A 111,216-nucleotide genomic window follows, 5' to 3' on the forward strand; every position below is an offset into this window, starting at 1 on the left:
GCTGAGCAAGCGGCCCCCTCCGAAGCCACCGGCGACGACGCCGGGCTGCGCGTTTGGGTGAAAGAATTTCGCCCCCGCGCACTTCAGCAGGGCATTGACCCGGATATCTTTGACCGGGCGCTTGATACGGTAAGCTATGACCCGGAAGTGATCCGCCGGGACCGCAACCAGTCAGAGTTTACCAAGACAATCTGGGATTACCTCGACACTGCGACTTCAGAATTGCGGGTGCAGAATGGGGAAAAGGCGCTGGCGCAGTGGCAGCGCACGTTGGAAGACATCGAAGCGAAATACGGCGTGGAGAAAGAGATCGTCACCGCGATCTGGGGGTTAGAGAGCGCCTATGGCAGTTTCCGGGGCGGCGATAGTGTGTTGTCGTCGTTAACCACACTTGCCTATGACGCGCGTCGGGCCGAGTTTTTCGAGGGCGAATTGCTCGATGCTTTGCGGATCCTTCAGGCGGGCGATACGGATGCTGAACAATTGCGCGGCTCTTGGGCGGGCGCGATGGGGCACACGCAGTTTATGCCCTCGTCCTTCCATGCCCATGCGGTTGATTGGGATGGCGACGGGCGGCGCGATATCTGGGGCGATAACCCCGGTGATGCACTGGCCTCTACCGCGGCATATCTCAAGCATTTCGGCTGGACCGAAGGACAGCCTTGGGGTGTCGAAGTGGCACTGCCCGAGGGGTTTGACTATCTGCTGGCCGACCGCGATGTCACCAAGACGCCTGCGGAATGGGCTGAACTTGGCGTGACTGCATTGGACGGCACGGCGGTGGCGGATCACGGGCCGGGGTCGGTGTTGCTGCCCGCTGGGGCGCAGGGGGCCGCCTTCATGATTTTCCCGAATTTCGAAGTGATTGAGCGCTATAACACGGCGGATGCCTATGTGATCGGGGTGGGCCATCTGGCCGACCGGATCGGCGGCGCGGGAGAGATTAAGCAAGAATGGCCCCGCGAGGATCGCGCGCTGAGCTTTGATGAGCGGATCGAATTGCAGACCCTGCTGACCAAGGCCGGATTTGACACGCAGAAGATCGACGCGAAAATCGGCCCGCTGACCGTCAATGCGGTGCGCAGCTTCCAACAGGCCGAGGGCATCGCGCCGGATGGCTATGCGTCGCCTCGGCTGCTGGAACGTTTGCGCAAAGAGTAAAGGGCCGCCCCGCAGGGGGCTGCCCTGCTACTTAGGACGCTGCTTTTAAAAGGTCTTTGTCTTTCAGGTCCGCATAGGTCGCATCCAGCGCCTTGATGGCCCGCTCGGCGAAAATCTTGATTTCTTCGGGCGTGATGATCAGCGGCGGAGAGATGATCATCCGGTCGCCCACATGGCGCATCACCAAATTGTTGGCAAAGCAATGCTCCCGGCAAGTATACCCCGCGACGCCACCATCGGCAGCAAATTTGGCACGGCTTTCCTTATGCGGTGTCAGGGGCAGGGAGGCCATGAGGCCAGAGACGTTAACCCCGCCCACGAGTGGATGCTCCCCCAGCTTATCCAGCGCTTCTTTCAACGCGGGCGCGGCAACGTCGCGCACATGGTCAATGATGTTCTCTTCTTGCATGATGCGCAGGTTTTCCAACGCCACAGCGGCGCAGACGGGGTGGCCTGAATAGGTGTAACCGTGGTTGAATTCGCAAGCGTTGATCACCTCGGCCACTTCGTCACAGACGATTGACCCGCCAATCGGTGCGTAGCCAGAGCTGAGCCCCTTGGCGATGGTCATGATATGCGGCTTGATGCCGATGGTTTGCGAGCCGAACCAGTTGCCCGTCCGACCAAAGCCGCAGATCACCTCATCGGCGATGATGAGAATGTCGTGCTTTTCGCAGATGCGTTGGATTTCGGGCCAATAGGTGCTGGGCGGGATGACGACGCCACCGGCGCCTTGCACAGGCTCGCCGATAAATGCAGCGACCTTATCCGCGCCCAGTTCGAGGATCTTTTCCTCCAACTCACGCGCACGGGCCAGACCGAACTCTTCGGGTGTTTGGTCGCCGCCTTCGGCGTACCAATCAGGCTGGCCGATATGGTGAATACCGGGGATCGGCAGACCGCCTTGTTCGTGCATCGGCGTCATGCCCCCAAGGCTGGCCGAACCGACCGAAGACCCGTGATAGGCATTTTTGCGGCTGATGATATGGCTCTTCTCGGGTTTGCCCTTTTGCGCCCAATAGGTGCGGACCATGCGCAAATTGGTGTCATTCGCCTCTGACCCGGAGCCAGCGAAAAAGACGTGGTTCAGATCACCGGGGGCGAGGTCGGCCAGTTCTTTGGCCAGCGCGATGGCAGGCACATGGGTCGTCTGAAAGAAGGTGTTGTAATAGGGCAGTTCGTTCATCTGCCGCGCGGCCACTTGGCCCATCTCTTCGCGCCCATAGCCAAGGTTCACGCACCAAAGCCCTGCCATCGCATCTAGGATTTCATTGCCCTCGCTGTCGGTCAGATAGATGCCTTTTGCCCGCGTGATGACGCGTGCACCTTTTTTGCCCAAGTCGTCGTTGGTGGTGAAAGGATGCATATGATGCGCCGCATCGAGGGCCTGTAGGTCCGCGGTGGGGAGGTGATTCGTGATGGGCGGCATGGGGATGCACCTTCTATCTGCGTGAAAATTGAGCTTCGTCGCAGGATATGATCAAATTATAGCATGTCAATCGAATCAACGCGGAATGGGTAGCCCATCAAGAGCGGCGCGGATTTGGGTCATTCCTTGGGCAACATCGCCTGCCATGACTTCCCCGGCTAGGGTGACATTGCCCGCAGAAAAGGCAGCCATAAGTTCTGCATGTTTATCGGGCAGATTGCTGGTGCCATAGCGCCCGCAAACCACCCGAAGCGAAGGGCCAAACCGCAGCCAAAGTCGGTCTACTGTGGCGGCCATGATCGGTGCTTCGGCAAGGTCATAGATCATCGAGTGAAAGCTGTAGTTCTGCATCAAGTAACCGCCCACATCGCCGCGGTCGATCGCGTGGTTCAGCGCCGTGTCGCAGTCATTCAACGCTGTTAAACGTCCTTCTGTCATGCGTACTGCGGCGCGTCTGGTCAGCTCAGGCTCAAGGGTTTCACGCATGAACCCAAGCTCTTCGAGGCCCGTGTGGGTCAGTTCGGGCACGGTGACGCGACGGTTGCCCAGATGGGTCAACGCGCCCTCGGATGTCAGACGGCGGATGGCCTCGCGTACGGGGGTCATCCCCGCATCAAGGGCGGTGGTCAAACCTTGGATCGTGACCCCTTGTCCGGGGGCCAGATCGCCGAAAAGAATCATCTTGCGCAAGCGCTCGTAGACATGCTGATGGATCGGTGTCTTGACCGCCGCGTCGGCGGCGGGAAGCAGTCTCGGATCGGTTTTTTCTGAACCCATGGGAGCGGTCTTTCCGTCTTGTTACGCCGTAGCTTGCAGCATTTCATTCTGCATGAAAGCATAAACCATCTTGCCCGAAGAGGCAAAACTTGATCAAATTGACGAAAGGTGGGGATCAACCCGACCTGTCTAACGGGAGTATGAAATGAAAAATGTGCTACTAAGCAGCGTCGCCGTTGCCACCTTGATGGCAGGTGCGGCCTCTGCGGAAACGGTCCGGGTCTATAACTGGTCCGACTATATCGACGAATCCCTGCTGGAAAAATTTGAAGAAGAGACCGGCATCGAACTGGTCTACGATGTGTTCGACAGCAACGAAATGCTGGAAACCAAAATGCTTTCCGGTGGGTCGGGCTATGACGTGGTCGTCCCCACGGGCACCTTCCTGCAGCGCCAGATCACTGCCGGGGCATTCCAGCCGCTGGACACCTCCAAGCTGTCTAACCTTGAGAATATGTGGGACGTGGTTTCCTCGCGGACCGAACAATATGATCCCGACAATGCGCATTCGATCAACTACATGTGGGGCACCACCGGCATTGGCGTAAACCTCGGCAAGGTCAAAGAAGCACTGGGCGAAGACGCCCCGGTCGACTCTTGGGACTTGGTTTTTGATCCTGCCAATATGGAAAAGCTGGCCGACTGTGGCGTGCATTTCCTTGACGCCCCTGCCGAGATGATCCCCGCGGCGCTGAACTACATTGGCGAAGACCCCAACAGCCATGACCCCGATGTGATCGCAAAGGCCGAAGACGTCTTCATGCCGATCCGCCCCTATATCCAGAAGTTCCACTCTTCGGAATATATCAATGCCTTGGCGAACGGCGATGTGTGCGTCGCAGTCGGCTGGTCTGGCGATATTCTGCAGGCCCGTGACCGCGCGGCCGAAGCTGAAAACGGCGTTGAAGTTGCCTATAATGCTCCCTCCGAAGGGGCGCAGATGTGGTTTGACCAAATGGCCATCCCGGTCGACGCGCCAAACCCCGAGGGCGCGCATAAGTTCCTGAACTTCATCATGGACGCCGAGAATATGGCGGCAGCGTCGAACTATGTGTACTACGCGAACGGCAACAAGGCCTCACAAGAGCATTTGGTCGAAGATGTGATCAGCGACCCGGCGATCTACCCTTCTGAGGCGGCGCTGGATAACCTGTTCACCACCACACCTTACCCGCCAAAAGTACAGCGCGTGGTGACCCGGCTCTGGACCAAGATCAAGTCCGGTACCTGATCTGAGACAGGGGTGCGGCCAGTAGGTCGCGCCCCTTTTTCTTGCCCTTGCGACCTGATCAAAGGATGTCTCAACCGTGAGCCCAACCGTCTTCGCCCCGTGGAATGATCCCGACGAAAAACCGCTTATTCGCTTTAAGAATGTCACCAAGAAATTTGGTGAATTCGTCGCCATCGACGATCTATCGCTGGACATCTACGCGCAAGAATTCTTTGCGCTGCTTGGCCCCTCGGGCTGCGGCAAGACGACGATGATGCGGATGCTGGCGGGGTTTGAAAACCCAACCGCCGGACGGATCGAATTGGCTGGGCAAGACATTGCACCAGTGCCGCCGAACAAGAGGGCGGTGAACATGATGTTCCAGTCCTACGCGCTGTTCCCGCATCTCAGCGTCTGGGACAACATCGCTTTTGGTCTGCGTCGCGATAAGTTGGGCAAAGACGCGATCGAGGCGCGCGTGGCCGAGATGCTGAAACTCACCCGTCTTGAAAAATTCGCCCGCCGCAAGCCGCATCAGATCTCTGGCGGCCAACGGCAGCGCGTGGCATTGGCGCGGTCGCTGGCCAAAGCGCCAAAGCTTTTGTTGCTCGATGAACCCTTAGGCGCGCTCGACAAAAAGCTGCGCCAAGACACCCAGTTTGAACTGATGGACATTCAAGAATCCACCGGCACCACCTTCGTCATCGTGACCCACGACCAAGAAGAGGCGATGACCGTCGCCTCCCGCGTGGCGGTGATGGACGAGGGTCGCGTGATTCAGGTGGCCACTCCGGCTGAGATCTACGAGGCGCCGAATTCCGTCTATGTGGCCGACTTCATTGGCGACGTGAACATCATCGAAGCCAACACCAAGGCCATTGGCCAAGACCAGTATCATCTAAACTGGATCGACGGGCAGCCGCCCCTGACGGCGACCTCTGCCACGCCGTTCAGCGAAGGCCAGCAGGCCCATCTGGCGATCCGACCAGAGAAGATCCGCATCACGACCGAGCAGCCCGAGGATGCACCCAATGCGCTACAGGGCAAAGTGCTGGACATCGCGTATTTGGGCAACCTCTCCACCTATCACGTCGAACTGCCCGGCGGGCAGGTGATCAAGGCGCAGACGGCCAACACCCGCCGTATCGCCCGGCGTGACATCACGTGGGAAGACCCGGTCTGGATTTCATGGAGCGCCACCGCAGGCGTTTTGTTGGCGCAATGAACATGCGTCGTTTCGCCCTGATCGCGGTCCCATATTTCTGGCTTCTGGCGCTGTTTCTGGTGCCTTTCCTGATCGTTTTCAAAATCTCCTTGTCCGACACGGCGCTGGCGATTCCGCCTTATACGCCGACCATCAAGGACGGCATCAGCGCGCTGATTGCCCAGTTGGATTTCGAGAATTTCGCCTTTCTGGCCTCTGATGATCTTTATTGGAAAGCCTACCTCAGTTCGCTGCGCATCGCGTTGATCTCAACCGCCTTCACGCTGCTGGTCGGCTATCCTATTGCCTACGGCATGGCCCGCGCCCCCGAAGAGTGGCGTGCCACATTGATGATGTTGGTGATCTTGCCGTTCTGGACCTCCTTCCTGATCCGCGTCTATGCGTGGATGGGCATTCTCAGCAACGAAGGGCTGCTGAATCAATTGCTGATGTGGGTGGGTGTAACCGCAGAGCCTTTACAGATCCTTAATACCAATACGGCAGTCTATATCGGCATCGTCTATACCTACCTGCCCTTCATGATCCTGCCGATTTACGCTGCGCTGGACCGTTTGGATGAATCATTGAACGAGGCCGCCGAAGATTTGGGTTGTTCGCGTCTGCAAGCCTTCTGGCTGGTGACGATTCCGCTGTCGCGCAACGGCATCGTGGCGGGTAGTTTTCTGGTCTTCATCCCCGCCTTGGGCGAATTCGTGATCCCCTCGCTGCTGGGCGGGTCGGGCACGCTGATGATCGGCAAGGTGCTCTGGGAAGAGTTCTTTAACAACCGCGATTGGCCGGTGGCGAGCGCCGTTGCCGTGATCTTGCTGCTGATCCTGATCATTCCGATCATCCTGTTCCAACGCAACCAGCAGAAACAGGCGGAGGCCGAACAATGAAGCGGATGACATGGTTCAACGTGACCTCCCTGACGCTGGGGTTTGCTTTTCTCTACCTGCCGATGATCATTCTGGTGATCTACAGCTTCAACGCCTCGAAACTGGTGACGGTCTGGGCTGGTTTTTCGACCCGCTGGTATAGCGAGTTGCTGCAAAACGAAGCCTTCTTAAATGCCGCTTGGGTCACGATCAAGGTCGCGGTGATTTCGTCGTCGATCGCCACGGTGCTGGGCACGATGGCCGCCTATGTACTGGTGCGTGGCGGGCGGTTCATGGGGCGAACGCTGTTTTCCGGCATGATCTACGCGCCGCTGGTAATGCCCGAGGTGATCACCGGCCTGTCGCTGCTTTTGCTGTTCATCGGCATCGGATTGGACCGCGGCGTGCTCACTATCGTGCTGGCGCATACGACGTTTTCGATGTGCTACGTCTCGGTCGTTGTGTCCTCTCGGCTGGTGTCCTTCGACCGCTCGCTGGAAGAGGCCGCGCTCGATCTCGGCTCGTCCCCTTGGGAAGCCTTCCGCCTTGTCACCCTGCCGATCATTGCGCCTGCGGTGATCTCGGGCTGGCTCTTGGCCTTCACGCTGAGCCTTGATGATTTGGTGATCGCCTCCTTCACCGCCGGGCCGTCGGCGACGACGCTGCCGATCAAAATCTTCAGCGCCGTGCGCTTGGGCGTCTCGCCTGAGATCAATGCGCTGTCGACGATCATGATCGCCATCGTCACCGTGGGCGTCATCACCGCGTCGCTGGTCAGCAAACGCTCAAGCCTGCGCGCGCAGGAGGAGGCCCGTGCGGCGGAACGGCCCGCAACGTGAAGCGTATCTACCCGGCCTTCGCCTATTCCGAAGCGCCGCGTGCGGGCTGCTGGTGGGATGAAACCTGCGCCGCGCCAGACCACAAGGCCCAGCAAGGGGATGAACAGGCTGATGTGGTGATCATCGGCGGCGGCTTCACCGGCCTCAACGCGGCGCTGCATCTGGCGCAGGCCGGGGTAGGGGCCACGGTGCTGGAGGCCGAGCGCGTGGGCTTTGGCGCATCCGGCCGCAACGGGGGCTTTTGCTGTCTGGGCGGCGGGATGCTCGACGACGCCACGCTTGATCGCAAATTTGGGCGGCAGGAGCGGCTCGGCTGGCGGCAGGCCGAATTGGCCGCGATCCGGCAGGTTAAGGATTTCATCACCACCCGCGGTGTCGATGTCGACCGGCACTCCCAAGGCGAAACCCAACTGGCCCACCGCCCCCGCGATTTCGATGAGATGCGCGGCAAGTTGGATTACTACGCAGAGAACTACGGTGTCACGGCGCGCCTGACCGAAAAGGCCGACCTTGCCGCCGAAGGGCTAAACGCGGGTTTCGAAGGCGCGATCACCGTGCCGATTGGCTTTGGCCTCAACCCCCGTAAGTATATCACCGCCTTGGCGCAGGCCGCCGAGGAGGCGGGAGCGGTGATCTATCAAAACAGCCCAGCCCTCGACGTGACCCGGCGTGATGGTGCATTCGATGTCACCACCCCCACGGGCCGCATCCGAGCCGAGCGCGTTATCATCGCCACCAACGGCTATTCCTCCGAAGACCTGCCGCCATGGCTTGCCGCGCGTTACATGCCCACGCAGTCCAGCGTGATCGTGACGCGTCCAATGACCGAGGCAGAGTTGTCTGCCCAAGGCTGGACCAGCCGACAGGCCTGCTATGACAGCCGCCACCTGCTGCATTACTTCCGCCTGATGCCCGACAATCGCATGCTGTTCGGCGTGCGCGGCGGTCTGATGTCCAATCCAAATTCCGAAAGGCGCGCCCTGCGCCGCGCGCGGGCCGATTTCGAGGCGATGTTCCCCGCGTGGCGCGATGTAGAGACCCCGCATGGCTGGTCCGGAATGGTCTGTATCGCCCGCAACCGGATGCCCTTTGTGGGACAGGTGCCGGATCAGCCGGGCATGTTCGCGGGGCTGTGCTATCACGGCAATGGCGTGGCGATGGCCAGCTATTCCGGCGCGCTTTTGGCTGATCTGGTACGCGGCAAGACGCCAGAGCGGCCCTACCCCGCCCCCATGCGCGCCCCGCTTGCGCGGTTCGAGTTGGGCCGCTTTCGCCGGGCGGTCATGCCCTTTGCATATGCCGGATTTGTGCTGTCGGACCGTTGACGGCGTTCAGCCCTGTTCCGACGCTGCGCGTTCTTTCGCCAGCATGATCTGACGTTGGCGCTCGCGGAAACGCTCTTTGTCGGCGTCCGATGTCTCGTCCACACATTGATGACAGGACACCCCGGCCTCATAGGCAGGGTGTGTCGAATCCTCGGGCAGGATCGGGCGACGGCAGCCGTGGCAGAGCATATGCGGCCCTTCGCGCAGCCCGTGGCCGACGCTGACGCGGTTGTCGAAGACAAAACAATCGCCTTCCCACGTGCTTTCCTGTTCAGGCACCTCTTCGAGGTATTTCAGGATGCCGCCTTTGAGGTGAAAGACATCCTCAACCCCCTGACCAATCAGGTAATTGGTCGATTTCTCACAACGGATGCCGCCAGTGCAGAACATCGCGATCTTCTTATTGTGGAAGCGGTCTTTGTTCGCCTCCCACCACGCGGGGAATTCGCCGAAGCTTTCGGTCTGCGGGTCCACCGCGCCTTCAAAGGTGCCGATGGCCACTTCGTAATTGTTGCGCGTGTCGATCACCGCCACATCGGGAGAGCGGATCAATTTGTTCCACTCTTTGGGGTCGACGTAATGCCCCACCTTGGCGCGCGGATCGACATCGGGCTGGCCCATGGTGACGATCTCGCGCTTGATGCGGACCTTCATCTTGCCAAAAGGCGGCTTGTCGCTCGTCGCCTCTTTCCACTCCAGATCCGCGCAGCCGGGCAGGGCGCGGAGATGGGCGATCACCGCGTTGATCCCGGCGCGCGGCCCGGCGATGGTGCCGTTCACCCCCTCGGGGGCCAAAAGCAGCGTGCCCATGACCGATTGCGCTTCGCAAAGCGCCAGCAGCGCAGGCTTAAGCGCTGCGGGATCCTCAAAACGGGTGAAGTGATATAGGGCGGCAATGGTATACATAAGCGTCAAATAAGCGCTTCGGCCGCAAAGCTCAATCCGGGGCGTGCCATTGACCTACCCCACCCACAGCCCTACCCCTTTTGTTGAGGAGACTGCCCATGACCTATGCCCTGATCGTGATCGACGTCCAAAATGATTTCTGCCCCGGCGGCGCGCTGGAAGTGCCCCAAGGCGATGAGATTCTGCGCGGCATCAATGCGCTGATCCCCGAGTTTGACGCGGTTGTTCTGACGCAAGACTGGCACCCGGCGGGGCATTCGTCATTCGCGTCTTCGCATGACGGCAATGCGCCGTATGAGATTGTCACCATGCCATATGGCCCGCAGGTGCTCTGGCCCGATCACTGTATCCAAGGCAGCATCGGCGCACAGTTCCATCCCGATCTGCAAACAGACCGGGCCGATCTTATCATTCGTAAGGGCTATAACCCCGACATCGACAGCTATTCGGCGTTTTTTGAGAATGACCACAGCACCCCCACGGGGCTTGAAGGTTACCTGCGCACGCGCGGGATTGAACGGCTAACTATGGTCGGGCTGGCGCTGGATTTCTGCGTGAACTTCTCGGCTGTGGATGCGGCGAAGCTGGGTTTCAAGGTTGAAGTGCGCGAAGACCTGTGCCGCGCGATTGATCTGGACGGATCGCTCGCCAAATCCCGCGAGGGGATGCGCGCAGCGGGGGTAACGTTGGCCTGATCCACCGCTTTACCCTTGCCTATTGGGCCGTGCCCTTGGCACAAGAAAGCAAGCAACAAGGAACCTCCCATGGTCGACATCGCCACCCGCGTCTATAACCACAAGTGGAAGATCGACCCCATCGTGCGGTCGCTGATCGACACGGATTTCTACAAGCTGCTGATGTGCCAGTCAGTGTTTCGCAACAAGCCAGACACACAGGTCACTTTCAGTCTGATCAACCGTTCCACCCATATCCCGCTGGCCAATCTGATCGACGAGGGTGAGCTGCGCGAGCAGTTGGATCACATCCGCTCGCTCAGCCTCAGCCGGGGGGAGAGCACTTGGCTGCGCGGCAATACTTTCTACGGCAAGCGCCAGATGTTTCGCCCCGATTTCATGGAGTGGTTCGAAGGCATGCGCCTTCCGCCCTATCATCTGGAGCGGAAGGGCGACCAATATGAGCTGACCTTTGAGGGCAAATGGCACGAGGTCATGCTGTGGGAAATCCCTGCGCTGGCCGTGCTGATGGAATTGCGAAGCCGTGCTGCGCTGGACCCGATGGGAAAGTTTGAGCTTCAGGTGCTTTATGCCCGCGCCATGACCCGCGTCTGGGAAAAGATCGAGACGCTGCGCGAAGTGGACAACCTCTCAATTGCGGATTTCGGCACGCGGCGTCGTCACTCGTACCTCTGGCAAGACTGGTGTGTGCAGGCGATGCACGAGGGGCTGGGCAATGCTTTCACCGGCACGTCCAATTGCCGCATCGCCATGATGCGCGAGTTGGAGGCGATTGGCACCAACGCCCATGAGCTGCCGATGGTCTATGCCGCGCTGGCCGATGATGATGCCGAACTCGCCCGCGCGCCCTATGACGTGCTGTCGGATTGGCATGACGAACACGAAGGCAACCTGCGGATCATTCTGCCGGATACCTATGGCACCAAGGGTTTTCTTGATCACGCGCCCGATTGGCTGGCGGGTTGGACCGGCATCCGCGTCGACAGCGGTGATCCGGCCACGGCGGCGCAGACGGCCATCGACTGGTGGCGCGCGCGCGGAGAAGACCCGACGACCAAGCGGGTGATCTTTAGCGATGGGCTCGACGTGGATAAGATCAAAGAGTTGCACGCGCAGTTCGCGGGCAAGGCCAAGGTCTCCTTCGGCTGGGGCACGTTGTTGACCAATGACTTCCGCGGGCTGGTGCCGAACGATGCGCTGGCGCCTTTCAGTCTGGTCTGCAAAGCGGTCAGCGCTAATGGGCGGCCCACGGTCAAACTCTCGGACAACCCCAATAAAGCAATGGGTCCGGCAGATGAAATCGCGCGCTACAAACGGGTTTTTGGTTTGGGCGAACAGACCGCGCAAAAGGTGATCGTTTAACGGTCATTCAGCGAGCAAGGCCGTCATCGGAAATTCTGCCGTCGCCACCAGCCCCTCACGGCGCCACTCATACTGCAGCGATCCACCCGCGGCGCGGGTAAGCGACTGAATGATCCGCGATCCGCTGCTGCGGTCGGATTTGGTCACCTCCGGCCCGCCCATCTCTTGCCAAACGAAACGCATCCGCGCCGGCGCTTTCAGCATCGAGACATCAATCGATACGCGCCCTTGTTCAGTACTTAGCGCCCCATGTTTCACCGCGTTCGTCGCCAACTCATGCAAAGCCAGCGTCAACGGAGAGACCAACCGGTGCGAAATCGCGGGGTTCACGCCCTTGAGGGTGATCTGCTCCTCGGTGGCTGAGGTATAGGCCCGCATGATCGGCCCCATCAGTGTGCGAAAGTCGACCTCTTGCTGATCACTGCGGCCAATCGTTTCAAAATGCGCGGCACCCAAAGCCGATAGCCGGTCGATGACCTTTTCGGCAAAGGCCGCCGGAGAGGGTTCTTCCCGCGAGGTCATCCGCACCATGGCGGTCATCACGTTGACGATATTGCGCAGTCGGTGCAGCAGTTCGTCATCGGCCAGTTCGCGCTGCTCCCGCTCGGCCTCCCGGCGTTCGGAAACATCCAACTGCGAGCCAAAGAAATAGGTAAGCTTGCCAGCTTCGTCGGCAATCGGGCCAAGTTGCAGCGCGTTCAAGAAGCGAGTGCCATCCTTGCGGTAATTTACGATCTCAACTGTGTCGACACGACGGTCCAACAAAATCTGCCGCACCGCATCGATGCTTTCGCGCGTGGTCTCTGGCCCTTGCAAGAAACGACAGTTTTGACCCACGATTTCGTCCAACGTATAGCCGGTTAAGTCGGTGAAGGCCTCGTTCACATAGACGATTGGATTGTCTGGCTGTGTGGGGTCGGTGATGCAAAGCGGCAGGCGCGCATGGCGAACGACCTTGCCCAGAATGTCCTCATTTAAGGCCGGCCGACTGGCGGACACCAGATTATCGTTCATCAATTCGACGCCCTTAGTACGAAAGTAGCCCACAATGTGCCCCGGCAGCGCATTCCGGGTCAACCCGCATACGGGGTTCGCCCCGCGTTTCTCTACAAAATACGGTATTTGACGGTGCGTTTCTCGTTAGGGTTGGGGCGCCTCTTCAAATGCGGCTTGTCAAGGAAGGTCGAAAATGCGTAATTGAGGGCGCTTGGTGTCCCGAGAAGCGCCTGTTGGTGTGGGACCGAAAAGGGAATTCAGTAAGGGGTCGCCAAGACCCTGAAGCCGAAGCCGCCCCCGCGACTGTAAGCGGTGAGCCAATGCCCCTCGTGCCACTTGTCCATTCGGACGGGGAAGGCGGGCAAAGGCCACGACCCGCGAGCCAGGAGACCTGCCAGGCGAATGAAACGCTAGATGCCGTCGGGTGTGACGGTAAGGAGAATGAATATGACGACATTGATTAAGACCGCTGGGATCAAGACCGCCGGCGCCACGCGCAGCAAACTCGTACCGGCACTGTTCGCCGCCGTATTGGGTGTGGCACTGATGGCTCTGACTGGCCATGTGCAGGCCGCAGCATTGCACGATGCCGCCCATGACGTGCGCCACGCGACAGGCTTTCCCTGCCACTAAGCGCCACGTCACTATCACAGGGGTCCGGGCTGCCAACACGCAGTCCGGCTATCTGTGATTCTGCCGTCCGTCTGCTTTTGCTAGCCTCTTGTTGATCCGCTGTGCTCACTTTCCATCGCATATCGCGTTGGGAAGGGTCTACCACGTCTAGAGGTCTGGTGACGGTCTCGGTCCGCTTCATGCGCGGCGCCGTCTTTCATTTCGTATTCAAGGACCATTTCGATGTTCTCTCGTTTCCTAACCTCCGCCCTCTTTGCCGGGGCGTCTGCCGGTTTGCTGACCGGCCTTCTGCAGCTCTATTTCGTGCAGCCCGTTCTGCTGCACGCCGAACTTTATGAGACCGGCGCGCTGGTGCATTTCGGTGCCGACGCGGTCAGTGCGCACCCCGAACTGCCCGGTTTTAATGCCGTCCGCGATGGGCTGAGCCTGATCTTCACCATGCTGACCTATACCGCTTATGCGCTGATCCTACTTGGCGCGATGAGCTTTGGCGAAGAGCGCGGCGCGGTGATTGATGGCCGCTGGGGTATCCTTTGGGGGGTGGCGGGCTTCGTTGCTTTCCACCTCGCGCCGGGCTTCAGCCTTGCGCCCGAGGTTCCCGGCGTGGCCGCGACAGACATCACCGCGCGGCAGATTTGGTGGTTCGCCACGGCCGGGGCGGCGCTGGTGGCGCTCTGGCTGCTGGCCTTCGGCACTGGCTGGGGCGCGTGGATCGGCGCGGCTGTTTTGCTGATGGCCCCGCATGTCGTCGGCGCACCTGAGCCCGAGAGCTTTAACGGTCCGGTGCCCACTGAGATCGGCGCGCTGTTCGCTGCCCGCGCGCTTGGCATTGGCCTTGCCGCATGGGTTCTGCTGGGCAGCTTCGCTGGCTTCTTTTGGCAACGTGAAGGCGCGCGCAGCGCCTGAGGGAGGTCGAGATGGACAGATCACTGGCGCTTTTCGCCATCGGATTGGTCTTTGGCGGTGGCATTGGTTTTGCCATCGCCGCGAGCAGCGGCGTGACCTTCGACGGTCATGACCACGGCGACCCTGCCGCCCATGGCGGGGTGGACCACGGCGGCGCAGACCACGCGCGGATGCACGGCCAACCCATCACGCTTGCCGCAGAAGACGCCCCCAGCCTCGCGGTCCGCGTGACGCCTGACCCAATGTCAGGCCATAATCTTTTCGTAGAGACCGACGGCTTCGACTTTGCCCCGCAGAACGCCAGCGGCGACCACCAACCGGGCGAGGGCCACGCCCATGTCTATGTCAACGGCACCAAGATCGGGCGGCTTTACGGCCCGTGGCTGCATCTGCCTGATCTGCCTAAGGGCGCGGTCACTGTTGAGGTGACGCTCAACGCCAATGACCACCGCCCCTTGGCGGTAAACGGTGCGCCGATTACCGCGCGCGAGGTGCTGACAGTTGAATAATCGCCCCGCTTCCCCTTTTCATAACGGGCCGGAGCGCATACCCGGCACGCATAACCCGATGGGATCAGATCAATGAGCACGACCCTACATGTCTGCATGACCTGCCGCGCAGGCGAGGTGCTGGAGGAAGACGCGCCGCGCCCCGGCGCGCAGCTTCATGCCGCCCTTGACGCCACAGGCGCGCCCGAGGGCGTGACCATCGTGCCGGTGCAATGTCTTTCCGCCTGTTCGCAGGGCGCCGCCGTGGCACTTTCAGCGCCGGGCAAATGGTCCTATGTCTATGGCCGCTTGACCAAGGAAGATGCCGCCGACATCCTTGCCGGAGCCGCCGCCTATGCCACCACCGAAGACGGGCTTGTGCCATGGCGCGAACGCCCGGTCATCTTTCGCAAGCAAAGCCTTGCGCGTATCCCCCCTTTGACCCTGCCGCAGGAGCCTACCGCATGAGCGATCTCGCCAAAATTCCCGTTACCGTCATCACCGGCTTTCTCGGATCCGGTAAAACCACGCTGATCCGCCACCTCATGACCAATGCAGGCGGGCGTCGCCTTGCCGTTTTGGTTAATGAGTTCGGCACAGTGGGCGTGGATGGCGACATCCTGAAATCCTGCGCCATTGAGGATTGCCCGGCGGAGAATATCGTCGAACTGGCCAATGGCTGTATCTGTTGCACCGTGGCCGATGATTTCATCCCCACCATCGAAGCGCTGATGGCCCTGCCCACGCGCCCCGACCACATCCTGATCGAAACCTCCGGGCTGGCCCTGCCGAAGCCGCTGCTCAAAGCCTTTGACTGGCCGGCGATCCGCTCGAAGATCACCGTCGACGGCGTCATCGCGCTGGCCGATGCCGAGGCCGTAGCGGCGGGCACTTTCGCCGCTGATGTCGCCGCCGTAGACGCGCAGCGTCTGGCCGATGACAGCCTCGACCACGAAACCCCGCTCTCTGAGGTATTCGAAGATCAAATCTCCTGCGCCGATATCATCTTGATGTCCAAGGCCGATCTGGCCGGTCCAGAAGGGCTCGCTAAGGCACGCAAGGTGATCGAAGACGAAAGCCCGCGCGAAATTCCGATCCTTGAGATGACCGAAGGCGTGATCGACCCCAAGGTCGTGCTGGGCCTCAACGCCGCTGCCGAAGACGACCTCGCCGCGCGCCCCTCGCACCACGATGGCCACGACGATCACGAGCATGACGATTTCGAAACCGTGGTAATCCCGATGCCGGAAGTGTCGAATGTCGATGCGCTGGTGGCCTCAATCGAGCGGCTCGCGCGTGAGCAGAACATCCTGCGCGTCAAAGGCTATGTCGCGGTCGAGGGCAAACCGATGCGCCTGTTGGTGCAGGCTGTGGGCGCGCGGGTGCGTCAGCAGTTCGACCGCCCTTGGGGCAGCGATCCGCGCGCGGGGCATTTGGTGGTCATCGCCGAACATGACGACATCAACCTCGCCGCGATCCGCGACGTATTAGGAGCCTAACCGCGCATGCATGTCGTCTTTCGCGAAAGCCACGGGTTGGAGGATACCGACACCCCCTATGATCCGGGCCAAACGCCCGCCGATCTGGTGGTGCTGTCGTTTTCCGACAGCGACCTTGGCGCTTTCGCGGCAGGCTGGCACCGCGGTGGCGGCAAGGAGGGCAAGCTGCCCTCCTTGCGCCTTTGCAACCTCGTCGCGCTGCGCCACCCTGCGTCGGTCGACAACTACATCGAACAGACGTTGACCGGAGCCAAGGGCATCCTGATCCGCCTTATCGGGGGCGAGAACTATTGGCCCTACGGCATCATGCAGGTCCAAGATTTCGCCCGCCGGAATGACATCGCGCTGGCCGTGCTGCCCGCCGATGGGCGTGAAGACCCGGGGCTGGATGCGCATTCGACGTTGCCTGTTTCCACCCTGCGCCGGCTTGCGCATCTATGTGACGCGGGCGGGCCGGTGGCGGCGCAGGCCGCACTGGCGCAGATGGCGCTGGCAGCGGGGTTCTATGCCGGGCCGGTGATGGGCGCCAAAACGGTGCCTGATTGTGGTTATTACGACCCTGATCAAGGCGTCGTGCCTTTTGCCGATGCGGCGGGCGATACTGTCGCTGTCACATTTTACCGCAGCTACCTGCTGGCTGCCGATACCGCGCCAGTTGATGCGCTGATCCGCGCCTTGCGGGCGGCGGGGCTGAATGCCATCGGGCTGTTTGTCCCCTCGCTGAAATCCGATCCCGCGCGGAGCTTTTTGGACGACGCATTGGCCGCGATGGAGCCGGTTTCAATCGTCAACGCCACCGCCTTCTCGGGGCGCGGCGGTGACGGTAGCTCCCCGCTCGACGCGCCGGGCTGCCCGGTGTTCCAAGTGGCACTTTCAACCGCGCGGCGGCGTGATTGGGACGAGAGCGAGCGCGGCCTCTCGCCCGCCGATCTGGCCATGCATGTTGTGCTGCCCGAAGTGGATGGCCGCATTTTCACCGGCGTCGTCAGTTTCAAAAGCCCGGAAAAACGCGACCCTGATCTGCAATATTCCCGCTTCGCCCACCGGGCCGAGGATGACCGTATCGCCGCCGTCGTGGCGCGTGTGCTGGGCTGGCAACAGCTGGCGCAAGCCCCCGCCGAAGCGCGCAAGCTGGCACTGGTGCTCTCGACCTATCCGGGGCGGGACGATCAACTGGCCCACGCGGTCGGGCTCGACGCGCTGGCCAGCGTCGAAGACATGCTGATGCGTCTGGCGGGCGAAGGCTATAGCGTCACGCCGCAGATCGGCTTTGGTCGCAGCCTCACCCAGCAGCGCATCTCTTGGCCGCTTGCCGACTACCACGCGGCCTTGGCGAGCTTGCCACAGACGCTGCGCGATGACCTTCGCGACGCATGGGGTGCGGCGGAGGATGACCCGCTGGCTCAGGACGGCGCGTTCCACTTCGCCGCGCAAGCCTGCGGCAACGCGCTGGTCGCGCTGCAACCCGAACGCGGCGATCTGACGGACCGCGAAGACAGCTATCACGACCTCGCCCGCACCCCGCGCCACTCCTATGTCGCCTTCTACCTCTGGCTGCGCGCGCAGGGGCACCACGCGTTGGTGCACATCGGCGCGCATGGGACGCTGGAATGGCTGCCGGGCAAGGCTGTGGCCCTGTCGGACGACTGCTGGCCCGAGGCGCTGACCGGCGATCTGCCGGTGATCTATCCGTTCATCGTCAACGATCCGGGCGAAGCGGCACAGGCCAAGCGGCGCATCGGTGCTGTGACCTTGGGCCATCTTCCACCCCCGTTGAAAGACAGCGAAACGCCCGAGGGGCTGTTGCGTCTGGAACGGCTTCTTGATGAATATTCCACGGCCGATGGGCTCGACCCCGCGCGCCGCGACCGGCTGGTCGACACGATCCGCGCCGAGGCGCAGGCGGCGGGGGTCGAAGATGACATTGGCCTTGATGCCGCCAGTTCTGCTGCCGAGGCGCTGACCCGAATTGACGCCTTCGTCTGCGACATCAAGGAAAGCCAATACGGCGACGGCCTCCACATCTTTGGCGCGGGAGAGGGCGAATGGGATGGGCTGCTGACCGCGCTTGCGGGGCGGCGCGTCACCGCTGGCCCTTCCGGCTCTCCCTATCGCGGGCGGTCGGATGTGCTGCCCACGGGGCGCAACCTCTATGCCGTTGATCCGCGCGGGGTGCCCAGCCGGGCCGCCCACGCGCAGGGCGTTAAGCTGGCCGAAGAATTGCTGCGGCGCCATCTGCAAGACAACGGCGACTGGCCACGTGGGCTGGTGATTGACCTTTGGGGCTCCGCCACCATGCGCACCGCCGGCGAAGAGGTCGCTATGGCCATGCATCTCGCGGGGCTCGCGCCAAAATGGGATGACGGCAGTGAGCGGGTGTCGGGCTTCGAGGTGATCCCTCTGACCCTGTTGGACCGTCCGCGCATCGATGTGACATTGCGCATCTCGGGCTTGTTCCGCGATGTATTTCCGGGGCTGGGACAGATCTTTGAAGCCGGCTCAGCCGCGCTGGCTGATCGTGAAGAAGCGCCCGATATGAACCCCTACCGCACCCGCACGCCGCGCGTTTTTGGCCCCAAGCCGGGCCTTTATGGGGTGAACATGGAAGTGGCGTTGCAAGACTATTCCGACGCAGGCCGCGCGGCAGCGGGGGAGGCGTGGCTGAGCGGCTCCGAATGGGCAATCAACGCCCAAGGCGAAGCGCATCAAGACCGCGCCGCGCTGGAGGCGCAGTTGCACCGCGCCGATGGCTTTGCCCATGTGCAAGACTTGGCCGAAAGCGATATCCTGCTCGCGTCGGACTATGCCAGTCACGAAGGTGGTTTTGCGGCTGCGATGGCGCATCTGGGCGCGCAGAAACCGTCGATGTACCATCTGGACCATACCCGCGCTGGCAGCCCCCGCGCGCGGTCCATGCCCGAGGAAATTGCCCGCGTCGTGCGCGCCCGTGCCGCCAACCCCGGCTGGGCCAGCGGCATGATGCGCCACGGTTTTCGCGGCGCGGCAGAGGTGGCGGCGACGCTCGACAATCTGGCCGCCTTTGCGCATCTGACCCGCGAGGTGCCTGCGCATCTCTTTGATCTCTATTTCGACGCCACGCTGGGCCGCGACGATCTTGTGGCCTTTATGGAGGCCGAGAACCCCGCCGCGCTGCAGGCCATGCGCGACCGTTTCGCAGCCCTTCGGGACGCTGGGCTTTGGGTGACCCGCCGCAATTCGATCTTGGCCACCTTGGACGGGGTGGAGTGAGCACGGCCCCCGTCATCAAGGGCTGGTGCCCCGGTGCGCTGCGCCCGATGCTGTCCGGCGATGGATTGGTGGTCCGCTTGCGGGTGCCGCAGGGGCGGTTGACCCCAGCCCAAGCACGTGGCGTCGCAGAACTGGCGCAGCGCTATGGCAACGGGATGCTCGATCTGTCGAACCGGGGCAATCTGCAACTGCGCGGGATTGATCCCGAGCGGCATGAGGGGCTGATCGACGCGCTTCGCGCGCTGGCGCTGATCGACGCCGACGAGCACACCGAGCGGCGGCGTAACCTCATGCTGACGCCCTTCTGGCAAGCGGGCGATGATACGGATCATGTGACTCAGCAACTGTCCGCCGCCGCTAGGAGCCATGCGCTGCCCGATGTCTCCAGCAAATTCGGCTATGCGGTCGATGCTGGGCCCCAGCCGGTGTTGCAGGCAGACCCCGCCGACATCCGCATTGAGCGGGCGGAGGACGGGCAGCTTTTGCTTTGCGCTGAGGGGGCGGAGATGGGAAAGCCCATCTCCCGTGAGACCGCCGTGGCCGAAGCCATCGCTTTGGCCACATGGGTTCGCGCGCAGGATGCCACCCGTGCCGCCCGCGCATTAGAGGCGGAGGCGACCCTACCTCCCGGTTTCGACCATCCCCGGCAAAGCGGCCTCAGTACTCTGACGCTAGGCCTCTACCCAGCAGGGGCGCTAGTTGCCTGCGCTTTTGGGCAAATGGACGCAGAAACGCTCACCGCGCTTGCCGACCTCGGCCCTTTGCGCCTGACCCCGTGGCGGATGGTGCTGATCGAAGGCGCTACCGAACTCCTCGACTTGCCCAGCCTCATCACTGATGCCCATGACCCGCTACTGCGCGTCGTCGCCTGTATCGGCGCACCCGGTTGTGCGCAGGCGCGCGGCGAAACGCGCGGACTGGCGCGCGACCTTGCCGCTTCGGTGCCGCAAGGCCAACGCCTGCATGTCTCAGGCTGCGCCAAGGGCTGCGCCGCACCGCGTGCCACAGACCTCACCCTGACCGCCACCGCGCCGGGGCAATATGACCTCATCCGAAATGGCCGCGCCGATGCGGCCCCTGATCTGCGCGGGCTAACCCCCGTCGCCATCGCCTCTCACTTTAGAAAGTCCGCCGATGCCCCATAGCTATATCACCGACGGTGCCGAGATTTACCGCCAGTCCTTTGCCACCATCCGCGCCGAGGCGGCGCTGCAGCGCTTCACCCCCGAAGAAGAGATTGTTGCCGTACGCATGATCCACGCCGCGGGCATGGTAGGGCTGGAGGAGCATATCCGCTTTTCCGAAGGCATGGCCGTGGCCGCGCGGGCGGCGCTGGAGGACGGCGCGCCGATTCTCTGCGATGCCTATATGGTCAGCGAAGGCATCACCCGCAAACGGCTGCCGCGCGAGAATGAGGTGATCTGCACCCTGCGTGACCCCTCGGTGCCGGATTTGGCGGCGAAGATGAGCAACACCCGCTCCGCCGCTGCACTGGAACTGTGGCGGCCGCATCTGCAAGGCGCGGTGGTGGCCATCGGCAACGCGCCGACGGCACTGTTTCACCTGCTCAACATGCTCGAAGACCCCGACTGCCCGCGCCCGGCGGCGATCATCGGCTGCCCGGTGGGCTTCATCGGCGCGGCGGAATCGAAAGAGGCGTTGATGCAAGATTTGCCCGTGCCTTCGATGATCGTGCAGGGGCGCTTGGGCGGCTCGGCGATCACCGTGGCGGCGGTGAACGCGCTGGCAAGCAGGGTGGAATGAAGATGGGCAAGGTTATCTGCGCGGGCCTCGGCCCCGGCGACCCGGAACTGATGAGCGTGAAATCCGACCGTGCCATTCGCGGCGCGCGGCATCTGGCGTATTTCCGCAAGAAAGGCCGCGCGGGCCAAGCGCGCCGGATCGTTGAGGGGATGCTGCGCGACGACGTGGTGGAATATGCGATGGAATACCCCGTCACCACGGAATTGCGGTTCGATTCGCCCGAGTACCGCGCCCAGATGGTCGCCTTCTATGCTGAATGGGCAGATCGGCTGGCGGAATTGTCCCAAGATCACGAGGTGGTCGTGCTGTGTGAGGGCGATCCCTTCTTCTACGGCTCATTCATGCATCTGCACACCCGGCTTCAGGGCCGCGCCGAAGTTGAGGTGCTGCCCGCGATCCCCGGCATGGTGGGCTGCTGGAACGCGCTGGATACGCCTTTCACTTGGGGTGATGACGTGATGACTGTGCTGATGGGTACGCTGCCCGAAGCGGAATTGACCGAACATATGAAACGCGCCGATGCGCTGGTGGTGATGAAGACGGGCCGCAACCTGCCAACCGTGCGCCGCGCGTTGGCGGCGGCGGGCAAGTTAAACGATGCATGGCTGGTGGAACGGGGCACCATGCCCGATCAGCGGGTAGCGAAACTTGCCGACGTGGCCGATGACGACTGCCCCTATTTCGCGATCGTCTTGGTGCATGGCCAAGGCCGCAGACCGGAGGCGGAAACATGAGCGGCATTCTTCATATCGCGGGCCTCGGCCCCGGTGACGACGCGCTGGTCACGCCCGAGGTGACCGAGGCGCTGGCGCAGGCCACCGATGTCATCGGCTATATCCCTTACGTCGCCCGCGTCGCCCCGCGCGAAGGGTTGACCCTGCACCCCAGCGACAACCGGGTGGAATTGGACCGCGCGACCCATGCGCTGCAATTGGCTCAGGCCGGCGCGCGGGTGGTGGTGGTGTCTTCGGGCGATCCGGGCGTCTTTGCCATGGCCTCGGCGGTGTTCGAGGCGGTGGAGCGTGACCCGGCGTTTGAGAGTGTCGACATTCGCGTGCTGCCCGGTATCACAGCGATGCTGGCGGCGGCAGCGCGGCTTGGTGCGCCCTTGGGCCATGATTTCTGTGCGATCAACCTTAGCGATAACCTCAAGCCGTGGACGATGGTCGAACACCGTCTGCGGATGGCCGCGCGGGCGGATTTCGCCATGGCCTTCTATAACCCGCGCAGCAAGTCGCGGCCGCATCAATTCGCCGAAGCGCTGGATATTCTGCGCGCCGAATGCGGGCCGGATCGGCTGATCACCTTTGCCCGCGCCGTGACCACACCCGAAGAAGCGTTCAACACCGTGACGTTGGGCGAAGCGACTCCTGAAATGGCGGATATGCGCACTGTGGTGATCGTCGGCAATTCCGCGACGCGGCGGGTCGGACGCTATGTCTATACGCCGCGCAGCGCGGTATGATGTAGCCAATGCATCACCTCGGTCACATCATTGGCGGCCACCTCGCCCGGCAGAACGGGCCGGTCGGCCAAAATCACCGGCAGGCCAAGCGCGCGGGCGGCATCCAGCTTGGCCCGCGCGCCGCTGCCACCGGCGTTTTTGGCGACCAGATGGGTGATCGCATGGGTCTGCATCAGCGCGGTATCTCCCGCCACGTCGAAGGGTCCGCGCGCCAGCACCACCGTTGCCCGGGGCAGCGGCAGCGGATCGCGTGGCGGATCGACGAGGCGCAGCAAGTAGCGGTGCTGCGGCTTTGCGGCGAAGAGCGCCAGTTGCTGCTTCCCGATGGCCAGAAACACCCGCGCCGGGCTGCCGGGCAGGGCGGCGGGCAGATCTGTGATGTCAGGCACGAAGGTCCAGTTGTCCCCCTCCTGCGGTTCCCACGGGGGGCGCTCAAACCGCACCAGCGGCAGGTCTTGTCGGGCGCAGGCGACAAAGGCGTTGTTGCTCATTCCTGCGGCAAAAGGATGGGTGGCGTCGATGACATGGGTGATTGCCTCGGCATTAAGGTACGCCACCAGCCCGGCCACGCCGCCAAAGCCGCCGACGCGGGTGGGCAGGGGCTGGGCCACGGGCTTATCGGTGCGCCCGGCATAGGAAAACACTGCGTCGATCTCGGCTTTGACCAAGGCACGCGCCAGGGCGCTGGCTTCGGTGGTGCCACCCAAAAGAAGGACGCGCATAATGGGTGACCCTTGGCTCAGCATCATCGGAATGCCCGACGATAGCGCGGATGCCTTGCCCCCGGCAAGCCATGCAGCACTGGCTTACGCTGAGGTAATCTTTGGTGGGCCGCGTCATCTAGCGCGGGCAGCGGCGGGCACGCGCGGGCGGGCTTGGCCGGTGCCTTTCTCGGTTGAGCCTGTGCTGGCCGAGCGGGGTAGGCGGGTGGCGATGCTGGTCTCGGGCGATCCCTTTTGGTTTGGCGCGGGCGGCAGCATCGTCGGTGCGCTGGACCCGAGCGAATGGCGCAGTCTGCCCGCGCCCTCGACCTTCTCGCTGGTGGCCAATGCGCTTGGCTGGCGGCTTGAGGAAGTCTCGTGCCACGGGCTACACGCGGCACCGCTGGCGCAATTGCGCGGTGTGTTGCGTCCCAAGGGGCGGATGATCTGCTTGCTACGTGATGGGGACGCGCCTGCAGCACTGGCGGAGTTTCTCTGCGGACAGGGCGCAGGTACGGCGCAAATGCATGTGGCCGAACGGCTTGGCGGCCCCGATGCGCGGCTGCGCGCGGTGCAGGCCGATGGGTTTGATCTGACGGATGTGCAAGCCCCCGTGGCTGTTGGCGTGGACCTGCCCGAAGGCATTGGCCTGCCGCGCGCCCCCGGCCTGCCGGATGATTGCTTTGCGAGCGACGGGCAAATCACCAAAGCGCCAGTGCGGGCGCTGACGCTTTCGGCCCTCGCCCCCCGGCCCGGAGACCTGCTGTGGGACATCGGCGCAGGCAGCGGCTCGGTCTCGGTCGAGTTCTGTCTTGCGGGCGGTCACGCCATCGCCTTTGAACAACACGCCGCGCGGGTGGAGAATATCACCCGCAACATCGCAGATTTCGGCCTGCCCGCTCGGATGCAGGCCGCCCATGGCCGCGCGCCGGAGGTCTGGGCGGGACATCCTGTGCCTGACGTTGTCTTCGTCGGCGGCGGCGGCAATGTGGCACTTTACGATGCCCTGCTGCCTGCGTTACCAGCGGGCACGCGGCTGGTCGCCAATGGGGTGACGCTGGAAACCGAGGCGCTTTTGGCGCAGCTTCACGCGGCGCATGGGGGCAGTCTTTTGCGGATCGAACTGGCGCAGGCTGCACCTTTGGGCCGGATGCGCGGCTGGCAGCCGCTGCGGCCCGTGGTACAATGGAGCGTGACACTATGAGGATGGCCGGGATCGGATTTCGGGGCGCGGCAAGCGTGGCGTCATTGCGCGATGCATTGGCGCGGGCAAACCCCGATGGCCTCAAGATCGACGCGCTGGTGACCGAAGCGGCAAAGGCCCGCGCGACCGTGTTTCGCGACTTTGCCCAAGAACTCGGCGTGCCGGGGCTTGGCATCACCACCGAGGATTTAGCCCGCATGATCACACCAACACAATCGGCCCGGATCGAAGACCGCTTTGGCACCGGGTCGCTTTCCGAAGCCGCCGCATTGGCCGCGGCCGGGCCGGGGGCCGTATTGGTTGCCGAGCGCGTCGTTTCAGGCGATGCCATGGCCACAGCGGCGATTGCCGAGACGAAAGGAAAAACACCGTGACTGTACATTTTATCGGAGCGGGCCCGGGGGCGGCGGACCTTATTACCCTGCGCGGGCGCGACCTGATCGCGGCCTGCCCGGTCTGCCTCTATGCCGGATCGCTGGTGCCCGAAGCGCTGCTGAGCCATTGCCCCGAGGGCGCGCGCATCGTCAACACGGCGCGTCTGTCGCTGGATGATATCATGGAAGAGATCGCCGCCGCCGATGCCGCAGGGCACGACGTGGCGCGATTGCATTCGGGCGATCTGTCGGTCTGGTCGGCGATGGGCGAACAGCTGCGCCGCCTGCGCGAGATGGGCATCGCCTATGACGTGACGCCGGGGGTGCCGTCCTTTGCTGCCGCCGCTGCCGAGTTGGGGGCCGAATTGACCCTGCCGGGCGTGGCGCAATCGGTGATCCTCACCCGCACCTCGGGACGCGCCACCGCGATGCCCGAAGGCGAGACGCTGGCTAATTTCGCCCGCACTGGCGCGACGCTGGCCATTCATCTGTCGGTGCATGTGCTCGATAAGGTCGTCGAAGACCTGACCCCGCATTACGGTGCCGATTGCCCGGTCGCCGTGGTCTGGCGCGCAAGCTGGCCCGATCAACGCATCGTCAAAGCGACGCTTTCAACCCTGCGCACCGAAGTCGGCGAAGAGATGGCGCGCACCGCGCTGATCCTCGTGGGCCATGCCCTTGGTGCTGAGGATTTCGGTGAAAGCCGCCTTTATGCCGCTAATTATGACCGCCGCTTCCGCCCCGTCGGAGCCGAGCCGCGTTTCCCGGAGACCTCCTCATGATCCCCCCCGGCCTGCTGATCTCCGCCCCCGCATCCGGCACCGGCAAAACGACCCTGATGCTGGGCCTGCTGGCCGCGTTGCGCGCTGAGGGTGTCGCGGTGCAACCGTTCAAGAGCGGCCCGGATTACATCGATCCGGCCTTTCACACGGCGGCATCGGGGCGGGCGTCATTCAACCTCGACAGTTGGTCGATGGACCGCGCGCGGATCGAAGGGCTGGTCGGCAATGCCGATGGGGCTGAATTGATCCTTGGCGAAGGGTCGATGGGGCTGTTTGACGGTGTGGCCAAGCCGGGCGCCTGTGGCAATGGCGCGAGCGCGGATGTCGCGGCGCTGATGGGGTGGCCGGTGGTGCTGGTGCTCGACGTGTCGGGTGCGGCGCAATCGGTGGCGGCCACGGCGCTTGGCTTTCGCGAGATGCGGCCCGATGTGACGCTGGCAGGCGTGGTGCTGAACCGCGTTGCCTCCCCCCGGCATGAGACCTTGGTCCGCGCGGGGATGGAGGCTGTGGGCATTGAGGTTTTCGGCGCGCTCCCACGCCGGGTCGAGATCGAAATGCCAGAGCGGCACCTTGGGTTGGTGCAGGCCGGAGAGCAGGAAAACCTGCCTGAACTGTTGGGGCAGGCAGCGGCTTTCGTGGCCGCGCATGTCGATATCCCCGCGCTTCGGGCCGCCGCGCGGGGTACCTTGCAGAACCCGCCCGCGCCCGCAAAGATTACCCCGCCCGGACAGTGCATTGCGCTGGCGCAAGACAACGCCTTTGCCTTCGTCTATCCGCATCTTTTGGCCGGCTGGCGCGCGGCGGGGGCTGAGATTCTGCCCTTTTCCCCGCTGGCCGATGAAGCCCCGGACGACAGCGCCGACTGCTGCTGGCTGCCGGGCGGCTACCCTGAACTCCATGCAGGCAAGCTTGCCGCCGCTGTACATTTCCGCAAGGGGCTGCGCGACTTCGCCGAGACGCGCCCCGTGCATGGCGAATGCGGGGGCTATATGGCGATGGGTGCGGGCATCATCGACAAAGAAGGCACGCGGCACGAAATGGCGGGGCTTTTGGGGTTGGAGACCTCTTTCGCCAAGCGCAAGATGCATCTGGGCTACCGTCAGGCCGATCTTAACGCGCCGATCCCCGGCCATTCCGCGCGGGCGGAGCTGCGCGGCCATGAGTTCCACTATGCCACGATCCTTGCAGAACCCGATGCACCGCTGGCCCGCATCACCGATGCCAATGATCTTGAGGTGCCCGAGACCGGTTCGGTGCGTGAGTTCGCGGGCGGCGGTCGCGCCACGGGGACGTTCTTTCACATGATTGCGGCGCTGTGATGGGGGGCTTCGTTTCCTTCGTTTCCTCCGGTCCGGGCGATCCGGAACTGCTGACCGTCAAAGCGGTGGCGCGGTTGCAGGCGGCTGATGTGGTGCTGTTTGATGACCTCAGCGCGGGTCCGATCTTGGAACACGCGCGGCCCGATGCGGACTTGATCGGCGTCGGCAAACGGGCCGGACGTGCTTCGCCCAAGCAAGACCATGTGAGCCGCGTGCTGGTCGATCATGCTCAGGCCGGGCTGAATGTTGTGCGGTTGAAGTCTGGTGACAGCGGCATGTTCGGACGGCTGGAAGAAGAGATCATCGCGCTGCGGGCAGCGGATATTCCTTTCGAGATCGTGCCGGGCGTGACCGCCGCCTCAGCCGCCGCCGCGACGGCGGGCATTCCCCTGACCCGGCGTATGACTGCGCGGCGCGTGCAGTTCATCACCGGCGCGGATGTGACCGGGGAGTTGCCCCATGACGTGAACATGGCCGCTTTGGCCGATCCGATGGCGACCACCGTGGTCTATATGGGCAAACGCACCTTTGCTGGCCTCGCCGCGCGGCTGATCGAACACGGGTTGCCCGGCTCCACGCCCGCGTTGCTGGCCGAAGCGGTTTCGACCCCTGCGGAAAAGGTGCAGCGCTTTACCATCGAAACTCTGGCGCGCCATCTGGAGAGCGCCAGCAGCACCACGCCCGCGTTGATCTTCTACGGGCCGTTGGCAGAGTTTGAGGCGTGAAAGTCTTCGTTTGCACCTCTTGCACCGACGATGGCGGCTTTCTGGACGTGGTCCGCGCTGGATTGCCTGATGTGGTGGTTGAGGGCATCGACTGTATGTCAGGCTGCGCACGGACGCAGACGGTGGCCTTTCGCGCGCCGGGCAAGGTGGCCTATCTGTTCGGAGAGATCACGGAAGCCGACATGGATGACCTGCGCCGTTTTGTGACGCTCTATGCCGCCTCTGCCGATGGGACATTCCCCGATGCGCGGGTGCTCGGCGGGCTGCGTTTGAAGGCAATCGCAAGGATACCGGGATGAGCGATCTGGAACTGACATTGATCGGCATCGGCACCGGCAACCCTGAGCATCTGACGCTACAGGCGATCCGGGCGCTGAATGCACAAGACCTGATCCTGATCCCGCAAAAGGGGGCAGGCAAGGATGATCTGGCGGGGCTAAGGCGCAGCATCTGCGACGAAGTGCTGACCAATAAGGCGGTGCAGATCGTCGGTTTCGACCTGCCCGTGCGCGACCCCGCGATTGAGGATTACCGCGCCCGCGTGGACCATTGGCATGACGCGATTGCAGATGCATGGCGCGCGGCAATGGCACAGCACCCGACGGCGCGGCGTATGGCGCTGTTGGTCTGGGGCGATCCGTCGCTTTATGACAGCACCCTGCGCATCGCCGCGCGGCTGGATCCTGCACCGCGCATGGCCGTGATCCCCGGCATTACCTCGCTGCAGGGTCTGACCGCGGCTCATGCGATCCCGCTCAATGAAATCGGCGCGCCCTTCATGGTCACAACCGGGCGGCAGTTGCGCGATCACGGTTGGCCCGAAGGGGTCGATACGCTGGTGATCATGCTTGATGGTGACTGCGCCTTTCAGACGGTGGAGCCAGCGGGGGTGGAGATCTGGTGGGGAGCCTATGTCGGCATGACCGAAGAGATCATCCGCCATGGCCCGTTGGCTGACGTCACCGAAGACATTATCGCCACACGCGCAGCGGCGCGGGCGGCGCATGGCTGGATCATGGACATCTATTTGCTGCGGCGGAGTTAAGGCTCAGGTATTCGGGTCAACCTTGCCACGCATCGCTTTGACCTCGCCGCGCACCTTTTTGGCCTTGAGGCGGCGTTTCTTTGAGCCCAGCGTCGGGCGGGTGGCGATGCGGCGTTTCGGTGGGGTTAAGGCGGTGCGGATCAACTCGGCCAACCGCTCGCGCACCAACTCGCGGTTGCGCGCCTGACTGCGGGTTTCATCACATTGCAATACCAGCGCGCCTTCGGTGGTCCAGCGCCGCCCGGCCAGACGGCGCAGGCGGTTCTTGACCGGCTGAGCCAGCGACGGCGATGTCGCGGCCTCAAACCGCAATTCGACCGCCGAAGAGACCTTGTTCACGTTCTGCCCGCCGGGACCGGAGGCGCGCATGAAGCTTTCGGTCAGCTCCCAGTCATGAATGGCGATGTTATCGTTGATGTGCAGCATGGGCTCTCCTTGCCCGGCAACATGCCAGTCTGGGCCGTGGGGGTGAAGGGGGAATACGAAATGGGCCGCCCCTTGCGGAACGGCCCAATCGAATGGTTTCAGGAGGGGGATCGGTTAGACCGATGTCCACCAGGTGGTTGCGTTGCTAGGGGCTGCCCTAGCAGGAAACCTCACTGGCTGTTCCGACACCTCGCTCCAATACCTTTCTAGACACTGGATCACCTCCTTTTGATTGTTGAACTCACCCTGAGCGTTGCACAGGTTTTGAAATTCGCAAAGCGTTTTTTTGGAGGTGCGGCGGCAAGGGGCATTCACCCCTTGCTTTGGTGTCAGGGGCGGGTCGCCAGCCGGGCAGTGAGCAGCCGGAAGGGGATCAGCGCAACGAGTGCGATGGCCAGTTTCACCGACCAATCCGCCACCGCAAGCGAGACCCAGAGCGGCGCGAGGGGGCCGGCCCCTAGCAGGGGCAGCACTTCGCCCGCCCAAGCGACATCGGTGGCCGTATGGATGAACGATAGGCTGGCCGAAAAGGCGATGGAGAAGAACAGCGCCGTGTCAATCGCGCTGCTGATCAGCGTGCTAACCAAAGGCGCGCGCCACCATGCACCGTCGCGGAAGCGGTTAAAGATCGTCACATCAAGCAGCTGCGCCACGAGGAAGGCCACACCCGATGCCACAGCGATACGGATCGTGACCAGCGGGCCAAACTCGCCCATAATCTGGGTGCCAATCAGCGAGCAGATCAAGCCGACGACAAACCCCACCAGCACAACCCGGCGCGCGGCGGAGGCACCGTAAAGGCGGTTCATCACATCGGTGACAAGGAAGGCGAGAGGATAGGTAAAAGCACCCCAGGTCAGCCATTGGCCAAAGAGGAACTGAACAAGGATATTCGAGGCCACGACGATGGCGGCCATGGCAAGGATGCCGGGGAGATAGGTGCGTGTCATGTATGAACCGTTTTGTGCAAGGGTGCGGCGACTTGGCCTGCGGGGATCGCAGACGGGACGGCTTTAGTCCTCAGAACCCGGTTTGGCAAGGATCAGCTCAACGACCTCATTTCGCTGCATGATGAAGAAATTGTCGTCTGACAGAAGGGTAAGTCGGGTTTGCCCCTGCGCGTCTTGCCATGTGCTGAGCGCTTCGAGGTTGTCATATTGGCTGGGCCCAGAGGTAAGCAACGTCACCTCTCCGAGGTGCGGCGCAGTCAAATCGAAACTGCGGATGCGGCTGCGAAAGCCCAGCGGGGTCACCGTGCGCTCCAATAGATAGAGCGTGCCATCATCGGCAAAGTCTGCATCGACAGGCAGGAACGGCCCACGGCGCGGAATCTCTCCGACAATCGACCATGCTTTGCCGTTAAAGGCATAAAGCGGGAAGGGGCGGTCTTCGGCACCGGAGCTTTCCGGCATGGTAAAGAGACGCCCATCGGGGTGGGCGGCCAATGTCTCCATCCCCGAGTTCGGCTCGAACCCTGCGAAATCTTTGTGTTTAGGTAGGGGGGTGGTGACCCCGCTTTCAAGGTCAAGCCGGGCCACGTGGTGGCTATGCTCGAAGGAGACGTAAAGCTGCCCAGTGTGATCCCGTGCAAGCGCTTCTGCATCGCGCATCTTGCCGCGCAGGGCTTTTCCATCGGCCCCGTTGAGGGGGGCGTTCTCCTCAAGCTCAAGGGCCACCAGACGGCCCTCCTCGCGGACCATGCGGGCCTGCACAATGCGCCCGCGATCCGACACTGCTGTCAGGCGTGTGCCATCGGCGTTTACCTCAACACCCGAAAACCCACCGAACCATGGGGCCGGGTCGTGCCATGTTAGTACGCTGTCCACCTGTACCACCGGTGTTGTCTGCGCGGCGGGGGCCACGCAGGCAATCAGCAGGAAGAACGGAAGGCAGGCGCGGATCAGTTTGCGTTCAAGACGGCGTTGCATTGTGCAGGCAGGTCCGCAAGCAGCAGTTCGCGCTTGGGCTTGGGGGTGGTCTTGGGCGCGTTCGGATCGGCCTTTGGCGGGTTCAGGATATTCGCTTGCCACTGGCGCGCATCCGCGCAGCCGTCACCGGGTGGGGGCGGGGCTTGATCCACGCAGCCGCGCGCGCCTGTTGGGCAGGCGATGCGGACGTGGAAATGGTAGTGGTGCCCGTACCAAGGCCGGATTTTGCGCAGATAGCTGCGGTCGCCCTTCTCGTCCGCACACATCTGCACCTTGGCCCCGGGGAAGACGAAAATACGCGCGGTGCGGGGGTCTTGGGCAGCGGCCTTGACGACCTCATGATGCGCCGGGGTCCACGACGAATTCACATAAGCCCCACTGGCGCGCCGCATGGAGATTGACGAGATGTTCTCTCGCTGCGCCCGGCTAAGGTTCAGCGACTTCGGCGGCAGCATCCAGATGTCGGCATCCAAGCCGATCTGGTGACTGGCGTGGCCGGTGAGCATCGGACCACCGCGCGATTGGCTCATGTCACCGACATAGATGCCTGCCCAGCCCGGCTGCTGCGCCGCCTTGCGGCTGAGCTGTTTGACCATATCGACCATTTCGGGATGCGCCCAGTTGCGGTTGCGCGACAGGCGCATGGCTTGCCATGTTGGCCCGGTCTCAGGCAGTTGCTCGGCCCCGGCAAGGCAGCCTTTGGAATAGCTGCCATAGGCTGCAGGCGTCTGCGCAGAGGCGAAATTCTTGGCCCCGAAAAGGCGTTTGGCCTCAACGCTGCTTAGCGCGCCGCCCGAAGAACCGATGGTCGGCAGGGCGACTTTCTCACCGCTGATGTCGGTTTCAGTCCGGTCGCCGCCGCAGGAGGCGAGCGCAAAGGCCAGCGCCACGGAGGTGAGGGTGCGAAGCAGCGTCATGTGGCGAAATCTCCCTTGGGTTTGACCCACGCTAACAGGATCAATCCGATAATGAAAAGCCCCACAACGGGGGTGATGCCGAGCCGTTGACTGCCGGTTAGGTCACTTGTGATCCCAATCAGCGCCGGAGCGAGGAACGAGGTCGCTTTGCCCGATAGCGCATAGAGGCCGAAAGCCTCAGTCATCCGCTCGGGGTTTCCTTGTCGTGTCAGCATGTTACGCGAAGATGCCTGCAGCGCACCGCCCGCCGCGCCGATGGATGCACCAGCGACGTAGAACAGGATATCGGGCAGGGCAGACACCTCAGGCAAAGAAACGCCCATGACAGAATTCGGCCCCAGCGAGATGATCAGGCAGGCGGTCGCGATAAGGATGACACAGCAGGCCACGATCACCGGCATTGGGCCAATGCGCCGGTCGATCCGTCCGCCCAGCACACAGAACACCGCGCCAGAGATGGCGGCGAGAATGCCAAAGATGCCGATCTCTTGGATCGACCAATCCAGCACGCCAAGCGCATAGACCCCGCCGAAAGTGTACATCCCGTTTAGCGCATCCCGGTAGAACATCGACGAGCCGAGATACGCCAGCAATGAGGGATGCTTTGGCAAGCCGCGCAGGGTACGTGCCAGATCCGACAGACCCGCGCCAATGCGGTAGCGCACAGCACCGGGTTTCGGCGTATCGCGGATGAAAAGAAAGAAGGGGATCATAAAAACAGCATACCAGATCGCCGCCAGTGGGCCGACGATGCGGGTGTCGGCCTTTGTGGATGGGTCCAGCCCGAACAGCGGCGAAAGCCCGGCCATGGTGCGCCCATTCTCGCCGCTCTGAAAAAGGGCGATCATCGCAATCAGCGCAAGCACCCCGCCCGCATAGCCAAAGGCCCAGCCATCGCCAGAGATGCGACCGCGCTCATCCGCATCGGGATGAAGCTCGGGCAGATAGGCGTTGGTAAAGATCGTGGCAAACTCCATCCCGATCAGGCCAATGCCGAAGAAAAACAGCGCCCAAAGCATCGAGAAATCCGCCGGGGCGGTCCACCACAGCGCGGCTGCACCGACCACATACATGACCGAGAAAATCCAAATCCACGGCATCCGCCGTCCTGAGGAATCCGCCACCGCGCCAAGGATCGGGGCCAAGATCGCAATCGCGATGCCAGCAAGCGCCAGACCATACCCCCAATAAGCCTGCGCCTGTGCTTTGGCGGCGCTGAGATCCATCCCGCCTTCGACCAGCGCATTAGTCGCGGTCTGCGCGAAATAGGGGCCGAAAATGAAGGTGAGCAGTAGGGTGTTGTAGGGCTGGCTAGCCCAGTCAAAGAAGTACCAACCCCAGATGCGCTTGCGCCGCGTGATCTCTGCCATAATGCGTCCCTTCGCGACCTGCTTCGGTTGAAGTTAGAGCAGGGCGCGCGGCAAGGCGCAAGCGTCAGTAGGAATGCAACCTAAGGGTTTGATGGACGGTCCGGTTAGGCGGTGCGGCTTTGCGTTGCCTCAGGTGCAGGGGTGCCCTCCTGCATCGGTGGCCAAGGGCGATGACTGTCGGCGCGGATCCATTCCGCCACCCAACTCGGCATCGCGGGTGAGGGCTGTTGGCGTCCCATCGCACCCAGCACCTTTTCGGGTGGGATCAGCCCCTTTTTATCTGTGACGGCAGAGCGATAGAGCACATGGCTCGCGCATTCGCCGTCTTTCTTCCACATGGACTGCTCCAGATAGATGAACTTGTCGTCCCAACACAGCGTCCGGCTGCGCATCTCGAACTTCTCAAACATGCGGATGCGGCGGCGAAACCGGGTGCTGGAGCCTGCAATCGTGATCGCCCATTTGTTCTGCCGCAGCAGCGTGATCAGCCCGGCGCGTTGCGCCATGGCAGTGCGGCCCAGATCATAGAGCGACAGCGCCCGCCCGTTGTTCAACTCCATCCAGATGTCCAGATCATGCGGCCAGCAGATGTGGTGGCTGACATGGGTATCGGTCAGATTTTCCAGCGGCGCCTGCCGCGCGGCGACGATGACGTCTTTGGCCATGCGGACGATCGGGAACATGAGACTTTCCTTTTTGATAGTGACGCGGATCTGCGGCGGAAGGCCCGCGCGGTCAAGCATATACGTCGCGGCACTCTTGCCCTTTGATGGCAGGGCGCTTAACTGTCTTTCGTCAAACCAAGGGGATATTCCATGACGTCACTGTTCCAAATCCTGATGCTGCTTTTGAACATCGTTTGGTTCATCGTCATCGCCCATGTCATCATGTCTTGGTTGATCAACTTCCAAGTCCTGAACCTGCGCCAGCCGCTGGTCGCGCAAATCTGGGACGGGCTGAACCGCATTCTTGAGCCGGTCTATAGCCGCGTGCGCAATGTCGTTCCGTCAATGGGCGGGTTGGATCTGGCACCACTGATCGTGCTGATCGCCGTGGCCGTTGCGCGGATCGTGCTGACCAACAACGCGGCGGCCTTCTACTGACACTGCTGAGATCGGCCCCGTGCGCTTCTATCGCGCCTATCTGGCCTTGTTCACGATTTGTTAGTGTGGGAGTCTGCATGAAAAGAGCAGACAATCTTACAGGTTCCCCATGACAGGCGCTGCCACGCTTCTTCGTGATGTATTCGGTTTTGACGGGTTCCGCCCCGGCCAGCAAGAGATCGTTGAGGCGGTCACTGAGGGCGAGAACGTGCTCGCCATCATGCCCACGGGCGGCGGCAAGTCCTTATGTTTCCAACTGCCTGCGCTGATGCGCGAGGGGGTGACCGTGGTCATCAGCCCGCTCATTGCGCTGATGCGCGATCAGGTGCGTAGCCTGCAAGAGGCGGGCGTCGCGGCAGGCGCGCTGACCTCCGGCAACACGCCTGAGGAGACCGACGCAGTTTGGGAGGCGCTGGAGGCGGGCACCCTCAAACTGCTCTATATGGCCCCTGAACGGCTCGCCGCGGGCTCGGCCATGGGCATGTTGCGGCGCGTCGGCGTCAATCTGATCGCCGTGGACGAGGCGCATTGCGTCAGCCAATGGGGCCATGATTTCCGCCCCGATTACCTGCGCATCGGTGAATTGCGCCGCACGCTGAACGTGCCGCTGGCCGCCTTCACCGCCACGGCAGACGCTGAAACGCAGGTTGAGATCGTCGAGAAGCTGTTCGACGGCACCCCGCCGCGCGCCTTTCTGCGCGGCTTTGACCGGCCCAACATCCACCTCGCCTTTGCCGCCAAGAACAAACCACGCGATCAGATCCTGAACTTCGCCGCCGCCCGCAAGGGGCAGTCCGGCATCGTCTATTGCGGCACGCGGGCGAAGACCGAAGGGCTGGCCAAAGCGCTGCGTGATCAAGGGCAAATGGCGCTGCATTACCACGGCGGGATGGAGGCCGAAGACCGCCGCATCGCCGAGCGGCGGTTTCAGCAGGAAGACGGATTGATCGTCTGCGCCACGGTGGCCTTTGGCATGGGGATCGACAAGCCCGACATCCGCTGGGTCGCCCATGCAGATCTGCCCAAGTCGATAGAGGCCTATTATCAGGAAATCGGCCGCGCCGGGCGCGATGGTGCCCCGGCGGAAACGCTGACGCTTTTTGGCCCCGATGACATCCGCCTGCGCCGCTCCCAGATCGACGAAGGTCTCGCCCCGCCCGAACGCCGCGCGGCGGATCATGGGCGGTTGAACGCGCTGCTGGGGTTGGCCGAAGCGCTGGAATGTCGTCGCAAAACCCTGCTGGGCTATTTCGATGAGACTGAGATTACCTGCGGACGCTGCGACCTCTGCGACAGTCCTGCGGATGTGTTCGACGGCACCACGGCGGTACGCAAGGCGCTTTCGGCGATGTTGCGCACTGACGAATGGTTCGGCGCGGGTCATCTGATCGACATCCTTTTGGGCAACGAGACCGACAAGGTCCGCCAGCGCGGACATCAATCTTTGCCGACCTACGGCGTGGGCGGCGAATACAGCCGCAACGAATGGCAGGCAGTGTTCCGGCAAATGATGGGGCACGACCTCGTGCGCCCCGATGCCGAACGCCACGGCGCGCTGCGCATGACCGATGCCGCCCTGCCGATCCTGCGCGGTGAGGCGTCAATCAACCTGCGCCGCGACACGATCAAGGCGGCGGGGGCCATTCGGCGGCCAGCGGTTAAGGCGATGGTCAGCGATGAAGATGCGCCGCTGCTGTCGGCGCTTAAGGCCAAGCGCCGCGCATTGGCCGAGGCGGCGCGCGTGCCTGCCTATATCATCTTCACCGACCGCACCCTGATCGAGATGGCCGAGGCGCGACCGCAAAACCTTGATGCGATGGCGCGCATCGGCGGGGTCGGCGCGAAAAAGCTTGAGAACTACGGCGCGGCCTTTCTTGAAGTCATCAACGGCGAGGCACAGCCGATGCATAAGGCCCGGCGCAAGCTCGCGGGGCGTGAAGCGGGCAATGTCTATGACCAACTTTTGCAGGTGCAGGCCGATCTGGCGCGGGGCGAGCAGGGCACCGAGAAGCCGCTGAGCTGCTCTGCGGCGATGCTGGCAAAGGTGGCGCAACTGCGCAGCGCCGATCATTCTGCCATTGAACGGCTCTTGGGCGACAAACGCGCCGAACGCTTTGGCCCCGCCTTTCTGGACGTTCTGCGCGACGCGAGCTAGATCATCCGAAACGCTCGAAGGAGACTGCCATGCTCGTCGTTATTTCCCCTGCCAAACGCCTTGATTGGGCCGAGCGCGATGTCGCCGTCACCCAGCCTGATTTTCAGGAGGATGCGGTGCGGCTGGCGACAACGGCGCGCAATCTCACCTTGGGCGATCTGAAAAAACTGATGGGGCTGAGCGACGATCTGGCCCGTCTCAACCGCGACCGGTTTCAGGCGTTTGAGGCTGAGCCCGCCGCCGACACCACCCGCCCCGCCGCGTTGGCCTTTGCGGGCGACACCTATCAAGGGCTAGAGGCCGCGAGCCTAGATGCGGACGAGTTGACCTATGCGCAAGACCACCTGCGCATCCTCTCGGGCCTCTACGGTGTGCTGCGCCCGCTGGATGCGATCCAAGCCTACCGTCTGGAGATGGGCAGCAAGCTGAAAACCCGGCGAGGTAGTAACCTCTATAACTATTGGCGAGATGGCCTGTCCAAGGCGCTGAACGCGCAGGCGGAGGCGACGGGCAGTGAGGTCCTGATTAACTGTGCGAGCCAAGAATACTTCGGTGCGGTTGACCTGAAGGCTTTGAAACTGGAGGTCATCACGCCGCAGTTCATGGAAGACAAAGGCGACGGCAAGGGGCCGAAAATTGTCAGCTTTTTTGCCAAAAAAGCGCGCGGGGCCATGGCGCGGTATATCGTGCAGCACCGGGTGAATGATCCGCAGGGGCTGCAGGACTTCGACAGCGGCGGCTATGCTTATCAGCCGGGGGCCTCAACGCCCGAACGCCCAGTTTTTGTACGCCCCTATCCGTCGGCCTGATCCGGGGCGGGGGGCCAATGGGCGCGATCCCGCCATTCGCCGCCCGCCGGGCAATTGCTGCGATTGGCGAAGGGGGGTAGACCTAGCACCATGAAATACCCGCTTGTCACCGCCGCCCTTCTTGCCTGCGCCACACCCCTTGGCGCGCATCCGCATATCTTTGTCGATACCGGCCTTGAGGTGATCGTCGACGCCGAGGGGCGCTTGACCCACCTGCGGATCACTTGGGCCTATGATGAATTCTATTCGCTGCTGGTGACCGAGGATCGCGGTCTTGATCCCGATTACGACGGCGTACTGACCGAGACGGAGGTGGCCTCTCTCAACGGGTTCGACATGCAGTGGGTCGAAGGTTTCAACGGCGATACCGTGCTGCTGAACGGCACCGAAGAGGTCGCCCTTTCCGGCCCGCAGGAGGTGACGACGACCTTCTCTGAAGGGCGGATCATCACCACCCATTTGCGCGCGGTTGAAGGCGATGTGCCTGACGCGAAGGGGCTGGTGATCAAACCCTATGATCCGACCTATTACACCGCCTATGAGGTCGCGAGCAAAGTCGGCATCGAAGGCAATGACAACTGTCGTGCGCGGGTCAAAATGCCGGACATGAGCGCCGATCTCCGCGCCTTGCAGGCTGATCTGAGCGCTTTGGATGCGAATACCGATCCGGGCGATGTGGGGCTGCCGGAAATCGGCGAAGCCTTGGCCAATGAAGTGGTGATCACATGCGCCGCATTATAGCGCTGGCCGCCTTGGCGACCTTGCTGGCGCTGGCGGCATTGTGGTGGACGGGCGGCTTTAACGCGCTGGCGCATTGGGCGGCGGGGCAACAACGCGGGTTTCAAAACAGCATCGCCTCCGGACTGCGCGCCACCCGGGGCGGCGATGTGGCGGCGTTTTGGACGGTGCTGCTGGCGTCATTTGCCTATGGGGTGGTCCATGCGGCGGGGCCGGGGCACGGCAAGATCGTGATCGGCGGCTATGGGCTGGCGCGGGCTGTGCCGATGCTGCGGCTGTCGCTGATCGCTCTGGCGGCGTCTTTGGGGCAGGCGGTGATGGCTGTGGCCGTGGTCTATGCGGGGATCTTGCTGCTGGGTCTTGGACGGGAGGCGCTGGTGGGGGTGACCGAAGACATCATGGCCCCGGCGAGCTATGGGGCGATTGCCCTAATTGGGCTCTGGCTCATCTGGCGGGGGCTGCGCCATGCGCGGCAGGAAACGGCGCCCACCGGCGAAGCGGTATGCAATCATTGCGGCCATGCGCATGGCCCCAGCGTAGAGCAGGTGCAGCAGGCGGGCAATCTGCGCGATGCGCTGCTTTTAATCGGTGGGATTGCCATTCGTCCCTGCACCGGGGCGTTGTTTGTGTTGGTCATCACTTGGCATATGGGGATCGGCGGCGTCGGTGTGTTGGGGGCTTTTGCTATGGCTTTCGGCACCGGGTTGGTCACCATCGCCACCGGGCTAGCGGCGACGGGTTTGCGGACGGGTTTGTTGGGCGGTCTCGCCGGCTCACCCCGGCTTGCGCAGGCCGCTGCGGTTGCGGAACTCACGGCGGGACTGGTTGTCGTCACGCTGGCCAGCGGCCTTTTGATGCGCGCGCTTTAACGACGCCCTTCGCGCAGCCAAGCGGCGGTGATGAACAGCGCCGATAGCAGCAGCACCAGCCAGCCCGGCAGCAGTGCCGTTTGCCGAACATCACGCGTCTCATAGGCGCCCCGCGGGGTCAGCCCTAACCAGCCGCGCCCGGCAGCGGGGCGGCCAAGCCGCACATCGCGCAGACGCGGCAGCCCGTCTTCCACCCGCGCCACACCGCCGCGCAAGGCGTCGATGACCGGGCGCAGGGCTCCGTCGCTGGCAATCGTCTCAACAAACTCGCGCGGGGCGGCTGGGCCAAGGCCGATCACGGTGACCTCATCGCCATTTTCGAGCCGGTAGAGGCCGATCTCTTCGCCGGTATACTCAGCCTCAAAGCGCCCCGGCCCGGCGGGGGAGAGGGGCAGTTCGGTGGTGCTGCCATCAGGAGCGGTGATCGTGACAGGGGGCACCGTTTCATCCAGGGTCCGGCGGGTGATACGCATGGTACGCCCCTGCGCGGTGGCGGTCAGCGCCTCTTCCTCAAGCTCGGGTTCTTTCATCATCCAATGGGCCAGACGGCGCAGCAGTTCTAGCTGCGGGCCGCCGCCCTCATAGCCCCGGTTCCAAAGCCATGCGTGATCCGAGGCCAAGAGCGCCACGCGGCCTTCCTCTACGCGGTCCAATACAAGCAAGGGACGGTCGTCTGCGCCAGTCATCACCACGTCGCCGCGTTCTGCTGTAACATCAATCTGGCGCAGCCACCGGCCCCAGTCGCCCTTGCCCGGCAGGTCAGCGGTGACGGGGTGCCGCTGACCGATGTCGGTCACGACGGGGGGAAAGGCCTCCTCCAGCACCCGCGCGGTGGGGGTGGCGGGCAGGACCGTACCAAGCGGCGAGCGATAGAGGCTGTCAGCACTGGCGAAATCGGGTCCGGCGGCGACCAGCACCGCGCCGCCGTTGCGCACATATTGCGCCACGTTATCGAGGTAGAGCGCAGGCAAGATGCCGCGCCGCTGATAGCGGTCAAAGATGATCAGGTCGAAATCGTCGATCTTATCCATGAACAATTCGCGGGTCGGGAAAGCGATCAGCGATAGCTCATTGACCGGCACGCCGTCCTGTTTGTCGGGCGGTCTGAGAATCGTGAAATGCACCAGATCGACTGAGCTGTCGGACTTCAGCAGGTTGCGCCATGTGCGCCCGCCGGGGTGCGGTTCGCCGGAGACCAGCAGCACGCTCAGCCGATCACGCACTCCGTTCATCTGGATCAACGCGGCGTTGTTGCGATCGGTCAGCTCGCCCTCAGCCTCGGGCAGGGAGAAACGGATCACATTGCGCCCGCCGTGGGGCAGGGTCACAGGCAGGTCGATGTCTTGGCCCACAGGAACATTAAAGCTTTGCGGTTCCTCGCCATCGACAGAGATATCAAGCTGGGTCAAGCCGCCACTTTCAGGCGCAGCGCCCAGATCATCGATGCGCAGGGTCAGGGTCACAGGCTCCCCGATAATGGCAAAGGCTGGGGCATTGCGCACGGTCAGGCGGCGGTCCCAATCCTCCGCAAGTCCCGTTTGCAACAGGTGCAGCGGTGCGGGCAAGTCAAGCGGCAGGTCGGCGTCATGCACGCGACCATCGCTGACGGCCAGAATGCCTGCGATGCGCGAACGCGGTTCCTCGGCCAGTGTATCGGCCAGTGTGGTCATCAGCCGTGTGCCTGCATCTTCGGCCCCGTCGGGCACGGTGATGCGGCGCAATTCGGTATTGGGGCGCGCGGTGATGCGCGCGGCCATGGCGTCGGCGGCTGTACCGGTTTGCGCGGCGCGGTCGCTGAGCCGTTGGCTCGCGCTTTCATCTTCAAGCAGCAACACGATGTCGCTCAGCGGAGCGCGGTCTTCGGTCTGGTAGGAGGGGCCAGCCAATGCGGCGAGCACGACCACGGCTGCCAGCCCCCGCAGCGCCCAGCCTGATAGCCCGCGCCAGACGGCCAGCAGAACGCCTAGGGTCGCCAACACCCCAAGCGCGATCAGCAGCACCAGCGGGATCATCGGGTCAAAGATTACCGTTCCGGTCATTGGCCCAACCTGTCGAGCAGCGCAGGCACATGGACCTGATCGGATTTATAATTGCCGGTCAGCACATGCATCACAAGGTTCACGCCAAAGCGGTAGGCCAACTCGCGCTGCCGCTCTCCGGCATAGCCGCGCCCGATGGGCAGCAAAGGCGCGCCATCGCGACGCACGGCCCAAGCGGCGGCCCAATCGTTGCCGCCGATCACCACGGGCGTCACCCCATCATTGAGGTTGCGAAACGGCATGCCCTCGATCCGTTCGGCGTCGGGCGGGGCGGCCTCAACCCAGACATCGCGGCTGCTGTAGCGGCCCGGGTAATCTTGCAGCAAATAGAAGGTGCGGGTCAGTACATGGTCACCGGGCAGCGGCTCAAGCGGCGGAATGTCGAGCGGCGCTGCAAGTTCTTGCAGTTTGCGCCCGTTCGGGCTGGCGGCGCCATAGCTCGCGATGTCTGCATCACGGGTGTCAAAGAGGATTAGTCCGCCCGAGCGGAGGTAGTCGTTCAGCTTGCCATAAGCCTCGGTCGATGGCTGTGGCTGCTCGGGGGTGACGGGCCAATAGAGGATCGGGAAGAACGCCAATTCGTCTTGTTCCAGATCGACACCGGTGGGCAGGGCAGGCTCCACCGTTGTGCGGAAATAGAGCGTGTCCGACAGGCCGGTCAGCCCGGCGCGCGCAACCTCGTCTACATCAGCGTTGCCGGTCAGCACATGGGCCAGCGTGACTTCGGAGGCTGAGCGGATGGCAAAGCTTTCAGGATCAGTCTCCTGCGCGTCCCCCATCTGTGGCAAACCCAGCCCCAAGACCAGTGCTAAGGTCCCGGTCGAGCGGCGCAGCAGCAGGCCCGAAAGGGCGAGGGAGGCCAGCACATCGGCAACCAGCAGCAGGATCGCGAGGCTCAAAAGCGCCCCGGCTAGCGGCTGTTCCGGGGGCAACGTAAGGCCACGAAGCGGCACATCGGCAGGCCAAGCGGCGGGGGTGAGAGTGGTCTCTTCGGTCAGTACATTGCGCGCCAGCCGCCGCTCTTCGGACCCGTAGATGCCGGGTGGCAAAGCGGGTCCAGCGAGGGCCGAAATCAAGTCGGGCCCCGCGACACCGGGCAGGTTCCCAGCATCCGATAGGGTTCCGAAACCATCCATCACCCGCAGCGGGGTCCATGTGGTACCCTCAAGGCTGCCGGCCTCGGGCGTGCTGGCGCCAGAGGACACAGCCAGCCGCTCCATCATTTGCACAAAAAGGCCCGAGAGCGGCAAGGTCGACCATTCCGCCGTGGCGGTAACGTGGAAGAGCACGATTTGCCCCTGACCCACCGCCTTGCGCGTGACCAGCGGTGTGCCGTCGCTAAGTGACGCAATCACCCGGTCGGCCAGCGTCGGGTCGGGTTGGGCCACGACCTGCGCGGAAACAGTCACGTCATCTGGCACCGGCAGGCCGAAGAAAGGCGAGCCGTTGCGGAAAGGGGCCAGCGCCTTCGGTTCGCCCCAAGACATAGCCCCGCCCACGCTGCGCCCCCCGGCGCGCAGGCGCACGGGCATCAGCGGGTCTTCGTCGATACGGCTCACGTCACTGGCGGCGATGCGCGGCCCGGCAAAGCGGATCAGCATGCCGCCCGCGTCGATCCATTCTTGCAGTGGCTCTGCCTCGGCGGGGCTAAGCGTGGCGACATCGGCCAGCACGATCACATCGGGGTTGGCGGGCAGCACATCGGTCAGGGTGCCGTCGATCAAATCTGCATTCGGGGCCAGCGCCTGTTCGATGTAGTGCAGCGGAGAGAGCAGTTGCAGCCCCTCCTGCGCCCCGCGCCCGCCGATCAGCGCAACCTCACGGCGGCGCAGCCCGTCATCGACCAAGGTGCGCGCTCCGGCAGAGCGTTGGCCCGCGATATCGAAAGAGGTCAGCCGCGCGCGCATCTCGGCGGGTAGGGAGAGTGAGGTGCCGGCCTCGGTCGCGCCCGCCTCGAAACGTGCATTTGCAGTGGCAAGCACGCGGGCATTGCCTGCCGGATCGCGGCCATTGGCCTGCACCACGGCCTCGCGTTCCGGGCCGGGAGTGGCGCGGCGCAAGGTGAGGTCGATCGCGCCATCTTGGTAGACGGCGGGGGCGATGCCGATGACATTGCTGGCCGATTGATGCACCTCAACCGCGCCTTTGGCTTGCAGCGCGGCGAGCAGGTCATCGCGGCCCGGATAGTCCAAGCCATCGCTGAACCACATCGTGTCAAAGGCGGGCAGGTCTGCCATGATCTCAGTCGCGCGGGTGATCTCTTCCGGGGCAGGTTGCCACGGCGCGGGTGTGAGCCCGGCAAGGCGACTGCGCCATGCGTCGGCGGATTGAAAGGTCGGCACCTGCGGGTCGGTCAGGGTCAGGATGCCCACCGTCCGCTCGGCCCGCCCGGCACGGGTCAGTTGCGCATCGACGGCGGCCAATTGGCGATCCCAGCCGCTGGCCCCGGCCCATGAGCCATCAAGCACCATCAAGAGCGGACCACTGCCCTGTTCTGCCTCGGCCTGAGGGTTCAGCACCGGCCCGGCGAGGCCAACGATGATCGCAGCCACGGCCAGCATCCGCAGCAAAAGCAGCCACCACGGGGTGCGGTCTGAAGTGCTTTCATCATCTGCCAGCCCCAAGAGCAGCGCGACGCCGGGAAAGCGGCGGCGGATCGGCGCGGGGGGCACGGCGCGCAGGATCAGCCAGAGGATCGGCAGCGCCAGCAGGGCCAGCAACAGCCAAGGCGCGGTGAAACCGATGCCGCCAAAGACGCTCATGCAGCACTCCCCTGCCGCGCGTCCAGCGCGCCAAAGAGCCACAGCAGCGCCGATTGCGCCGAAGCATCCGTGTGGTGCAGCCCATAGCGCCAGCCGGTGCGGGCGCAGAGTTGCTGCAACGCGTCTTTGCGTGCCGCCAGTCGGTTGAGATAGCGGTCGCGCAGGTCGTTCGCCTTGAGCGTCTCATGGCGCAGAGTGCCGCCGACGCTCTCAAAGATGGTACGGCCCGCGAAGGGGAAGGCTTCCTCTGCCGGGTCGAGCAGATGATAAAGCACGCCGCGCACGCCACGATCGGCGGCTTTGGTCAATGCAGTCTGCACCGGTTCAAGATCGCCCATGAAATCCGAGATGAAGATCGCCCGCGCATGGGGGATCATGCCGCGGTGTTCGGGCGGGGCATACTCGCGGTCATCCTCGCGGCAAAGAAATTCGGCCAGACGCAGCACCTGCGGGTTGCCGCGCCGAGGGGGCAGGGCGGTCCCGGTAAGGCCCACACGCTCGCCGCCGCGCAGCAGCAGGATCGACAGAGCCAGCCCCAGCAACCGTGCGCGATCCGCCTTATCGGGCAGCCCTTTGTCAGAGGCAAAGCGCATCGAAGCGCCCTGATCTACCCAGAGCATAAGCGATTGCGCAATCTGCCATTCCCGCTCGCGCACGAACTCCTGATCGCCACGCGCCGAGCGTCGGTGATCAATCATGCGGCGGCTGTCGCCCATCTGCGCGGGACGGTATTGCCAGAAATCATCCCCAGACCCCGCGCGGCGACGGCCATGAGCACCGGGCAACACGGCGCCTGCCAAATGCTCGGACCGCGCCAAAAGCGCGGGAAGCCGGGCCGCCTCGCCCTCGGCGTCGGCCCTGAGGGATAGGGGGGAATGAGTCACGCGGCGGCCTTTTTCCCGATCAGCCGGGCGGCGGTGTCGTCGATCAGTGCTTGCAGGCTGTCGCCCCGCGCGCGGGCTGCGAAATTAAGCGCCATACGGTGGCTTAGCACTGGGCGGGCCATGGCCAAGACATCCTCAGCCGAGGGGGCAAGCCGCCCGTCAAGCAGGGCGCGGGCACGCACTGTCATCATCAGCGCCTGCGCGGCGCGTGGTCCCGGGCCCCAAGCGACACTGTCGCGCACCGCAGGGGTGGCCTCGGGTTCACCGGGGCGGAAGGCGCGGACAAGATCAAGGATCAGCTCCACCACACTGTCGCCCACGGGCATTCGCCGCAACAGGTTCTGCGCGGCCAGCAGATCGTCGGTCGAGAAGACAGGCTGCACCGCGCCGTCTTCCACACCCGTTGTGGTAATCAGAATGTCCCGCTCCGTCGCGCGGTCGGGGTAGGCCACGTCGATCTGCACGAGGAAACGGTCGAGTTGCGCTTCGGGCAGCGGGTAGGTGCCTTCTTGTTCAATCGGGTTTTGGGTGGCGAGCACGTGGAAAGGCTGGCCGAGCGCGCGGTCTTGGCCCGCGACAGTAACTGTCTTTTCCTGCATCGCCTGCAAAAGGGCAGATTGCGTGCGCGGGCTGGCGCGGTTGATCTCATCGGCCATCAGCAATTGGCAAAAGATCGGCCCCTCGATAAAGCGAAAGGCGCGGCTGCCATCGGGCGCGGTGTCGAGCACTTCGGAACCCAGAATATCGGCGGGCATTAGATCGGGCGTGAATTGCACGCGGTTGCCGTGCAGCCCCATGACGGTGCTCAAAGTCTCGACCAAACGAGTCTTGCCCAAGCCTGGCAGACCAATCAGCAGCCCGTGCCCGCCGCACAGCAGCGCGGTCAGCGCGAGGTCGACAACCTGTTCTTGCCCGACGAACCGCCCGGTGATCGATTGCTTGGCCTCTGCCAGCTTTTCGGTCAGCGCTTCGATTTGCGCGATCAGATCATCCGCTTCGGCCATGACATTTCTTTCCCCGGAGTTATATCTTTCAGGTGTAAGTGTATCGCGACCAAAGGGAATGGCAAAACCAATGAGCGGACAAAATACCGTGACACCCACCGCAGACAGCCTCATCGCAGCTGCCAAAGCTGCAAAAACGCGCGGAACACCGCCGTTGGAGAAGTGGAATCCAGAATTCTGCGGCGATCTGGACATGCAGATCAAGCGTGACGGAACGTGGTTCTATCAGGGCACGCCGATTGGCCGGATCGGGATGGTCAAACTCTTTGCGTCGATTCTCTGGCGGGAGGGGGACGACTATTTCCTGAAAACGCCGGTTGAGAAGGTGGGCATTACGGTCGAAGATGCGCCTTTCGTCGCCGTGGACTTTGAGGTTGAGGGCGAAGGCGAGGCGCAGCAGTTGCGGTTTATCACCAATCTAGACGATGTGGCCGAAGCGGGGCCGGAGCATCCGATCCGCGTGGTGCGCGATGAGGAGACAGGCGAGCCGTCGCCCTATGTGCTTGTGCGCCGGAACCTTGAGGCGCTGATCGATCGCAAGAGCTTTTACCGCTTGGTCGATCTCGGCCAGCATCGCGATGGCTGGTTTGGTGTCTGGTCGGGCGGGGAATTCTTTGGCATCATCCCGTCGGAGGACCTGCCATAAGAACGCCGAAAGACCCTGAATGCCGATAACCCCTGCCGCCAATCTGTCGTTGCTCTGGGCCGAGTTGCCCTATCTTGACCGGTTCGACGCGGCGGCTCAGGCAGGGTTTGGTGCGGTTGAGGTGTTGTTTCCCTATGATGTACCCGCGAAGGAGACGCAGCGAGCGTTGCTGCGCAATGGTATTGAGCTTGTGCTGATTAACGCGCCGCCGCCGAATTATACGTGCGGCGCGCCGGGATTTGCCGCCATTCCGGGCGGGGAGGCGCGTTTCGCTCATGATATGCGCCGCGTCTGGCGTTATGTGGAAGCCCTGCGGCCCAAGATGGTCCATGTCATGGCTGGAGAAGCAGAGGGGCCAGCTGCAGCCGCTACCTTTGTGGAAAACCTCAAGCATGCGTCAGCAGAGGCACCGCCGGGCGTGACCCTGATGATCGAGCCGCTTTGTCCGCAGGCCAAGCCGGGGTATTTCCTGAATGATTACGCACAGGCCGCTGATCTATTGGCAGCGGTAAATGCACCGAATGTGGCGCTGCAGTTCGATAGTTTTCACGCACAGATGATCCACCGCGATGCGGTGGCGGTGTTTGAGAAGTACCGCCAGTCGATCCGCCATGTGCAGCTGGGGGATACGCCTGACCGCGGTGCGCCGGGCACAGGGGCGGTGGATTTCGACGCGCTGTTTTCAGCACTTCGCGCGGGCTATGACGGTTTTGTTAGTGGTGAGTATCACCCGGGCGGGGCCACGGAAGACACGCTGGGTTGGGTTGCGGCGCTAAGGGAATGAGGTTGGCGCATCGTCCGTCTGCCATTGCGGATATTTCGTCATGATGTTTTCGAACCGGGGTGACGCGAGAAAGCGATCGAGCCAGTCGCGCAACGCGGGCCAGTCCTGTGCGTCGAACCATGGGCGGTCGATAAAGGCGAATTGCCGCACGAAGGGAAGGATCGCGTAGTCGGCCAGCGTCGGGCGGTCGAAAATCCAATCGCCTAGTTGCGCGTCGAGGTCTTGGAGAAAGGCGCTGGCCTTGCTGCGCTGGGCCTCGGGGTCTTCGTTTGGGTAGCGCGTGGCGTATTTCGTGCGGTCGAGCGCGTCTTTGAACGGGCCATCGGCGCGGGTGATCCAATCATGCCCCTCGGGTGGCATGTCGAGCCACCCTTCGGGGTCGTTTGCGGCCAGCGCCCATTTCATGATGTCGAGGCTTTCGTCGATGGGGCCGTTTTCCGTCACGAGGCATGGCACGGTCGCGGTGGGGGAGGCTTTGAGGAAGGCTTCGGGTTTGTCGCGCAGAACCACTTCGCGCAGATGGACTGGCGTGCTGGAAGCGGCAATCGCGAGGCGCGCGCGCATGGCGTAGGGGCAGCGGCGGAAGGAATAGAGGATTGGGGTCATGGGGTGTGAATAGCGGAAATAGCTGTGGAATTCTATGCGGTGACGACAGGGTGTGCCACCCGGCCCGGAATAAAGCCGTACGCGCCGGGCCATCGCCTGCCCGCCCGTCACGCCAAAGGCGTGCCAGAATATGATGGGCGTACCTCAGGTGCGACCGAGTAGGCGATTTGGAGAGGCTGGGTGCGACATTGCGATGACACATCATGGCTGAACCATAAAGTGGCAGTAAACGGCGCTGTGATCGCCGACCCGCGGGCAGGCGATGGCCCTCCGCATTACTGAAACGGTGTCGGCGGCATGCCCTTACCGGCAAAGCGCGCCACATCATCGACTCGTTTCGACCGCGCGGTCGTCGTTCGTGCGCTGTCGATCCAAGCCAGCGCATCTTCGCGCAGCTCGGCGCTGTAGCTGTCCCAACCTGCCTGCGCGCCGGTCTCTTCCAGCGCTTGGGCGAGGTCTTCGGGAAGGTCTGCTTGGTCCATCAATGCGCATCCGCCCAGTTTGCGCCAACGCCTGCATCTACGGTCAGTTTTACGTCCAGCTTCACCACCGGGTCATTGGCATTTTCCATCACCTCACGCGCGGCTGTTATCAGCGCGTCTTCGGCCCCTTTTTCCACCTCGAACAGCAGTTCGTCGTGCACCTGCAACAGCATCGTCGCGGGCAGATCGTCAATTGCCTCAGGCATGCGGATCATGGCGCGGCGGATCACATCAGCAGCGGTGCCTTGGATCGGCGCGTTGATCGCGGCGCGGGCGGCAAAACCTGCCTGTGGCCCCTTGGCACCGATGTTGGGCGTGTTGATCTTGCGGCCAAAGAGCGTCTGCACATAGCCGTGCTCTTTGGCGAAGGCCTTGGTGTCGTCCATGTAGGTGCGGATGCCGGGGAAACGTTCGAAATAGCGGTCGATGAAACCCTGCGCCTCGGCCCGTGGAATGCGCAGGTTGCGCGCGAGGCCAAAGCCGGAGATGCCGTAGATCACCCCGAAGTTAATGGCCTTTGCGTTGCGGCGGATTTCCGGGGTCATCTGGTCCATCGGCACGTCAAACATCTCTGAGGCGGTCATGGCGTGAATGTCATCGCCGCGCTCAAAGGCTTCCTTGAGTGCGTCGATCTGGGCGATATGTGCCAGAATGCGCAACTCGATCTGGCTGTAGTCCAACGCCACAAGCACCTTGCCTTCGGGGGCGACAAAAGCCTCGCGGATGCGGCGGCCTTCTTCAGAGCGGATCGGGATGTTTTGCAGGTTCGGATCGGTCGAGGCCAAACGGCCCGTCGCCGCGCCGGCGATGGAGTAGCAGGTGTGTACGCGGCCCGTGTCGGCGTTTACATGGTCCTGCAGCGCGTCGGTATAGGTCGACTTCAGCTTGGACAGCTGCCGCCAGTCCAGCACCCGGCGGGCGAGGTCATGTTCGGTTGCCAGATCCTCCAGCACATCCGCACCGGTGGAATATTTACCGGTCTTGCCCTTCTTGCCGCCATCAAGCCCCATCTTGCCGAACAGGATTTCACCAAGTTGCGCCGGGGAGCCTACGTTGAAGGTCTCTCCGGCCAGCTCGTGGATATCGGCTTCGAGCCCCGCCATCTTTTGGGCAAAGGCATTAGACATGCGGCTGAGCGTGTCGCGATCCACCAATATCCCGGCGCGTTCCATCTGCGCCAGCACTGGCACCAACGGGCGCTCAAGCGTTTCATAAACTTTGGTGACTTCGGCGCGGTGCAACTGCGGCTTGAACAACTTCCAAAGCCGGAGGGTCACATCGGCGTCTTCGGCGGCATAGGGTACCGCGTCTTCCATTGGCACCTTGTCGAAGGTCACGGCAGATTTGCCACTGCCCAAAAGCGGTTTGATCGGCAGGGGCGTGTGGCCGAGGTAACGCTCAGAAAGCGTGTCCATCCCATGCCCGTGCAGCCCCGCGTGCATCGCGTAGGACATCAGCATCGTGTCATCTATGGGTGCCACGGTGATGCCCAACTGAGCAAAGATTTTGCCGTCGTATTTCATGTTTTGCCCGATTTTCAGGATCGCGGGATCCTCCAGCATCGGGGTCAGCAGTTGCAGCGCCTCTTCGAAGGGCATCTGGCCGGGAGCGAGGTCATCGGAGCCGAAGAGGTCATCGCTGCGGCTGGCTTTGTGGGTCAGCGGGATGTAGCAGGCCTGCCCCGGTTCCACGGAGAGCGAGACGCCGACCAGTTCCGCCGTCAACTCATCAAGGCCGGTGGTTTCGGTATCGACCGCGACATAGCCAACCTCGTAAATCCGGTCGAGCCAGACGCGCAGGGCCTCGGCATCGCTGACCTGCTCGTATTTGCTATGGTCGAAAGGCACATCGGCGATCTGTGGGGCGTCTGCCACGGCAGGTGCTGGCGCTTCGGGGATCGCGGGCGCTTCGCGGCCCAGCACCTCGGCCACGCGTTTTGACAGGGTGCGGAATTCCATTTCCGACAGGAAGCCCAGCAGTTGCTCCGGGTCCGGGTCGCGAACCTCAAGATCGTCAATGGTGAAATCAATCGGGGTGTTTTCATCCAGCAAGACGAGGCTGCGGCTCAGACGGATTTGCTCGGCATGGTCAATCAGCGTCTGGCGGCGCTTGGGCTGTTTAATCTCGCCCGCGCGTTCCAGCAGTGCGTCCAAGTCGCCGTATTCGTTGATAAGCATTGCCGCCGTTTTGATGCCGATGCCGGGCGCGCCGGGCACGTTGTCGACCGAATCGCCCGCCAGCGCCTGCACATCGACGACGCGCTCGGGATAGACGCCGAATTTCTCGAACACCCCATCGCGGTCGATGGTCTTGTTCTTCATCGCGTCCAGCATCTCGACCCCGTCGCCGACCAGCTGCATCAAATCCTTGTCGGAGCTGATGATGGTGCAGCGGCCCCCGGCAGCGCGGGCTTGAACGGCGAGGGTGGCGATGATGTCATCTGCCTCGTATCCCTCAAGTTCTTTGCAGGCGATGTTGAAGGCAGCGGTGGCGGTGCGGGTCAGCGGAATCTGCGGGCGCAGGTCTTCGGGCATGGCTTCGCGGTTGGCCTTGTACTGGTCGTACATGTCGTTGCGGAAGGTATGGCTGCCCTTATCGAAAATCACGGCGACATGGGTCGGCGCATCAGGGCCGGTGTTGCCCTCAACATAGCGGTGCAGCATGTTGCAAAAGCCCGCCACGGCCCCGATGGGAATGCCGTCGGATTTGCGCGTCAGCGGCGGCAGGGCGTGATAGGCGCGAAAGATGAAGGCCGAGCCGTCGATCAGATGCAGGTGGTGGCCTTTGCCGAATGTCATATGAATGCTCCGCTGGATTGGCGACCCTTTTGCCACGAAGCATGGCCCACGACCAGACGCCAATGCGCCGCGCGGGCAGGTTCGTGCCGTCGGTTCAGGTGTTCAGGTGTAGGTCGGGAAGGCTCAGACTTTGCCTTCGAAATCCGTGTGCACGAATTTGCAATCGCAATAGCCGCATTCGACCCAGCCGCGGTCTTGGGGGATTTGCAGCCAGACGCGCGGATGACCAAGCGCGCCTTCGCTGCCGTCACAGGCCACGCGCCATGTGTTTACGATGCGGGTTTCGGGCGCTGGCAGTGTCATGGGCGGGTCCTTGGATCAGGCGAAAGTTGCCACTCGTTATGACCAAAGCGGGCGCGCGGGGCAAGTGCTCTGCGCGGGAATGGAGGCTTAGTGCACAAAGTGGTTCAAGTGCCAGCCTACAAGGGGTAAAAGGCGCGGAACACTGACAACCGGAGCAAGCAGTCTGATGAGCGCCCCCAAACCTGTCGTATTGTGCATTCTTGACGGCTGGGGCCTCAGCGAGGTGCCGGAGGGCAATGCCCCCTTGCTTGCGAAGACGCCGAATTTTGATCGGATCATGCAGGCGGGCCCAAGCGCCCAGCTGATCACCCATGGCCCTGACGTTGGCCTGCCGCGCGGGCAGATGGGCAACTCCGAGGTCGGCCATACCAATATCGGTGCGGGCCGCGTGGTGGCGATGGATCTGGGGCAGATCGATCTGGCCATTGAGGAAGGCAGCTTTGCTGAGAATGCGCGGCTGCGCGCGTTTATCGCGAAGCTGCAAGAGACGGGTGGCACCGCGCATCTGATGGGCGTCGTCTCGGACGGTGGGGTGCATGGGCATCTGAGCCACATGATCGCCGCGGTGCGTGCCTTGGATGCGGCAGGGGTGCCTGTGGTGATCCACGCGGTGACCGATGGGCGGGATGTGGCACCGTCTTCTGCGCTTAGTTATTTCGAGACGCTGGAAGAGGCGCTGCCAGAGGGCGTAAAAATCGTGTCCGTTACAGGCCGCTATTTTGCGTTGGACCGCGACAACCGTTGGGATCGGGTCGCCAAAGCCTCTGCCGCGATCCTGCGCGGCGAGGGCGGTTCAGCCCCCAACGCCCGCGCGGCGGTTCAATCGGCCTACGACCGAGGCGAAACAGACGAGTTTATCGCCGCAACGGTGATTGACGGTTACAGCGGCGCGGCCACGGGCGACGGGCTTTTTTGCCTTAACTTCCGCGCTGACCGCGCGCGCGAGATCATGGCCGCCCTCGGCGCGCCAGGGTTCGACGCCTATGACACTGGCCCCCGGCCCGACTGGGCAGCGCTGATGGGCATGGCAGAATATTCCAAGGACCACGCCGCCTATATGACGACGATGTATCCCAAGCCCGATATCGTAAATACACTGGGCGATTGGGTGGCGCAGCATGGGCGCCGACAGTTCCGGCTGGCTGAGACCGAAAAGTATCCGCATGTGACCTTCTTCCTCAACGGCGGGGTCGAAATCCCGGCAGAGGGCGAGGACCGCAACATGCCAAAATCGCCCGATGTCGCCACCTATGACCTTCAGCCTGAGATGTCATCGGTCGAGGTGACCGACCAATTCGTGCAGGCAATCGAGGCAGGCTATGATCTGATCGTGGTGAACTATGCCAATCCCGATATGGTCGGCCATACCGGCGACCTGAATGCTGCCATCGCAGCCTGCGAGTCGGTGGACGCGGGGCTGGGTCGGGTACTGACAGCGCTGGAGAAAGCGGGCGGCGCAATGATTGTCACGGCGGACCACGGCAATTGTGAGATGATGATCGACCCTGAAACCGGCGGCGCGCATACCGCGCATACGCTTAATCCCGTACCGGTCGTGGCCGTGGGTGCGCCCGCAGGGGCAGCCCTGTGTGATGGACGGCTGGCCGATCTTGCGCCGACAATTTTGCAACTGATGGGGCTGCCGCAGCCCGATGAAATGACCGGAAAAAGCCTGCTGACATGAAGCATTTCGCCGCGGCTGTTTTATTCTCCTGTTTGCCCCTGATGGCCCACGCTCAGGCCGAAGAGGCCGCCGCAGAGGCGCGTGCCGCGTCGGCAGCGCTTGAGGTGGCTTCGGCCAAGCTCGATCAGGCAGATGGTGCGCGTGACCGGGTGCAGGCGTTGACCGATACCATTCAAGCGTTCGAAGCCGGTTTGGCGGCGATGCGCGCGGGGTTGCGACAGGCGGCGATCAACGAGGCGCAACTCAGCCGCAAGCTACAGGCACGCGAAGGCGAGGTGGCGCAGTTTCTGGGCGTGTTGCAAAGCATCGGCGGTGATCCATCGCCGGTGGTGCTGCTGCACCCCGATGGCCCGATGGGCACCGCCCGCGCGGGGATGCTGCTGGCCGAGCTGACGCCCGCGCTTAACGCCCGCGCCGATGCGCTGCGCCAAGACTACGAAGACATTAAAACGCTGCGGGCGCTGCAAACTGATGCGGCGCAGCGCTTGCAGGAAGGGTTGACCGAGGTGCAAGGCGCCCGGACCGCGCTTAATCAAGCCATGGCAAACCGCACCGATTTGCCCACACGCTTTACCGAAGACCCGGTGCGCACCGCGATCCTCATCGCTTCGACCGAAACGCTTGAGGGCTTTGCCAGCGGTCTCTCGCAGATCACCACCGGAGTGGAGGAGCCCGCCCCTGTGAACCTTGAGGGGCAGGTGGGCGAATTGCCTTTGCCTGCACAGGGCTTGGTGCTGCGCAAGGCGGGAGAGACGGATTCGGCTGGGGTCACCCGGCCCGGTATGATCCTTGCCACCCGCCCCCGCGCCATTGTCACCAGCCCTGCCGCAGCGACGATCCGTTATGTCGGCCCACTGCTTGATCTGGGCAATGTCGTGATCCTTGAGCCGCAGGTTGATACGCTTTTTGTGCTGGCGGGGTTGGATATCGTTTACGGACAGGCCGGGCAGGTCATCGCCGGTGGCACACCCATCGGGTTGATGGGCGGGCCGGAAAGCGGCACAAGTTCTGATATGTCACCAAATGGTGAAGGCACTGGAACTGACCGGACAGAAACGCTCTATATAGAAGTCAGGCAAGACAACACACCTCAGGACCCGGCAGACTGGTTCCGCACCGACAAGGATGGATAGCAGATGAAGAAATTCGTGATGGCAGCCGTTGCAGGCACGGTCGCGGGGGTGGTGGCAACCACTCAGATCGCCGGACCCCTGTTGGCGCAAGAGGCCGAGAAGACCACAAACGTCTATGAACAGCTCGATCTCTTTGGCGATATTTTTGAACGCATCCGCGCGCAATATGTCGAAGATGTCGAACCCGGTGACCTGATCGAAGCCGCGATCAACGGCATGTTGACCTCGCTTGACCCGCATTCGTCATACCTCTCGCCCAAAGACGCTGAGAAGATGCGCGAGCAGACGCGCGGCGAATTTGGCGGTCTGGGCATTGAGGTCACTCAAGAAGAGGGCTTCGTCAAAGTCGTCTCACCCATCGACGAAACACCTGCCGCCGAAGCAGGGATTGAGGCCGGTGATTTCATTACCCACGTTGATGGCGAAAGCCTGCTGGGCCTTGGCCTTGATGACGCGGTTGAGATGATGCGCGGGCCGGTCGGGTCTGAGATCATTATCACCGTAGTCCGCGAAGGTGAGCCCGAGCCCTTTGATGTGTCCATCGTGCGCGACACCATCCAACTGACCGCCGTGCGCGCCCGCACCGTGGGTCAAACCGCCGTGCTGCGTCTGACCACCTTTAACGAGCAGACCTATCCCAAGATGAAAGAAGGTCTGGAGCAGCAGATCGAAGACGCCGGCGGGATCGATGGGATCAACGGCATCGTGATCGACATGCGCAACAACCCTGGTGGCTTGCTTAATCAGGCGATTGCCGTGTCGGACGCCTTCCTTGAAGAAGGGGAGATCGTCAGCACCCGTGGGCGCGACATCGAAGATGGTGACCGTGTGAATGCCACGCCAGGTGATCTGGCGATGGGCAAACCGATCGTGGTGCTGATCAACGGCGGCTCGGCCTCGGCGTCCGAGATCGTTGCCGGTGCGTTGCAGGACCACCGCCGCGCCATCGTCATCGGCACCAAAAGCTTTGGCAAAGGGTCGGTCCAGACGGTTATGCCGCTGCGCGGGGACGGTGCGATGCGCCTGACCACGGCGCGGTATTACACACCGTCGGGCCGGTCGATCCAAGCGCTTGGCGTGTCGCCTGACATCGTCGTGGCCCAACCCCCTGCGGCACCGGAGACTGAGGAAGACGAGGCATTGTCCGCACGTCCCCTCCGCTCTGAAGCTGATCTGCGTGGGCGGTTGAACAATGACAGCCTGACCGACGACCAGATCAAACAGATCGAAGAAGACCGCGAAAAGGCCCGCATTGCGGCTGAACTGCGCGAAGAGGATTATCAACTGGCCTATGCCATCGACATCCTCAAAGGGCTGTCTGCTCTGGGTCCGAACGATTAAATTGCATTAGATTGAATGCGAAAGGCCCCGCTGGTGACAGCGGGGCCTTTTCGTTTCTTAATGTGCTGAAGGTCGCTTCGCGTGTGCTGAAGGCTCACCCCGTTTCGCGGCAATGGCGACGAAATGCTCGTTTCAGCATGTCGAGCTCGGCGCGCAGCAGATCCATCTCAGCGCGGATGTCGTCGCCAAGCGCCTCATCCGCGATCAGGGTTACATGCCCCAGTTGCGCGCCGCTGGTCTGTTCAGTGATGAGCAGCGTTTGCACCCCATCGGCGATCACCTCTGCCGGGATGGGGATCGAGAGGTGCCATTCGCCCGCCGCCTCAGCAGCGGTTAACGTCACCTTAGTGAGTTCAGTGCCTTGGTGTGACACGATAATCTGAGGGGCTTCGGCCCCGTCTTTGGCGGTGAGTACGCCTTGCCAGACGCCTTGGCGCAGCACGGTCTTGGTCAGTACGAAATGGCTCATCGCAGGATCCTAAATCTGGGCACGGGGACGGCGAGAGAAGGTGAGGTCGCGCAGCACGACTTGGTTCATATCCGGCCCCTCAAAGATCAGGTCAATCCATGCCGCCTCGATCCGTTTTTCGTTGAGGTTGGTATAGGCGAGATCAAACTCGATGCTGATGCTCTCCTTGTCGGCGGGCAGTTCGCGGACAATCTGTTCGGTGTTGGGGCCGTGGCGGATGTTGAGGCGGGCAAAAAGCTCTAGCGGCTGTTCCAGCTGCACGATTGTATCCATGCGGATCACATGGCGGCGTTTCAGCCCGGTTACAGCATCATCGGGCAGATTGATCACCAGCGATAGGAATGACCCGTCGAACTTGAACACGTCGAGTTGCAGCCCATAGGGGGCGAGGTCAGCTTCGCGCTGGTTGCGCAATTGGCGCAGGGTCAGTTCCGATTGTTCGCAGTCGTGAAAAAGGGTCACTTCTTCGCCCAGCATCGACTTGGTTTCGACTGCCGAGATGCCCGGCGTGGGCAATGGCCCGCGCCAAAGCTCGGGCCGCCATGCCCAATCGGCGTTATGGGGTTTGGGAAAGCCAGTGGCACCGATCACGGGTAGCGCCAATCGCCCGTCGGCGCGGTGAATCAGCCGGTCCAGATGCGCGCGTAGTAGGCGCGCGCGGTTGCGTTGGCGGCGCAGTGTGGCGAGGTCAGCGGTGGCCGCTTTGCGGGCGGCGCGTGCCCAACGGTGCAGCGCCCGGGCATAAAGCCTGCCCTCCAGATAGCCGCTGCGGAAGTTGATCATGGACCTGCGCCTCTCGTTTTCCCGCAGTCTATGCAAGCCGAAGGTTTCGTTCAAATAAATAGCCCGGCGATTGTTTCCGGGGGCGGGCAGTGTTGCCAAATTGGAAACAGCAGGGCGGTCAGGAACCGGCGCTAAGGCCGTCGCTTTTGGCGCGGCTTTGCTGGATCAAATCAGCCACCAATTCGCGCCCTACTTCCGAAACTGCGCGGCTTTGCGGCGCGCCGTAAAGGGTGACGCTGGCGATGTGGCCGCCGATCCGCGCCGTGCCGCGCCAGTGGCGACCTGACATGCCTTCGGCGGGCACCGGCCCTTGCGCGACGAAAATCGTGGCCCCATCGGGGCTGCTGGTCTCTTGGACCTGCGTCAAACCAGCGGCTTTGGCCACTTGCTGCGGCGTCGGCAGGGCTGCGCCGGATTCGGCTTTGACCAACGCGAGGGTCAGGATGCCACGCGGCGCGGCGGTCACGACATCGGGCAATCCAAGCGCATCGCAGCGGGCCATCAGGGCAAAGCGGCTTTTCAGGCTTTTGCGGTCAATGCAATATCCCTGCGGCGGGACCACCTGCACCGCCCCATCGGCAAGGATGGCTTGGCGCAAAGGTTTCTCTTCCGCCACGGGGCTGCCGCCACGGGAAAAACCCTGACCGCCCTCACAGGCGGACAGGGTCAGCAACGCAAGCGCCGCAAAGGGGCTTTTAGAGGTCCATGTAATCATGGGTCTCGGCCTGAGCGCCCGGATGTGTCACGGCACCAAGGTAAGTGGGACCAACGAGCTTGGCGTATTTCCACAGCGCGCCGCTTTGGTAGTTTGTGGCACGCGGGCCAGCCCAGCCCTTGCGGCGCTCGGCAAGCTCATCATCGCTCAGGTCGACGCTGATGGAACCTTTGATCGCATCAAGGGTGATCATGTCGCCGTTTTTCAGCAGCGCAATCGGTCCGCCATGCGCCGCTTCGGGGCCAACGTGACCCACACAGAAGCCACGTGTCGCGCCGGAGAAACGACCATCGGTGATCAGCGCCACCTTCTTGCCCATGCCTTGACCCGAAAGCGCGGCGGTAGTGGCCAGCATCTCGCGCATGCCGGGGCCGCCTGCGGGGCCTTCGTTGCGAATCACGAAAACGTCGCCTTCGGAATAGGCGCGGTTCTGCACGGCTTCGAAAGCGTCTTGCTCGCATTCAAACACCAGCGCCGGGCCGGTGAAGACGATGTCGTCGTCCGACATGCCCGCGATTTTCACGATGGCACCTTCTGGGGCGAGGTTGCCCTTAAGGCCGACAACGCCGCCGGTTTTGCTGATTGGGTTGGCAACCGAGTGGATCACCTTGCCGTCTGCTTCGCGGGTAACCTGATCGAGCACTTCGCCCATAGAGTAGCCGGTGGCAGTCATGCAGTCTTCGTGGATCAAGCCCGCTTTGCGCAGCTCATTCATCACCACCGGCACGCCGCCCGCATCGTAAAGATCTTTGGCCACATAAGCGCCACCCGGTTTCATATCGACGAAATAGGGTGTGTCGCGGAAGATCTCGCAAACGTCTTCGAGGTAGAACTCGATCCCGGCTTCATGCGCCATGGCGGGCAGGTGCAGGCCCGCGTTGGTCGACCCACCGGTGCAGGCCACGATGCGCGCTGCATTCTCAAAGGCTTCGCGGGTGCAGATGTCGCGCGCGCGGATGTTCTTTTCGATCAGGTTCATCACTGCTGCGCCAGAGGCCTCGGCATAGGCGTCGCGGCTCTCATAGGGCGCGGGCATGCCCGACGAGTTGGGCAGCGCGAGGCCGATCGCCTCGGAGACGCAGGCCATTGTATTGGCGGTGAACTGGCCGCCACAAGCGCCCGCCGATGGGCAAGCCACGCGCTCAAGCACGTCGAGGGCTGCTTGCGACATGGTGCCGTTCTGGAACCGGCCCACGGCTTCGAACATGTCCTGTACAGTCAGATCGCGGCTGGCGAAGTCTTCGGGCACATCGGCACCGGCAGGCGCTTTGCCCGGCAGGATCGACCCACCATAGAGGAAGACCGACGGCACGTTCAGCCGCAGCATTGCCATCATCATCCCCGGCAGCGATTTGTCACAGCCCGCCAGACCCACGATGGCGTCATAGCAGTGGCCGCGCATGGTCAGCTCTACCGTGTCGGCAATTGCTTCGCGCGACGCGAGCGAGGAACGCATGCCCTCGTGGCCCATCGCGATACCATCGGTGACGGTGATCGTGGTGAATTCGCGCGGGGTGCCCTGTTCGGAATGCACACCGATCTTCACGGCCTGCGCCTGACGGCTCAGCGCGATGTTACAGGGCGCAGCTTCGTTCCAGCAGGTGGCGACGCCCACCAGCGGCTGGTGAATCTCTTCTTCGGTCATGCCCATGGCGTAGTAGTAGGACCGGTGCGGCGCGCGGGCCGGGCCTTCGGTCACGTGGCGGCTGGGCAGCCGGGATTTGTCGAAGCGTGGGGTGGTGGACATCGGTGGGCTCCTTGAAACGTCTTGAACGGAATAGAGGGGCGGGGGCGGTGCTGCAAGGCTTTGGCGCGTATGAGGCGGGGGAACTGTTGTATCGCAGCGTGTTAGGGCATAGGTTCTGACCTTCTGGCGCGGTCGTTTAGACCCGCACGCAAGCGTGAAAGCCCGGCAAATAATGTGCAAGAACCACCTCCGATTTGAACTGCGCCTCTCATGAAGTGGCGGCCCGATTACAGCGCCCATGCGGCCTTCGTCGCGCCCGCGCGCGCCTCATCGGCGCTTTGGCGGTTTTTCTTGGGGCTGTTCGTGGCTGTGGTGGCCTATGTCGCGCTGAACGAGCTTTACTTTCAAACGGTCTATGCCTTCGCGGGGCCGGGCGCCACGTCGCTGCATGGGAACCTGCTGAAAGGTGCCACGCCGCAGGCCATGTATCTGTTGCTGTTCAGCTTTGGGACCATGGCGATGGCCGTCGGCGTGACCGTGCGGGTGGTGCATCGGCGAAACGCGAGCAGTCTATTGGGCGTGCCCGGGCGGCTTTGGCCGAGTTTTCGCGCGGTGTCCCTCGCGATGCTGGCCCTTGGGGCGGTGCTACTGATCCTGCCGCCGTGGGACATGGGCGATGAGCTGACGCCGAACCTGCCCTTGAACCGCTGGCTGCTGCTCTTGCCGCTGTCGCTACTGGCCGTACTGGTGCAGGTCAGCGCCGAAGAGATCGTTTTTCGCGGTTATGTGCAGCAGCAACTGGCAGCGCGGTTTAAGTCTCCGCTCATTTGGATGGTACTGCCTTCGGCGCTGTTCGCGCTTGGTCACTACTTGCCTGCCGAGGCAGGGGAGAATGCGCTGATGGTGGCGCTCTGGGCTGGGGTTTTTGGTATCTTGATGGCAGACCTCACCGCGCGCTCCGGCTCGCTGGGCCCTGCCATCGCGGTGCATCTTTGGAACAATGTCTCGGCCATTCTCATTGTCTCTCTGCCGGATGACCTTTCGGGGCTGGCGCTTTATCTTACGCCCTTCTCGATGGACGACGCGGCAGCGTTGCGCACATGGTTGCCGGTGGATTTCGCGCTTATGCTGGTCTCGTGGTTGGCTGCACGGCTGGCGATACGCCGCTGATTGCAATTTCCCCATGCGGGGATTATCTGGGACGGAACCACAGCAGAGGCCTGCCAATGAACTGGATCACAAACTACGTCCGTCCGCGAATCAACTCGATCTTCTCGCGCCGCGAGACACCGGACAACCTGTGGACCAAGTGCAATGAATGCGGCACCATGCTGTTTCACCGCGAACTGTCGGACAATCTGAACGTCTGCACTAACTGCGGCCACCACATGCACATCAGCCCGCGGGAGCGGTTCAAGGCGCTATTTGATGGTGGTATCTTCACCGAAGTGAAGGTGCCCGCGCCGACGCCCGATCCGCTGCATTTCAAAGACCAGAAGCGCTATCCCGACCGGATGAAAGCCGCGCAAAAGCAGACGGGTGAGCATGAGGCCATGTTGGTCGTCACAGGCGAAATGGGCCGCACGCCGATCGTCGCATGTGCGCAGGATTTCTCCTTCATGGGCGGTTCCATGGGCATGTACGTCGGCAATGCGATCATTGCCGCTGCTGAGGAAGCCGTGAAGCTGAAGCGTCCGCTGGTGCTTTTCTCCGCCGCCGGTGGCGCGCGGATGCAGGAAGGTATCCTCAGCCTGATGCAAATGCCGCGCACCACGGTCGCTGTGCAGATGCTGAAAGAGGCCGGGCTGCCCTATATCGTCGTGCTGACCCACCCAACGACGGGCGGTGTCACCGCGTCCTATGCGATGCTGGGCGACGTGCATATCGCTGAGCCGAATGCGCTGATTTGTTTTGCTGGCCCGCGCGTCATCGAGCAAACCATCCGCGAAAAGCTGCCCGAGGGCTTCCAGCGTGCTGAATATCTGCTTGATCATGGCATGCTTGACCGCGTGACCAAGCGGACCGATATGCGTGATGAGTTGATCACCATCACGCGGATGTTGCTGGGGCTGACCCCTGCTGTGCGTGGCGATCTGCCTGCGCCCGGAGAAGTGGAAGTGGCCGAAGCGGCTGCCTCGGTTCAGGCCGCCGCAGACCTGCCCGCCGACACGCCCAAGAAGAAATGAGCACGCCTTCATCGGACGTCATCCTTGACCGGATGATGGCGCTGCATCCCAAGATCATCGACCTGACGCTGGACCGGATGTGGCGGCTGTTGGAGGCGTTGGGCAATCCCCAAAACGACCTGCCGCCGGTGATCCATATTGCGGGCACCAATGGCAAAGGCTCAACCCAAGCGATGATCCGCGCGGGGTTAGAGGCCGCGGGCAAGACGGTGCATGCCTATACCTCGCCGCATTTGGCGCGCTTTCATGAGCGTATCCGGGTGGCCGGAGAGCTGATTTCCGAACCCGATCTGGCCGCTGTGCTGGACGAGTGCCACGCAGCCAACAACGGCGAAGAGATTACCTATTTCGAGATCACCACTTGTGCTGCGATCCTCGCCTTTTCGCGCAGCAAAGCAGATTTCACGCTGTTGGAAGTGGGGCTCGGCGGGCGTTTGGATGCAACCAATGTAATTGATCCGGTATTGACGGTGATCACGCCTGTTTCGGTCGATCACCAGCAGTATCTGGGCGAAACACTGGCGGAGATTGCAGGCGAGAAGGCCGGGATCATCAAGCGCCTTGTGCCCTGTGTGGTTGGCCCACAGGAAGAGGCCGCGCTTGGGGTTATCGAAGACCGCGCCGCAAAACTCGGCGCGCCGCTGTTGGCTTACGGGCAGCAATGGCACGTCGGGCCAGAGGCCGGGCGGATGGTTTATCAAGATGAGACCGGTCTGCTCGATCTGCCGCGCCCCAACCTGCTGGGCGATCACCAAATCATGAACGCAGGCGCAGCACTGGCGGCGCTACGGCATCTCGGCCTCGGGGCAGAGGCCTGTGAGGCCGCCGTGACGCAGGCGCAATGGCCCGCGCGGATGCAGCGGCTGTCGGATGGGCCGTTGGCACGCAAAGCGCCCGAGGGAGAGCTTTGGCTGGATGGCGGACACAATCCCGCAGCAGGGCAGGCCTTGGCTGCGGCGTTGGCTGCGATGCCCAAGCGCCCGACGCATCTGATCTGTGGGATGCTGAACACCAAAGACATCGCAGGATACCTGCGCCCCTTGGCCGCCGAGGCCGCAAGCCTCACCGCCGTTTCCATCCCCGGAGAGGCGGCAACTTTGCCCGCCCAAGCGACGGCGAACGCGGCGCGAGAGGTGGGTTTTAAGGCCGCCGAAGCCGGGAGCGTTAATGCCGCTCTGGACACAATTATCGCCCGCGAACCCCATGCGCGTGTGTTGATCTGTGGCTCACTCTACCTTGCCGGTAGCGTGTTGCGGGAAAGCGTCTAGTTAACCATATTTGGGTGCCCCGCTGCTGTGCGGTGCAGATGTGGTGTACCTTGGTCTGAGGAAGTCTCTCCTTTCGAATTTGACCGAGGTGTCCCATGCGCAATTTTATCCAACCGGCGCGTCACGATCAGGACGATGCACGGAAATATCAATTTATCTTCATGGCCATAGGTGTCGCGATTATCGCCGGCGGCCTGTGGTGGCTTTATGAGGTTGAGCGGCCTTATCACCCTATTTTGCAGGGCAATGACCTGCATATGCAGGCGATCAGCGATTCCTGATCTGGTGATGGCGGGCGGTTAGCGCCCCCATTCGTCGCTTTGCATTTCGCGCAGTCGTGAGGCGGTACGCTCAAATTCGAAGGTGCCTTCGCCTTCTAGGTAGAGCATTTCAGGCGCGGCAGCGGCGGAACAGATCAGCCGGACTTTCGCCTCATAAAGCGCATCAATCAGGGTGACGAAACGCTTTGCCTCGTTAAAGTTTGATCGGCCAAGGCTGGGAATGTTGTCCAGCAGCAGCACCCGCACGTTTTGCGCCAGCGCAAGGTAATCCGCAGCGCCCAAGGGCCTGCCGCAGAGCGCATGGAACCCCGCGCGGGCCATGCCGTTGTGAAACGCAGGGATCACCACTTCGCGGCCCTTTACATGCAACGTCAGCGGCTCGCCTTTGGTACCTGCCAGATCGTCCCAAACCGCATCCATTGCAGCGCGGCTTTCGGCGTTCACCGGGGTGAAATAAACCTGCGAGCCCGCAAGTCGATCTTGGCGGTAGTCAGTCGGGCTAACCAATTCATGCACCACCATCTGCTCCTTGATTTGTTCAATGAAGGGCACAAAGACTTCGCGGTTGATGCCGTTTTTATACAAGTCATCAGGCAGGCGGTTTGAGGTGGTCACGACCACGACGCCCGCAGCAAACAGCGCCTCAAACAGGCGGCCCACGATCATTGCGTCGGTAATGTCGGTGATCTGCATCTCGTCGAAGGCCAGCAGCCGCACGTCGTCGGCCACATCGCGGGCCACCGGGGCGATGGCATCGTCCACGCCGGTCTTGCGCACTTCGTGCATGGCGTTGTGGATTTCTTGCATGAAAGCGTGAAAATGCACCCGCCGCGCCGGGATATCAGGTAGATGCGCCACGAACATATCCATCAGCATCGACTTGCCGCGCCCAACGCCACCCCAGAGGTACAGCCCCTTGGGCGGTTCAGCCGCTTTTCGAAATAGGCTTTTCTTGACGGGTTTGGCGAGCGCATCGCGGATGCGGTCAAACTCCTCCATCACCGCCTCTTGGGCCGGATCGGATTGCAGTTTGCCCTCGGCAACAAGCTGGGCGTAGGTGTCACGCATATTGTTCATGGCGGGACAGATAGCGCGCTGCTGCGGAATAGAAAAGCGGCCCTCGTGTGGGGGCCGCTTGTTCGGTGTGTTTTGTTTTGCCGCTTACCAGACGGTCGGACCTTTCTCAGCAAACTCATGCACCAAAAAGTCGATAAAGGCGCGGACCTTGGGCTGGGTGAAGCGCCCCGGAGGGTAGACGGCATAGATGCCTTGGGTTTCCAGCGGCAGTTCGGGGATCGCGTCTTCGACCAGCCCTTTTTCCATCGCGTCAGCGTAGAGGAAGCTTGGCAAGTAGGCGATGCCCAGCCCCGAGATGGCGGCATTGAGCAGGCTTTGCCCGTCGTTCACCGACAGCCACCCTGCAGTTCGCACCTGACGCTTCTCACCCGAGGGGGCAGTCAGTTTCCAGACATTGCCCGACGATTGGTTCGAGTAATGCAACAGCTTGTGATTGTTCAGATCATCGATCTTTTCTGGCCGTCCGTATTGTTCGAAATACTTGGGGCTGGCGATCATGCGTTTGGTCGTCTCGGTCAACTTGCGGGCGCGCAGGGTGCTGTCTTCCAGCTCTCCGATGCGCACGGCCATGTCGAAACCTTCTGAGATCAGTTCAACATAGCGGTTGTTGAGGACCATGTTCACCGTGATGTCGGGGAAGTCCGAAAGGAACTCCGACAGCGCAGGGGACAGATGATTCACACCAAAATCCGTCGCCACCGAGATGCGCAGCAGGCCCGAGGGCGCCGATTGCATCGACGTTACCAGCGCATCGGCTTCGCCTGCATCATTCAAGACCCGGCGGGCACGGTCGTAGTAGGCAAGGCCGATCTCCGTGGGCGATACGCGCCGGGTGGTGCGGTTCAACAGACGCGCCCCGAGGCGGGCTTCGAGTGACGATACATGTTTCGAGACAGCGGATTTCGAAATCCCCATCTTCTTGGCGGCATCGGTAAAACCACCCTGATCCACTACTGTGGCAAACGCTTCCATTTCCGTAAGGCGGTCCATTGCCTGTCCCTTCGCATTAATCTTGTTGGGATCAGATATGGGCGGCAATTCGGGCAGGAACGGGGCAGAGGCAAGACAGTCTCATGGTCTTTGCAGGGATCGTTCATGGCATGGAAACGGCGGAACAGTCTGTTTCCGAGGGGGTCAGAGCCAGCGCAGCCACTTTAAGACAGCCAACATGATCGCGGCGAGCCCAACCATGGCAAGGCAGAGGATCGCAAAGGCGCGCGGGTCATCCACGCCCGGCATCCCGCCCACGTTCACGCCGAAAAGCCCGGTCAGAAACCCCAATGGCAGAAAGACCGCAGCGGCGATGGACAGGACATAACCGTGCCGCGCTTGGCGTTGGGCGACTTGGTTGTCGTGTTCGTCTTGTACAGTGACAATGCGCTCTTGCAGGGCTTCCAACTCCTCCACCACAATGGCGGTCCGGTTGGCCAGTTCACGCAGCTTCATCGAATCGACATCCGGCACCAGCGGCAAGTCCAACTGCGCCAGCCGCTCCAACGCACTGCGCTGCGGGGAGAGGTAGCGTTCCAGTTTGATCGTGCTGCGGCGCGTAACGGGCAGGTCTTTTGGGGGCAGGGTGCTGAGGTCTTCGAGGTCTGTTTCATAGAACGCCGTGCGATCGGCAAGCCGCGCGACCTCGGTCTGGACCCGCGCGGTCAACCTTGAGACCAGCGCTTCAAGAAAGGCCGACGGCTGGTGCGGGGCATTGTTCTGGGTGGCCAGTGTACGCAGCTCATCAATGGCGAAGACCCGGCGCATCCGTACGGTGATGACCACAGCATCCGTCACCCACATGCGGATCGAGACCATTTGATCGGCCTGTTGTCCTTCGTTCAGGTTGATGCCGCGCAGGTTCAGGATCAGCCCGTCTTCGTACTCATCGCAGCGCGGGCGGGTTTCAGGTTGCAGCAACGCGCCCGCGGGGATCGCGGGCAGATGTGTGGCAACCCACGGCGCCAGCGCCGGGTCGGACAGGTCATAATGCCACCAACGGTAGCGCCCCGGCCCGGTCAGGCCGTCGTCTTCGGGCACCTGCGCGGTGCCGTCGTTATATATGTCGAAGACGCAGATGGGCATAGTCACCTATGGGCAGGTCAAAGCAGTGCGGCGATTTAGCGGATTGCGCGCGCCGGGTGCAAGGGCGCGCGCAACAGGGGGGTCAAAGCGCGGCGGCCAGACGCGTACCTTGGTTGATCGCGCGTTTCGCGTCCAACTCTGCTGCGACATCCGCGCCGCCGATCACGTGACAGGTGACACCGCGCGCTTCCAGCGTGTCGGCAAGACTGCGGTCAGAGAGCTGCCCGGCGCAGAGCACGATGGTGTCTGCTTCGATCAGCGTGGGCTTCTCCCGCGCTTCGCCGAAAGAGATATGTAGCCCGGAAACGTCGATCTTTTCGTAGTTCACCCCGGCGATCATCTGCACGTTGCGCATGGTCAGCGAAGCGCGGTGGATCCAGCCTGTCGTTTTGCCCAAGCCTTTGCCGGGTTTGCTGGTCTTGCGCTGCAGCATGGTGATCTGCCGCGCAGGGGCGGGGGGCTGTGGCCCTTCGGGGGCCAGCCCGCTGCGATGCTCGCCCGGATCGGTGACGCCCCATTCGCGCATCCATTCAGGCAGGTTCAGCGTGCTGCTTTCGCCGTCATGGACAAGGTGTTCGGACACGTCAAAACCGATCCCGCCCGCGCCGATCACAGCGACACGCTGGCCGACCTCTGCCGTGCCGTTCAGCACGTCGATATAGCTGACGACATTGCTGCCGTCCTGACCGGGGATTTGCGGGTCACGCGGCACAACGCCCGTGGCAATGATGACCTCGTCAAAGCTGCTCAACGCATCAGCGGTGGCTTCAGTCTCTAGCTGCACGGTCACATCGTGGACCTTGAGCATGGTGCGATACCAATCGACCAAGCCCCAAAACTCCTCTTTCCCGGCGACCTGTTTGGCGAGGTTAAGTTGCCCGCCGATTTCACGCGCGCGGTCTATCAGGGTTACATCATGGCCGCGCTCTGCGGCGGTAATTGCGGCGGACAGGCCTGCTGGGCCCGCGCCGACGACTGCGACGGTTTTCGCCGCCGCTACCGGTTCGATCCGCAGTTCCGTTTCATAGCAAGCGCGTGGATTAACGAGGCAAGTAGAAATTTTGCCGCCAAAGGTGTGATCCAGGCAGGCTTGGTTGCAGGCGATGCAGGGGGCGATCTGGTCGGCCTTGCCCGCCTTGGCCTTGGCAAGGAAATCGGCGTCTGCCAACATCGGGCGGGCGAGGGACACCATATCGGCGCAGCCCGACGCCAACACCTCTTCGGCCACCTCAGGCGTGTTGATGCGGTTCGAGGTGATCAGCGGGATGCCGACCTTACCCATCAGCTTTTTCGTCACCCAAGCAAAGGCCGCGCGGGGAACAGAGGTGGCAATCGTCGGGATGCGCGCCTCGTGCCAGCCGATGCCGGTGTTGATGATCGTGGCCCCGGCTTTTTCGATCTCCTGCGCCAGTTGCACGACCTCCTTAAAGGTCGAGCCGTTGGGGATCAGGTCAATCATCGACAAACGGTAGATCAGGATGAAATCTTCGCCCACCGTCTCGCGCACGCGGCGCACCACTTCGATCGGCAGGCGCATCCGGTTTTCATAAGACCCGCCCCAGCGGTCCTCGCGTTTGTTGGTGTGCGTGACGAGGAACTGGTTCAGGAAATACCCCTCTGACCCCATGATCTCGACCCCGTCATAGCCTGCCTCACGCGCGCGCAGGGCGCAGGCGGCGATGTCGGCAATCTGCTTCTCGATGCCTTCCTCGTCCAACTCTTTAGGCGCGAACATCGAGATCGGGGATTTTATCGCGCTCGGGGCCACGCAATCAGGTGAGAATGCATAGCGGCCCGCGTGCAGGATTTGCATGGCGATCTTGCCACCCGCCTCATGCACGCGCTGCGTGATAATGCTGTGGTTGTCCACGTCCTTTTGGCTGACCATCATCGCAGCACCATGGGCGACCGAGCCTTCGGGGTTCGGCCCAATGCCGCCCGTCACCATCAGCCCCACATCGCCCCGTGCGCGGGTGGCGTAGAACTCTGCCACGCGGTTCCAGTCCTGCGTCTCTTCCAGCCCAGTGTGCATCGACCCCATCAGCAGCCTATTCTTCAGTGTGGTAAAACCAAGATCAAGCGGGGCAAGCAGGCGGGGGTAGTCGGACATGGCTTTACCTTTCTGGGTGGGCTGGGTCACTTTGACACCATCGGAAATGGCAGGGCAAGTCACGCGAAACGCCGCGTCAACGATGCCGCTGCCGAAACGTAAGAACGGCGATGTGACCGCTTTGAGCCTTGCCATGATCGTGCTACCTCCCGCGGGAACGCCACTCAGGAGACTTGCCACCATGACCCCCGAAGAGATTGCCAAACTGCCCTACCGCCCTTGTGTCGGCGTGATGTTGGTGAATGCCGATGGCGAAGTCTTTGTCGGCCAGCGGCGCGACCGGGATCAGGATGCGTGGCAGATGCCCCAAGGCGGCGTGGATAAGGGAGAGGCCGCGCGTGATGCGGCCCTGCGCGAGTTGGAGGAAGAGACCGGCATCCCCCGCGATCTGGTAGAGGTCGAGGCCGAGACGACAAGCTGGTTGCCCTACGACCTGCCGCGTGAACTGGTGCCCAACATCTGGAAGGGACGGTATAGGGGTCAGGAACAGAAATGGTTCCTGATGCGTTTTCTAGGGAAGGACGCTCAGGTGAATATTGCCACCGCTGAGCCTGAGTTCTCTGAATGGTGCTGGATGCCCGCAGATCAGCTGGTTGCGAACATCGTACCGTTCAAACGCGCGGTCTATGCGGCGGTTCTTAAAGAGTTTGAGGAGAAGTTATGATACGGACCATTGCCTGCGCTCTCGCCACCATGGCCCCGCTGCCCGCACTTGCGCTTAGTTGTCTGCCTCATTCGGTTGAGGCAACATATCAACGCGCGGCCAAGGCCGAAGAGAGCTACGTCGTGGTGCAGGGGCGTTTGACCTTTGATGCAAGCCTCTTGCCAAAGACCGGCAAAGTTGGAAGCAACCCGCCCGAAGAGACACCGCTCCGGGCGCAAATCAGCGGCAAGGCGCTATCAGAAGGGGGCTTTGACGTACCCTTTGAACAGCCGTTGATGCTGAATGTTCTGTGCTACGGCCCTTGGTGCGGCTCTGCCGAAGAAGGCGACGTGCTGGCCTTTCTCGAACGCGGTGCCGATGGCGCCTATATGCTTGAGAGCAACCCTTGCGGCGGCGACCTCTTTGGATCGCCCAAGCCCGCAATGGTCGACAAGGTGATCGCGTGTTTCCAAGGGGCGGACTGCACGCCGGTTCGCTGAACCGGCGGCAGCGGTTTAGGCGTCAATCAAAGGAATCTGCGGCGCAGCACTGCGCGGCAGCAGGCCGGTCAGGCGCGGATCATCGTCAATCTCGACCTGACGGCAAAAGGGGGTGAACCCCGAGCGCACGTAGAAGCCAAGCGCCTGCGGGCTGTCATTGGTGCAGGTGTGCAGATGCAGCCGGGTGATCGGCTTTTCCCATGCCAGCGTAATCGCTTGGTTCATCAGATACCGGCCCAACCCAGTGCCAATCAGCGCAGAGGTCAGCCCGAAATAGGCCAATTCGCAGGTGCCGTCTTTCTGGAAGTTTAGCTCCAGCAGAGCCTCGTCCTTGCCATCGCGGGTCAGCGTGTAGAAGTCCCGCGCAGGGTCTTGCAAAAGCGCGGTGAGGGCCGCGTCATATAGCTTTAGTCGCCCATACCACAGCCAATCCGTTCCCACCCGGCGAAAGATATCACGGAACCAGTCGAGCGATGGGGTGACCTGCCGAAAGGTAACACCTTCGGGCAAGGGCACCTCGCGAAGGGCGGGTTTGGCGCGCATCTCAAGATGGGTCACCACCACGGCCAGATTGCCCGAAGCGACATCGTGAAAGCCGCTATCGATCATCAGACCAAGCCTTCGGCTTTGAACAGGGCCATGATGTCAGTCTGGGGGCGGGGGCCGATATGCCGGATGACTTCGCCCGCGCAGATGTTGCCCATGCGCCCACAGGTTTCCAGATCGCGGCCCGTGGCGAGGCCATAGAGGAACCCTGCCGCGAATTGATCGCCTGCGCCAGTGGCATCGACTGGCACGACTTTCTCGACTGGCACATCGACACGCTCTTCGCCGCGGATCAGCGTAACCCCGTCGCCCGAACGGGTGCAGACCACCAGCGGGCAAATCTCGGCGGTCTTGGCCAATGCCACTTCGGTATCGTCTGTTTCCCACAGGGCGCGGATTTCGGCCTCATTGCCGATGACATAGCCCAGATCATTTTCGATCAGATCAAGAAAGTCGTCCCGGTGGCGTTCGACGCAGAAGGGATCGGAAATAGCGATGCCCGCCATGCCGCCGCCCGCTGTCGCTGCCCGCGCGGCCTCACGGAAGGCGGTTTTGCCGGCGTCATGGTCAAAGAGATATCCTTCGAGGAACATCAGCTTGGCTTTGGAGGTCACCGACTGCGGCACATCGTCTGAGGTGAGCCCGGTGGAGATGCCAAGATAAGTATTCAGCGAGCGCTCCCCATCGGGCGTGACAAAGATCATGCAGCGCGAGGTCGGGTTTTCGCCCTCGGCTACTGGGGCATTCACGAAATCGATACCGATGTCGGTCATCGCTTTGGCATAGAACTGGCCCAACTCATCATCACGTACCCGGCCAATGAACGCAGTCTTCAGCCCCAGCGCGCCCGCGCCTGCGACAGTATTGGCGACCGATCCGCCGGGGGTCTGCAAACGGTCCTGCATCGCGGCATAAAGGTCTTCGGCGCGGTCACGTTCAATCAACTGCATGATGCCTTTTTCGATACCGTTGCCGGTAAGGAATGCGTCATCAGCATGGGAGATCACGTCGACGACGGCGTTGCCGATGCCTACCACTTCGTATTGGGTCATTCTGTCTTGTCCTCGTATTGGCACAGGTCTCGGATGATACAGGTGCGGCACAGCGGTTTGCGTGCCTTGCAATGATAGCGGCCATGCAGGATCAGCCAGTGATGGGCATGGCGCTGAAAATCAGCGGGGATGTTGTCCTCAACGGCGCGCTCAACCGCGTCCACCGTTTTACCCGGCGCAATGCCGGTGCGGTTGCCAACGCGGAAGATATGGGTGTCGACGGCCTGTGCGGGTTGTTCCCACCACATGTTGAGTACGACATTCGCCGTCTTACGGCCCACCCCCGGCAGCGATTGCAGTGCCGCGCGGGAATTGGGAACTTCACCGCCATACTCATCGACGAGAATTTGGCTCAGCTTGATGACGTTCTTGGCCTTCTGACGGTAAAGGCCGATGGTCTTGATGTGGTCGATCACGCCATCAAGCCCCAAGTCGAGCATCTTTTGCGGCGTATCGGCAATCTTGAACAACGCGCGGGTGGCCTTGTTCACACCTGCGTCGGTCGATTGCGCGCTCAGCGCCACGGCGACCACTAGCGTATAGACGTTCACATGCTCCAGCTCGCCCTTGGGCTCAGGCTCGGCCTGCTGAAAGCGTGCGAATATCTCGCGGATGGTATGGTAATCGAGTTGGCGGGCCATGGGCGTGGGTATGCGATGAATGAAGCGGCAGGGCAAGCAGGGGCGGGGCCTGCTTTACGTTGGCGCAAGAAACGGGTCGCGCGGGGGCAGGGGTGCGCGTATCTTCACGCCATGACACAGTTCACAGACATATCCCCCGCACCCGAAGATCAGGGCTACCACTATCAGGTGATGCGCCGTGCCATCGCCCTGATTGATGAGGCCGAAGACCCCAAGCAACTGGACTGGATCGCGGGCGAGATGGGCATGTCTGCGGCGCATTTCCAGCGGCTTTTTTCGCGCTGGGTTGGCGTTTCGCCCAAGCGTTACCAGCAATATCTGATGCTGGATCAGGCCAAGCTGATGCTGCGCGATCATTTCACGACGTTGGCTGCGGCGCATGAGTTGGGCCTGTCGGGCAGTGGGCGGTTGCATGACCTGTTCCTGCGCTGGGAGGCGATGAGCCCCGGCGAGTTCGCCCGCAAAGGCGCAGGGCTTACGATCTATTGGGGGTGGTTTAACAGCCCCTTTGGCCCAACGCTGGTGATGGGCACCGATAAAGGCATCTGCGGTTTGGCGCTCTCCTCCGAAGTGGGAGAGGACGCGGCGATGGACGATCTTTGCAGTCGTTGGCCCTTGGCCGATTTCGTCGAAGCGCCAGACAGGCTGCGCGCATGGGTCGACACGGCCTTTGGAATGCAAAAAGACCCTGACGCCAAAGCGCCGTTGTACCTCATCGGCGCGCCGTTTCAGATCAAGGTCTGGGAGGCGCTGCTGAGCATCCCTTCGGGGCAGGTCACCACCTATTCCGAGATCGCCGAGACGATCGGCAGCCCGCGCGCCGTGCGTGCTGTCGGTACAGCAGTGGGCCGCAATCCGGTAAGTTGGTTGATCCCTTGCCACCGCGCGTTGCGCAAGAGTGGTGGCTTGGGCGGATACCACTGGGGTCTTCCGGTGAAGCGCGCCATGCTAGCCTTTGAAGCCGCGCGGGCAGAGGCGTAAATCGCGCGACCTGGGCGAGTTTTTGCCGAATGTCAGTTATATGTAATGTTCGCGGGAACCTTGAGCGACTATATAGCGTTCACGTTCAGATGCCCCGCCCGAACGGGGCCCGCAAACATGAAGGCAGTAGACATGATTTCTTCGAAGATGACTTTGGCCGCCGCTCTGGCCGGCGCGATGACACTGGGTGCGTGTACGCAGCCACTGCAGCCCGGCAACGGCGATCCGAACCAGCGGACCAAAAACGGCGCTTTGATCGGTGCGGGCGTCGGGGCCCTTGCCGGTGCGCTGTCGAAAGGCGACGGCAACCGTACCGAAGCGGCCGTGAAGGGCGCATTGGTCGGTGGCGCGATCGGCGCAGGCGTTGGTTACTCGCTCGACAAACAAGAGGCCGAGCTGCGCGCCGCGATGGACAGCCGTGTGGTGATCACCAACACCGGCGACCGTCTGATCGTAACCCTGCCGCAGGACATCTTGTTCGCGACAGACAGCACGAGCGTTGCCCCTGGTCTGCGTGACGATCTGGCCGCATTGGCGCAGAACGTGAACATCTACCAGAACTCCACTCTGCAGGTTGTTGGCCACACCGACAGCGACGGCGAAGCGGCGTATAACCAGCAGCTTTCTGAGCGCCGGGCGCAGGCCGTGGGTAACATCCTGCTGTCTAACGGCGTGCCGCAGCAGCGTTTGCAGACATTTGGCCGTGGCGAAAGCCAGCCGGTAGCGAGCAACCTGAGTGCTGCAGGTAAGTCGCAGAACCGCCGGGTCGAGATCGTGATCCTGCCCAACGCGCGCTAAGCTACGGCGCTTTGGAAATGACAGTGAACCCCGGCCAGTGGCCGGGGTTTTTCGTTGCCTCAAAGGTTATCGCTCACCCGGAACCCTTCGGGGATCGTGTCGCGCCCTTCGAGCAGCAGATCGGCCATCACCTGCGCCACTTTGGGTGCCATGCCGAAACCGATCTTAAAGCCACCATTCGCGATATAGTGCCCCGGATTGCCCGGCCATGCGCCCAACATTGGCGCACGGCTGCGGCTGCGGGGGCGCAACCCGGCCCAGCGTTCGATCACCGGCGCGTTTTGCAAGGCAGGCACAGCCGCACGGGCGCGGGCGATTACCGCATCTAACTGCGCATCGGTGCTGTCGGGGCTGTCATAGTCTCGCTCGGTTGTGCCGCCTACGGCCACCGTGCCGTCCAGATGCGGGATGACATGCACCCCATCGGCAAAGAGTTGCGCCGCGCCGCCTTGGTCTAATTGCAACAGCGCGGCTTGCCCCTTGATGCCTGCGCCAACCAGACGCGGGTGATTTTTGTTGAGCGCCTCCAGCCCGGCCACGCCCGTGGCCCAAATGACTTTGCCTTGATCCGGGGCTTCGCTGATAATCTCAACGCCCTTCGCCGCCAGTGCTGCGACCAGTGCGTTGCAGCCGTGGCGCGGGTGGACGAGTGCACTCAGCGTGTCGCGGATCAGCCAGCCGGTGGGGCTTGCGGGGGCCCAAGCGTCCTCCTCGGCACGGATAACCTCCCACTGCGCGCGTCCTTGCCAAAGCGCCGCCGCCGTGGCTTCCCGCTGACGGGCGAGGGCCAGCGCCGCTTCATCCGCGACAGGCTGCAGGCGCCCGCTGCGGATATACCCCGGCGCGACGCCTCCTGTGGCCGTTACCTCGTCCCAAAACGCCTCAGCGCTGAGCAAACTTTCAAGCTGAAACGCTTTCTTGGCGTTCCAATTCTCTGGCACATGCGGGGCAAGCGCGCCGACGATCCCGCCCGACGCGCCTGCCGCCGGCCCGGCAGGGTCCACCACCTGCACCGACGCACCGCGCAGCGCGCAAGCCCAAGCCATCGACAAGCCGAAAATCCCGGCCCCTCTTACGGTTACATCCACCATTGCCATTCCCCGCCAGCTTGCGCAGTGTCTGCGCGACTTCACTCCCCCTCTAACAGGACGTACCGTGCCAGACCAGAATGCCCAGATCAGCTGGCGAGAGGGCCAAGTGCCGGTCTCGACCCAGTTTGATGATCCCTATTTCAGCCTCGAAGACGGCGCGGCAGAGACGGCCTATGTCTTTCTGGCGGGCAATGATCTGCCTGAGCGGTTTCGCCCCGGTTTTCATATTGCAGAGCTGGGCTTCGGCACCGGGCTGAACCTGCTGCTGGCTTGGGACGCATGGATGCGCGCGGGCCACGAGGAACAACTGCATTTCACCAGTTTCGAAGCCTACCCGATGCGCCCCGAAGATATGGCACAGGCCCATGCGGCTTTCCCGGCGCTCGACGGGCGGCGGGATGCGCTGACAGCGGCTTGGAATGGGACGGGCGGCGTGTTTGAACTGCCGGGCTTGCGGGCAGAGATCATCATCGGCGATGCGCGAGAGACCCTTCCCATATGGCAGGGACAGGCAGATGCTTGGTTCCTCGACGGATTTTCCCCGGCCAAGAATCCCGAGCTATGGGGCGACGCCCTGATGGCCGAGGTTGCCCGCCACACCGCGCCCGGTGGCACCGCCGCGACCTATACTGCCGCTGGCTTCGTCCGCCGCGCGCTCAGCGCAGGTGGTTTCGAAGTCACCCGCATTCCCGGCTATGGGCGCAAGCGCCACATGACCCGCGCGCGGATGCCGCTATGAGCCAGTCCAACAACATCCCGCTCGGCATTATGCTGATGGTCGCCACGACGATGGTCTTTGCCGTCCAAGACGGGCTGTCGCGTCATTTGGCCGAAAATTACAACGTGCTGATGGTGGTGATGATCCGCTATTGGTTCTTCGCCGCTTTCGTTATCGCGCTGGCGCTGCGCAAAGCGGGCGGCATCCGAAAAGCCGCCGCCACCACCCAGCCCGCGGTGCAGATCCTGCGCGGCGTGCTGCTCTCGGCGCAGATTTGTACGATGGTACTGGGCTTCACGATCCTTGGGCTGGTGGAAAGCCATGCCGTCTTTACCTGCTATCCGCTGCTGGTGGCGGCGCTGTCGGGGCCGATCTTGGGCGAAAAGGTCGGCTGGCGGCGGTGGGCGGCGATTGGTGTGGGCTTCATCGGTGTGCTTGTGATCCTGCAGCCGGGGCTTCGGGTTGTGGACCCTGCTGCCGCGATCCCGCTGGCAGGGGCGGCGATGTTTGCGGTCTACGGGCTGCTCACCCGCTATGTCGCACGGCGCGATAACACGGCGACGAGTTTCTTTTGGACCGGGGTGACTGGCGCGGTGGTGATGACCGCCGTCGGCGTCTGGTTTTGGGAGCCAATGACACCGGGCAACTGGCTGCTAATGGGCACGCTGTGCATCACCGGTGTGACGGGCCATTGGCTGCTGATCCGCTGTTATGAGGTCGCCGAGGCAAGCGCCGTGCAACCCTTTGCCTATGCGCAGTTGATCTTCACTGTGATCATTGGCCTGTCGGTCTTTAGCGAAGTGCTGCGCCCAAGCGTTGTGCTGGGCGCAGGCATGATTGTGGCTGCGGGGCTTTTCACCCTATGGCGCGAACGCCTTCAGCGTCGACCCGGTTAATTCCTCGCTAAAGGGGATCGGCAACGGGTCTTTCCCCAGACGCGCGCGGTAGACGGGCAGGCTTTCGGTTACGCGCATAACGTAGTTCTGGGTTTCGCGGAACGGGATCATTTCGATCCAGTCGACGATGTCGATCTCACCTTTGCGTGGATCGCCATAGGTCGCCATCCAGCGGCGCGGACGGCTTGGACCCGCGTTATAGGCGGCTGACATCATCGCGACATTGCCATCAAACTGCCCCGCCATCTGCGACAGATAGGTGGCACCCAGCCGTGCGTTGTAAACCGGGTCGGCGGTCAGACGGTCTGTGGTATGCTGGCTTGAGATGCCCAGATCACGCGCCACGTCTTTGGCGGTGGCAGGCATGATCTGCATCAGCCCCCGCGCGCCAACGCCGCTTTGCACGTCCGGGTCAAACTCGCTTTCGCGGCGGGCAATCGCGAGGGTCATCTCGGTCGCCATGGGCAAGTCTCTCTCCGCGAGGGGGTGCAGCGGGTAATAGGGCGCGGGCACTTCCAGCCCGCGCTGCGCCGCGCGTTTGCCGATCATCACGGCGATATGCGGCTGGCCCACGTCGATGGCGGCTTGGCCCAACAGGGCGGCGTCATCTGGCACGAGTTGTTCTGCCAAATGGGTCCAGAAACGCTCAGCTGTGGACAGCTCCCCTGATGCCTGCAAAAGCAGCCCCGCTTCGAACAAGGGTGCGCGTGCCAGTGGCGATGTCCGCCAGTCTTGCGCGGGCGGGGTGCCCTTCAGCTTTTCGTCGAAGGGAATGCCGCCCCGCTCAGCGGCCAGCAGGCCGTAGAAAGAAGTCTGAAATTTCGCCCCCTTGGCATAGGCTTTGGCCGCCCCTTCGGAATCACCCATCGCCTCAAGCGCGCGGCCCTGCCAATATCCGGCGCGGCCTTGGCTGATTGGGGATTCCACCGCGCCGTCGTGCTTTTGGAAGTGGCCCAGAGCGGTTACCGGATCCTTCAAGAATCGCAGGGCGAGATAGCCCGAAAGCCATTCGAGATCGGCAAAGTCCGACCCGCTGGTCAGGAAATGTTGTGATGCGATTTTATAGGCGGTCTGCGGATCGCCGTTGCGCATTTCATCGCGCGCCATGGCACGGCGGCGGTTTGACCACGCGGGGGGCTGACCCAAGGTCGCGGCAGAAGTGGAACGCTGCAGCAGCAAGTCTTTAGCCTCGTCCCGGAAGCCTTTGCGGATGCGCCACTCAAAGCGGTCATGCGCCAATCCCGGTGCATCGGCTTTCGACGCGGGCAGAGTATCAATTTTGGTGTTCACATCGCTTTCCAGCTTTTGCAGGGCGATCCGGGTCTCGGCCAGTGCCTTGTCGGCGCTTGAGACCAAATCGAACATCTGCCGCGCTTCGGAATGTTCGCGCTGCCAAAGCATCTCTTCCAGCCGCGCCGCATGATGCGGGGCCAAAAGGCTGCCATGAGCGCCTACAAACAGCGCCTGACTGGTGGCGTTCATGGGCATCGTGCGCCATGCCAGAACCAGATTTGCTTCGGCTTCACCGCGCTGGCCGCTGTCGATCAGGGCCTTGGCATGGGCGAGCACCCCGCGCGGGGTCTGGGGCCCCATGGCCGAAAAGAACGCCAGTATGTCGCTGGCGGGCTGCTCGATCACCGCTTCTTCGGTTTGTTTGCGCAGGTACTCCTCGCCCGGCCAATCAGGCCTACGGGCGAGAAAATCGCGCGCTTCGGCATAGCTGCCACGCCCGGCGCGCAGCCGGTGCCATTCAATCACATCGGCGGCAACCTGCCCATCGCGGGCGGCAAGTATCGCGGCAGAGTCCCAATTGCCTGTGCGCATGGCATCCATCGCCCACCCTAAAGGGCGCGGGCGCTGCGCTTCGGCAGGCACGGTCAGGACAAAAATACTTATGAGAATTGCCATCAGGCGCGTCATCGCTTGCATTTCCTACGTCTCCGGGGCTAGAGCCTTGCAACATATGGCTACGGCAACGTTTATCAAACCTTTGCGTTAGCGAAAGCCCTCATCCAGTCCGGTTTATCCCGGCCAGCACAACAAGGAGCGTGCACATGTTCAAAGGCTCTCTGCCTGCCCTCGTCACGCCGTTTCGCAACGGCGCGCTGGATCTGGATACGCTGAAAAAACTTATCGAATGGCACATCGGCGAAGGATCAAGCGGGCTTGTCCCCGTCGGCACCACGGGCGAATCCCCGACGCTGAGCCATGCCGAGCATGAGACCGTCGTCGAAGAGGTTGTCAAAGCCGTCGCGGGCCGCATTCCGGTCATCGCAGGGGCCGGGTCGAATAACACGGTCGAGAGCATCCGCCTTGCCCGCCACGCCGAGAAAGTCGGCGCGGATGCGCTGCTGTTGGTCACGCCCTACTACAACAAGCCGACCCAACGCGGTTTGATCGCGCATTTCACCGCCGTGCATGATTGCTGCGACCTGCCGATCATCATTTACAACATCCCCGGCCGGTCGGTCGTGGATATGACGCCCGAAACGATGGGCGAATTGGCCCAACTGCCGCGCATCGTCGGCGTGAAAGACGCGACTGGTGATCTCGCTCGGGTCAGCGACCAGCGCATCACATGTGGCAAAGATTTCATCCAACTTTCCGGCGAAGACGCCACAGCGCATGGGTTCAACGCCCAAGGCGGTGTTGGCTGTATCTCGGTCACTGCCAACGTCGCGCCGCGCCTTTCCGCGCAGATGCAGGCGGCCTGCCTTGAGGGTGATTACGCCAAGGCGCTGGAGCTTCAGGACCGTTTGATGCCGCTGCACAAGGCGATCTTTACCGAGCCGGGGCTGGTTGGCGTGAAATACGCCATGTCGCGGCTTGATCTCTGCTCGGACGAGGTGCGCTTGCCGCTGACGGAGCTGACGGACCCGACCAAAGAACTGGTCGATGCGGGTCTGCGCCATGCGGGTTTGATGAACTGAGACTGCTTTCTAAGCTGTGAATTAGAATGCAGAGGGGGTGGAGACACCCCCTCTTTTGCATTCAGCGTTTGCCGTAGTAAATCCCGACCACATGCTCCGCCTGCGCGAAGAACAGCCAGCGCGAGGTCAGCACCCCCGCCGCGTGGCTGAGCACCGCGAGGGCCGCCGCGAGGTGGTGGAACACGGGCGAGAGCAAGAGCAACAGTGGCAGCAGCACCATCAGCGTAATCGCGATCACCCGCAGCTTCAGCGCGTGTTTGCGCCCAATCTGATAAACAAACTCTCGCAGCAGATAGTTGCTGCCAGTATGCGGCGGCTCAAAGGCGCGGACACTGCCGATATTGCCGAGCCGCGTCGCCGTCGCGATATCGGTGCCCGAGGCCGCCAGCGCCTGATCCCCGCGCCACCATGTGACGATCTGCACCACGCCCGCCAGCGCAAGAAGCAGCATCGCCGTGGTCACTTGCCCGGCCAGCAACGCGCCGCCCGCAATGCTAAGCGAGAGGAAATTCAGCGGCGTCATGACACTGCGCCAGCGCTGCACCGCCTTCATCTGGGTATAAATCATCGCGGTGGTCAGCACCGTCAGCAGCGACAATGCCGCGCCTAACAGCCCCAGCGGCCAAAGCCGCATGTCATAGAACACCAGCCCCGCGCCATACACCGCCATGGTCAGCAGGGCCGCGACCGAGGCCCAAGCCTCACGGCTAAGCCAACTGCTGCGCCACTGGGTAAACGCCTTGAGCGCGCGTTCTGGATGGCCCAAGTGGAATGTCGATGCGATCAGCCCGCCCACGGCCAAAAGGTAAGCCAGCGCGAAGAAAACGAAGGCCACCCAGCCGGTCACGGCAGGCAGGCCGATGCCGAGCCATGCAAGCAGGCCAAAGCCGAGCCCCGACAGGCTGCTGAACAGGATAACAGATGGTGCCGGATGCATCAGAGCTTCTCCAGAGTGCGGTCAAGCCAGCCGAGGAAGCCTTTGGGGCCGCTGTCGATCGGGGCAAGGAAGGGCGCCAGTATGTCAATCTCCCCATTGTCCTCTGGGCCTTGCAACTGATCGCGCGGGCGGGGCGGCAGGTATTTATTGACCGGCTTGGTACCTTGCTCGGGCATCAGGTCCACACCGCCACGCTTGGCCACCAATTGGCTGACCGCGCTGTCGGGATCGCCCAGATCGCCAAAATGCCGCGCGCCAGCGGGGCAGGTGCGCACGCAGGCGGGCTGGCGGTCTTCTTCGGGCAGGTTCTCGTTATAGATGCGGTCGACGCAGAGGGTGCATTTCTTCATCACCCCTGCGGCCTGATCCATCTCGCGCGCGCCATAGGGGCAGGCCCAGGCGCAGAGGCCGCAGCCGATGCAGTCGCTTTCGTTGACCAGAACGATCCCGTCTTCGACGCGTTTGTAGCTCGCTCCCGTGGGGCAGACGGTGACGCAGGGCGCGTCATCGCAGTGCAAGCAGGATTTCGGGAAATGCACGAGCTGCGCGGCACCGGCCTCGGGCTGCACCTCATAGCTGTGCACGCGGTTGAGGAAGGTGCCCGACGGATCGGCGCCATAGGCGTCTTGGTCCGACAGGGGCGCGCCGTAGTTTTCGGTGTTCCAGCCTTTGCAGGAGATCACGCAGGCATGACAACCGACACAGGTATCAAGGTCGATCACAAGGCCGAGTTTGCGGTCGGTCTGTTGTGGGAGCGTGGTCATGGCTGGGTGTCCTGAGGGGTCTTGAGCGGTGCGGAGGAGAGAGAGGCGGTCATTTGCCCACCTTCCACGCAATGTCGCGCGGCGCGGGCGGGACGGGGGAACGCTGCGCCGGGATTTCTGGCTGCGCTTCGGCAGGGGCGTCGGTCTTCTCAATATGCACCTTGAGGTCGAACCATGCGGCCTGACCGGTGATCGGGTCGGAATTGGCCCACCGCAGCCCATCGCCTTTGGGTGGCAGCAATTCGTGGATCAGGTGGTTCAAAAGGAAGCCTTTGATCGCCTCGGGCGAGTCTTTGTCGAGCGCCCATGCGCCCTTGCGCTTGCCGATGGCGTTCCATGTCCAGACCGTTTTGGGGTTCAGGGCCGCCATCTCCATCACCGGCACGGTGATCCCGCCGTGCGGAGAGGTCACGCGCGCCCAGTCGCCGTCTTGCAGCCCCTTGGCGCGCATGATCGCGGTGGGCAGGTAGAGCGGATTGTGCCCGTGCAACTGCCGTAGCCATGCGTTTTGGCCGCCCCACGAATGGTACATCGCCATTGGGCGTTGGGTCAGCGCGTGGACGCCATAGCCCTCAGCGCCTTGCGGATCGCTTTCATACCAGATCGGCAGGGGCGACATGGTCTGCTTGATCCGTTCACGCAGGTGGTCGGGGGGCTGGCGTTTGCCATGACCTTCGGCGGCCAATTGAAAGCGCCGCAGCGGCTCGACGTAGAGCGAAAAGAGGTAGGGTTGCGGCGCGTCATAGATGCCCATGCCGACGGCCCAATCCTGATAGGCGGCGTTCCACGGTTTGTAGTAGTTCGCCCCCTCCGGGATATGATTGACGAAGAAGCCGCCGTTCTCAATGTAGCGGTCAATCTGCTGGGGGTTCGGCGCCCCGCGCCCGACATCCTTGCCGTCCTTGCCCCGGAACCCGGCCAACGGGCCGATGCCCGGACGGCGTTCGTGATTGGTGATGTAATCGGCGTAGTCTTTGTATTTCTGGCTGCCATCCTCGTTCACGAACCCCGGCAGACCGAGCTTCGCCCCCAGATCGCAAAGCGCTGACTGAAAGCCGCGCACGTCGCGGTTGGGCTCCACCACCGGCCAACGGATCGCATCGGCGGCGGCGTCGGCCTCGCTGATCGGGCGGTCGAGCAGTGAGATGCAGTCGTGTCGTTCCAGATAAGTCGTGTCGGGCAGGATCAGGTCGGCATAGGCGACCATTTCCGAGGAATAGGCATCGGAGTAGATGATCCGAGGGATGACGTATTCACCATTGTCATCAGTGTCGGTCAGCATCTCCATCACCCCGCCGGGGTTCATCGACGAGTTCCACGACATATTCGCCATATACATGAACAGCGTGTCGATCTTATAGGGATCGCCGGCGTGCGCATTGGAGATCACCATATGCATCAGCCCGTGGGCCGACATTGGGTTTTCCCATGTGAACGCCTTGTCGATCCGCGCGGGGCTGCCGTCGGCGCGTAGCGCCAGATCGTCCGGGCCATGCACGAAGCCCAGATGCGGCCCATCCAGCGGCGCATCGGGGGTGGCTTTGCAATGTGGTTTGGGGTGCGCGGTTGCAGGCTTGGGATAGGGCGGTTTGAAACGGAAACCGCCCGGCACTTCGACGGTGCCGAGGATGATCTGCAACACATGCAGCGCACGGCAGGTCTGAAACCCATTGGCGTGGGCCGAGATTCCGCGCATGGCGTGGAAAGAGACCGGGCGGCCTGTCATCGTCTTGTGATGCTCGCCGCGGAAGTCGGTCCATTCGTGTTCAAGCTCGAAAGCTTCGTCAAAGGCGACGCGGGCCAGTTCGGCGGCAATGGCGCGGATGCGCGGGGCGGGGATGCCACAGCGGTCGGCCACGGCTTCGGGGGTGTAGTCCTCACCGAGGTATTGCTCGGCCATCTGGTGAAAGACCGGGCGGTGGGTAATGCCCGCCGTTCGGTAGGTGGCGGCAAGGTCGGGGCGCACGCCGGGCTGATCGAAGGGGGTCAGCTTGCCGGTCTTGCGGTCGACCACCAGCGCCTTGCCGTCCGCGTCGCGCAGTTGCAGGCCATATTCGGGCGACTTCGGGTCGCTGTTCAGCAGCACTGGGGCGTCGGTGTAGCGGGCGAGGTAATCCAGATCGATGCGCCCCGCCTTCATCAGGCAGTGGATCAACGACAGGATGAACAGCCCATCGGTGCCGGGCGTGATGCCGACCCAATCGTCGGCGATGGCGTTATACCCGGTGCGGATCGGGTTCACCCCGATGACCCGCGCACCGCGTTTCTTCAGCTTGCCCAGCCCCATCTTGATCGGGTTGCTGTCATGGTCCTCGGCCACGCCAAACAGCATGAACAGCTTGGTGTGGTCCCAATCGGGCTGGCCGAATTCCCAAAAAGCGCCGCCCATCGTATAGATGCCCGCGGTGGCCATGTTGACCGAGCAGAAACCGCCATGAGCCGCGTAGTTCGGCGTGCCAAAGGATTGCGCCCAAAGGGAGGTGAAGCTCTGCGACTGGTCGCGCCCGGTGAAGAATGCAAGCTTTTCCGGCGCTTCGCTGCGCAGCGGCTCCAGCCAGTCTGTGGCAATCTGCAGCGCCTCGTTCCAACTGATGCTCTCGAACTCACCCGACCCGCGCGGGCCGACCCGTTTCATCGGATTGCGCAGGCGCGCGGGGGAATTGTGCTGCATGATCCCGGCAGACCCCTTGGCGCAGAGCACGCCTTGGTTCACCGGGTGGTCGCGGTTGCCCTCAATATAGGCGACCTTGCCCTTTTTCATATGCACGTCAATGCCGCAGCGGCAGGCGCACATGTAGCAGGTGGTCTTGCGAACCTCGTCCGAGACCCTGGGCGACAGATCAAGCGGCGGCTGGGAATGCTTCATGGGCGGGCTGGGTCTTTCAGCAAGGCGCGCGCTTGGCGCGCGATATGTTTCTCTTCGGCGGCGGGGATGATCCAATTGGGAATATTTCCCGCCCAGCTTAGGTTTGCAAGAACCTTTTCCCTCACCTCGGAATCGTTTTCGCCGATACCCCCGGTGAAGGCGATGCCGTCGATCCCGCCCATGGCGGCGATCATCGACCCCGCTTGCCGGGTGATCCAGTAGCAAAAGTGGTCACGGGCGAAGCGGGCGGCATCGCTGTCTGTTTCCGCCAATTGCCGCATATCGGCGGTGAGACCAGACAGGCCAAGTAATCCGCTTTCGTGATGCAGCAGCGTTTGAGCCTGCTCCAATCCCACATCGCGCACCAGATGCAGGACCGCGCCCGCGTCAATCTCGCCCGCGCGGGTACCCATGGTCAGCCCGCCGAGCGGTGAAAAGCCCATCGTAGTGGCGACCGATTGCCCCTCAAGGACCGCGCAGAGCGACGCGCCATTGCCCAGATGCAGCGCCAGCAAACGGCGGGGGAGGTCTGCGCCAGTGGTCTCGCGAAAGTTCGCGACGAGGCTTTCATAGCTGATGCCGTGGAACCCATAGCGGCGCAGTGCGGCCGTTTCGGCCCGGTCGGGCAGCGCATAGCGGCGGGCGACATCGGGGTTGGTCCGGTGAAACCCGGTATCAAATGCGGCAACCTGCGGCAGGTCGGGCATGAGGCTGGCCAGCGCGTCGATGGCCCCGAGGTGGTGCGGATTGTGCAACGGCGCAAGCGGCGCGGCGGCGGCGATGGCGGCCCGCACTTTCGGGCTGATCACACAGGTATCGGCCAAATCCGGCCCGCCATGCACGATACGGTGCGCGGCGGCGGTGAGATCGCCCGTGTCGATACCTTCCCCGCGCAGCGCCCCTAACAGCGCGCGGAAGGCCGTCTGGTGATCCGGCAAGGCGCGCGGCTGCGCTGGTGCAGAGCCGACCCGAAGCGCGCCGGTCTGGCCGATGCCCTGCGCCTCAATCCGCAGACGCTCGGTCAACCCGCCGTCAAAGACTGCCGCCTTAATCGACGACGATCCCGCGTTGACGACAAGCACCAGCGCTTGTGTCACCCCTCAGACCCGTTGCGGGCGCATGTCATCCCGGCTGATCCCGGCGACAGAAACGGGTTTCTTCATCGCGTCGCGGCGGAAGGGCTCGCCCAGCTCTTGGTTCAGCAGCACTTCGATAAAGGTGGTCTTGCCCTCGTCCATCTGCGCCTTGACCGCGCGGTCGAGCGCGTCGGTCAGTTCATCCATCGACGACACTTGCACACCCTCGACGCCGCAGGCCTTGGCCACTGCGGCATAGCTCACGTCCTGCGCCAATTCGGTGCCGACGAAGTTGTCGTCGAACCACAGCGTCGTGTTCCGTTTCTCCGCGCCCCACTGGTAGTTGCGGAAGATCACCATGGTCACGGCGGGCCAGTCGTCGCGGCTGACGCTGACCATCTCGTTCATCGAAATGCCAAATGCGCCATCACCGGCAAAGCCCACCACCGGCACATCCGGGCAGGCGATCTTGGCCCCGCAGATCGCCGGGAAACCATAGCCGCAGGGGCCAAAGAGACCGGGCGCGAGGTATTTGCGGCCCGCCTCGAATGTCGGATAGGCATTGCCGATGGCGCAGTTGTTGCCGATGTCGGAACTGATGATCGCCTCTTTCGGCAGAGTTTTCTGAATCGCGCGCCATGCCATGCGGGGGGACATCTTTTCCGGCTCGCGGTCGCGGGCGCGCTCGTTCCATGTGGTGCCAGGATCGTCGTCCTCGTGATCCATCGAGGTGAGTTCCTGCGCCCATGCGGATTTGGTCTGGGCGATCAGGTTGCGCCGTTCCTCGCGGCCTGCGTCGCCCGCGTTGTCGCTCAGCCCATCAAGGATCGTGCGCGCCACCTTGCCCGCATCGCCGACGATGCCGACGCTGACCTTCTTGGTCAGGCCGATGCGGTCGGGGTTGATGTCGACCTGAATGATCTTGGCGTCCTTGGGCCAATAGTCGATGCCATAGCCCGGCAGGGTCGAGAAGGGGTTGAGCCGCGTGCCGAGCGCCAGCACCACATCGGCCTTGGCGATCAGTTCCATCGCCGCTTTAGAGCCGTTGTAGCCCAAGGGCCCCACCGACAGGGGGTGCGAGCCGGGGAAGGCGTCGTTGTGCTGGTAGCCGCAGCAGACGGGCGCATCGAGCCGTTCGGCCAGCTTGCGCGCGTCGTCGATCGCGCCGCCGATGACCACACCCGCGCCATTCAGGATCACCGGGAATTTCGCGTTTGAAAGCAGGTCGGCCGCCTCGGCGATGGCGGTCTCTCCGCCAGAGGGGCGCTCGAACTCGACGATGGCGGGCAGGTCGATGTCGATCACTTGGGTCCAGAAATCGCGGGGGATGTTGATCTGCGCAGGGGCGGAGTGGCGTTTGGCTTGCAGGATCACGCGGTTCAGTGTCTCGGCGATGCGGGTCGGGTCGCGCACTTCTTCCTGATAGGCGACCATGTCGCGGAAGAGCGCCATCTGCTCGACCTCCTGAAAGCCGCCCTGACCGATGGTCTTGTTCGCCGCCTGCGGGGTCACCAGCAGCAGCGGCGTGTGGTTCCAATAGGCGGTTTTGACCGGCGTCACGAAATTGGTAATCCCCGGCCCGTTTTGCGCCACCATCATCGACATCCGCCCCGACGCGCGGGTGAACCCATCGGCCATCATGCCGGAGTTACACTCATGCGCGCCGTCGTAGAAGGTGATCCCGGCGGCGGGGAAGAGGTCGGAGATCGGCATCATGGCCGAGCCGATAATCCCAAAGGCCGTGTCGATCCCATGCATCTGCAGGGTTTTGACGAAGGCTTCTTCGGTGGTCATTTTCATCGCGTGATCCTTTGAGCGTGGGGCAAAGCTTGGGGCAAATTACGGGCAGGCGCGGGTGGGGGTTAGGGCCAGAAATGGCCCGGCCCTAAGGCCAGATCAGCGCAGGCGGTCAATCTCTTGGGCGATCAGGCCAACCCCCTCCTCAATGCGTGCGGCGGGGATGGAGGAATAGGCCAGCCGGTAGTAATTCGTCGCCTTCTCTTCGCCCGTGAAAAAGGCGTGGCCGGGTTCAACCAGAACGTCCCGCGCGCGCAGGTTTTCGGCCAGTTGCGCGGTATCAACGCTTTCCGGCGCGCGCATCCAGAAGGACGATCCGCCATAGGCACCCCGGCCCGAGACCCGCAGGCCGTGCGTCTCAAGCGCCTCTTCCATGACGCGGCGACGCTCGTGCAAGGCCAGCCCCATGCGACGGATCTGCGCGTCGTAATGGCCCAGAGACAGGAAATAAGCGGCGGTGCGCTGGATATGCCCAGGCGGGTGGCGCAGGACCGAGGCGCGCAGCGCGCGGGCCTCACGGATGAACGGCTCAGACCCCACCAGATACCCCAGCCGCAGCCCCGGAAAGAGCGACTTGGAGAAGCTGCCGACATAGATCACCCGCCCCTCATCATCGAGCGACTTGAGCGCGGGCGAGGCGGGTTTGAGGAAGGACATCTCAAACTCATAGTCATCCTCGACGATCAGCGCCTCAAGCGCGCGGGCGCGGGCCAAGAGCGCACGGCGGCGGTCCATCGGCATGGTCGCATTTGTCGGGCACTGGTGGCTGGGCGTGGTGAAAATTACATCCGTATCGGGGGGGATCGCCTCGGGCGGGAGGCCGTCTTGATCCACGCGCACCGGGGTGATGTGGCAACGTGATTGGCAAAGGATACCGCTGAGCGCCGGATAACACGGGTCTTCCAAAACGGCGCGGCGGCGTTGGGTCAGCAGCACTTGGGCGGTCAGCCATAGGGCGTTCTGCGCGCCAAGCGTGATGAGGATTTGCTCAGGCCGCGCCGAGACTCCGCGCCGGGGCAGGATATGGCGGGCAATGAATTCGATCAGCTGCGGGTCGTCCTGATCGTAGTAGTCGGTCGTCATCGAGGTGAAGTCGCGCTGGCCCAAGGCTTGCAACGCGCAGAGCCGCCAGTTGGCGTGGTCAAAAAGCGTCGGGTCGGCTTGCCCATAGATGAAAGGGTAGCGGTAGCTGGCCCAGTCCTGCGGTTTGGCGGCCAGCCCATTGGCGCTGAACCGTTGACCGATGGCGCGGGTCCAGTCGATGGCGTCATCCGCCTCGGCGCGGGGGGCAAAGGCTGGGGGCGCGGGGGCGTTGTCTGAAACGAAATACCCCGACCGCCCGCGCGAGGTGAGGTAGTCGTTGGCCAAAAGTTCGGTATAGGCGATGGTTACCGTGATCCGGCTGACCCCGAGGTGAGCGGCGAGTTTGCGGGTGGAGGGCAGTTTCTCGCCCCTTTGAAACCGACCGGAGAGGATGCCCTGAGCGATCATCTGTTGGATCTGCTGTTGCAGGGTGCCTTGCGCATCGGGGCGCAGGAAAAAGGTCTCGACGGGCAGGGCCATGGGGGCGACGTTAGGCTGGCCCTAGGGGGAGTTCAATCTGGCATTACGGGCCGCCGAATTTGACGCGGTGCCCCGCCCCCTACTTCCGTTCGTCCGACGCGTCGCCTAGAAGTATCGGATGAGCATCTTCGCCCCTCTTTTGATCGCCGTGGACGGCGGTGGCACAGGTTGCCGCGCGGCCATCGGCACGCAGCATGATGGCATCCTTGGCCGGGCATCCAGCGGGCGCGCGAATATCGGCAATGACCCTGAGCAGACGCTTGTGAACCTGCGCAGCGCGGTTGAGGCGGCGGCGGCCTCGGCGGGGCTGCCCGTCTCGGCACTTGAGGGGGCCACGGCATACATCGGCCTTGCGGGGATGAATATTACGCGCGACGAGGCGCGCCTGCGCGCGGCGCTGCCCTACGCCCGGATCATTGCTGATGATGACCGCCCGGCCTGCGTCGTTGGCGCGCTTGGCGAAGGCGTGGCGGGCTGGGTGATGGCCATCGGCACGGGCACGATTGTGGCGGCAACGGATGGCGCAGGTTTTCGCTATGTCGGGAGTTGGGGGTTCCATCTGGCCGATCAAGGGTCGGGCGCATGGCTGGGGCGCGGGGCGCTGAACCTTGCGCTGCAATGCCATGACGGGTTGTTGCCGCATAGCGATCTGACCCGCGCTGTGATGGCGGATTTTAGCAATAATCCTGATGCCTTCGTGGCCTTCAGCCTGACGGCGCACCCCGGAGATTACGCGGCTTTCGCACCAAAAGTCATCGCAGCTTCCGAGGCCGGGGACCGCCATGCTGAGGCCCTAATGCAGGAAGGCGCTACCTATTACGTCCGCGCGCTGAAGGCGCTGGATTTCGCGCCCGGTGATCCGCTCTGCCTGCTGGGCGGGATCGGCCCGCATTACGCGCAGTTCCTGCCGAAAGATCATTTGACGGGTCAGATCGCAGCGCGGGGTTCTGCGCTCGATGGGGCGTTTCAACTGGTCTGCAAGGCCGCAGCGGAGGAGGTTTTGCCATGAGCGAGTTCGTGAAGGTTTTTACCGGGGTCGACATTCATGACGGGGAGCACCTGCACCCCGGCAAGGTGCTAGCGCTGATGCAAGACGGCAGCCGCCGTATCCTCACCCCCGAGGAGGTGCCGGAAGGCACAGCGACGGAGCGGTTGGCGGCAGGCGTGCTGTGCCCCGGTTTTGTCGATCTTCAGGTCAATGGCGGCGGCGGGGTGATGTTTAACGACAGCCCCGATGTGGCCACCCTGCGCCGCATCGCTGAGGCGCATCGCCGTACGGGTGTGGCTGGCTTCCTGCCCACCTTGATCACCGACACGCCCGCTACAACCGAAGCGGCCATCGACGCTGCCGAGGCGGCCATTGCCGAGGATGTTCCGGGCATCATCGGACTGCATTTGGAAGGTCCGCATTTGTCGGCCGCGCGCAAAGGGGCGCATGACGGGGCGCTGATACGTCCGATGACCGACGGTGACCTTGCCTTGATCCTGCGCGCGGCGGCGCGCTTGCCTAACCTCATGGTCACGGTCGCGCCCGAAAACACCAGCAACGCGCAGATCCGCACGATGACCGAGGCGGGGGTGATCGTCTCGCTCGGCCACAGTGATGCACATTATGAGACCTGTATGGCTGCCTTCGATGCGGGTGCCTGCTGCGTCACGCATTTATTCAACGCGATGAGCCAGATGGGCAACCGCGCGCCGGGTTTGGTCGGGGCTGCGTTGGCCTGTGAGGGGGTCCACGCGGGGCTGATCGCCGACGGCATCCATGTGCATCCCGCCAGCATGCGCAACGCGCTGGCCGCCAAGGGCAAGGGGATTTTCCTCGTCAGCGACGCCATGGCGACGGCGGGATCGGATATCACAAGCTTTACGTTGAACGGGCGCGAGGTTTACCGGGCAAACGGGCAGCTGACCTTGGCGGACGGCACTTTGGCAGGAGCGGATCTGGAGATGGGCCGCGCGGTCTATACGCTGACCCACGCGGTGGGGGAGCCGTTGGAGATTGCACTGGCGCGGGCGATTTCGGGGCCACTGGCGCTGTTGCGCGACCACATGGGTTTGTGCCAGATCGAAAGCGCGGACCAGCCCTTGGTGCTTTTCGATCCCGAAAGCGGCGCGGCGCGTGTGCTCGGCTAGCCTGCGAAAAGCCGCCAGAAGAACACCGCGCTCATGCCAAAACCGATGGCGGCGATCAACCAACGTACCGCTTGTTTCGGCAGCGCCCGGGCCAGCGGCGCGCCAGCATAGCCGCCTGCCGTGGCTGCCAGCATCATCAGCAACGCTTGCGGCCATGCAACAAGCCCGGCCAGTGCAAAGACCACCACAGAGATCGACGAAAGCACAAAGCTCAGCCCGTTTTTCAATCCGTTCATCCCGTGCAGATCGGTCATCCCCCAGAGCGCGAAAAGGGCCAGCAACACGATGCCCAAACCGCCGTTGAAATAGCCACCATAGACGCTGACCGCAAAAAGGCCGAGCGCGCCTTCGGGCGTCACAGCGCGGGCATGGGCGGCAGCGAAGGCGCGGATACGGTCGCCCAGTAGGAAGGCCAGCGTCGCGGCAAGCAGAAGGAATGGCACGACGACCGAAAAGGCCTCGTTGGAGGAGACCAGCAGCAGGCCAGACCCGACGAGGCCACCTGCAAGTGTTATGAGGCAAAGCCGCGCCAGCCGCTTGCGGTCAAAAACGCCCAGTTCATTGCGAAAGCCGAAGGCTCCGGCAAGGTAGCCGGGAAACACCGCCATCGCGCTTGTTGCATTGGCTGCTACGGGGGGCATTCCGGTGAAGACCAGCGCCGGAAAAGTCAGAAATGTGCCGCCCCCGGCGATGGTGTTTAGCACCCCCGCACCGAAGGCTGCGATCACTAGGATCGCGATATCAAACAACGTCATTTGCCCTCCCCAAGCGCTCAGGCGCTCTGATCCCTGTTAGGATCAAAACAAGGTGTTGCCAAGCGTTGCGTGGGAGGGCTGGAAATGAAAAAGGGCCTCGACCAATGGTCGAAGCCCCCTATACGCAAAAATGCGCGAAGTCAGACGTTTACGGGCACGCTGCGGTGTAGCGCTGGCCGTTGGAGTTCTGGTAAACGCATTTGCCGGACTGGGTCTGGCCGATGTAGTTGCCAGCCGCTGCACCAGCGAGACCGCCAATGATTGCGCCTTGAACTTTGTCGTCGCCACCTGAAACGGCAGCACCTGTGGCCGCACCGAGGGCTGCACCTGTCAGGGCGCCTTGGCTGGGCGTGGTGCCGTTACAAGCGGCAAGAGTGGCGACCAGCGGAATGGCGATAAGGAATTTCTTCATGTCTTTCTCCCAAGTTACTCATTTGCCAACGCGGGGAGGTTGGAAGAGGTTCCCGCGAAAGCGATGGATATTAAGAAAAATTTTCAACGCAGGGGTGCGCGGCAATTTTCCATCTGATGTCATGTTCGGGCAAGACAAAGGGTTAAATAGACGAAGGCAGCATCGGGTCAACCAATGCTGCCTAAGATCGCACCGCTTCTGCGGTTTTACGCCGAGGTAAAGACCCGACCTAATGCGCCGTCTACCGCCGTTATGATCTCATCTATGTCGTCGCGCGAGGCGATCAGCGCGGGGGAGAAGCACAGCGTGTTGTTCTTGCCCGGCAGCGAGCGGTTGGTCGCGCCGATGATCACACCTTGGGCCATGCAGTCACCCACGACGGCCTGAATGCGCTTTTCTTCGACCGGGCTGCGGCTGTCGCGGTCCGTGACCAGCTCCGCCCCCAGAAACAGCCCCTTGCCGCGCACATCGCCGATCACTGCGTGTTTGTCGGCCAGCGCGTGCAACTGCTCCAACATGTAGTGGCCCATGTTGGTGGTATTCTCCAACAGGTTCTCGCGTTCGATGATGTTCATGTTTTCGATGCCCGCGGTCGGCCCCGCGGTGCAGCCGCCGAAGGTCGAGATGTCGCGGAAGTAGTTCAGCGGATCACTGGCGTCGTCTTTGAACATGTCGAAGACGGCGTCAGTGGTGACCAGACAGGCAATCGCGGCATAGCCAGAGGCGACGCCCTTCGCCATCGTCACCATATCGGGCTGAATGCCGTAGTGTTGATAGCCAAACCACGTGCCGGTCCGGCCCACACCGCAGACGACCTCATCAATGTGCAGCAGGATGTCATACTTGCGGCAAATCTCTTGCACCCGCTCCCAATAGCCATCGGGAGGGCAGATCACGCCGCCGCCTGCTGTCACCGGCTCTAGGCAGAGCGCGCCGACGGTTTCCGGCCCTTCGGCCAGGATCACCTTTTCGATTTGGTCAGCGGCCCATGGGCCGTAGTTCTCTTGCGGCGCGCCATCCTGCTCAAAGCTGCGGTATTCAAGGCAGTGCGGCACGCGCACGAAGCCCGGCGCGAAGGGGCCGTATTGCGCGTTGCGCTCGTCCTGACCACCCGCCGAGAGGCAGCCGATGGTGGTGCCGTGATAGTCACGGTCGCGGTAGAGGATCTTGTGCTTCTTGCCGCCATAGCGTTTGTGGGCGATTTGGCGGACCATTTTGAAGGCTTTCTCATTCGCCTCAGAGCCGGAGTTGCAATAATAGACGCGGTCGAGACCGGGCATCTTATCCAGCAGTTTCTCGGCGAAATGCGAGCCGGGGATCGAGCCTGCGGAACCTGCGAAATAGTTCAGCTTGATCAACTGGTCGCGCACGGCATTGGCGATGCTTTCGCGGCCATAGCCCACGTTCACTGTCCAGACACCGCCAGAGACCGCGTCGAGGTGTTCTTTGCCCTTTTGATCCCAAACCCGCATGCCTTTGCCTTCGACAATGATGCGCGGATCGGTGGTTTCATAGGGTTTGTGCTGGCTCAGGTGGTGCCAGATATGCGCGCGGTCGGCTTCGACAACGCGGGAGATGTCGTTCTCGTTGAAATTGCCGTCCATGGGGCAAACCTTTCTGTGCGGGTGGGCGAACCCACGAATGAAGCCCGCGCAGAGGCGGGGAATGTGCGTATCACATCACCGCGAAAGCCGCGCCGCAAGTAGTGCCAGATGGGTTTGTTCCTTAAGGCCAGCCGGAGGGGCCGATTTCTTTTGAAGAAATCTGGCCAGACTTTTCTAAAAAGTCCGCGGCCTTATGCAAAAACGCCGGGGTGAGGCCCGGCGTTTGATCTTACTTCGATTTCGGGCCGCCCTTGCCACCCTGCTTGCCGATCTTATTCGGCGGGGTGAAGCGTTTTGACGGATCAGACGCCCGTTTGTAGGACTTCTCGCCGCCTGGCGTGGTGGCCGATGACGTTGGCTTACCCTTGCCTTTGCCCTTGAACCCTTCGCCCGCGGGCTTTTCCTTTTTCCACACGGCCTTCGCCTTGGGCTTGGCGGTGGTTTCGCCGCCAGACTTCGGCTTGGGCGCGGCGCCCGGCTTCATCGGGCTGCGCTCGGTCTTGTGGGACTTTGGCGGGCGTTCGCCCTTGGGGGCACGGGGTTTATCGAACTTTGGCTTGTCGAACTTGGGCTTATCGAAAGACGCCGCACCGGGGCCATCCGCCGCTTTAGCGCGGGGCTTGCGTGGGGCGGGGGCGGCGTCGGGATCGTAGTTATCGCGCGGGGGGCGCGGACCACGGTCCGGGCGGTCGCCTTTGTAGCCGCCGCCGGGCTTGGGGCCACGGTTGCCGGCAGGTTTCGGGCCACGGGCCAGATCGGGGGCTTTGTCGAGTTGCGTCAGCACCGCGCCTTCTTCCAGCGTCATGTCGCTGCCAAGCGTGCTTAGCAGACCGGGGACAGAAGCCTCCAGCACTTCCACAAAGCTATGGCTGCCCTGCACGCGGATCGCGCCGATATCGTCTTTGGTCAGGTCACCGCGACGGCAGAGCATTGGCAGCAGCGTGCGCGGCTCGGCCCCGTCATTGCGGCCGGTCGAGATCGAGAACCAGACGGATTTGCCAAATGCCGGGCGTGGCTTGTCGTCACCGGGGGCACCGGGTTCGGCCAGTTCTTCTGGCGCGGATTGACGCGCGCGGTAGAGGTTGACGAAGGCAGTGGCCAATTGTTCTGCCGAGAATTGCTCAACCAAATTGGCGACAAAACCTTCGGCATCTTCCGGGATCGGGTCGGACCATGCAGAATCGGCCAGCAGACGGGCCTCATCTGCGGCGTTAACCTCAGCCGCAGACGGCGGTGCCGCCCATTCCACTTTCAGCTTCGCGCCGCCAATCAGACGGTTCGCTTTGCTGCGCAGTTTGGCAGGCACGATCAGTGCGGAAACACCCTTGCGCCCGGCGCGGCCAGTACGGCCCGACCGGTGCAGCAGCGTGTCGGAGTTGCTGGGCAGATCGGCGTGAATCACCAATTCAAGGTTCGGCAAGTCGATGCCGCGTGCGGCGACGTCTGTCGCGATACAGACGCGCGCACGCCCGTCGCGCAGCGCTTGCAGCGCGTTGGTCCGCTCGGATTGCGTCAGCTCACCCGACAGCGCCACGACCGAGAAACCCCGGTTGGTAAAGCGCGTGGTCAGACGCGCCACGGCGGCGCGGGTGTTGCAGAACACGATGGCGTTCTTGGCCTCATAAAAGCGCAGCACGTTGATGATTGCGTTTTCGGTGTCACGCGGATGCACGTTCAGCGCGCGGTATTCGATATCGCTGTGCTGTTTGGCTTCGCCTACGGTGGTGATGCGCTGCGCGTCACGCTGGTAGGATTTCGCCAGTTTGGCAATCGCCGCAGGGACGGTGGCCGAGAAGAGCAGCGTGCGGCGGTCTTCAGGGGATTCGGAGAGGATGAACTCAAGGTCTTCGCGGAAGCCAAGGTCGAGCATCTCATCCGCTTCATCCAGAACCACAGCGCGGATCGCGTCGAGGTTGATGTTGTTGCGTTTGATGTGGTCACACAGGCGGCCCGGCGTGGCGACAACGATATGCGCGCCCCGGTCGAGCGCACGGCGCTCAGTGCGGGTGTCCATGCCGCCGACGCAGGTGGTGACGATGGCACCGGCCTTGCCATAGAGCCAAGTGAGCTCGCGGCTGACCTGCATGGCCAATTCACGGGTAGGGGCGATGATCAACGCCAGCGGCGCGCCCGCTTGGCCGAAATGGGTATCGTCACCCAAAAGTGTCGGCGCGATGGCGAGGCCAAAGCCCACCGTCTTGCCCGACCCGGTTTGGGCCGAAACCAGAAGGTCGCTGTCATTCAGCGCGGGGTCTGTGACGGCTTCTTGTACGGCGGTAAGTGTTTCATAACCCTGTTGGGCAAGGGCGTCGGCAATAGTCTGGATCACGAAGGCTGTCCTGTCTTGAACGTTTGTGCGGGGGGCGGGCACGTGGGGTGCTACCAGCCACGGCAAAGGAATCCGACCGTCGGTAGAGGGTCAGGGATGGAATGTACATGGGGGTTTTCTGGTAGAATGTCACCCTTTTTACAGGTTTGGGGCCTTTGCGGGTGTAAATGGGCGGGGAAATGCCGCTCGAACCCGTCCACGGCCCCCTCACAACTTGGTCATGCCGATGGCGCGCCCGCACGGGTTCGGTTAGCAATATCCAACGTTTAATATGAGAGAGCGAGGCAATCTGGTGCAAGGTGATCTGCCCCTGACGCGGGATTTGGTGCTGGTGGGGGGCGGTCATGCCCATGCGCTGGTGCTGCGCAAATGGGGGATGGACCCGCTGCCCGGCGCGCGGCTGACGGTAATCAATCCCGGCCCGACCGCGCCCTATACAGGCATGTTGCCTGGACATATCGCCGGGCATTACGGCCGCGATGAGCTAGAGATCGACCTGATGCGTTTGTGTCGCCACGCCGGGGCACGGCTGATCCTTGGCCATGCGACCGGGATCGACCGGGCCGCGCAGGAGATCACTGTGCCGGGGCATGGACCCGTGGCCTACGATGTGGCCTCAATCGACGTGGGCATCACGGCCAAGATGGACCTGCCGGGATTTGCCGAACACGCCGTGCCAGCCAAGCCGCTTGATGTCTATGCAGCGCGGTGGCGGGCGTTTTTGGCAGCCGTGAAGGCGGGCGATCTGCCGCCCGAAGTCGCTGTGATTGGCGGCGGTGTGGCGGGCTGCGAGTTGGCGATGGCGATGGCATTTGCCCTGCAGCAGGCCGGGGCGCAGCCTGCTGTGACAGTGGTGGAACACGGGCCGCAGCTTTCTGGCATGGCGCCCCGGACGGAGGCGATGGTGCGGCGGCGCATGGCCGGCTTGGGGGTGAGCCTTGCGTTTGATGCGGAGGTGACGCAGATCACGGGCACAGAGGTGATCGTGAAGGGGCGCGCCCCGATTCCGGCAGCACTTTGCGTCGGTGCGGCGGGGGCGGTGCCGCATGGCTGGCTCGCGCAGACTGACCTGCCGCTGCACAATGGGTTCATCCGCGTGGGCGCAGATTTGGGCGTAGTCGATGATGCGGCGCTTTTTGCCGTGGGCGACTGTGCGCATTTAGAGGCCACGCCGCGCCCCAAGGCCGGGGTCTTTGCCGTGCGGGCAGCGCCAGTGCTGCATAACAATCTGCGGGCTGCATTGAGCGGCGCTGAGCGGGGTGCGTTTAAACCGCAGAAACATTACCTAAAACTTATCTCACTGGGCGGAAAATCTGCGGTGGCCGAGCGGAACGGGCTGGCCCTTGGTGGTGCGTTGCTGTGGCAGTGGAAGGACCGGATCGACCGGAAATTCATGGATCAGCTGGATGATCTGCCTGCAATGAAGCGCGAATCGCCGATTGGTCCGACGGCTTCGGGCGTGCAAGACGCGCTGGCGGGCAAGCCGCTTTGTGGGGGGTGCGGGGCCAAGGTGGGCGGCGCGATACTGGGCGATCTGTTGATCAAGGCGCAACACCCGGTCACAGGCGATGTCGTCACCGGCGCGGGCGATGACGCGGCGATCCTGCGGCAACCTGGCGGCGGTTTTCAGGTGATAAGCACGGATCACCTGCGCGGCTTCATCGAAGATCCGGCATTGATGACGCGGATCGCGGCGGTCCATGCTTTGGGCGATGTCTGGGCAATGGGGGCCAAGCCGCAAGTGGCGCTAAGCACGGTCATCATGCCGCGCATGTCGCCGGAATTGCAGGCTCGGACGTTGCGAGAGATCGCGGCTGCCGCGCAAGATGTGATGGGGGCCGCAGGCGCGCAGATTGTTGGTGGCCACACCACCATGGGCGCGGAACTGACCATCGGGTTTACGGTCACTGGCACGCGGAACGAAATGCCGATTGGCGTGGGCGGTGGGCAGCCGGGGGATGTGCTGATGCTCACCCGGCACATCGGCGCGGGGGTGATTCTAGCGGGGCATATGGCGGGCAGCGCGCCGGGGCGGGTCGTGGCCGATGCGTTGCGTCTTATGGCGACGCCGCAGGCGCGGGAGGCAGAGATTTTGGCAAACGCCCATGCGATGACGGATGTAACCGGCTTTGGCTTGGCCGGGCATGTGCAGGCGATTTGCCGGGCCTCGGGGCTGGCGGCAGAGCTTTGGGGGGATGCCGTGCCAATTTACCCCGGCGCGCAGGCGCTCTCGGATCAGGGGGTGGGGTCATCGCTTCTGGCAGTCAATCAGGCGGATGCACCGATCCGCGCGGCGGGTCCGATAAATCCGCTTTTGCACGATCCCCAAACCGCCGGGGGGCTATTGGCTGCCTTGCCAGAAGCCGCAGCGAAGGGCGCGCAGGCGCGGTTGGCGGCGGCGGGGCTAAAGGGTCATATCATCGGACGGCTTGAGGCGGGCGCCCCGTCTATTCGCCTACGCTGAAACGGCTGTGCAGCGCGGCGGCGGTCTCGGCCAATGTGGTTTCGTCAAGGTCGTTCAGCGAAAGCCGCTCAACGGGCGCAGGGTTGCGGCTGGCTGTCTTTGCATAGCGCGGATCGTAATGCTGCCCGATTAACCCTTCGGCAAGCGTGGCCCAATCGCCCACCCGGGCTTGGGTCTGCCATGCGGTGATTGTTTCACCACTGTGATAGGGGCGCAGCTTGTCGATGCGGTCTTTAAGCATGGCGGGGTCGGCGGTCAGATCGTCATAGGCGTGGCACAGGAAATGCGCCCGCGCGGCGAGCGGTGCGTCGACCTCAACCCGTGGTGCGGCGATCATCGCGGCCCAGAGTGCGGGGGGCAGGGTGATGTCCCCGATCTTGCTGCTTTCCGCCTCAACCCATGTAATCTGCGTTGGATCAAGCGGGGCAAGGGCTTGGGCCAGTCGGCTTTCGAACATCTTTTGGTACGGCTGGCCGCCTTCTACAGCGCCAAACAGCGAGCCGCGATGCTGCGCCAGCCCTTCAAGGTCAAGCACCTGCGCGCCCGTTTCGGCCAGATGATGCAGCAGTCGGGTTTTGGCGGTGCCAGTGCCGCCTTCGATCAGCATCAACCGATGCAGCAGGGGCGTGTCGTAAAGCGCCGCGACCACCAACCGGCGATAGCTGCGATAGCCGCCGCGCAGCAGGTGCACACGCCAGCCGACCTGATCGAGGATCGTCGAGAACGCCCCCGACCGCTGCCCGCCGCGCCAGCAATAGACCAGCGGTTGCCAACTGCCGTCTTTACCCGCAAGCGCCGTTTGCAAATGTCGCGCCGTGTTTTGCGCCACCAGTGCGCCGCCGATCTTGCGGGCATCAAAGGGGCTGACTTGTTTGTAGATCGTGCCCACCTCGGCCCGCTCCGCATCCGAGAGCACGGGCAGATTGATCGCGCCGGGCAAGTGATCTTCGGCGAACTCCGACGGGGCGCGCACGTCGATGATCGTGTCGACGTTAAGCTGGGCCAGATCGGACAAGGCGGTAAGGGTGCAGGGGGTCATGCGATGCTTTCGGCTCGGATGGGCCTGTCTAGCACGTCTGGGGGCGGGGGACAGTGCCCGCGCGCGCCACAGCACCCCGCGCCGGGAAAGCGCGGGGTGAAAGTGGCTTAGGCCTTGGCGGCGATGACCAGCACTTCGACCAGATATTCAGGCGTTGCGAGTTTGGATTCGCCACAGGCCCGCGCGGGGGCGTGGCCCTCAGCCACCCAAGCATCCCAAACGCCGTTCATCGCGGCGAAATCGGCCATGTCGGCCAGCCAGATGGTCGATTGAAGGATGCGGGTCTTGTCGCTGCCAACCTCGGCCAGCAGGGCATCGACCTTATCAAGGCAATCTTGGGTCTGCTGGGCAACATCCGCGCCCGCCGTGCCGACTTGACCAGCAAGATAAATCACATCGCCATGCTCGACGATTTGGCTCATGCGGGTGTTGGTGTGGTGGCGTTTGATCTCGGTCATTCTGTCTCTCCTTTGACGATGTGAGGGTTGTGGCAGCTTTGGAAAAGGGAGGCCAGATCAAAGCCTGCGGGTTAGGGCTTCTCGACCTTTCCGCCCTCTTTCGGACCGCCTGCTCTTTCCCATCCGCCAAAACCGTCTTTCAGGTGCGCCGCGTCAAAGCCCATGTCTTGCAGCGTCGCGACAGAGATGGCCGAGCGCCAGCCAGAGGCGCAGTGAAAGACGAATTTTTTATCTTGGGCAAAGACCTCTTTGAAATAGGGGCTGTCGGGGTCGACCCAAAATTCCAACATGCCCCGTGGGCAGTGGAACGCACCGGGGATGAACCCGGTGCGCTCGCGTTCGCGGGGATCACGCAGGTCGACGAATTGCACGTTTTCGTCGTCCAGCATGGCGATGGCCTCAGCGCTGTCGATTTCTTCGATCCGGGCGCGGGCCTCGGACACCATTTCGGCGGCGGTTTTCTTTAAGGCCATCAGGGGCTCTCCTTACAGTTGGTTCAACAGAGTTGGCGTGGGCCAACCATCGACAGGCATGCCAAGGCGTTCTTGTTCAGTACGCACAGCCGCGCGGGTGCCAGAGCCGAGGATGCCATCCACATCGCCCACATCGTAGCCCATGGATTGCAGTTTGCGCTGAAGCGCTTTCATCGCATCGCCGCTAAGCCCCGGTTGCGGATTGCCCGCATCGAAAACCTGTGCGCCTTCCAGCCGCGTGGCGAAATAGGCGGCGGTCATGACGTAGGTAAAGCTTTGGTTCCATTCGAAATAGACCCGGAAGTTCGGATAGGCGATGAAAGCAGGCCCGCCGCGCCCTTGTGGCAGCAGGACCGAGGCGGTCAGCCCCTCGGCCAGCGGCCCGTTGCGGGGGGACACGCCCATCGCTTGCCATTCGCTGACGGTTTTGGTGGTCTCCAGCCCGCTTTGCGACCAGTCGAAGTCTTGCGGTAGGGTGACTTCGGCCAGCCAAGGCTCACCCGCCCGCCAGCCGAGACTTTGCAGCATTTTGGCGCCCGACAGCAGCGCATCAGGGGCAGAGGTTTTCAGCGAGACTTCGCCATCGCCATCGCCATCCACACCGTTTTCAATGATGTCGCGCGGCAGCATTTGCACCATGCCGATTTCGCCCGCCCATGCGCCGGTGGTGGTGGCAGGGTCGAATTCGCCGCGCTCGAAAAGCTCTAGCGCCGCGAAAAGCTGCGGGCGGAACAACTCGGGGCGGCGGCAGTCACGGGCCAGCGTGGCCAGCGCATTGGCGGTGTTAAAGTCGCCTTGGATCGCGCCGTAATCCGTCTCAAACGCCCAGAAGGCCAAGAGCACGCCACGGCTGACGCCATATTCAGATTCAACCCGGTCAAAGATTGCGTCGTACTTCTCACCATTGGCGCGGCCCCGGTTGATCCGGTCGTTGGAGATCAGGTGGCGCGAAAATTCGATGAAGGGCTTTTGGAATACCCCTTGCGCCTGATCCGCGCGCAGCACGGCGGGGTCTTGGCGCAGGCCAGCAAAAAACCGATCGGCGGTGGCAGGGTCGGCGCCATTGGCCACGGCCTCAGCTTTGGCATCCGCGATGAAGCTGGAGAAATCACCGCCGCAGGCCGATTGCGCATAGGCGGTGGCTGGGAGGGTGAACGCCGCAAGGGCGGCGGCTAGAAAGGTGGGGCGCATAAAAATCCTCATAGTCACAGACAGGCCAGAACTAGGGCGATTGCCCACATCACCAACCATGCCTGCCAGAGGCGGGTGATGGCCGCATCGATTGCCTGAGGTCCAATGACGCGCGCCCCCGCGCCGTGAACCCAAGCGAACTGCTGCAATTGCCCATCATAGGCGCGCGGCCCCGCGAGTGCCACACCCGTGGCCCGCGCCATGGCGGCTTCTGGCCAACCGGCATTGGGCGAGCGGTGCAGCGCCGCATCAGCGCGGATGTCGCGCCAGTGGTGCAAGACCCCGCCGGGCAGGGCGATAAGCAGCGCGGTCAGCCGGGCGGGGGCAAGGTTTAGCAGGTCATCCATCCGCGCCGCAGCCCAGCCGAAATCGGCGTAGCGCGGGGTGCGGTAGCCGATCATACTGTCGGCGGTGTTGACGATCTTATAGACCAGCAACCCCGGCAGTCCGCCCAGCAAGAACCAAAAGGCAGGCGCGATGATGCCGTCGCTAAGGTTTTCCGCGCCGCTTTCGATGGCCGAGCGTGCCACGGCGTCTGACGGCATCGCAGCGGTGTCTCGGCTGACGATCATCGCCACGGCGCGGCGGCCAGCGGGCAGCGATTGGCGCAGCCCATCAGCCACAGCGCGGAGGTGTTCGACGAGGGAGCGTTGCGCAAGTAGGATTGCGGCGGTGATGACCTCGGCAAGCGGGCCGAAGAAGCTCAGTAGCCAGCCTAGAACGGCAGCGCCGATCATCAGAGCTAACAGCAGCACCACGCCCTTGGCACGTCGCGCTTGGCCGTGGTTCAACCGCCGATCCCCCCAGCCGATCAACCGCCCCATCAGCACCGCCGGATGCGACAAGCGCCGCCAGAGCCATTCCGGTTCTCCAAGGGCCGCGTCGAGAAGCATGGCCAGCGCAAGAACCGCCGCCGTGCTCATGCCAGCGCCCGCTCCAACCGCGACCAACCCTCGGCGGGGGGCAGGCCGAGGCGCAGCCAGCGTGAGTTATAGGGGAAGACTCGGGTCCAGATGTGATGCTGGGCGAGGCGTTTCTGCCAAGCTTGCGCGTCATCGATCTCATAAAGCCGGAAAAGCGGGGTGCCGCCGACAATTTGCGCGCCTGCGCCGGTCATCAGGGTATCAAGGCGGTCTGCCTCTGTGGCGAGCCGGGTTCGCGTGGCGTCGGCCCAATCCGTATCCTGCAACGCCGCCGCGCCGATATGCAGCGCCGGGCCGCTGACCGGCCATGGGCCGAGCATCCGCCGAATCTTTGCCACCAAAGCCGGATCGCCGATGACAAAGCCCAGTCGCAGTCCAGCGAGCCCCCAGAACTTGCCAAAACTTTTCAGAACCAGCGTGCCGGGCACCGTGGCCTGCGCCATGAGGGTGGCATCGGGGGTGATGTCGCAAAAGCTTTCGTCGATGATGCTGAGGGGGGCGGTGGTTTCTGACGCTTGCCAAAGCCGTCCGTTGGGGTTGTTAGGGTGCACATGGACGGCGGCATCTGTGTCACCTTCCTCAACGACCTCCCAACCGCTATCAGCGAAACTGGCGGCATGTTCATTGTAGGTCGGACCGGGGATGCGCACGGTACCGCGTGGGGCTAGCGCCGGGATGCGGGCAATTGCCGATGACGCACCCGGCACGGCGAGGAGTGCGGCCCCGGCGGGCACCCGCCAGAACGCGCGGGCGGCGTCCTCAAGCGCGGTTTGCGCTGCGGCGTCGGGGAGCGCGTTCCATGCATCCGCTGGCAGGTCAGGGATCGGATAGGGCTGCGGATTGATCCCGGTCGACAGGTCAATCCAATCCGCACGCTGCCCGCCGAAACGCGCGGCTGCCGCATCGACACCGCCGCCGTGGTCACGCTGGTCTAGCTGTTGCATGATGATCCCCCTGCCGTTGCTGCGGTGAAAGCGCAAAAGGGCTGCGCGATCAAGCGCCTTCCGCAAGGCAGGGGGCGTAGGTTAACCACGCCCGTGCGGGGCGTTGAAGTCGAGCACCGGATTGATCGGAATGATCCGGTTTGGGTTAATGGTGTCGTGACTGTAGTGGTAGTGCCGCACGATGTGGTCAAAGTTCACCGTCTCGGCCACGCCCGGCACCTGATAAAGCTCGCGCGTATAGGCCCAGAGGTTTGGGTAATCGATGATCCGGTTGCGGTTACACTTGAAGTGCAGGTGATAAACTTTGTCGAACCGCACCAGCGTGGTGAAAAGCCGCCAATCAGCTTCGGTCATCTTCTCGCCCGCCAGATACCGGTTTTCCGAGAGGTTGTCTTCGATCCAATCCAGCGTATCGAAGAGCGGATGCACGGCGGCGTCATAGGCCTCTTGCGTGGTGGCGAAACCGGCCTTGTAGACCCCGTTGTTGAGCGTGTCATATATGCGTGCGTTCACCTCTTCGATGCGGTCATGCAGCTCTGTGGGGTAGTAGTCATCGCTGTTACCGGTGATCTCCTCAAAGGCGCTGTTGAACATGCGGATGATTTCGGCAGATTCATTGCTGACGATGGTCTCGCGCTCTTTGTCCCAAAGAATCGGCACTGTGACGCGGCCCGTAAACTTTGGATCGGCCCGGGTATAGATGTCGCGCGCATAGGGCAGGCCAAAGAGGGTATCGCCGGTGGCACAGGGAAAGGCATCGTCAAAGGTCCAGCCCTCGCCCAGCATGTCGGGATGCACGACCGAAACCCCGATATGATCCTCCAAGCCTTTCAACTGGCGGAAGATCAGTGCGCGGTGCGCCCATGGGCAGGCATAGCTAACATAGAGGTGGTAGCGCCCCGATTCTGCTTTGAAATCGCCTTCGCCGCTGGGTCCGGCGCTGCCATCGGCGGTCACCCAGTTGCGAAACTGCGCTTCGCTGCGTTCAAATTTGCCACCCGAGGATTTGGTGTCATACCAATTGTCTTGCCATTTTCCGTCGACCAAAAGGCCCATCTTGTTCTCCTTTGCACGTTTGGGGGTATATCTAGGGCCGCGCGCCCGGGCTGCACATCTTCATGCGCGCGCAGCTGCTCTGCGCTGGCGCAGGCTGCCGAAACGTCATCAAATCTTAACTTGAATTTCCTACGTTTTAGCCCAGCTTAGAAGGCATTAGCGGGGGGATGATCATGGAAGAATTTCTGACCAAAGAAATACAAGCGGGTCTTGATGCGGCGCGCATGGAAAGCCTGCGCAAAGGGTCACGCCTGCGGCTTGCAGTGGGCGGTGATGTCTACCGCGTGCTGCGTATGTGGAAGACCGGATTTTCCGTCGATGCCGAAGACGCGCCCAAGCTGCGCGGGCTGGTCGACCTGTATGATGGCAGCCTGCACCTGTTCCAATGTCTGATCGTGGCGAGCGAGGAAGACGCAGGCGAAATGCAGTATGAATTCAAGCGCGCGACTGCCGTGGCAGACCGCCCGGCGCTTGATTTCGAACGCCCCGCCGATGCGCCACTGGGCCTGATCGAAGACAGCCGGGCCTGAAGGTGCAGCACGGCGGGTCACCCCCGCCGCGCCATTTTTCGATTACTGTAGATCGCTGAAAGCTTTGGCGAGCCTTTCGCAGGCTTCCTCGACCCGCGCGCGCGGCGTGGCGAGGTTGAAGCGCATGAAGCTTTCGCCGCCGGTGCCGAATGTCGCGCCATGGTTCGCGGCGATTTTGGCGTCCTGCTCGACCCGGCGGGTGAACTCCGCCTGCGCCATTCCGGTACCCGAGAAATCGACCCAAGCGAGGTAGGTCGCCTCCAATGGCATTGAGCGCAGGCCGGGGATCGCGTTCACAGTGGCGTCAAAGTGCTGGCGGTTGCCATCGATATAGGCGGTCAGATCATCTACCCAAGCCGCCCCTTCGGGCGAATAGGCCGCTGTCGCCATGATCAGACCGAAGGAATTGGGTGAGCTGCCCATCGCGGCCATACGCGCGGCAAGTTTCTCACGCAATTGCGGATCGTGGATAATGACATTCCCGACGTGGCTGCCCGCCATGTTAAAGGTCTTGGTCGTGGCGGTCATCATCACCAGACGGTCTTCGATCCCGTTGATATGTGCCATGGGGATGTGCTTTTGCCCCGGCATCACCAGATCGTGGTGAATTTCATCCGAGACCAGCACCAGATCATGCCGCTTTGCAAAGTCGGCCACGCCCTGCAATTCCTCGCGGGTCCAAACGCGGCCCCCGGGATTATGCGGAGAGCAGAGGACGACCATCTTCTCATTGCCGGTCATCTGCGTATCGTAGGCGTCAAAGTCCATCTCGTAACGGCCCGAGGTATTGGTCAGGGGGCATTCCACCACGCGCCGTTCTGCCGCGTTAATCACGCGGGCGAAGGCGTGGTAGACCGGAGTGAACAGCACTACGCCATCGCCCGGTTTGGTGAAGGCGTCGACGCACATCGCCGTGCCATTGACCAGACCATGGGTGGTAAAGATCGCCCCGGCGTCGACCTTCCAGCCGTGGCGGTTCTCCATCCACCATTGGATTGCGGCGAGGTATTTACTGTCGTCGCCGAAATACCCGTGTACGCCGTGGTCGATCTGAGCCTGCAGCGCATCCTGTACCACCTGCGGCGGGCGGAAATCCATATCGGCCACCCACATCGCGATGCCGCTGTCCGCGGGCACCCCATAGACGGCTTCCATCTTGTCCCATTTCGCACAATGCGTCCCGCGCCGCTCGATGATCTCGTCAAAATTCACGTTGGTCACTTCGATCTCGTCAAAACTCATGCTGATCACTCCTGATATTGAAGCCAAGCTAACCGCTGCCGCCGGGGCTGCAAGCCCCCGGTTGCGCGATGCACGGGCATGGCCTAAATGAGCGGGATGAAACGCCCGATCCTTTTGCACCCCGATCCACGGCTCAAGAAAGCCGCAGCCCCCGTCGCCGATCTCAGCGACGAGCTGCGCGTGCTGGGCGATGATATGTTGACCACCATGTATGACGCGCCGGGCATTGGCCTTGCCGCGCCGCAGATCGGCGTGCTGAGGCGTGTCATCGTGCTCGATTGCGTCAAGGAAGAGGGCGAAGCACCGCGCCCGCTGTTGATGTTCAATCCAGAGATTGTGACCTCCTCGGATGACTTGAACACCTATGAAGAAGGCTGCCTCAGCATTCCTGAGCAATACGCCGATGTGACCCGGCCGGCTGAGGTTGAGGTCCGCTGGTTGGACCGGGACGGGAAAGAGCAGCAAGAAGCTTTTGATGGACTCTGGGCGACCTGCGTGCAGCATGAGATCGACCACCTTGATGGAAAGCTGTTCATCGACTACCTCAAGCCGCTGAGGCGCCAGATGATCACCCGCAAGATGGTCAAGCTCAAGCGTGAGCTGGCGCGCGAATGAGTGCGCTAGAGGTTCTCCGCTGGCCTGATCCACGTCTGGCCGAGATCTGCGCGCCGATTGAAGAAATCACGCCAGAGATCGAAAAGCTGGCTGCCGATATGTTGGAGACAATGTATGCCGCGCCGGGGCGGGGCCTTGCCGGGCCGCAGGTTGGCGCGATGCTGCGGATTTTCGTGATGGATGCAGGTTGGAAGGAAGATAAGTCCGACCCGCTGGTTTGCATTAACCCGATGTTTCAAGAGATCGGCGAAGAGCGTGTGACCAATACCGAAGGCTGCCTGAGCATTCCCGGCATCAGCACCGACATTTCGCGCCCGTCGCAGGTTCAGATGGTTTGGACGGGCCTGAATGGTGGCCGCTATGTGCAGGGCTTTGAGGGCGCTGCCGCGTTGATCGCGCAGCATGAGATGGATCACCTTGATGGCGTGGTGACCTTCGATCATCTGGATGCGGAAACCCGCGCCGCCAAAATTGCGGAGTTTAACGCCCAATGACCCTTCGCCGCTACGTCCCATGGCCCGACAAACGCCTGCGCAGCCCCGCCGCGCCGATTGAGGCGGTGACGGATGAAATCCGCACCCTTTGGGACGACATGATCGAGACGATGGACGCCATGCCCGGCGTCGGCCTTGCCGCGCCGCAGATCGGGGTGATGTTGCAGGTCGCCGTCGTCGATGCCTCGGAAGCGCGAAACCGGCGTATCCGCTTGGCGAACCCGGTGATTATCGATGCCTCTGCCGTGCTGCACCCCTATGAGGAGGCCAGCCCGAACCTGCCCGGTTTCAGCGCCGTGATCCGTCGCCCGCGCGGCGTGAAGGTGCGCTTTCTGAATGAGACGGGCTCGGAGGTCGAACGCGATTTCGTCGGGCTGGAGGCGGTCAGTGTGCAGCACCAGATCGACCATCTGGCGGGCAAGATGTATTTCGACAACCTCAGCAAAACCAAGCGTGACATGCTGTTGCGCAAGGCGCGCAAACTGGGCGGCTGACGGCCCCGGGGCTGCCCGTCCTTCAGGAGTGAACAGATGCGACTGATCTTCATGGGCACGCCCGAGTTTTCGGTGCCGGTACTCGATGCGCTGGTGCAGGCGGGGCATGACATCTGCGCCGTCTATTGCCAGCCACCACGCCCTGCGGGCCGGGGCAAGAAACCCCGCCCAAGCCCGGTGCAGCAGCGCGCTGAAGAGATTGGCCTTTTGGTGCGGCATCCGGCATCGCTCAAACACCCGGAGCCGCAAGAAGAATTCTCTGAACTCGACGCTGACGCGGCGGTGGTCGTGGCCTATGGTTTGATCCTCCCGCAGGTCATTCTGGACGCGCCGAAACATGGCTGCCTGAACATCCACGCGAGCCTTCTGCCGCGCTGGCGTGGGGCGGCACCTATCCACCGTGCGATCATGGCGGGGGATGAAAAGACCGGTGTTTGCATCATGCAGATGGAAGCGGGGCTTGATACCGGGCCGGTGCTGCTGTGCGAAGAGACGGATATCGGCGCGGAAGAGACCACAGCGCAATTGCACGACCGGTTGAGCGCCATGGGCGCGTTGGCGATCAACAAAGCGCTGTCGCAACTGTTGAAGTTGACCCCGCAGCCCCAACCCGAAGAAGGCGTCACCTATGCCGCCAAGATCGACAAGGCCGAAGCCCGCATTGACTGGGCGCGCCCGGCGGTTGAGGTGGATCGCTTGATCCGCGGGCTGTCGCCCTTTCCCGGCGCGTGGTTTGAGGTTGAAGGCCAGCGGGTGAAGGTACTGGGATCGGTGCTTGACGAAGGCACAGGTGCGTCGGGTGAGGTGCTGTCAGATGACCTGCGCGTTGCTTGCGGAGACGGAGCAGTACGGCTGACGCGATTGCAGCGTGCAGGCAAGGGCGTGCAGGGTGTCGATGTGTTTCAACGCGGCGCGCAGATCGCGGCGGGAACGAACCTTAGCGCAGTCTAAGCGCCTAGCTTTTTGGTGGGGTGCTTTTGTAGACCGGCAGGTGCCAGCCGAAATACAGCGATCCCGCCCTGAGCACCCAAGTCGTCACGGCGCAGGCCAGCAGTGGGTAGAGCCTGCCGTCGAAATAGGGCGACAGCAGCACCGCCACAGCAGCGCCTGAAAGGGCCGCGGTGGCGTAAAGCTCGCCTTGGGTCAGCACCAGTGGCAATTGCCCCACCACCACATCGCGCATCAGCCCGCCCATGCAGCCGGTGATCATACCCATGACAATGATAATAGCGGCCGACTGTTCTTGAGACATCGCCACGCCGACCCCCGCCGCAACAGCGACCGCAAGCGCCAAACTGTCGAGCCAGATCAACGTGCGAAAACGGCTTTCCAGAAAGTGCGCGGTGAAGAAGACCACCAGCGCCGCCACGATGGCGACGCCCAACATGCTGGGCTTTTCGATCCAGAAGATCGGGTTGCGGTCGAGCAGGAGGTCACGGATTGTGCCACCGCCGACCGCCGTCAGGCAGGCAATGAAGGCAAAGCCCACGATATCAAGCTGCGCGCGGCTGGCCACCAGCGCGCCGGTGATGGCAAAGACCAGCACGGCGGCGTAGTCAAGCAGGGCCAGCAGGCTCACTTCTTACCGCCCGGTTTGAAGGGGGCCATGCCGGCGCGGGCCAGTTCATCGGCGCGTTCGTTTTCGGGGTGGCCGGCGTGACCCTTGACCCATTTCCACGTCACATTGTGCCGCGCGTTCGCCGCGTCCAGCCGTTGCCAAAGCTCCGCGTTTTTCACGGGTTTTTTGGCGGCGTTCTTCCAGCCGTTTTTCTTCCAGCCGAAGATCCAGCCTGTAATGCCGTTTTTGACGTAGTTGCTGTCAGTAACGATGGTGATTTCTGTCGTACGGCTGAGCGATTCCAGCGCCGAGATCGCGGCCATCAGTTCCATGCGGTTGTTGGTGGTCTGGCCTTCGCCGCCCTTCAACTCGCGTTCCTTGACGATCTTGTCGCCGTCCATTGCGCGCATCAGCACGCCCCAGCCGCCGGGGCCGGGATTGCCCGAGCAGGCTCCGTCTGTGTAGGCATAAAGATCTGGCATCGTCGTCTCCGGCAGTTTCCAACGCGGTTTATGCGCGCGGCGTGTAGCGGTCAATCAGGCGGGTTGGCGCAGGACGCGAGGCACCTTGAACTCAACGTTCTCCTGCGCGGTTTCGACCAGTTCAGTGGTCACGTCATAGCGGGCTTTGAAGGCGTCGATCACTTCATTGATCAGCACTTCGGGGGCCGATGCGCCTGCGGTGATGCCGATGCTGCCGATCCCCTCAAGCGCGCGCCAATCGATGTCGTCCGCTCGTTGCACCAGTTGCGCATAGGCGCAGCCCGCGCGGGCACCGACTTCGACCAGCCGTTTGGAGTTCGACGAATTCGGTGCGCCGACCACCAGCATCGCGTCGCATTTGTGGGCCATGGCTTTGACCGCTTCCTGACGGTTGGTCGTGGCGTAGCAAATGTCTTCTTTGTGCGGGCCGATGATGGCAGGGAAGCGCGCCTGAAGTGCGGCGACGATATCCGCGGTGTCATCGACGCTGAGGGTGGTCTGGGTGACATAGGCCAGACGGCCCTCATCGCGTACGGCGACCCCAGCCACATCGTCGGGCGTTTCGACAAGCAGCACATCGCCTTCGGGAAGTTGCCCCATGGTGCCCACTGTTTCAGGGTGGCCCGCATGGCCGATCATGATGATCTGCAACCCGGCATCGGCGTGACGCTGTGCTTCGATATGGACCTTGCTCACCAGCGGGCAGGTGGCATCGACATAGATCATATTGCGTGCCTGCGCGGCAGAAGGCACGGATTTCGGCACGCCATGGGCCGAGAAAATCACCGGGCGGTCATCGGGGCATTCCGACAGTTCCTCGACAAAGACCGCGCCCTTGTCGCGCAGCCCGTCGACGACGAATTTGTTATGCACGATCTCATGACGCACAAAGACCGGCGCGCCCCATTTTTCGAGCGCCAACTCAACGATCTTGATCGCCCGATCCACGCCCGCACAGAATCCGCGCGGCGCGGCAAGGTAGAGGGTGAGAGGCGTTTTGGTCATGCGAGGTCTCCGAACGGTTGGCGCAGAGGTAAGGGCTTGGGCGCGCTTCGTCCAGCCCGTCAGTCCTTGTTGGGCACGGGCTTGCCCGCGGTGCCGTGCACAAGCGCCGCGGCCTGTGCTCGGTTGCGGATGCCCAGCTTGCGGTAGCCGGACTTCGCGTAATCCGAAACAGTGTGGATCGACAGGTCGCAGCGATGCGCGGTTTGTTGGCGACTATAGCCATGGGCGAGAAGGTTCACCACTTCGGCTTCGCGTGGGCTGAGTTTTGCAAAGGTTTCCGGCGCCTCGGGCAGGGGCAAGGGGGTCGTACCGGTCAGGTCTTCGATGCGGCGGTGCATCAGCAGGCAGAAAAGGCGGAGGTCTTCGGCGATGTCATTGAAGGTCCGTTTGAATTCGTCGGCCTCCATCCCATTGCCGATGATAAAGCCGCCAAACCGTTCAGATCCTTTTAGCCGCATCGGCACGGCGAAAGCGGCATAGAGACCTTTGCGTCCTGCGCGCGCGATTAGCGAATGTTCAGTAGGGGTGACATCGGGGTAAAGGTGCACGAAGGCTTGACCGATCGTCAGCACCTCGTAGCTGTTGCACGAATGGTGGAGAAAGGGGTCATCCTCGGGGGGGAGGTCATCGTAAAGGTCGGGAATGGTGGATAGAAACTGGGCGTCTTTAAAATCTGCACCAACGCTAATGTGAATGGCTTGGGTGAAACCGATCTGCCGAAGCGCCTCAACGATCCCATCCCAAAGCGCGCCCACTTCTTGCAGCTTTTCCAGCCGTACCGCGACATCGAAGAGCATCTTCCCTCACTTTACCCCCCTTTTTCGGGGGGTCGTCTACTCCTACG

At 62.6% G+C, this 111,216-nt stretch carries 108 protein-coding genes and 1 riboswitch (1 of these 109 only partly in view); of the genes, 54 read left to right on the plus strand and 54 right to left on the minus strand.

Annotation, left to right across the window (positions count from 1 at the left end):
- A protein-coding gene (locus WNY61_RS01895; protein ID WP_342849759.1) for a lytic murein transglycosylase crosses the window boundary here: on the plus strand, positions 1–1,161 show its 3' portion. Its footprint begins 138 nt before the window's first position; the window shows 1,161 of its 1,299 coding nt (coding positions 139–1,299); its start codon lies off the left edge, out of view; it ends in the stop codon at positions 1,159–1,161.
- Between the two features lie 31 nt (positions 1,162–1,192).
- On the opposite strand, the gene WNY61_RS01900 is transcribed toward WNY61_RS01895, so the two are convergent.
- Both WNY61_RS01900 and WNY61_RS01905 read right to left on the minus strand, forming a co-directional pair.
- The gene (locus tag WNY61_RS01900) at positions 1,193–2,590 is read right to left on the minus strand and encodes an aspartate aminotransferase family protein (RefSeq protein WP_342849760.1); all 1,398 of its coding nucleotides are present in this window, start codon (positions 2,588–2,590) and stop codon (positions 1,193–1,195) included.
- 75 nt (positions 2,591–2,665) lie between these two features.
- The gene (locus tag WNY61_RS01905) at positions 2,666–3,367 is read right to left on the minus strand and encodes a GntR family transcriptional regulator (RefSeq protein ID WP_342849761.1); all 702 of its coding nucleotides are present in this window, start codon (positions 3,365–3,367) and stop codon (positions 2,666–2,668) included.
- Between the two features lie 145 nt (positions 3,368–3,512).
- Here WNY61_RS01905 and WNY61_RS01910 point away from each other — a divergent pair, with 145 nt between their 5' ends.
- The 5 genes from WNY61_RS01910 to WNY61_RS01930 all read left to right on the plus strand — a co-directional run bounded on the left by WNY61_RS01910 (position 3,513) and on the right by WNY61_RS01930 (position 8,823).
- Complete coding sequence (locus WNY61_RS01910; RefSeq protein ID WP_342849762.1) at positions 3,513–4,598, plus strand: polyamine ABC transporter substrate-binding protein; 1,086 nt, start codon at positions 3,513–3,515, stop codon at positions 4,596–4,598.
- 76 nt (positions 4,599–4,674) lie between these two features.
- Entirely contained in the window at positions 4,675–5,802 is a 1,128-nt protein-coding gene (locus WNY61_RS01915; RefSeq protein WP_342849763.1) for an ABC transporter ATP-binding protein, read from the plus strand.
- A gap of 2 nt (positions 5,803–5,804) precedes the next feature.
- A complete protein-coding gene (locus tag WNY61_RS01920; RefSeq protein WP_342849764.1) occupies positions 5,805–6,680 on the plus strand; it encodes an ABC transporter permease subunit in 876 nt (291 codons plus the stop codon).
- Positions 6,677–7,498 carry an ABC transporter permease subunit gene (locus tag WNY61_RS01925; RefSeq protein WP_007118263.1) on the plus strand — a complete coding sequence of 274 codons (822 nt, stop codon included), beginning with the start codon at positions 6,677–6,679 and terminating at the stop codon, positions 7,496–7,498. Before WNY61_RS01920 ends, WNY61_RS01925 begins: the two co-directional genes overlap by 4 nt.
- Positions 7,495–8,823: an FAD-binding oxidoreductase gene (locus tag WNY61_RS01930; RefSeq protein WP_342849765.1), complete on the plus strand. Its 1,329-nt coding sequence runs from the start codon at positions 7,495–7,497 to the stop codon at positions 8,821–8,823. The genes WNY61_RS01925 and WNY61_RS01930 overlap by 4 nt, the downstream gene beginning before the upstream one ends.
- A gap of 6 nt (positions 8,824–8,829) precedes the next feature.
- Here the strand turns inward: WNY61_RS01930 and WNY61_RS01935 are convergent, their stop codons facing one another.
- Positions 8,830–9,729, minus strand: coding sequence for a rhodanese-related sulfurtransferase (locus WNY61_RS01935; protein WP_342849990.1), 900 nt, complete (start codon positions 9,727–9,729; stop codon positions 8,830–8,832).
- Between the two features lie 98 nt (positions 9,730–9,827).
- Between WNY61_RS01935 and pncA the strand changes: the two genes are divergently transcribed.
- Both pncA and pncB read left to right on the plus strand, forming a co-directional pair.
- The gene (pncA, locus tag WNY61_RS01940; RefSeq protein ID WP_342849766.1) at positions 9,828–10,424 is read left to right on the plus strand and encodes a bifunctional nicotinamidase/pyrazinamidase; all 597 of its coding nucleotides are present in this window, start codon (positions 9,828–9,830) and stop codon (positions 10,422–10,424) included.
- Between the two features lie 69 nt (positions 10,425–10,493).
- Positions 10,494–11,786, plus strand: a complete 1,293-nt coding sequence (gene pncB, locus WNY61_RS01945) for a nicotinate phosphoribosyltransferase (protein WP_342849767.1) — start codon at positions 10,494–10,496, stop codon at positions 11,784–11,786.
- A gap of 3 nt (positions 11,787–11,789) precedes the next feature.
- Here pncB and WNY61_RS01950 read toward each other — a convergent pair whose 3' ends face one another.
- Positions 11,790–12,800 (minus strand): PAS domain-containing protein, encoded by a 1,011-nt coding sequence (locus WNY61_RS01950; RefSeq protein ID WP_342849768.1) that lies wholly within the window; start codon positions 12,798–12,800, stop codon positions 11,790–11,792.
- Between the two features lie 177 nt (positions 12,801–12,977).
- Positions 12,978–13,196: riboswitch (cobalamin riboswitch) on the plus strand.
- A gap of 33 nt (positions 13,197–13,229) precedes the next feature.
- Here WNY61_RS01950 and WNY61_RS01955 point away from each other — a divergent pair.
- The 10 genes from WNY61_RS01955 (at position 13,230) to cobJ (ending at position 22,786) form a co-directional block, all read left to right on the plus strand.
- A complete protein-coding gene (locus tag WNY61_RS01955; RefSeq protein ID WP_342849769.1) occupies positions 13,230–13,415 on the plus strand; it encodes a CbtB-domain containing protein in 186 nt (61 codons plus the stop codon).
- 222 nt (positions 13,416–13,637) lie between these two features.
- Positions 13,638–14,321 (plus strand): CbtA family protein, encoded by a 684-nt coding sequence (locus tag WNY61_RS01960; RefSeq protein ID WP_342849770.1) that lies wholly within the window; start codon positions 13,638–13,640, stop codon positions 14,319–14,321.
- A gap of 11 nt (positions 14,322–14,332) precedes the next feature.
- On the plus strand, positions 14,333–14,830 hold the full coding sequence (locus WNY61_RS01965) for a hypothetical protein (protein WP_342849771.1): 498 nt from the start codon (positions 14,333–14,335) through the stop codon (positions 14,828–14,830).
- A gap of 72 nt (positions 14,831–14,902) precedes the next feature.
- Positions 14,903–15,277 carry a DUF1636 domain-containing protein gene (locus WNY61_RS01970; protein ID WP_342849772.1) on the plus strand — a complete coding sequence of 125 codons (375 nt, stop codon included), beginning with the start codon at positions 14,903–14,905 and terminating at the stop codon, positions 15,275–15,277.
- The gene (cobW, locus tag WNY61_RS01975; RefSeq protein WP_342849773.1) at positions 15,274–16,308 is read left to right on the plus strand and encodes a cobalamin biosynthesis protein CobW; all 1,035 of its coding nucleotides are present in this window, start codon (positions 15,274–15,276) and stop codon (positions 16,306–16,308) included. The genes WNY61_RS01970 and cobW overlap by 4 nt, the downstream gene beginning before the upstream one ends.
- A 6-nt stretch (positions 16,309–16,314) precedes the next feature.
- On the plus strand, positions 16,315–19,557 hold the full coding sequence (cobN, locus tag WNY61_RS01980; protein WP_342849774.1) for a cobaltochelatase subunit CobN: 3,243 nt from the start codon (positions 16,315–16,317) through the stop codon (positions 19,555–19,557).
- Positions 19,554–20,702 carry a precorrin-3B synthase gene (gene cobG, locus WNY61_RS01985; protein ID WP_342849775.1) on the plus strand — a complete coding sequence of 383 codons (1,149 nt, stop codon included), beginning with the start codon at positions 19,554–19,556 and terminating at the stop codon, positions 20,700–20,702. Before cobN ends, cobG begins: the two co-directional genes overlap by 4 nt.
- Positions 20,692–21,321, plus strand: coding sequence for a precorrin-8X methylmutase (locus tag WNY61_RS01990; protein ID WP_342849776.1), 630 nt, complete (start codon positions 20,692–20,694; stop codon positions 21,319–21,321). The genes cobG and WNY61_RS01990 overlap by 11 nt, the downstream gene beginning before the upstream one ends.
- A gap of 2 nt (positions 21,322–21,323) precedes the next feature.
- Entirely contained in the window at positions 21,324–22,055 is a 732-nt protein-coding gene (locus WNY61_RS01995; RefSeq protein ID WP_342849991.1) for a precorrin-2 C(20)-methyltransferase, read from the plus strand.
- Positions 22,052–22,786, plus strand: coding sequence for a precorrin-3B C(17)-methyltransferase (gene cobJ, locus WNY61_RS02000; RefSeq protein ID WP_342849777.1), 735 nt, complete (start codon positions 22,052–22,054; stop codon positions 22,784–22,786). Before WNY61_RS01995 ends, cobJ begins: the two co-directional genes overlap by 4 nt.
- Here the strand turns inward: cobJ and WNY61_RS02005 are convergent.
- Positions 22,762–23,511, minus strand: coding sequence for a cobalt-precorrin-6A reductase (locus tag WNY61_RS02005; protein WP_342849992.1), 750 nt, complete (start codon positions 23,509–23,511; stop codon positions 22,762–22,764). The genes cobJ and WNY61_RS02005 overlap by 25 nt on opposite strands.
- Here WNY61_RS02005 and WNY61_RS02010 point away from each other — a divergent pair.
- From WNY61_RS02010 to cobF, 7 genes are read left to right on the plus strand one after another with little or no spacing between them, the layout of a single operon-like run.
- Positions 23,510–24,691, plus strand: a complete 1,182-nt coding sequence (locus WNY61_RS02010; protein ID WP_342849778.1) for an SAM-dependent methyltransferase — start codon at positions 23,510–23,512, stop codon at positions 24,689–24,691. The two genes, WNY61_RS02005 and WNY61_RS02010, sit on opposite strands and share 2 nt — an antisense overlap.
- On the plus strand, positions 24,688–25,065 hold the full coding sequence (locus WNY61_RS02015) for a cobalamin biosynthesis protein (RefSeq protein ID WP_007118245.1): 378 nt from the start codon (positions 24,688–24,690) through the stop codon (positions 25,063–25,065). The genes WNY61_RS02010 and WNY61_RS02015 overlap by 4 nt, the downstream gene beginning before the upstream one ends.
- On the plus strand, positions 25,062–25,847 hold the full coding sequence (cobM, locus tag WNY61_RS02020) for a precorrin-4 C(11)-methyltransferase (RefSeq protein ID WP_342849779.1): 786 nt from the start codon (positions 25,062–25,064) through the stop codon (positions 25,845–25,847). The genes WNY61_RS02015 and cobM overlap by 4 nt, the downstream gene beginning before the upstream one ends.
- Positions 25,844–27,166 (plus strand): cobyrinate a,c-diamide synthase, encoded by a 1,323-nt coding sequence (locus WNY61_RS02025; protein ID WP_342849780.1) that lies wholly within the window; start codon positions 25,844–25,846, stop codon positions 27,164–27,166. Before cobM ends, WNY61_RS02025 begins: the two co-directional genes overlap by 4 nt.
- Positions 27,166–27,891 carry a uroporphyrinogen-III C-methyltransferase gene (cobA, locus tag WNY61_RS02030; RefSeq protein WP_342849781.1) on the plus strand — a complete coding sequence of 242 codons (726 nt, stop codon included), beginning with the start codon at positions 27,166–27,168 and terminating at the stop codon, positions 27,889–27,891. The genes WNY61_RS02025 and cobA overlap by 1 nt, the downstream gene beginning before the upstream one ends.
- Positions 27,888–28,190, plus strand: a complete 303-nt coding sequence (locus tag WNY61_RS02035; protein ID WP_342849782.1) for a DUF1636 family protein — start codon at positions 27,888–27,890, stop codon at positions 28,188–28,190. Before cobA ends, WNY61_RS02035 begins: the two co-directional genes overlap by 4 nt.
- Positions 28,187–28,936, plus strand: a complete 750-nt coding sequence (gene cobF / locus WNY61_RS02040) for a precorrin-6A synthase (deacetylating) (RefSeq protein ID WP_342849783.1) — start codon at positions 28,187–28,189, stop codon at positions 28,934–28,936. Before WNY61_RS02035 ends, cobF begins: the two co-directional genes overlap by 4 nt.
- Positions 28,937–28,939: 3 nt before the next feature.
- On the opposite strand, the gene arfB is transcribed toward cobF, so the two are convergent.
- The 6 genes from arfB to WNY61_RS02070 all read right to left on the minus strand — a co-directional run bounded on the left by arfB (position 28,940) and on the right by WNY61_RS02070 (position 34,260).
- Positions 28,940–29,362 (minus strand): alternative ribosome rescue aminoacyl-tRNA hydrolase ArfB, encoded by a 423-nt coding sequence (arfB, locus tag WNY61_RS02045; RefSeq protein WP_342849784.1) that lies wholly within the window; start codon positions 29,360–29,362, stop codon positions 28,940–28,942.
- Between the two features lie 329 nt (positions 29,363–29,691).
- Positions 29,692–30,312, minus strand: a complete 621-nt coding sequence (locus WNY61_RS02050) for a queuosine precursor transporter (protein WP_342849785.1) — start codon at positions 30,310–30,312, stop codon at positions 29,692–29,694.
- Between the two features lie 63 nt (positions 30,313–30,375).
- Positions 30,376–31,290 (minus strand): esterase-like activity of phytase family protein, encoded by a 915-nt coding sequence (locus WNY61_RS02055; protein ID WP_342849786.1) that lies wholly within the window; start codon positions 31,288–31,290, stop codon positions 30,376–30,378.
- Entirely contained in the window at positions 31,263–32,207 is a 945-nt protein-coding gene (gene mepA / locus WNY61_RS02060; protein ID WP_342849787.1) for a penicillin-insensitive murein endopeptidase, read from the minus strand. The genes WNY61_RS02055 and mepA overlap by 28 nt, the downstream gene beginning before the upstream one ends.
- Positions 32,204–33,577, minus strand: coding sequence for an MFS transporter (locus WNY61_RS02065; RefSeq protein ID WP_342849788.1), 1,374 nt, complete (start codon positions 33,575–33,577; stop codon positions 32,204–32,206). Before WNY61_RS02065 ends, mepA begins: the two co-directional genes overlap by 4 nt.
- A 104-nt stretch (positions 33,578–33,681) precedes the next feature.
- Complete coding sequence (locus tag WNY61_RS02070) at positions 33,682–34,260, minus strand: acyl-CoA thioesterase (RefSeq protein WP_342849790.1); 579 nt, start codon at positions 34,258–34,260, stop codon at positions 33,682–33,684.
- A 132-nt stretch (positions 34,261–34,392) separates the two neighbouring features.
- Here WNY61_RS02070 and WNY61_RS02075 point away from each other — a divergent pair, with 132 nt between their 5' ends.
- The 5 genes from WNY61_RS02075 (at position 34,393) to WNY61_RS02095 (ending at position 39,251) form a co-directional block, all read left to right on the plus strand.
- Positions 34,393–34,680, plus strand: a complete 288-nt coding sequence (locus tag WNY61_RS02075) for a YggT family protein (RefSeq protein WP_007118233.1) — start codon at positions 34,393–34,395, stop codon at positions 34,678–34,680.
- 109 nt (positions 34,681–34,789) lie between these two features.
- Positions 34,790–36,835, plus strand: a complete 2,046-nt coding sequence (recQ, locus tag WNY61_RS02080) for a DNA helicase RecQ (RefSeq protein ID WP_342849791.1) — start codon at positions 34,790–34,792, stop codon at positions 36,833–36,835.
- Positions 36,836–36,864: 29 nt separating this feature from the next.
- Positions 36,865–37,644, plus strand: coding sequence for a peroxide stress protein YaaA (gene yaaA, locus WNY61_RS02085; RefSeq protein ID WP_342849792.1), 780 nt, complete (start codon positions 36,865–36,867; stop codon positions 37,642–37,644).
- Between the two features lie 90 nt (positions 37,645–37,734).
- Positions 37,735–38,385: a DUF1007 family protein gene (locus WNY61_RS02090; protein ID WP_342849793.1), complete on the plus strand. Its 651-nt coding sequence runs from the start codon at positions 37,735–37,737 to the stop codon at positions 38,383–38,385.
- Complete coding sequence (locus tag WNY61_RS02095; RefSeq protein WP_342849794.1) at positions 38,370–39,251, plus strand: hypothetical protein; 882 nt, start codon at positions 38,370–38,372, stop codon at positions 39,249–39,251. The genes WNY61_RS02090 and WNY61_RS02095 overlap by 16 nt, the downstream gene beginning before the upstream one ends.
- Here the strand turns inward: WNY61_RS02095 and WNY61_RS02100 are convergent.
- The 4 genes from WNY61_RS02100 to WNY61_RS02115 are packed head-to-tail and all read right to left on the minus strand — an operon-like array spanning position 39,248 to position 45,940.
- Positions 39,248–41,290 carry a hypothetical protein gene (locus WNY61_RS02100; RefSeq protein WP_342849795.1) on the minus strand — a complete coding sequence of 681 codons (2,043 nt, stop codon included), beginning with the start codon at positions 41,288–41,290 and terminating at the stop codon, positions 39,248–39,250. The two genes, WNY61_RS02095 and WNY61_RS02100, sit on opposite strands and share 4 nt — an antisense overlap.
- Positions 41,287–44,052: a DUF4159 domain-containing protein gene (locus tag WNY61_RS02105; RefSeq protein WP_342849796.1), complete on the minus strand. Its 2,766-nt coding sequence runs from the start codon at positions 44,050–44,052 to the stop codon at positions 41,287–41,289. The genes WNY61_RS02100 and WNY61_RS02105 overlap by 4 nt, the downstream gene beginning before the upstream one ends.
- Complete coding sequence (locus tag WNY61_RS02110) at positions 44,049–44,936, minus strand: DUF58 domain-containing protein (RefSeq protein WP_342849797.1); 888 nt, start codon at positions 44,934–44,936, stop codon at positions 44,049–44,051. The genes WNY61_RS02105 and WNY61_RS02110 overlap by 4 nt, the downstream gene beginning before the upstream one ends.
- On the minus strand, positions 44,933–45,940 hold the full coding sequence (locus tag WNY61_RS02115) for a MoxR family ATPase (protein WP_342849798.1): 1,008 nt from the start codon (positions 45,938–45,940) through the stop codon (positions 44,933–44,935). Before WNY61_RS02115 ends, WNY61_RS02110 begins: the two co-directional genes overlap by 4 nt.
- A gap of 70 nt (positions 45,941–46,010) precedes the next feature.
- On the opposite strand from WNY61_RS02115, the gene WNY61_RS02120 reads away from it, so the two are divergent.
- The gene (locus WNY61_RS02120; RefSeq protein WP_342849799.1) at positions 46,011–46,586 is read left to right on the plus strand and encodes a DUF1285 domain-containing protein; all 576 of its coding nucleotides are present in this window, start codon (positions 46,011–46,013) and stop codon (positions 46,584–46,586) included.
- Between the two features lie 19 nt (positions 46,587–46,605).
- Positions 46,606–47,370 carry a TIM barrel protein gene (locus WNY61_RS02125; RefSeq protein ID WP_342849801.1) on the plus strand — a complete coding sequence of 255 codons (765 nt, stop codon included), beginning with the start codon at positions 46,606–46,608 and terminating at the stop codon, positions 47,368–47,370.
- Here WNY61_RS02125 and WNY61_RS02130 read toward each other — a convergent pair.
- The 4 genes from WNY61_RS02130 to WNY61_RS02145 form a co-directional block, all read right to left on the minus strand.
- On the minus strand, positions 47,359–47,976 hold the full coding sequence (locus WNY61_RS02130; protein WP_342849993.1) for a glutathione S-transferase: 618 nt from the start codon (positions 47,974–47,976) through the stop codon (positions 47,359–47,361). The two genes, WNY61_RS02125 and WNY61_RS02130, sit on opposite strands and share 12 nt — an antisense overlap.
- Positions 47,977–48,251: 275 nt before the next feature.
- A complete protein-coding gene (locus WNY61_RS02135) occupies positions 48,252–48,458 on the minus strand; it encodes a YdeI/OmpD-associated family protein (RefSeq protein WP_342849802.1) in 207 nt (68 codons plus the stop codon).
- Positions 48,458–51,256: a DNA polymerase I gene (gene polA / locus WNY61_RS02140; protein ID WP_342849803.1), complete on the minus strand. Its 2,799-nt coding sequence runs from the start codon at positions 51,254–51,256 to the stop codon at positions 48,458–48,460. Before polA ends, WNY61_RS02135 begins: the two co-directional genes overlap by 1 nt.
- A 123-nt stretch (positions 51,257–51,379) precedes the next feature.
- Positions 51,380–51,559: a zinc-finger domain-containing protein gene (locus tag WNY61_RS02145; protein ID WP_007118219.1), complete on the minus strand. Its 180-nt coding sequence runs from the start codon at positions 51,557–51,559 to the stop codon at positions 51,380–51,382.
- 166 nt (positions 51,560–51,725) lie between these two features.
- Between WNY61_RS02145 and gpmI the strand changes: the two genes are divergently transcribed.
- From gpmI to WNY61_RS02160, 3 genes are read left to right on the plus strand one after another with little or no spacing between them, the layout of a single operon-like run.
- On the plus strand, positions 51,726–53,243 hold the full coding sequence (gpmI, locus tag WNY61_RS02150) for a 2,3-bisphosphoglycerate-independent phosphoglycerate mutase (RefSeq protein WP_342849804.1): 1,518 nt from the start codon (positions 51,726–51,728) through the stop codon (positions 53,241–53,243).
- Positions 53,240–54,376 carry a peptidoglycan DD-metalloendopeptidase family protein gene (locus tag WNY61_RS02155; protein WP_342849805.1) on the plus strand — a complete coding sequence of 379 codons (1,137 nt, stop codon included), beginning with the start codon at positions 53,240–53,242 and terminating at the stop codon, positions 54,374–54,376. Before gpmI ends, WNY61_RS02155 begins: the two co-directional genes overlap by 4 nt.
- 3 nt (positions 54,377–54,379) lie before the next feature.
- Positions 54,380–55,717, plus strand: coding sequence for a S41 family peptidase (locus tag WNY61_RS02160; RefSeq protein WP_342849806.1), 1,338 nt, complete (start codon positions 54,380–54,382; stop codon positions 55,715–55,717).
- Between the two features lie 94 nt (positions 55,718–55,811).
- Here WNY61_RS02160 and WNY61_RS02165 read toward each other — a convergent pair whose 3' ends face one another.
- The 4 genes from WNY61_RS02165 to ilvD all read right to left on the minus strand — a co-directional run bounded on the left by WNY61_RS02165 (position 55,812) and on the right by ilvD (position 59,431).
- On the minus strand, positions 55,812–56,186 hold the full coding sequence (locus tag WNY61_RS02165) for a hypothetical protein (protein ID WP_342849807.1): 375 nt from the start codon (positions 56,184–56,186) through the stop codon (positions 55,812–55,814).
- Positions 56,187–56,195: 9 nt separating this feature from the next.
- Positions 56,196–56,969 (minus strand): DUF6478 family protein, encoded by a 774-nt coding sequence (locus WNY61_RS02170; RefSeq protein ID WP_342849808.1) that lies wholly within the window; start codon positions 56,967–56,969, stop codon positions 56,196–56,198.
- Positions 56,970–57,087: 118 nt separating this feature from the next.
- Positions 57,088–57,684, minus strand: coding sequence for a hypothetical protein (locus WNY61_RS02175; protein ID WP_342849809.1), 597 nt, complete (start codon positions 57,682–57,684; stop codon positions 57,088–57,090).
- Positions 57,665–59,431: a dihydroxy-acid dehydratase gene (gene ilvD / locus WNY61_RS02180; protein WP_342849810.1), complete on the minus strand. Its 1,767-nt coding sequence runs from the start codon at positions 59,429–59,431 to the stop codon at positions 57,665–57,667. The genes WNY61_RS02175 and ilvD overlap by 20 nt, the downstream gene beginning before the upstream one ends.
- Positions 59,432–59,641: 210 nt before the next feature.
- Between ilvD and WNY61_RS02185 the strand changes: the two genes are divergently transcribed.
- From WNY61_RS02185 to WNY61_RS02200, 4 genes are all read left to right on the plus strand, one after another.
- A complete protein-coding gene (locus tag WNY61_RS02185) occupies positions 59,642–60,541 on the plus strand; it encodes a CPBP family intramembrane glutamic endopeptidase (protein WP_342849811.1) in 900 nt (299 codons plus the stop codon).
- 56 nt (positions 60,542–60,597) lie between these two features.
- Positions 60,598–61,557 (plus strand): acetyl-CoA carboxylase, carboxyltransferase subunit beta, encoded by a 960-nt coding sequence (gene accD, locus WNY61_RS02190; RefSeq protein ID WP_342849812.1) that lies wholly within the window; start codon positions 60,598–60,600, stop codon positions 61,555–61,557.
- Complete coding sequence (locus tag WNY61_RS02195; protein WP_342849813.1) at positions 61,554–62,825, plus strand: folylpolyglutamate synthase/dihydrofolate synthase family protein; 1,272 nt, start codon at positions 61,554–61,556, stop codon at positions 62,823–62,825. The genes accD and WNY61_RS02195 overlap by 4 nt, the downstream gene beginning before the upstream one ends.
- A gap of 95 nt (positions 62,826–62,920) precedes the next feature.
- On the plus strand, positions 62,921–63,106 hold the full coding sequence (locus WNY61_RS02200; RefSeq protein ID WP_342849814.1) for a hypothetical protein: 186 nt from the start codon (positions 62,921–62,923) through the stop codon (positions 63,104–63,106).
- 18 nt (positions 63,107–63,124) lie between these two features.
- On the opposite strand, the gene zapE is transcribed toward WNY61_RS02200, so the two are convergent.
- The 4 genes from zapE to WNY61_RS02220 form a co-directional block, all read right to left on the minus strand.
- Positions 63,125–64,183, minus strand: coding sequence for a cell division protein ZapE (gene zapE, locus WNY61_RS02205; protein ID WP_342849815.1), 1,059 nt, complete (start codon positions 64,181–64,183; stop codon positions 63,125–63,127).
- An 84-nt stretch (positions 64,184–64,267) separates the two neighbouring features.
- Positions 64,268–65,173, minus strand: a complete 906-nt coding sequence (locus WNY61_RS02210) for a LysR family transcriptional regulator (RefSeq protein ID WP_007118206.1) — start codon at positions 65,171–65,173, stop codon at positions 64,268–64,270.
- A gap of 144 nt (positions 65,174–65,317) precedes the next feature.
- Positions 65,318–66,259, minus strand: a complete 942-nt coding sequence (locus WNY61_RS02215; protein ID WP_342849816.1) for a zinc transporter ZntB — start codon at positions 66,257–66,259, stop codon at positions 65,318–65,320.
- 82 nt (positions 66,260–66,341) lie between these two features.
- Positions 66,342–68,369 (minus strand): NADPH-dependent 2,4-dienoyl-CoA reductase, encoded by a 2,028-nt coding sequence (locus tag WNY61_RS02220; RefSeq protein WP_342849817.1) that lies wholly within the window; start codon positions 68,367–68,369, stop codon positions 66,342–66,344.
- Positions 68,370–68,550: 181 nt separating this feature from the next.
- Here WNY61_RS02220 and WNY61_RS02225 point away from each other — a divergent pair, with 181 nt between their 5' ends.
- The gene (locus tag WNY61_RS02225) at positions 68,551–69,033 is read left to right on the plus strand and encodes an RNA pyrophosphohydrolase (RefSeq protein WP_342849994.1); all 483 of its coding nucleotides are present in this window, start codon (positions 68,551–68,553) and stop codon (positions 69,031–69,033) included.
- Complete coding sequence (locus WNY61_RS02230) at positions 69,030–69,512, plus strand: hypothetical protein (protein WP_342849818.1); 483 nt, start codon at positions 69,030–69,032, stop codon at positions 69,510–69,512. The genes WNY61_RS02225 and WNY61_RS02230 overlap by 4 nt, the downstream gene beginning before the upstream one ends.
- 15 nt (positions 69,513–69,527) lie before the next feature.
- Here the strand turns inward: WNY61_RS02230 and WNY61_RS02235 are convergent, their stop codons facing one another.
- The 3 genes from WNY61_RS02235 to nth are packed head-to-tail and all read right to left on the minus strand — an operon-like array spanning position 69,528 to position 71,751.
- Complete coding sequence (locus tag WNY61_RS02235; protein ID WP_342849819.1) at positions 69,528–70,121, minus strand: GNAT family N-acetyltransferase; 594 nt, start codon at positions 70,119–70,121, stop codon at positions 69,528–69,530.
- Positions 70,121–71,110: an adenosine kinase gene (locus WNY61_RS02240; protein ID WP_342849820.1), complete on the minus strand. Its 990-nt coding sequence runs from the start codon at positions 71,108–71,110 to the stop codon at positions 70,121–70,123. The genes WNY61_RS02235 and WNY61_RS02240 overlap by 1 nt, the downstream gene beginning before the upstream one ends.
- Positions 71,107–71,751 (minus strand): endonuclease III, encoded by a 645-nt coding sequence (gene nth, locus WNY61_RS02245; protein ID WP_342849821.1) that lies wholly within the window; start codon positions 71,749–71,751, stop codon positions 71,107–71,109. The genes WNY61_RS02240 and nth overlap by 4 nt, the downstream gene beginning before the upstream one ends.
- A gap of 111 nt (positions 71,752–71,862) precedes the next feature.
- Here nth and WNY61_RS02250 point away from each other — a divergent pair, with 111 nt between their 5' ends.
- Together WNY61_RS02250 and WNY61_RS02255 are read left to right on the plus strand one after the other, a co-directional pair.
- Entirely contained in the window at positions 71,863–72,732 is an 870-nt protein-coding gene (locus tag WNY61_RS02250) for a bifunctional helix-turn-helix domain-containing protein/methylated-DNA--[protein]-cysteine S-methyltransferase (RefSeq protein WP_342849823.1), read from the plus strand.
- A gap of 132 nt (positions 72,733–72,864) precedes the next feature.
- Positions 72,865–73,530 (plus strand): OmpA family protein, encoded by a 666-nt coding sequence (locus WNY61_RS02255; RefSeq protein ID WP_007118196.1) that lies wholly within the window; start codon positions 72,865–72,867, stop codon positions 73,528–73,530.
- Positions 73,531–73,589: 59 nt separating this feature from the next.
- On the opposite strand, the gene WNY61_RS02260 is transcribed toward WNY61_RS02255, so the two are convergent.
- Entirely contained in the window at positions 73,590–74,627 is a 1,038-nt protein-coding gene (locus tag WNY61_RS02260; RefSeq protein ID WP_342849825.1) for an FAD-dependent oxidoreductase, read from the minus strand.
- 58 nt (positions 74,628–74,685) lie between these two features.
- Between WNY61_RS02260 and mnmD the strand changes: the two genes are divergently transcribed.
- Together mnmD and WNY61_RS02270 are read left to right on the plus strand one after the other, a co-directional pair.
- A complete protein-coding gene (gene mnmD / locus WNY61_RS02265; RefSeq protein WP_342849826.1) occupies positions 74,686–75,360 on the plus strand; it encodes a tRNA (5-methylaminomethyl-2-thiouridine)(34)-methyltransferase MnmD in 675 nt (224 codons plus the stop codon).
- Positions 75,357–76,235, plus strand: a complete 879-nt coding sequence (locus tag WNY61_RS02270) for a DMT family transporter (RefSeq protein WP_342849827.1) — start codon at positions 75,357–75,359, stop codon at positions 76,233–76,235. The genes mnmD and WNY61_RS02270 overlap by 4 nt, the downstream gene beginning before the upstream one ends.
- On the opposite strand, the gene WNY61_RS02275 is transcribed toward WNY61_RS02270, so the two are convergent.
- Positions 76,200–78,164: a lytic transglycosylase domain-containing protein gene (locus WNY61_RS02275; RefSeq protein ID WP_342849828.1), complete on the minus strand. Its 1,965-nt coding sequence runs from the start codon at positions 78,162–78,164 to the stop codon at positions 76,200–76,202. The genes WNY61_RS02270 and WNY61_RS02275 overlap by 36 nt on opposite strands.
- A 125-nt stretch (positions 78,165–78,289) precedes the next feature.
- Between WNY61_RS02275 and dapA the strand changes: the two genes are divergently transcribed.
- Positions 78,290–79,165 carry a 4-hydroxy-tetrahydrodipicolinate synthase gene (dapA, locus tag WNY61_RS02280; protein WP_342849829.1) on the plus strand — a complete coding sequence of 292 codons (876 nt, stop codon included), beginning with the start codon at positions 78,290–78,292 and terminating at the stop codon, positions 79,163–79,165.
- A 61-nt stretch (positions 79,166–79,226) separates the two neighbouring features.
- On the opposite strand, the gene WNY61_RS02285 is transcribed toward dapA, so the two are convergent.
- The 6 genes from WNY61_RS02285 to WNY61_RS02310 all read right to left on the minus strand — a co-directional run bounded on the left by WNY61_RS02285 (position 79,227) and on the right by WNY61_RS02310 (position 88,168).
- Positions 79,227–80,102, minus strand: a complete 876-nt coding sequence (locus tag WNY61_RS02285; RefSeq protein ID WP_342849830.1) for a DmsC/YnfH family molybdoenzyme membrane anchor subunit — start codon at positions 80,100–80,102, stop codon at positions 79,227–79,229.
- Entirely contained in the window at positions 80,102–80,866 is a 765-nt protein-coding gene (locus WNY61_RS02290; protein ID WP_342849831.1) for a 4Fe-4S dicluster domain-containing protein, read from the minus strand. The genes WNY61_RS02285 and WNY61_RS02290 overlap by 1 nt, the downstream gene beginning before the upstream one ends.
- A gap of 49 nt (positions 80,867–80,915) precedes the next feature.
- Positions 80,916–83,732 carry a molybdopterin oxidoreductase family protein gene (locus WNY61_RS02295; RefSeq protein ID WP_342849833.1) on the minus strand — a complete coding sequence of 939 codons (2,817 nt, stop codon included), beginning with the start codon at positions 83,730–83,732 and terminating at the stop codon, positions 80,916–80,918.
- Positions 83,729–84,829, minus strand: coding sequence for an acetate kinase (locus tag WNY61_RS02300; protein ID WP_342849834.1), 1,101 nt, complete (start codon positions 84,827–84,829; stop codon positions 83,729–83,731). Before WNY61_RS02300 ends, WNY61_RS02295 begins: the two co-directional genes overlap by 4 nt.
- Positions 84,830–84,832: 3 nt before the next feature.
- A complete protein-coding gene (xsc, locus tag WNY61_RS02305; protein ID WP_342849835.1) occupies positions 84,833–86,608 on the minus strand; it encodes a sulfoacetaldehyde acetyltransferase in 1,776 nt (591 codons plus the stop codon).
- Between the two features lie 96 nt (positions 86,609–86,704).
- Positions 86,705–88,168, minus strand: coding sequence for a PLP-dependent aminotransferase family protein (locus tag WNY61_RS02310; protein WP_342849836.1), 1,464 nt, complete (start codon positions 88,166–88,168; stop codon positions 86,705–86,707).
- 118 nt (positions 88,169–88,286) lie between these two features.
- On the opposite strand from WNY61_RS02310, the gene WNY61_RS02315 reads away from it, so the two are divergent.
- Positions 88,287–89,177: a BadF/BadG/BcrA/BcrD ATPase family protein gene (locus WNY61_RS02315; protein ID WP_342849837.1), complete on the plus strand. Its 891-nt coding sequence runs from the start codon at positions 88,287–88,289 to the stop codon at positions 89,175–89,177.
- Positions 89,174–90,304 carry an N-acetylglucosamine-6-phosphate deacetylase gene (gene nagA, locus WNY61_RS02320; protein ID WP_342849838.1) on the plus strand — a complete coding sequence of 377 codons (1,131 nt, stop codon included), beginning with the start codon at positions 89,174–89,176 and terminating at the stop codon, positions 90,302–90,304. The genes WNY61_RS02315 and nagA overlap by 4 nt, the downstream gene beginning before the upstream one ends.
- On the opposite strand, the gene WNY61_RS02325 is transcribed toward nagA, so the two are convergent.
- The 4 genes from WNY61_RS02325 to WNY61_RS02340 all read right to left on the minus strand — a co-directional run bounded on the left by WNY61_RS02325 (position 90,301) and on the right by WNY61_RS02340 (position 95,404).
- Entirely contained in the window at positions 90,301–91,059 is a 759-nt protein-coding gene (locus tag WNY61_RS02325; protein WP_342849839.1) for a sulfite exporter TauE/SafE family protein, read from the minus strand. The genes nagA and WNY61_RS02325 overlap by 4 nt on opposite strands.
- 148 nt (positions 91,060–91,207) lie before the next feature.
- Positions 91,208–91,471: a glycine zipper domain-containing protein gene (locus WNY61_RS02330; RefSeq protein WP_007118181.1), complete on the minus strand. Its 264-nt coding sequence runs from the start codon at positions 91,469–91,471 to the stop codon at positions 91,208–91,210.
- Between the two features lie 206 nt (positions 91,472–91,677).
- Positions 91,678–93,075, minus strand: coding sequence for an aminotransferase class III-fold pyridoxal phosphate-dependent enzyme (locus WNY61_RS02335; protein WP_342849840.1), 1,398 nt, complete (start codon positions 93,073–93,075; stop codon positions 91,678–91,680).
- A 229-nt stretch (positions 93,076–93,304) separates the two neighbouring features.
- Positions 93,305–95,404, minus strand: coding sequence for a DEAD/DEAH box helicase (locus WNY61_RS02340; protein ID WP_342849841.1), 2,100 nt, complete (start codon positions 95,402–95,404; stop codon positions 93,305–93,307).
- Between the two features lie 271 nt (positions 95,405–95,675).
- Here WNY61_RS02340 and selD point away from each other — a divergent pair, with 271 nt between their 5' ends.
- Positions 95,676–97,868, plus strand: a complete 2,193-nt coding sequence (selD, locus tag WNY61_RS02345) for a selenide, water dikinase SelD (protein WP_342849842.1) — start codon at positions 95,676–95,678, stop codon at positions 97,866–97,868.
- Here the strand turns inward: selD and mnmH are convergent.
- From mnmH to WNY61_RS02380, 7 genes are all read right to left on the minus strand, one after another.
- Positions 97,852–98,907 carry a tRNA 2-selenouridine(34) synthase MnmH gene (gene mnmH / locus WNY61_RS02350; protein ID WP_342849843.1) on the minus strand — a complete coding sequence of 352 codons (1,056 nt, stop codon included), beginning with the start codon at positions 98,905–98,907 and terminating at the stop codon, positions 97,852–97,854. The two genes, selD and mnmH, sit on opposite strands and share 17 nt — an antisense overlap.
- 107 nt (positions 98,908–99,014) lie before the next feature.
- Complete coding sequence (locus WNY61_RS02355; RefSeq protein ID WP_342849844.1) at positions 99,015–99,365, minus strand: RidA family protein; 351 nt, start codon at positions 99,363–99,365, stop codon at positions 99,015–99,017.
- Between the two features lie 71 nt (positions 99,366–99,436).
- Entirely contained in the window at positions 99,437–99,838 is a 402-nt protein-coding gene (locus tag WNY61_RS02360; RefSeq protein ID WP_342849845.1) for a rhodanese-like domain-containing protein, read from the minus strand.
- A gap of 12 nt (positions 99,839–99,850) precedes the next feature.
- Entirely contained in the window at positions 99,851–101,029 is a 1,179-nt protein-coding gene (locus WNY61_RS02365) for a lytic murein transglycosylase (RefSeq protein ID WP_342849846.1), read from the minus strand.
- Between the two features lie 14 nt (positions 101,030–101,043).
- Positions 101,044–101,952, minus strand: coding sequence for an adenosylcobinamide-phosphate synthase CbiB (gene cbiB, locus WNY61_RS02370; protein WP_342849847.1), 909 nt, complete (start codon positions 101,950–101,952; stop codon positions 101,044–101,046).
- Entirely contained in the window at positions 101,949–102,896 is a 948-nt protein-coding gene (gene cobD, locus WNY61_RS02375; protein ID WP_342849848.1) for a threonine-phosphate decarboxylase CobD, read from the minus strand. Before cobD ends, cbiB begins: the two co-directional genes overlap by 4 nt.
- An 81-nt stretch (positions 102,897–102,977) precedes the next feature.
- Positions 102,978–103,952: a glutathione S-transferase family protein gene (locus WNY61_RS02380; RefSeq protein WP_342849849.1), complete on the minus strand. Its 975-nt coding sequence runs from the start codon at positions 103,950–103,952 to the stop codon at positions 102,978–102,980.
- A gap of 173 nt (positions 103,953–104,125) precedes the next feature.
- Here WNY61_RS02380 and WNY61_RS02385 point away from each other — a divergent pair, with 173 nt between their 5' ends.
- On the plus strand, positions 104,126–104,482 hold the full coding sequence (locus WNY61_RS02385; RefSeq protein ID WP_342849850.1) for a hypothetical protein: 357 nt from the start codon (positions 104,126–104,128) through the stop codon (positions 104,480–104,482).
- Positions 104,483–104,524: 42 nt separating this feature from the next.
- Here the strand turns inward: WNY61_RS02385 and WNY61_RS02390 are convergent, their stop codons facing one another.
- The gene (locus WNY61_RS02390) at positions 104,525–105,724 is read right to left on the minus strand and encodes a MalY/PatB family protein (protein WP_342849851.1); all 1,200 of its coding nucleotides are present in this window, start codon (positions 105,722–105,724) and stop codon (positions 104,525–104,527) included.
- A gap of 96 nt (positions 105,725–105,820) precedes the next feature.
- Between WNY61_RS02390 and def (WNY61_RS02395) the strand changes: the two genes are divergently transcribed.
- Genes def (WNY61_RS02395) through fmt form a run of 4 tightly spaced genes read left to right on the plus strand, consistent with a single transcriptional unit; the run spans position 105,821 to position 108,278 of the window.
- Positions 105,821–106,339 carry a peptide deformylase gene (gene def / locus WNY61_RS02395; RefSeq protein ID WP_342849852.1) on the plus strand — a complete coding sequence of 173 codons (519 nt, stop codon included), beginning with the start codon at positions 105,821–105,823 and terminating at the stop codon, positions 106,337–106,339.
- Positions 106,336–106,833: a peptide deformylase gene (def, locus tag WNY61_RS02400; protein WP_342849853.1), complete on the plus strand. Its 498-nt coding sequence runs from the start codon at positions 106,336–106,338 to the stop codon at positions 106,831–106,833. Before def (WNY61_RS02395) ends, def (WNY61_RS02400) begins: the two co-directional genes overlap by 4 nt.
- On the plus strand, positions 106,830–107,327 hold the full coding sequence (gene def / locus WNY61_RS02405) for a peptide deformylase (protein WP_342849854.1): 498 nt from the start codon (positions 106,830–106,832) through the stop codon (positions 107,325–107,327). Before def (WNY61_RS02400) ends, def (WNY61_RS02405) begins: the two co-directional genes overlap by 4 nt.
- 36 nt (positions 107,328–107,363) lie before the next feature.
- A complete protein-coding gene (fmt, locus tag WNY61_RS02410) occupies positions 107,364–108,278 on the plus strand; it encodes a methionyl-tRNA formyltransferase (RefSeq protein WP_342849855.1) in 915 nt (304 codons plus the stop codon).
- Positions 108,279–108,282: 4 nt separating this feature from the next.
- Here the strand turns inward: fmt and WNY61_RS02415 are convergent, their stop codons facing one another.
- From WNY61_RS02415 to WNY61_RS02430, 4 genes are read right to left on the minus strand one after another with little or no spacing between them, the layout of a single operon-like run.
- Positions 108,283–108,906 carry a trimeric intracellular cation channel family protein gene (locus WNY61_RS02415; protein ID WP_342849856.1) on the minus strand — a complete coding sequence of 208 codons (624 nt, stop codon included), beginning with the start codon at positions 108,904–108,906 and terminating at the stop codon, positions 108,283–108,285.
- Complete coding sequence (gene rnhA / locus WNY61_RS02420; protein ID WP_040700705.1) at positions 108,903–109,367, minus strand: ribonuclease HI; 465 nt, start codon at positions 109,365–109,367, stop codon at positions 108,903–108,905. The genes WNY61_RS02415 and rnhA overlap by 4 nt, the downstream gene beginning before the upstream one ends.
- A gap of 54 nt (positions 109,368–109,421) precedes the next feature.
- Complete coding sequence (gene ispH / locus WNY61_RS02425; RefSeq protein WP_342849857.1) at positions 109,422–110,372, minus strand: 4-hydroxy-3-methylbut-2-enyl diphosphate reductase; 951 nt, start codon at positions 110,370–110,372, stop codon at positions 109,422–109,424.
- Between the two features lie 59 nt (positions 110,373–110,431).
- Positions 110,432–111,169: a LuxR C-terminal-related transcriptional regulator gene (locus WNY61_RS02430; protein WP_342849858.1), complete on the minus strand. Its 738-nt coding sequence runs from the start codon at positions 111,167–111,169 to the stop codon at positions 110,432–110,434.
- Positions 111,170–111,216 lie beyond the last annotated feature (47 nt).

This window comes from Sulfitobacter sp. AS92, assembly GCF_038900015.1.
GTDB lineage: Bacteria > Pseudomonadota > Alphaproteobacteria > Rhodobacterales > Rhodobacteraceae > Sulfitobacter.

Excerpts from the sequence above, each read along its gene's own strand:
- WNY61_RS01900 (WP_342849760.1), bottom strand. The coding sequence starts at position 2,590 with ATGCCGCCCATCACGAATCACCTCCCCACCGCGGACCTACAGGCCCTC.
- WNY61_RS01905 (WP_342849761.1), bottom strand. The coding sequence starts at position 3,367 with ATGGGTTCAGAAAAAACCGATCCGAGACTGCTTCCCGCCGCCGACGCG.
- WNY61_RS01910 (WP_342849762.1), top strand. The coding sequence starts at position 3,513 with ATGAAAAATGTGCTACTAAGCAGCGTCGCCGTTGCCACCTTGATGGCA.
- WNY61_RS01920 (WP_342849764.1), top strand. The coding sequence starts at position 5,805 with ATGCGTCGTTTCGCCCTGATCGCGGTCCCATATTTCTGGCTTCTGGCG.
- WNY61_RS01925 (WP_007118263.1), top strand. The coding sequence starts at position 6,677 with ATGAAGCGGATGACATGGTTCAACGTGACCTCCCTGACGCTGGGGTTT.
- WNY61_RS01935 (WP_342849990.1), bottom strand. The coding sequence starts at position 9,729 with ATGTATACCATTGCCGCCCTATATCACTTCACCCGTTTTGAGGATCCC.
- pncA (WP_342849766.1), top strand. The coding sequence starts at position 9,828 with ATGACCTATGCCCTGATCGTGATCGACGTCCAAAATGATTTCTGCCCC.
- pncB (WP_342849767.1), top strand. The coding sequence starts at position 10,494 with ATGGTCGACATCGCCACCCGCGTCTATAACCACAAGTGGAAGATCGAC.
- WNY61_RS01950 (WP_342849768.1), bottom strand. The coding sequence starts at position 12,800 with ATGAACGATAATCTGGTGTCCGCCAGTCGGCCGGCCTTAAATGAGGAC.
- WNY61_RS01955 (WP_342849769.1), top strand. The coding sequence starts at position 13,230 with ATGACGACATTGATTAAGACCGCTGGGATCAAGACCGCCGGCGCCACG.
- WNY61_RS01960 (WP_342849770.1), top strand. The coding sequence starts at position 13,638 with ATGTTCTCTCGTTTCCTAACCTCCGCCCTCTTTGCCGGGGCGTCTGCC.
- WNY61_RS01965 (WP_342849771.1), top strand. The coding sequence starts at position 14,333 with ATGGACAGATCACTGGCGCTTTTCGCCATCGGATTGGTCTTTGGCGGT.
- WNY61_RS01970 (WP_342849772.1), top strand. The coding sequence starts at position 14,903 with ATGAGCACGACCCTACATGTCTGCATGACCTGCCGCGCAGGCGAGGTG.
- cobW (WP_342849773.1), top strand. The coding sequence starts at position 15,274 with ATGAGCGATCTCGCCAAAATTCCCGTTACCGTCATCACCGGCTTTCTC.
- cobN (WP_342849774.1), top strand. The coding sequence starts at position 16,315 with ATGCATGTCGTCTTTCGCGAAAGCCACGGGTTGGAGGATACCGACACC.
- WNY61_RS01990 (WP_342849776.1), top strand. The coding sequence starts at position 20,692 with ATGCCCCATAGCTATATCACCGACGGTGCCGAGATTTACCGCCAGTCC.
- WNY61_RS01995 (WP_342849991.1), top strand. The coding sequence starts at position 21,324 with ATGGGCAAGGTTATCTGCGCGGGCCTCGGCCCCGGCGACCCGGAACTG.
- cobJ (WP_342849777.1), top strand. The coding sequence starts at position 22,052 with ATGAGCGGCATTCTTCATATCGCGGGCCTCGGCCCCGGTGACGACGCG.
- WNY61_RS02010 (WP_342849778.1), top strand. The coding sequence starts at position 23,510 with ATGGGTGACCCTTGGCTCAGCATCATCGGAATGCCCGACGATAGCGCG.
- WNY61_RS02015 (WP_007118245.1), top strand. The coding sequence starts at position 24,688 with ATGAGGATGGCCGGGATCGGATTTCGGGGCGCGGCAAGCGTGGCGTCA.
- WNY61_RS02025 (WP_342849780.1), top strand. The coding sequence starts at position 25,844 with ATGATCCCCCCCGGCCTGCTGATCTCCGCCCCCGCATCCGGCACCGGC.
- cobA (WP_342849781.1), top strand. The coding sequence starts at position 27,166 with ATGGGGGGCTTCGTTTCCTTCGTTTCCTCCGGTCCGGGCGATCCGGAA.
- cobF (WP_342849783.1), top strand. The coding sequence starts at position 28,187 with ATGAGCGATCTGGAACTGACATTGATCGGCATCGGCACCGGCAACCCT.
- arfB (WP_342849784.1), bottom strand. The coding sequence starts at position 29,362 with ATGCTGCACATCAACGATAACATCGCCATTCATGACTGGGAGCTGACC.
- WNY61_RS02050 (WP_342849785.1), bottom strand. The coding sequence starts at position 30,312 with ATGACACGCACCTATCTCCCCGGCATCCTTGCCATGGCCGCCATCGTC.
- WNY61_RS02055 (WP_342849786.1), bottom strand. The coding sequence starts at position 31,290 with ATGCAACGCCGTCTTGAACGCAAACTGATCCGCGCCTGCCTTCCGTTC.
- mepA (WP_342849787.1), bottom strand. The coding sequence starts at position 32,207 with ATGACGCTGCTTCGCACCCTCACCTCCGTGGCGCTGGCCTTTGCGCTC.
- WNY61_RS02065 (WP_342849788.1), bottom strand. The coding sequence starts at position 33,577 with ATGGCAGAGATCACGCGGCGCAAGCGCATCTGGGGTTGGTACTTCTTT.
- WNY61_RS02070 (WP_342849790.1), bottom strand. The coding sequence starts at position 34,260 with ATGTTCCCGATCGTCCGCATGGCCAAAGACGTCATCGTCGCCGCGCGG.
- WNY61_RS02075 (WP_007118233.1), top strand. The coding sequence starts at position 34,393 with ATGACGTCACTGTTCCAAATCCTGATGCTGCTTTTGAACATCGTTTGG.
- recQ (WP_342849791.1), top strand. The coding sequence starts at position 34,790 with ATGACAGGCGCTGCCACGCTTCTTCGTGATGTATTCGGTTTTGACGGG.
- yaaA (WP_342849792.1), top strand. The coding sequence starts at position 36,865 with ATGCTCGTCGTTATTTCCCCTGCCAAACGCCTTGATTGGGCCGAGCGC.
- WNY61_RS02090 (WP_342849793.1), top strand. The coding sequence starts at position 37,735 with ATGAAATACCCGCTTGTCACCGCCGCCCTTCTTGCCTGCGCCACACCC.
- WNY61_RS02095 (WP_342849794.1), top strand. The coding sequence starts at position 38,370 with ATGCGCCGCATTATAGCGCTGGCCGCCTTGGCGACCTTGCTGGCGCTG.
- WNY61_RS02100 (WP_342849795.1), bottom strand. The coding sequence starts at position 41,290 with ATGACCGGAACGGTAATCTTTGACCCGATGATCCCGCTGGTGCTGCTG.
- WNY61_RS02105 (WP_342849796.1), bottom strand. The coding sequence starts at position 44,052 with ATGAGCGTCTTTGGCGGCATCGGTTTCACCGCGCCTTGGCTGTTGCTG.
- WNY61_RS02115 (WP_342849798.1), bottom strand. The coding sequence starts at position 45,940 with ATGGCCGAAGCGGATGATCTGATCGCGCAAATCGAAGCGCTGACCGAA.
- WNY61_RS02120 (WP_342849799.1), top strand. The coding sequence starts at position 46,011 with ATGAGCGGACAAAATACCGTGACACCCACCGCAGACAGCCTCATCGCA.
- WNY61_RS02125 (WP_342849801.1), top strand. The coding sequence starts at position 46,606 with ATGCCGATAACCCCTGCCGCCAATCTGTCGTTGCTCTGGGCCGAGTTG.
- WNY61_RS02130 (WP_342849993.1), bottom strand. The coding sequence starts at position 47,976 with ATGACCCCAATCCTCTATTCCTTCCGCCGCTGCCCCTACGCCATGCGC.
- WNY61_RS02135 (WP_342849802.1), bottom strand. The coding sequence starts at position 48,458 with ATGGACCAAGCAGACCTTCCCGAAGACCTCGCCCAAGCGCTGGAAGAG.
- polA (WP_342849803.1), bottom strand. The coding sequence starts at position 51,256 with ATGACATTCGGCAAAGGCCACCACCTGCATCTGATCGACGGCTCGGCC.
- WNY61_RS02145 (WP_007118219.1), bottom strand. The coding sequence starts at position 51,559 with ATGACACTGCCAGCGCCCGAAACCCGCATCGTAAACACATGGCGCGTG.
- gpmI (WP_342849804.1), top strand. The coding sequence starts at position 51,726 with ATGAGCGCCCCCAAACCTGTCGTATTGTGCATTCTTGACGGCTGGGGC.
- WNY61_RS02155 (WP_342849805.1), top strand. The coding sequence starts at position 53,240 with ATGAAGCATTTCGCCGCGGCTGTTTTATTCTCCTGTTTGCCCCTGATG.
- WNY61_RS02160 (WP_342849806.1), top strand. The coding sequence starts at position 54,380 with ATGAAGAAATTCGTGATGGCAGCCGTTGCAGGCACGGTCGCGGGGGTG.
- WNY61_RS02165 (WP_342849807.1), bottom strand. The coding sequence starts at position 56,186 with ATGAGCCATTTCGTACTGACCAAGACCGTGCTGCGCCAAGGCGTCTGG.
- WNY61_RS02170 (WP_342849808.1), bottom strand. The coding sequence starts at position 56,969 with ATGATCAACTTCCGCAGCGGCTATCTGGAGGGCAGGCTTTATGCCCGG.
- WNY61_RS02175 (WP_342849809.1), bottom strand. The coding sequence starts at position 57,684 with ATGATTACATGGACCTCTAAAAGCCCCTTTGCGGCGCTTGCGTTGCTG.
- ilvD (WP_342849810.1), bottom strand. The coding sequence starts at position 59,431 with ATGTCCACCACCCCACGCTTCGACAAATCCCGGCTGCCCAGCCGCCAC.
- WNY61_RS02185 (WP_342849811.1), top strand. The coding sequence starts at position 59,642 with ATGAAGTGGCGGCCCGATTACAGCGCCCATGCGGCCTTCGTCGCGCCC.
- accD (WP_342849812.1), top strand. The coding sequence starts at position 60,598 with ATGAACTGGATCACAAACTACGTCCGTCCGCGAATCAACTCGATCTTC.
- WNY61_RS02195 (WP_342849813.1), top strand. The coding sequence starts at position 61,554 with ATGAGCACGCCTTCATCGGACGTCATCCTTGACCGGATGATGGCGCTG.
- WNY61_RS02200 (WP_342849814.1), top strand. The coding sequence starts at position 62,921 with ATGCGCAATTTTATCCAACCGGCGCGTCACGATCAGGACGATGCACGG.
- zapE (WP_342849815.1), bottom strand. The coding sequence starts at position 64,183 with ATGAACAATATGCGTGACACCTACGCCCAGCTTGTTGCCGAGGGCAAA.
- WNY61_RS02210 (WP_007118206.1), bottom strand. The coding sequence starts at position 65,173 with ATGGACCGCCTTACGGAAATGGAAGCGTTTGCCACAGTAGTGGATCAG.
- WNY61_RS02215 (WP_342849816.1), bottom strand. The coding sequence starts at position 66,259 with ATGCCCATCTGCGTCTTCGACATATATAACGACGGCACCGCGCAGGTG.
- WNY61_RS02220 (WP_342849817.1), bottom strand. The coding sequence starts at position 68,369 with ATGTCCGACTACCCCCGCCTGCTTGCCCCGCTTGATCTTGGTTTTACC.
- WNY61_RS02225 (WP_342849994.1), top strand. The coding sequence starts at position 68,551 with ATGACCCCCGAAGAGATTGCCAAACTGCCCTACCGCCCTTGTGTCGGC.
- WNY61_RS02230 (WP_342849818.1), top strand. The coding sequence starts at position 69,030 with ATGATACGGACCATTGCCTGCGCTCTCGCCACCATGGCCCCGCTGCCC.
- WNY61_RS02235 (WP_342849819.1), bottom strand. The coding sequence starts at position 70,121 with ATGATCGATAGCGGCTTTCACGATGTCGCTTCGGGCAATCTGGCCGTG.
- WNY61_RS02240 (WP_342849820.1), bottom strand. The coding sequence starts at position 71,110 with ATGACCCAATACGAAGTGGTAGGCATCGGCAACGCCGTCGTCGACGTG.
- nth (WP_342849821.1), bottom strand. The coding sequence starts at position 71,751 with ATGGCCCGCCAACTCGATTACCATACCATCCGCGAGATATTCGCACGC.
- WNY61_RS02250 (WP_342849823.1), top strand. The coding sequence starts at position 71,863 with ATGACACAGTTCACAGACATATCCCCCGCACCCGAAGATCAGGGCTAC.
- WNY61_RS02255 (WP_007118196.1), top strand. The coding sequence starts at position 72,865 with ATGATTTCTTCGAAGATGACTTTGGCCGCCGCTCTGGCCGGCGCGATG.
- WNY61_RS02260 (WP_342849825.1), bottom strand. The coding sequence starts at position 74,627 with ATGGCAATGGTGGATGTAACCGTAAGAGGGGCCGGGATTTTCGGCTTG.
- WNY61_RS02270 (WP_342849827.1), top strand. The coding sequence starts at position 75,357 with ATGAGCCAGTCCAACAACATCCCGCTCGGCATTATGCTGATGGTCGCC.
- WNY61_RS02275 (WP_342849828.1), bottom strand. The coding sequence starts at position 78,164 with ATGCAAGCGATGACGCGCCTGATGGCAATTCTCATAAGTATTTTTGTC.
- dapA (WP_342849829.1), top strand. The coding sequence starts at position 78,290 with ATGTTCAAAGGCTCTCTGCCTGCCCTCGTCACGCCGTTTCGCAACGGC.
- WNY61_RS02285 (WP_342849830.1), bottom strand. The coding sequence starts at position 80,102 with ATGCATCCGGCACCATCTGTTATCCTGTTCAGCAGCCTGTCGGGGCTC.
- WNY61_RS02290 (WP_342849831.1), bottom strand. The coding sequence starts at position 80,866 with ATGACCACGCTCCCACAACAGACCGACCGCAAACTCGGCCTTGTGATC.
- WNY61_RS02295 (WP_342849833.1), bottom strand. The coding sequence starts at position 83,732 with ATGAAGCATTCCCAGCCGCCGCTTGATCTGTCGCCCAGGGTCTCGGAC.
- xsc (WP_342849835.1), bottom strand. The coding sequence starts at position 86,608 with ATGAAAATGACCACCGAAGAAGCCTTCGTCAAAACCCTGCAGATGCAT.
- WNY61_RS02310 (WP_342849836.1), bottom strand. The coding sequence starts at position 88,168 with ATGGCCCTGCCCGTCGAGACCTTTTTCCTGCGCCCCGATGCGCAAGGC.
- WNY61_RS02315 (WP_342849837.1), top strand. The coding sequence starts at position 88,287 with ATGAGCATCTTCGCCCCTCTTTTGATCGCCGTGGACGGCGGTGGCACA.
- nagA (WP_342849838.1), top strand. The coding sequence starts at position 89,174 with ATGAGCGAGTTCGTGAAGGTTTTTACCGGGGTCGACATTCATGACGGG.
- WNY61_RS02325 (WP_342849839.1), bottom strand. The coding sequence starts at position 91,059 with ATGACGTTGTTTGATATCGCGATCCTAGTGATCGCAGCCTTCGGTGCG.
- WNY61_RS02330 (WP_007118181.1), bottom strand. The coding sequence starts at position 91,471 with ATGAAGAAATTCCTTATCGCCATTCCGCTGGTCGCCACTCTTGCCGCT.
- WNY61_RS02335 (WP_342849840.1), bottom strand. The coding sequence starts at position 93,075 with ATGGACGGCAATTTCAACGAGAACGACATCTCCCGCGTTGTCGAAGCC.
- selD (WP_342849842.1), top strand. The coding sequence starts at position 95,676 with ATGAGAGAGCGAGGCAATCTGGTGCAAGGTGATCTGCCCCTGACGCGG.
- mnmH (WP_342849843.1), bottom strand. The coding sequence starts at position 98,907 with ATGACCCCCTGCACCCTTACCGCCTTGTCCGATCTGGCCCAGCTTAAC.
- WNY61_RS02355 (WP_342849844.1), bottom strand. The coding sequence starts at position 99,365 with ATGACCGAGATCAAACGCCACCACACCAACACCCGCATGAGCCAAATC.
- WNY61_RS02360 (WP_342849845.1), bottom strand. The coding sequence starts at position 99,838 with ATGGCCTTAAAGAAAACCGCCGCCGAAATGGTGTCCGAGGCCCGCGCC.
- WNY61_RS02365 (WP_342849846.1), bottom strand. The coding sequence starts at position 101,029 with ATGCGCCCCACCTTTCTAGCCGCCGCCCTTGCGGCGTTCACCCTCCCA.
- cbiB (WP_342849847.1), bottom strand. The coding sequence starts at position 101,952 with ATGAGCACGGCGGCGGTTCTTGCGCTGGCCATGCTTCTCGACGCGGCC.
- cobD (WP_342849848.1), bottom strand. The coding sequence starts at position 102,896 with ATGCAACAGCTAGACCAGCGTGACCACGGCGGCGGTGTCGATGCGGCA.
- WNY61_RS02380 (WP_342849849.1), bottom strand. The coding sequence starts at position 103,952 with ATGGGCCTTTTGGTCGACGGAAAATGGCAAGACAATTGGTATGACACC.
- WNY61_RS02385 (WP_342849850.1), top strand. The coding sequence starts at position 104,126 with ATGGAAGAATTTCTGACCAAAGAAATACAAGCGGGTCTTGATGCGGCG.
- WNY61_RS02390 (WP_342849851.1), bottom strand. The coding sequence starts at position 105,724 with ATGAGTTTTGACGAGATCGAAGTGACCAACGTGAATTTTGACGAGATC.
- def (WP_342849852.1), top strand. The coding sequence starts at position 105,821 with ATGAAACGCCCGATCCTTTTGCACCCCGATCCACGGCTCAAGAAAGCC.
- def (WP_342849853.1), top strand. The coding sequence starts at position 106,336 with ATGAGTGCGCTAGAGGTTCTCCGCTGGCCTGATCCACGTCTGGCCGAG.
- def (WP_342849854.1), top strand. The coding sequence starts at position 106,830 with ATGACCCTTCGCCGCTACGTCCCATGGCCCGACAAACGCCTGCGCAGC.
- fmt (WP_342849855.1), top strand. The coding sequence starts at position 107,364 with ATGCGACTGATCTTCATGGGCACGCCCGAGTTTTCGGTGCCGGTACTC.
- rnhA (WP_040700705.1), bottom strand. The coding sequence starts at position 109,367 with ATGCCAGATCTTTATGCCTACACAGACGGAGCCTGCTCGGGCAATCCC.
- ispH (WP_342849857.1), bottom strand. The coding sequence starts at position 110,372 with ATGACCAAAACGCCTCTCACCCTCTACCTTGCCGCGCCGCGCGGATTC.
- WNY61_RS02430 (WP_342849858.1), bottom strand. The coding sequence starts at position 111,169 with ATGCTCTTCGATGTCGCGGTACGGCTGGAAAAGCTGCAAGAAGTGGGC.